The organism is Myxococcus sp. AM010 (genome assembly GCF_013372585.1).
Lineage (GTDB): Bacteria > Myxococcota > Myxococcia > Myxococcales > Myxococcaceae > Myxococcus > Myxococcus vastator.
This window is the reverse complement of the sequence record NZ_JABXEO010000004.1, coordinates 56995-169102: the sequence shown is the minus strand read 5'-3', so window position 1 is coordinate 169102 and position 112108 is coordinate 56995. Positions and strand designations below refer to the sequence as shown.

Below are 112108 nucleotides of genomic sequence, written 5' to 3'. Positions count from 1 at the left end.
AGCTGGTGCCCTTCCGCGCCTTCGCCCAGGCGGGGCTGGCGTCCCTGATGACGGCGCACGTCCTCTTCGACGCGCTGGACCCGGGCGTGCCCGCCACCATGAGTCAGCGCGTGCTCCAGGGCGTGCTGCGCGAGGAGCTGGGCTTTGACGGGGTGCTCGTCAGCGACGACCTGGAGATGAAGGCCATCGCCGGCCACTACTCCGTGGAAGAGGCCACCGTGCAGGGCACGCTCGCGGGCGTGGACCTGTTCCTGGTGTGCCACGACGCGGACGTGCAGCGCCGCGCCATCGAAGCCCTGGTGAAGGCGGTGGAGTCCGGTCGCGTGTCACGGGAGCGCATCGCGCAGGCGCACCGGCGGCTGGACGCGCTCAGTGCCCGCTTCGCGCACCCGGCGGAGGACCGGCTCGCCCTGCTGGGGAGCCCGGAGCACCACGCGCTGGCCGAGGGGCTCGTCAGCACCTTCACCGGCCGCGACCCGACCGAGGTGATGCTGGCCTCCCGCTGAAGGCGCGGAGGCCGGACTGCCACGCGCGCTCCCGGCGCCCTGCACCGGGAGCGGATGGAAGGGGCGGACTTCAGCGGCGGTAGGGGCCGCTGCGGTCCTGCCAGCCCAGCGGGCTGAAGCCGCTGGAGTGGCCACCGCGCTTGCCACCCAGCGCCGCGCCGTCCTCGCCCCCCAGGCCCTGGGCCGCGGGCGAGTACGCGGCGCCGCCCTGCACGTTGTACTGGTCACCCATCATCTTCCCGGCGTCGTCGATGATGGAGCGGCCCTGGGTGCCGTCGTTCTTCGCCGTGCGCGGGTCGATGCTGGAGCCAATCTGGTCGATGGTGCCGTTGTAGCCCCGGTTCGCCGGCAGCGTCCAAGGCGGCAGCGGCGTGTTGGTGTCGCCACCCTCCATGTTCTTCATCGCAGCGGGCTGGTCACCGCGCTGGGCGGCAAAGTTGCCCCGCGGCTCATCCGGCTGACTGCCACCCGTCTCCGGAAGGCCCCGGCAGCCCACAGCCAGAACCGCGCCCGCCATCAATGCCGCCGCCGAACCCCACCGCCGAATATTCCGCTCGCGCATGTCGACTCCTCCGAGTCCCTTCAAGCTGGTTGCTCGTACTTTCCGAAGATGGGGCACGCCGGGAATGGAGCCCCCGGGGTGACGCCATGTCCGCGTGACGACGGACCGCACGGACTCCACATATAGCCCCAGCGGCGGCCGGGAGCAGCCCTCTTCAGCGCTCCCGGCGCCCGCTCCGCTGAGGGCTGCTTCTTCGTCGAGGAAGCCCACTTCGAGGCCGCGGGCTGGCGGTGCCTCCGGGCCCGCCGGGGATTGCTCGATGGAGGACGTCTGGGACTGCGTCCTCCCTGAGCCGCCCGGAGCGCTACTTCCTGGTGGCCTTCTTCGCCGCCGCGGCCTTCTTCGCGGGCGCCTTCACGGACGCCTTCTTCTTGCCGGCGCCAGGCTTCTTCGCCGCGGGGGCCTTCTTCGCCGCCACGGACTTCTTCGCCGCGGGAGCCTTCTTCGCCGCGGGAGCCTTCTTCGCCGCAGCCGCGACCTTCCTTGCCGCACGAGGCGCCTTGGCGGCCGGAGCCGCCTTCTTCGCCGGCACCCGCTTGGCTGCAGCGGTCTTCCCCGAGACAGTCTTGCCCGCCGGAGCCTTCTTCGCGGTGGCGACCTTCTTCCCCGCGGGCGCCTTCTTCGCGGCGGGCTTCTTCTCAGCACCGTCCGCCGCCGGGGCATCGCCCTTCAGCGCGGCCAGCACCTCGGCGACGTGGCCGTTCACCTTCACCTTGGGCCACACCTGCTTCAGCACGCCATCCGGGCCAATGAGGAACGTGGCCCGGGTGATGCCCAGGAACTTGCGGCCATAGAGCGACTTCTCGCCCCAGACGCCGTAGGCCTCGGACAGCGCGTGGTCCACGTCGGCCAGCAACGGGAAGGGCAGGTTGAACTTGGTCGCGAACTTCCGGTGGCTCGCGGTGCTGTCCGCGGACACGCCCAGCACCACCGCGCCCGCGGCCTCCAGCGCGGAGTGCTCATCGCGGAAGCCACACGCCTCCACGGTGCATCCGGGGGTGTCGTCCTTCGGATAGAAGTAGAGGACGACACTCCGGCCCGCGAACTGCGCGAGCGATACCGGGGTTCCATCCTGGTCGGGGAGCTGGAACGCGGGGGCCTGGTCACCTGCTTGGGGCATGGGCATGCGGGCTCATTAATCACAAAGCCCGCGCCACTCAACGTCCAGCGACAGCGCCCCGTCAGTGGGCGGGATGCCCCGCTTCACCACCATGGTCATGCCCATGCTCCCCGGGCGGATGGCTGTGCGCCTCCAGCCGGACCAGCGCCTTGCGGCACTCGGTCAGCGCCTGGTGCAAGGGCTCCCGGTCCGCGCCCTCCGGCGTCTGGCCCAGCCGGATGGCCAGGGCCTCACACGCGGCGCGCCTGGCATCCACCTCCGACGTCCCGGGGCCCGTGGCCCCCGGCGTGGCCAGGGGGCGCGGCGGCAGCTTTCCCCGCAAGCGTCGAATGGTGGCGATCCGCTGCTCCGCCTCCGGACGGGCCTTGGAGTCCTTGGGAATCGCCTCGAAGGCGTTGATGACGGGGTCCCATGCCGGGTCCAGGGGAGACACGCGGCGGTCAATCAGCTCGCGGTAGGACTTCTCCGCGTCCCGGAGCTGGTCGGGCCCCTTGTCGCAGCCAGGCGACAGAAGCAGACAGAGCGCGAGCGACATGACGGCGGACAGCCGTCGGGTGGTCATCCTCATGAAGGGTCGGTTCTCCTCTCCTGCTGGCCTCCCGATTGAAGCACGGCTAGGGTGCCGCGTCGTGCAGCCCATTCTCCTCGCCTTCCTGCTTGGCCTGTCCCAAGGCATGCTCCACGCCGTGGGCCCGGACCACTGCGCCGCCATGGCCACCCTCGGCACCCTGGGGGGAGGCCGGCGCCGCGCCGCCATCGCCACCGCCGTGCGCTTCGCGCTGGGACACGCCGTCATGCTGGGCGGCATCGCCGCGCTCTGCATCCTGGCGGGCGTGGGCCTTTCAGAGACCTTCGAGCGCTGGGCCGAGATTTTCGGCGGCGCCGTGCTGGTGGCCCTCGCGGTGGCCGCCCTGCTGTTCCCCAGCAGCCTGGACCACGGTCACCCGCACCTGCCCGGCCACACCCAGGAGCCGCACCAGCACGTGCACACGGTGAGCACCACCGCGGGCGCGCTGATGGCCGTCAGCGGCGTGCGCTCGCTGCTGCTGGCCCTGCCCCCGCTGCTGGTGGGCGGCAGCATGAGCATGGCCGCGTGGATGTACCTGCCCGGCTTCGCGCTGGGCATCCTCATCGGCATGGGCGTGGTGGGGCTGATTTTCGCGGAGGGCATCGCTCGGCTGAACGCGCGAATCACCCTCTGGGTGCAGCGCGCGGTGGCCGTGGGCTCCTGCGCGCTGGGCCTGTTCTGGATGGGCTCGCGGCTCGTCGGCGGCTGAGCCCCTTGGTACAGCGTCCCCGCCCGTGACGGCGGGGACGGACAGCGCGGCGGCTAGCTGCGCTTGTCCAGGATGCCCAGCGACATCATCGCCACCAGGAAGCCGTAGACGACGTGCTCGGGGCGGTTGGCGAACGCCAGCAACTCCGCCACGGTGCGGTTGCCGTCAATCTTCGGCAGCAGCTCCGCCTCCCACCGCTCCAGCTCCACTTCGTTGAGCTGGTAGGCCGGAGCCACGGCGGGGATGAGGCGGTCCTCTGGCTGGAGCAGACGCCGCAGGCGCTCCGGCTTGTAGAGCTTCTTGATGCCCCGAACGATGAGGTTGGCCGGGTGCAGGTCCAGCTTGATGGACTCCGCGCTCGCCTTCTCCCGGAAGCTCAGCACGTACGAGCCTTCATCCCACGCGAAGAGCGAATAGATGACGGCCTTCACCTGCTGGCCCACGTAATAGAGGCGCTCGGTGTCCTTGAGCAGCCCGCGCTCCACCAGCACGTCGCCGGTGCGGCGGTTGGACTGCGCGGCCACCGCCGACGCGTCCTGGAGCTGCTCCGGCTTGATCTTGCCCACGCGGACGAGGAACTGGCCGAAGCGGTCCGCGAGCAGGTTGGAGAGGGCGAACACCGGCGTGCCCTTCTCGAAGTAGACGACCTTCTTCACCTTGCCCTTCTGCACGCCCAGCTCACCCGTCTCGCGGGAGAGATAGAAGGCGGTGAGGAGCGAGGGCAGGTTGTCCCGGATTTCGCCACGACGGCTGCCCGGCGCGCCCGCGGGCGGCGGGTCCGGCGGACGTCCTGGCGTGGGCGGGCGCACGTGGGTGGCCGGCACCTTCTGCATGGGGCTGGCCGTGAGGTTGGCGCCGCGAATCTCCGCCGTGATGTTGCCGCCGCCCGTCACCTTGATGCGGCCGGTCAGTTCCATGGCGTCCTGCGGGCCCTCCTCCTCCACGTCGATGTCCAGCTCCACCTCGAAGGCGTCCTGGAGCGACGCGGCCGAAGCGGAGGGCTTCTCCGGAGGCAGCACCTTCGTCATCGCCTCGAGCAGCTTCTGGGCCTCGAAGGGCTTCTCGAAGTAGCCAGCGGCCTGGTACTTGGTGCGCGACTCGACGGCGTGCTTGCCACCCTTGAAGACGCCGGTGATGAAGAGGAGCGGGAGCTGGGGGTTGTCCTTCCGCAGCGCGTCCGCGAGGTGGTACCCCATCATGTCGGGCAGCAGGATGTCGAGCACGGCCGCCGCCGGAGGCTGGGCCTTGGCCAGCTCCACCGCCTGCTTGCCGCGGCTCGCACCCAGGACCTCGTAGCCCGCCTCCTCGAAGAGCTGCGTGAGGAGGGACAACAGCTCCTGATTGTCATCGACGACGAGGATTCGGGGTGCCATCGCGGGGCGTACCGTACCAGATGCGAAGGGAAGGGTCAGACAATCTGCCCCCGGGTGCTCCTGCCACCGCGGAGGATGCATCCGTCCCTCCAGGCGGTTAGGGTGACGGCCCCGATGTCTCCCTTCCGCTCTCACCTGCGCCGCCTGCTGGCCTGCCTTCCCCTCCTGCTGCCGCTGGGGGCCATGGCCCAATCCGACGGTGGGCTCGACGCGGGCCTCCCCGACGCCTCTGTGGGCGAGGGCGGCGCGGACCGGGACAACCCCGAGGGCGACGACAGTACAGGCAGGGTGAATACGTCCTGCCGCAGCACCCGGGATTGCTCCCCCCGCTTCACCTGCGATGACGGGCTCTGTCGCTACACTGGCGTGCGCCAGGCAGACCAGCAAGGCTGCGTGCTGGGTGCCCAGGCCGCGCTCCTCGTCGTGGGCCTGGCCGCCGTGGCTGGGTACAGGCGCAGGCGTTAGGAGCACACGCATGAGGCTGGGGCTCAAGGCGGACAACCTGCTGGAGCGCGTGGCGGACTGGCTCAACCTGGCCCCACAGCCGGTGGCCCAGGCCTTCTTCGGGATGATGGCGTCGCGCACGCTGATGGCCGGCGCGCGGCTGGGCGTCTATGAGGCCCTGACGGACGGACCGGTGTCCGCAGAGACGCTGGCCGAGCGGCTGAAGCTGTCCCAGGAGGGCACCCGCACGCTGCTGGAGGCGCTGATCGCCTGCGAGGCCGTGGAGCGCCAGCGCGGTGGACGCTACCGGCTGGCCCCGCGCGCCAGGCGCTGGTTGGACCCGCGCTCGCCCCGCTACGTGGGCGCCTTCTTGGAGTTCAACTACGCCCAGTGGGATTGGTGGAACGGGCTGGAGGGCGTGGTGCGCACCGGTCAGGCGGTGGACATCCACGGCTTCGCGCCCGACGACGCGCGCTGGCGCGACTACATCCATGCCATGCACCAGCTGGCGCGGCTGGCGGCCCCGGAGGTCGCGGCGGCCATCCCCCTGCCCCGCGGTGCGAAGCAGGTGTTGGACCTGGGCGGCGCGCACGGCTGGTACGCCGCCGAGCTGTGTCTGCGCAACCGGGGCCTGAAGGCCACGGTGTTGGATTTGGAAGGCAGCGCCCGCGTGGGCCGGGAAATCATCGCCTCGGCGGGGCTGAGCCACCTCGTCACCCACCGCGAGGGCGACATCCTCACCGCGGAGCTGGGCGGCCCGCATGACGGGGTGATGCTCTTCCAGGTGATGCACCACCTGTCCCCCGCACAGAACGTGGCCCTGCTGCGGCGGGTGCGCGCCTCGCTGGCGCCCCGGGGGACGCTGGCGGTGCTGGAGTATCTGCGTGAGAGTGTCGACACGCCCACCAGCGCGGCGCCATTGATTGGCTTGCACTACTTCCTCACCTCCGGCGCGGCCGCCTACACGCCCGCCGAGGTGGAAGGCTTCCTGGACGATGCGGGCTTTCGCATCGAGAACAGCCGCCCTATCCGGCACCTGCCCTTGCAGACGCTTTTGGTGGCTCGACTGGACTGAGCGTCCACCCGACCGCAGTTCTGGCGTGCCTGCCCTGAGGTGGCTTTTCCGCGCGGAGGGCGTCTGCGCTACCCTGCCCGCCCTTTGACGGCTTCCGTCACACCGCTGCCCATGCTTCCCCAAACGCCCCTCCCCGAGGACTCTCCGGACGTACCACTCGCCGTCGACCTCGACGGGACGCTGGTGCGCACGGACACGCTGCACGAGAACCTGCTGGTCCTCTTCAAGCGTGCCCCCTGGCTGCTGCTGCTGGCCCCCTTCTGGGTGCTCAAGGGCAAGGCCTTCTTCAAGGCGGAGGTGGCCCGGCGCGCGGCCCTGGACGCGGCCAGCCTGCCCTACCACGAAGAGCTCCTGGCGTACCTGCGCGAGGAGCAGGCCCGAGGCCGCCGGCTGGTGCTGGCCACCGCGGCGGACCGGCGCATCGCCGAAGCCGTGGCCGCGCACCTGGGCCTGTTCTCCGACGTCGTCGCCAGCGAAGCGACGGTGAACCTGTCCGGCGCGCGCAAGCTGGCGAAGCTGAAGGAGCTGCTGGGCACCTTCGACTACGCGGGCAACGACACGGTGGACCTGCCCTTGTGGCGTGAGTGCCGCCGCATCGTCGTGGTCCACGCGCCGGCCGGGGTGCTGAAGCAGGCCCGGGGCCTGGGCCGCGACGTCCACCGCGTCTTCGAGCGCCCCGACACCCACCTCCGCACCTGGGTGAAGGCGCTGCGCGTGCATCAGTGGGCGAAGAACGCGCTCGTCTTCGTGCCGCTGCTGGCCGCCCACAAGGCCACCGAGCCGGACAAGCTGCTCCAGGCGCTGCTGGGCTTCGCGGCCTTCAGCCTGTGCGCCTCCAGCGTGTACGTGCTGAATGACCTGCTGGACCTGGACTCCGACCGGCGCCACCCGACGAAGAAGAAGCGCCCCTTCGCGGCCTGCACGCTGCCGGTGAGCACCGGCGTCATGCTGGCCCCCGTGCTGCTGCTGGCCGGCGCCGCGGTGTGCCTGCTGCTGCCGCCCGCCTTCGCCGCCCTGCTGGGCACCTACTACGTGCTGACGCTGGCCTACTCGCTGCGGCTGAAGCAGGTGGTGATGTTGGACGTGCTGGTGCTGGCCGGGCTGTACACGGTGCGCATCTTCGGCGGCGCGCTCGCGGTCAACGTGCCCACGTCCAGCTGGCTGATGATGTTCAGCATGTTCCTCTTCCTCTCGCTCGCGCTGGTGAAGCGCCTGAGCGAGGTGCGCCGGCTGCGGCAGTCCAACGAGGCGTCCGCGCATGGCCGTGGCTACCTGGCCCAGGACTACGAGCAGCTCGCCAGCCTGGGCGCGGCCTCGGGACAGGTGTCCGTGCTGGTGCTGGCGCTCTACATCACCTCCGATGAAGTGACGGCGCTGTACGCCCACCCGGAGCGGCTGTGGCTCATCTGCCCGGTGATGCTGTACTGGGTGGGCCGGGTGTGGCTGCTGGCCCACCGCGGGCTGGTGAACGAGGACCCGCTCGTCTTCGCCCTGAGGGACCGGGTGAGCTACGCGGTAGGGCTCGTGTGCGCGTTGGTGCTATGGGCCGCCACGTGAGAGGTCTTTCGCGATGAAGTCACGGGAGTCCTGGGGGCGTTACCCCCAAGTCGAACAACGCACGCACGCCCTGGCGTGGCGCTCGGACGCGCTGCCCAGGAAGGACGTCAGCCTGCTGCCCCACGGACTGGGGCGCAGCTACGGCGACTCGTGCCTCAACGCGGATGGCACGCTGCTGCTCACCACGGGGATGGACCGCTTCATCGCCTTCGACCCGGCCACGGGCGAGGTCCGCTGCGAGGCGGGCGTGTCGCTGGACACGATTCTGCGCCTGGCCGCGCCGCGCGGCTGGTTCCTTCCGGTGACGCCGGGCACCAAGTTCGTGACGGTGGGCGGCGCCATCGCCAACGACGTGCACGGGAAGAACCACCACCGGGGTGGCACCTTCGGCCGCTACGTGCGGCGCTTCGAATTGCTGCGCTCGGACGGCAGCCGCCGGGTGTGCGCGCCGGATGAGAATCCGGACTGGTACGGCGCGACGATTGGTGGCCTGGGTCTCACCGGCCTTGTCACGTGGGCCGAGGTGCAGCTCAAGCCCATCAGCAACCCGTACGTGCTCCAGGAGACGGTGCCGTTCGGGAACCTGGAGGGGTTCCTCGACGTGGCCCGCGCGTCGGAGAAGGACTACGAGTTCACCATGGCGTGGGTGGACTGCCTGGCCCGGGGCAAGAAGCTGGGACGGGGGCTCCTGTACCGGGGCAACTTCGCGCCGCCGCAGTTCGACGGGCTGCCGCTGGCCAAGAGCCACCTGTCACACGGCGTGGGGCTGGCGGTGCCCATGGACATGCCGGCCTTCTGCCTCAACCGGCTGTCGGTGTCCGCCTTCAACTGGCTCTACTACCACCGGCAGAACGGCAAGCCGAAGCAGCGGCTGACGCACTACGACCCGTTCTTCTACCCGCTGGACGCCATCTACGGGTGGAACCGCATCTATGGCCGGCGCGGCTTCCTCCAGTTCCAGTGCGTGGTGCCCTACGCCACCGCGAAGGACGCGCTGAAGGAAATCCTGGAGCGCAGCGCGCGCGGCGGACTGCCCAGCTTCCTGTCGGTGCTGAAGACGTTCGGTGACATTCCCTCGCCGGGGTGGCTGTCCTTCCCGCGAGAGGGCGTGACGCTGGCCATGGACTTCGCCAACCGCGGCGAGAAGACGTGGAAGCTGGTGGAAGATTTGGACCGGCTGACGCGGCAGGCGGGCGGCGCGGTGTACCCGGCGAAGGACGCCCGGATGAGCCCGGAGCACTTCGCGGCGTACTTCCCGCAACGTGAGCGCTTCATGCAGTACGTGGACCCGTCGTTCTCCTCGTCATTCTGGCGGCGGGTGAATCCGGCGGCCCTGCCCTCTTCCCTGTCCGCTGACCTTCTTTCCGAGATTCGCTCCCCATGAAGAAAGTGCTCGTCCTCGGCGCCACCAGCGCCATTGCCCAGGCGACGGTGCGGCTCTTGGCCGCGCGCGGGGCCTCGCTGTACCTGACTGGCCGCAACGCGGCGAACCTCGACGCGGTGACGAAGGACGCCGCCACGCGCGGCGCGGCCAACGTCGCGTCGCAGGTGGTGGACCTGAACGACTTCGACACCCACGAGGCGCTGGTGGAGGCCGCGTACACGGCGCTGGACGGGCTGGACGGCGTAGTGCTGGCGCACGGCGTGCTGGGCGACCAGGCGGAGGCGCAGCGCTCGTGGACGGCGACGGAGGCGGTGCTGCGCACCAACTTCCTGAGCGCGGTGTCGCTGCTGACGGTGCTGGCCAACCGCTTCGAGGCGCAGAAGGCCGGCACGCTGGTGGTGATTTCGTCGGTTGCGGGCGACCGCGGCCGGCAGAGCAACTACGTGTACGGCGCGTCGAAGGGCGCGCTCAACGTCTTCCTCCAGGGCCTGCGCAACCGGCTGATGAAGTCCAACGTCGCGGTGGTGACGGTGAAGCCGGGCTTCGTCGACACGCCGATGACGGCGCACCTGCCGAAGAACAAGCTGTTCGCCTCGCCGGAGAAGGTGGCGCGCGGACTCTTGAGCGCGGCGGACTCGAGGAAGAACGAAGTCTATGTGCCCGGCATCTGGGCGCTCATCATGCTCATCATCCGGACCATCCCGGAGACGGTGTTCAAGCGCATGAAGCTCTGAGCAGGCGTGCCCGCTCAGTCCAGCGCGGGCACGTCGCGGCCCTCGCCGAAGCCCAGGGCCCAGAAGCGCGGCCGGACGGGCTCGCGCGCCAGCAGCCACAGCAGATGGTACTTCGCCTCGTCCTGGCCATCCAGCGCGAGCGCGAAGGTGCCGTAGTGCATGGCCACCGACGTGGCCGAGCGCAGCACCTTGTGCGCCCGCAGGGCCTCCACCGGCCCCATGTGGACCGGACGGAACGCCGTGGGCCGGTAGGCGCCAATGGGCAGCACCGACAGCCGCATGGGCCCGAAGCGCTCGGCCATCATCGCGAAGTGGGGACCGAAGCCCGTGTCGCCCGCGAAGAACACCGGCCCGCCAGACGTGGAGAGGACGTAGCCCGCCCAGAGCGTCGCCGCGCTGTCGGTGAGCCCGCGATTGGAGCGGTGCTGCGCCGGCACCGCCGTCACCGTGCGGCCCGGGGCCACCTCCGTGGACTTCCACCAGTCCAGCTCCACCACGTGCCGGAAGCCCTCATCGTCCAGCAGCGCCTTGTTGCCCAGCCCCACGATGAAGCGCGGCTGGTGCGCCGCCTCCAGGCGCCGCAGCGTCGGCAGGTCCATGTGGTCATAGTGGTTGTGGCTCACCACCACCACGTCGATGGGCGGCAGGTCCTCGAAGCGGATGCCCGGAGGCCGCACGCGCTTGGGGCCGAGGAAGGGCACCGGGCTCGGACGGTCCGAATAGATGGGGTCCGTCAGCAGGTTGAGCCCGTCCGCCTGGACGAGCACGGTGGCGTGGTTGATGAACGTCACCCGGAGCTGTCCCGGCCCCACGCGCTCCGGAGGCGACTTGCCCGGAGGTGCGTCCTCGTAGTCCCGCCACGGGCCACGAGGCCCCTTGCGGAGCGCCTTGAAGACCTCGTCCGGACTCAGGCGCTTGACGGGCTCCAGGTTCTGGAAGTGCTCACCGTCGAAGTGCTCCGTCACCGGCCCCTGGTGACGCGGACCGGCGAACAGACACCCTCCGAGCCACGGCACGCCCAACAGCAACAACACCGATGCGAGCCTCGACATGCGTGCGGCGCTCCCTGCGAGACACCTCGGAAGACAGCCCGCGCGGCCCAGGCCCGATTCCGTGTCCCAGCCCGGCAGTGGACCGGGTTCAGGCTCGGCCGGCAACCGGGAATGCACGCGCCCGAAGCGGCCCCCGCCCCCGCGCTCACGTCACGATGGCGTGCAGGACGCGCTCGAACAGCCAGGGCGTCTTCCCCAGGAGCCGCACCACGGGGCGGCGAAGCCAGGGCCGTCGCGCCAGCATGAGCAGCGCGCCCGTCGACCGGGAGTACTTGCCAAAGACGCGCTGGAAACACTGCTCGTAGGGCATCAGCGCCTCGCGCGTGGCGCCATGCATGAGCGCTTCCGGGAGCAGGTTCCCCAGCGACTCCGCGCACACGAAGGCCAGCGACAGGCCCTCTCCGGTGATGGCGTCCACGTAGCCCGCCGCGTCGCCCACCAGCGCGAAGCGGTCGGCGATGCGCGCTCGGGACACCCGGGCCAGCGGCCCCGCGCCGCGCGGCTGGGAGTCCGGCTCCGCGCCAGAGAGCCGCTCCGACAGCCTGGGGAAGCGGGCCAGCAATGCCTCGAAGCTCACCCGCCCTTCCACCACGCCGCCCTCCCAGAGGAAGGCCAGGCCCACGCGCCGCGCGCCCGCGGGCGTCACGTAGGCCTCAACGCCCTGCGCGAAGTGAATCTCCACATAGGGCGTCCACGGTGCGAGCTGGAAGTGTCGTCGCAGGCCGAAGCGGCGCGCTCCCGTGGGCTCCACCTCCAGGCCCTCCGCGCGGCGCAGCGGTGAAGCCAGCCCGTCCGCGGCCACCAGCATGGCGGCCTCCACCGGGCCCTCGGCCGTATGCAGCACCACGCCCTTGCCATCCCGCTGATGGGACAACACCTGCGTGCGCTCGCGCAGCTCCACGCCCACCGTGCGCGCCCGCGACACCAGCGCCGTGGCCAGCGCCACGCGCCGCACGCCCAGCGCGCCCTTGCCCGGGAGCAGGCCCTCCGCAGTGCTGCCATCTTCCTGGACGTAGCGGATGCCCACGAAGGGATGGCTGCCCTGGTCGTCCAGCAACGGCAGCACGCCCAGCCGCTCCAGCACCGCCATGCCGGGAGGCAGCAGCCCTTCACCACAGGCCTTGTCCACCGGCGCGGTGCCGCGCTCCAGCACCACGGTGTTCAGCCCGCGCAGCGTGGTGGTGATGGCCACCGCCAGCCCCGCGGGCCCTCCACCCACCACGGCGACGTCATACCGCTTCACGGCGTGGACTCCTCCGGGACTCGCGTCCCCATGACGGCGGGTCTCACGCCGACGCCGGCACACGCCACCCGGCCCGCGACGTCACGTGTCGCTCTCCGCGCGCACCATCGCCAGCGCGCTCTTGGCCATCTCCACCGCCAGCCCCACGGCCCCGACCTTCTTCGGCGGCGCCAGCTCCTCGGCCAGATAGCGGCGCAGCGCCTCGGCGCGGCGCAGCTTGCCGCTGGACGTGCGCGGCAACGTGCCTGGCACGAGCAGCCGCACGGCGTGAGGCCGCACGCCCGTCGTCTCCACCACCGCCGCGCGGATGCGCTCCTCGACCACGTCATCCGCATCCTGTCCCGCGCGCTCCGCGAGGATGAGGAGCGCCTCGTCCTCGGCGCCTTCGGGCGTGAAGCCCAGCGCCACCGCGCAGCCCATGCGCACGCCCGCCACGTTCTGCAGCGGCTCCTCGAACGCCTGCGGCGCGTGGTTCGCGCCTCGGATGATGACCACGTCCTTCGCCCGGCCCGTGAGGAACAGCTCGCCCTCCGCGATGAAGCCCAGGTCGCCCGTGTCCAGCCAGCCATCCCGCGTCAGCGTCCGGTCCGTGGCCTGCGCGTCCGCGAAGTAGCCGGCCATCAGGGACGGCCCCCGCGCGAACACCTGGCCCACGCACCGCTCCGCGAGCACCTCGCCCGTCTCGCCGCGCACCTCCACCTCGAAGCCCGCCACGGGCATGCCCACGCTCACCAACGCACGCGCGCCCTCCGCCACCCGGCCTTCCCGCGCCAGCAGCCCCGCGTCCACGCCCAGCGCGCGAGGCCCCCTCCCCTCCGGCGGGAAGGTGACGGCGAGCGACGCCTCGGACAGGCCGTATACCGGCCGCAGCGCCCGCGCGGAGAAGCCCCACCGCTCGAAGCGCTCCGAGAAGCGGCGCAGCGTGTCCATGGACACCGGCTCCGCGCCGTTGAGCGCGTGGCGCCACGACGACAAATCCACCCCTTCCAGCTCCGCGTCCTTCACCCGCTTCAAGCACAGGCCATAGGCGAAGTTGGGCGCGGGAGAGATGTAGCCCCGGTGGCGCGACAGCGCGCGGAGCCACAGCGCGGGCCGCGCGAGGAAGACCTCGGGGGGAATCAGCACCAGGCTCCCTGGGTAGTACAGCGCGGACAGCAGACAGCCGATGAGCCCCATGTCGTGGTACAGCGGCAGCCAGCTCACCCCCACCCGGGGCACCCCCTCCCCCAGCGGCATCGCCACCTCCAGCGCCGCGACCTGCGCCAGCAGCGCCTCGTGCGTCAGCATCACTGGCTTCGGGTCCACCGTGGAGCCGGACGAGAACTGGATGAGCCCCAACGCCTCGGGCCGCACGGGGGCCTCCAGCGCGTCGTCTCCTCTCGACACGTCATCCACCGTGTGGCAGCCCAGCCGGGGACGCGCGCGCTCCACGCTGGGCCCCAGCAGCAGCCGCACACGGGAGTCCGTCAACACCATCACCGAGCCCGTCACCTGGAGCATCCGCGAGGTCGCGCGGTGATACTCCTCCAGCCGCCCCAGCCGCACCGGCGGGTACAGCGGCACCGGCACCGCGCCGGCGAGCAACGTGCCGAAGAAGGCGTCCATGAAGGCCGGCGAGGTGGGCAGCAGCAACGCCACCCGGTCACCCTCGCGCACGCCCAGCCGGGCCAGCCCCGCGGCGGTGCGCTTCGCCCGTCGATACACGTCCGCCCAGGGCATGAACACCTCGCGCTCGGACGCGTCCACGAAGGTGAGCCCCAGCGGCGACGAGCGCCCGGTGTCCGCGAGCGCCGCGTTCACCGTCAGGTGCCTGGGCGGAGGCAACGCCGGGCCCACCAGTCGCGCGCCAGCGCCCTTCACGGCAGGGCCTCCTCCGGCAGGGGCTCCACCGGAGCCGCGACTCGCTGCGCCACCAGCTTCGCCAAATCTCCCACCGTGCGCACGCCCTGCGCGTCCTCTTCGGACAGGCGGATGCGGAAGCGGTTCTCCAGCCCCACCGCCAGCACCGTGAGGCCCAGGCTGTCCAACTGGAGGTCGCGTATCAGGTCCTGCGAGGGCTCCACCTCGCCCTTCCACTCCAGCTCCTCGGTGACGATGCGATGAATCTCCGTCATGACCTCCAGTTCGCGTTCAGCCACGTGGCACCTCCGGAATGAAACGAGGGCGATGGGAGAACGCCTGCGCGTACACCTCACCCAGCGCCGCCTCTTCCGCGCGAATCCGCACGTAGAGCAGCGCCGCATTACCCACCGAGAAGGCCAGCGCCGTCCACCATGCACCGTGGATGAGCGGCACACACGCCAACTCCAACACCACCGCGACATAATTGGGGTGGCGCAGGAAGCGATAGGGCCCGCCTGTCACCGGCGCCAGCCCCGGCACCACGATGATGCGCGAGTTCCACCGGTCGCCCAGCGTGGCGATGGCCCAGTACCGCAGCCCCTGCGCCACCACCGCGCCCGCCAGCGCCGCCCAGCCCCACGCGCCCGGGAAGCCGCGCCGCAGCAGGAACACCTCCGCCACGCACGCCACCAGGAACAGCGTGTGGAACACCACCATGAAGCGGTAGTGCCGCTGCCCCGTCTCCACCCCGCCGCGCGCGAAGGCCCGGGCGGCGTTGCGCTTGGAGAGCACCAGCTCCACCAACCGCTCCACGACGAGCGCCGCCATGAAGCCCAGGAAGAGGGCCTGCGTGGAGGTCACCATCGCAGCAGCACCATCTCCGCGCCGAAGCCCGGGCCCATGGCCATCATCACGCCCCACTCCCCCGGCCGCGCGCGCACGGACTCCAGCGTCTCGCCGAGCACGAAGAGCACCGACGCGGAGGAGAGATTGCCCACCTCGCGCAGGGAGGCCCACGAGCGCTCCAGCGTCGAGGGCGCCAGCTCCAGCGCCTCCTCGAAGGCCTCCAGCACCTTGGGCCCGCCGGTGTGCGCCACCCAGTGCCGGATGTCTTCGCGCTTCAGCCCGTGCTGCGCGAGGAAGCCGTCCACGTTGCCCCGGATGTGGTCCTTCACGAGCCCCGGCACCTTGGCGGACAGCACCACCTTGAAGCCGGTGTCCACCACGTCCCAGCCCATGATGCGCTCGGTGTCCGGGTAGAACACGGACCGCGACGCCACCACCCGCGGCCCTCGAGCCCCCGGAGCCGCGGCGCCACGGAGCACCGCGCACGCCGCGCCGTCGCCGAAGAGGCCGGACGCGATGATGTTCGGAATGGACAGGTCCTCGCGCTGCAACGTGAGCGAGCACAGCTCCACGGCGATGACGAGCGCCGTGTGCTCCGGAAAGCCGCGCAGGTAGTCCGCCGCCCGCGCCACGCCCGCCGCGCCCGCCACGCAGCCCAGACCGAAGAGCGGCGTGCGCTTGAAGTCCTCGCGGAAGCGCACGCGGTTGGCCAGCCGCGCGTCGATGCTCGGCGTGGCGATGCCCGTCACGGTGACGAAGAAGACGTGGTCCACCTCCCCGGGCGTGAGCTCCGCCGCGTCCAAGGCCTGGCGCACCACCGTTTCACCCAGCTCCGTGGCCGAGCGAATCCAGGCGTCATTGCGTTGCTGGAACGTCACCAGCGGTGGGTAGGCCTCCAGGGGCAACGCCAGATGCCGGCCCCCCACCTGGACGGCGCGGTGCAGGTCCTCCAGCCGCTCCAGGTTGAAGTGGCGCGTGGCCCACAGCTCGCGGAACGCGGCGATGAGCTGCTCCTGACTGGCGTAGTGCGGCGGGAGTGCCCGCCCCACGGCACGGATGGAGGGCGAGCGGTCCTGGCCTGAGGCACTGAGCATGGCGTTCCCGAATCATTCGCGTCGGTGGAGAGTGGACGCTTAATCGGAGATAGCGTCCAACGCGATACGGGATGTTCCAGCTGACGCCTCCCGCACGGACCGCGCCTGTCCGACTGTCACGCGGATGACGCACACGGTCGTCGCGGCCGGCGCATTCCTGGGGAACGAACCTTGCTCAACGCCGGATGAAGGCCGCCCCCCACAGCAGGAGCAGCGCCCACGTCAGCCCGCCCGGTGCCGACGAACAGCCGCCCTCGTCACCCCCACGGTCCAGGTCGCCTCCAGGGCCTCCGGCGCCCCCTCCATCCGGCGCACCGCCCACGCCACCGTCCGGGGCGCCTCCCGGCCCGCCGTCGGCCCCACCGTCCGAGTCGTTCCCAGTGCCCGCATCCACTCCACCATCCGGGTCAGGCGGTGGCACGGTGGCGCAGGGCGCGCCGGAGTCCTCCCCGGAGATGCACAGCCGCCCATAGCGGCCCAGGCCTTCGCGCCGGCCGTCCACAACGGCGACGATGACGTGCGTGGCGGCCTCGGCGTCCACGCGAGCGGACAGGGTCCCCACGCCATCCGCCCGCGCGACGCGCAGCACCTGCGTCGGTGTCACCGCGGCCACCAGCAGGTGGATGGAGGGAGCCTCCTCGCCCTCGGTCGGCACGAAGGAGGCGGTGACGGAAGACGTCCCCCCTTCCACCTCGAAGTAGCGCGTCGACGCGGCCGCCACCCGCACGGACGGCTCCGACACCGGCAGCGTGCGCGGCGCGACGGTCAGCGGCGCATAGCCCTCACCACTCGCATACCCCGCGCCGCGCGCCCGGCGCGGCCCGGTGGCCAGGTTCCACAGGGCGAACTCGGCGAAGGCGGTGTCGAAGTCCGCGCCCCAGTCGCGCCGCAACGCCGTCTCCACCAGCACCGGCCAGCGGACCGACGGCGTCACGACGCTCTCCTCCCACAGCGAGCGCACCACCCCATCCCCGAAGCGCTCGCCCAGGAACTGGAAGTAGATGCTCGTGCCATAGCTGAAGGACACCGCCGGCCCCTCCGGGTCCAGCGCCAGGGTGCGGTCCGGACGTGACAGGTACGCGGCGGTGAAGCGCTCCAGGTCATCCAGCGCGGGCCGGTAGCGCTCACTGGCCCAGACCGCGGTGCCCTCCGACGCCACGCTACCCAGACCCGGGTGATAGGCGGCCTGCACGGCGTGGAAGAACTCGTGGCTGGCGAGGATGTCCACGGCCTCGCCGTAGGACGGGTAGCTGTAGCCCGCGAAGTCGTTCTCCTGGAGCATGTGCCCGGTGCAGCGCGACGACGTCTCCAGACAGCCGTCCAGCCGGAAGGCTCCGTCCGCGATTCCGCCGAAGTCCACCAGGTACACATCGAAGCGGCCGTCACCGCCGTTGTCGCTCCCCACCCAGCCGTCCTCCGGCGGCAGGCGGAAGCCCAGCCCTTCATAGAAGACGGCGACGCGGTCATACGCGGACGCGACGGTCTCCACCGCGTCCGGAACGCCGCTCCCGTCCGCGTCCGCCGCCGGCACGGCGTTGGAGCCCGAACGGGAGAAGTGGATGCGGAAGCGCCCCCCAGGGGACACGACCGACTCCACCGCCTCGCCCTCGTCGAAGCGCGGAGGCATCGCCGAGGGCGAGGTGGGGCGCGCTCCCGCTTGCAGTCCCGCTTCCCACGTCACGAACGCATCGTGACGCTCGTGCGGTTCACGCGGGGCCTGCTGGACAGGTCCACACCCGAAAGGGAGCAGCAGGAGCAGCGCCCGGAGCTTCATGGCAGGAAGGCCCACTTCACGCGGAGCTGCCCCGAGCCGCTCGGCGTCCCCGACGGCAGCTCATTCGTCGCGTCGCAGTGCTCCTGCACGGCCAGCTCATAGTAGGACGTCACCTCGAACTTCACGTGGCGCCCGTCGGCCAGGCGGATGATGAAGACATCCCCCGTCATCCGCACGCAGCCCTGGTAGGCCCAGAAGCTGCTCAGCGCCATCGTCGGCCCGGAGAGGCCCGAGTTGTCCGGGATGAACTCGCACGTGTCGGTGTACCAGGCGTCCGACTGGAAGGTCAGGTCCTCGGGCACGGACGTCACGGTCTCGAAGCGGGTGCCCGTGGGCAGCCGCGCCACGCCAATGCAGGACGGGCCGGACGTGCCGCCGTTCACCCGGATGTAGTAACGGCGGAACGCGACGTCCCAGCCGTGGTCGCCCAGCGACGTCTGGTCGTCGATGTTGACCCGGGACAAACCCTCGGGCGTGAAGCGGGCGTAGGTGTAGGACTGGTTCACCGTGAGGCCACCCGCGCGGGCGTCGATATACGAACGGAACTCGCCCTCCGAGGCCTCCTCCTCGTACATCGCCGTCGTCGACGGCGTCGTGAGCAGGTTCAGCCGGTCGATGCTCTGCTCGCTGCAGGGCACGTCGCTCTGGCACTGCGGCTCCGTGCCCGCGTCCGGCTCCGTGCCCGCGTCCGGCTCCGTGCCCGCGTCCGGCTCCGTTCCCGCGTCGGGCTCCGGCTCGGTGCCCGCGTCGGGCTCCGGCTCGGTGCCCGCATCGGGCTCCGGCTCGGTGCCAGAGTCCGGCGTCGGGTTCGTCCCGGAGTCCGTCTGTCCGGCGTCGGGCACCGGGGTGGGGTCCTCATCGGATGAACCACAGTTCACCAACAGGGCCAGCGCCATCGCCACGGCGGCCAGCACCCACAGGCCCTGCTTGCCGGCCTTCGTGTGCATCGTTTCTTCGGGGTGAGTCTTCATCAACGGCCCTTTCCCTCGGGTGGTGCGGAGCCGGAGACCACCGATGGCCAGGACAAGACGCACACGGCGCTGTGCCATTCCGGCCCCCACGCGCGACACCATAATTGATAACGATTCTCATATTCAATATTTGATCCGCGAAATCATCATCTGGGTGGGGCGCCCAGGCCGGAATTGACCGCGGCCCTCACCAATCCCCTCATGCGGTGGTTCGCGAAGCGCGACGTGCGCGAGCGCTCCATCGCAGCCTGGTGGGGCGCCCCGCCCGCGCTGGCGGCGATTTCTCCGCGCGATGCCGCCGGAGGGTTCGCCTACCGCGGCGACGCCATCGCTCAGCCCTTTTGCGCCGCGCCATGAGGCGAGGCGCCCCGAGGGCCGGGGCGCACCCGGGCAGCTCGCTGTTCGGAAATGTCGGGAGATTTCGCGGCGCAAAACCCCCGACATTTCCGAACAGCGAGTGACGGGAGTGGCTCCGGCCGACCCTCCGCGGGGGCCCCTGGGGTGGCCGCGCGGTCCGCTCCGCATGAAGTCCGCCACGGTGGTGATGGCAGCCGCGCGCCTTGCGCCCCCGCGCGCATGCACTCCCACGCGAACCGCTCTGTCCTGCTGTCGCTCCTCCTGCCCTGCCTGGCGCTCGCTCAGCTCACGGACGACACGCCGCGGAGGGCTCGCCCACTGAGGCAACTCCGCCGCTCAGCGCATCTGTGCTGCGCGATGAGTCAGCGCAGCCGCCGGCACGCGGACGTCTTCACCGCCAGGGACACCCGCGCGCCGGGCGCCACGCCCAGCTCACGCACCGACGCGGACGTGAGCCACACCACCCAGCGCACGCCCGCCACCTCCACGATGGCCGCGTCCTCACCCGTCGCCACGGGCTCCACGTCCACCACCGTGCCCGTCAGGACGTTGCGCGCGGAGACGCCCGTCAGCGGTTGGATGGACAGCAGGATGTCCGCGGCCGGCACGGCATAGGCCGCACGCGTGCCCGGCGCCAACGCGGGCGAGTCCGGCACCCACAGCGACAACCCACCCCGCACCCGAAGCCGCAGCCCTCCGCCGTCCGGGCGCTCCAGGACGCCTTCGAGGATGTTCTCCTCCCCTTCCCCTTCACCGGCGAGCAGGCCTCGCGCCGCCGCGCCCAGCACTTCGGCCGCGGGCCCGGCCGCGCGGACCTGTCCCTGGTCCAGCAGCAGCGCCTCCCGCGCCAGCACGCGCGCCTCGCCCAGCTGATGCGTCACGTACAGCATCGGCACCCGGGACTCGTCGCGCACGCGCAGCAGGTACGGCAGCACCCGCTCTTTCAGCGCCACGTCCAGCGCGGCGAGCGGCTCATCGAGCAGCAACAACGCCGGATCCGTGGCCAGCGCGCGCGCCAACGCCACCCGCTGCTTCTCGCCCCCGGACAGCGTGGCCGGATAGCGGCGCAGCAGCGGCGCCAGCTCCAGAAGCTCCACGGCCTCGTCCACGCGAGAGGCCCGCCCCGGCCGCGCGCCGAAGCGCACGTTCTGCTCCGCCGTGAGGTGCGGGAAGAGCAGCGCGTCCTGGGGCACGTAGCCCATGCGGCGCTGTTCGGGCGGCACGTCGCTTCGGGCAGCGCTGTCCAGCAGCACGCGGCCCTCCAGCACCACCCGGCCCCGGGCGCCGCGCCGCAGTCCCGCGAGCACCTCCAGCAGCGACGTCTTCCCGGAGCCCGAGCGCCCCATCACCGCCACCGACGCGCCGTCCAGCCGTGTCCCCACCTCCAGCGTGAAGCGCGCCAGTGGCAACCGGATGTCCAGCTCCAGGCTCACGCGCGCACCCGCCGCCCGCGCCGCCGCGCCGCCGCCTCGGTCGCGAACACCGCCACGAAGGCGAGCAGCGCCGCCACGCCCGCCAGTCGCAGCGCCTCCGCGTCCCGCCCCAGCTGCGTGCGCTGGAAGATGGCCAGGGACAGCGTCTGCGTGCGGCCTGGGATGTTGCCCGCCACCAGCACCGTGGCCCCGAACTCGCCCAAGGCACGGGAGAACGCCAGCAGCGCGCCCACCAGCACGCCGCGCCAGGCCAGCGGCAACGTCACCCGGAAGAAGGCGCGCGTGCGCGAAGCGCCCAGCGTGCGCGCCACCGCCACCAGCCGCGGGTCCACCTCCTCGAAGCCCGAGCGCGCCGAGCGCACCAGCAACGGGAACGCCATCACCGCGCTCGCCAGCACCACGGCCTTGGGCGTGAAGACGACCTCCACGCCCCACGCATCCAGCACGCGCCCCAACGGACCGTTGCGTCCGAGCAACTCCAGCAGCACCAGTCCCACCGCCGTGGGCGGCAGCACCAGCGGCAGCGTCAGCAGCGTCTCCACCACGCCCTTGCCCGGACCGTCCCACCTCGCCAGTGCGTACGCGACCGCGAGCCCCGGCGGCAGGATGAGGAGCGTGGCCAGCGCCGCCACCCAGAGCGTGAAGGACACCAACGCCGTGACGCCCTCCATCAGGGAGCCCGCGCGCTGGGAGCGCCGAAGCCGTGGCGTGCGAAGACCTTCCGGGCCGCGTCTGACTGAAGGAAGCGCACGAAGGCCCGCCCGGCCTCCGGCGCGCCGCCCTTCGTCAGCGCCGCCACCGGATACACGATGCGCGGCGCGTCCTGCTCGGGCACCTGGAAGGCGACGCGCACGCGCTTCGAATGCGCCGCGTCCGTGGAATACACCACGCCCGCGTCCACGCGCCCCGTCTCCACCGCCGCCAGCGCGGCGCGCACGTCGAGCGCCGGGATGATGTTCGGCGCCAGCGCCGTCCAGAGCCCCGCCTTCACCAGCCAGGCCTTCGCATACACGCCCGCGGGCACCGCCTCCGGGTCCGCCAGCGACAAGCGCTTCAGCCCACGCAACCCGGCGGGTGATGACGGGGCTGACTTCGCGTCCACCGGCACCACCACCACCAGCCGGTTGGACAGCAGGTCCACGCGCGTCGAGGGCGCGACCAGGCCCGCCTTCTCCACCGCATCCAGCTGCGCCGTGTCGGCGGAGAGGAAGACGTCCGCGGGCGCCCCGGCCAGGGCCTGACGTGCGAGGCCACTGGAGGCCCCCAGGGAGAGCTCCACCGCGTGGCCCGTGGCCTGGGTGAAGACCGGCGCCAGCTCCCGGAGCGCGTCCGAGGTGCTCACGGCCGAGAACACCAGCACCGTGTCGGCCTGGGCAGACCCACCCGCCAGCAACGCGGAGACGGCACAAAGCAGGAACAGATGACGCATGGCGTAGCACCTCGCATATCCGGACAACCCGCGTTGCATTGTCGTCAGGTCAGCGTCCTTCTGGACAACAGATTGACCTGCCCATGCGGGGCCGCTATGGGATACTCCGTGTCACGGAAATTCCACAAAGAGGATGAAGACGTTTCCGAGGACCTGGAGAGGCTCCAGAACCTGCTCCTCGCGCTGGGCCGGCGCAGCTCGCTCCGAGACCCCATCGCCAACATGTGCGAGCAGCTCCAGTTCACGCCACCTCAGGTTCACGCCATCCTCTGGCTGGGTCAGGACGGCCCGCTCACCATGGGCGAGCTGGCGCGCCGGCTGGGTGTCACGGAGAAGACCGTCACGGGTGTGGTGGACCGGCTGGAGCGCCAGGGACACCTGCTGCGCGAGCGCAGCGCCACCGACCGCCGCGTCGTCCACTGCCGCCTGACGGAGGACGGCCAGTCGACCTGGGAGCGGCTCGACCGCGTGGTCGTCCATGGCATGCACCAGTTCCTGGGCATCCTCGACGCAGGAGACCGCAAGGCCCTCTTCCGCATCCTGGAGAAGCTGCTGAAGCGCATGGGCGGCGCCTCGCCCACGCCGGCCACGCCCGCGCCGCGTGAGCGCACGGGCTGACAGCCGGGCCCTCGGCGGGGCCCCCGTCCTCCAGGCTGCCTGACAGGCTTCATGTCCGGGGGGGCAGCCCCCCTGCGTCGCGCGGCGGTCGCAGCTTGCGACGGGGGGTGGAAGGCGATGACGGGACGCGCGCGCGGGGTGGCGGTAGGGGTGCTGCTGGGCCTGATGGCCTGCCGGAAGGACGCGGAGCAGTCGTCTCCCTCCACGGAGACCCCCGCACCGAAGCCGCCCGAGCCTCCCACGCTGCCCGCCGGACGCGCCGTGGCGCTCGCCTCCGTCGCGCCCCTGGTGGCGTCCGTGAGTCCGGCCGTCGTCAACGTGGAGGTGCGGCTGGGGGCGCCCACGCCCGGCGAGGCGAACGACACACCCTGGGGTGGTGGCGGCCCCTCGCCTTTCGGTGGCCCGCCGTTCGACGGCCTCCCTTTCGGCGACGCCCCCGAGGAGCCGCTGTCTCCCTTCGAGAGTCCCTCGCCCTTCGCGCCACCGGTGCGCGAGGGCATCGGCTCCGGATTCATCATCGACGCCAAGGGGCTGGTGCTCACCAACCACCACCTGGTGGCGGACGCGGAGGCGATTCAGGTGCAGCTCGCGGACGGACGTGACCTGGAGGCGCGCGTGCTGGGCTCGGACCCGCTCACGGACGTGGCGGTGCTCCAGCTCGAACGCCTGGACGGCGGCAAGCCCTTGCCGGTGGTGCGGTTGGGTGACTCGGATGCGCTGCGCGTGGGGGACTGGGTGCTGGCCATTGGCAACCCCTTCGGCCTGACGTCCAGCACCAGCCTGGGCATCCTCGCCGCGAAGGCGCGCGACATCGCGGCGGGCCCCTTCGACGACTTCCTCCAGACGGACGCCGCCATCAACCCGGGTAACTCCGGCGGTCCGCTGTTCAACCTGAGCGGCGAGGTGGTGGGCATCAACACCGCCATCGCCGGCCAGGGCTCGGGCATCGGCTTCGCGGTGCCCAGCAACCTCGTCAAGTCGCTGCTGCCCCAGTTGGAGCAGAAGGGCAGCGTCACCCGGGGCTGGCTGGGGCTGATGGTGCAGGACCTGACGCCCGACCTGGGCGAGGCGCTGGGCGCGCCGGTGCAGGCGGGCGCGGTCGTCACCGACGTCACCGCGGAGACAGCGGCGGCCCAGGCCGGGCTGCGGCCGGACGACGTCATCGTCGCCGCGGATGGGCAGCCCATCGACTCGGCGGGCGCGCTCACGCGGCTGGTGGCGATGAAACCACCGGGCGCGGAGCTCACGCTCGCCCTCTACCGGGACGCGAAGAAGCGCGACGTGAAGGCGACGCTGGGCACGCGGCCCGACCTGGAAGGCGTCGCCGTGAAGGCGCCGGCCGTCGGGGGCTCGCAGCGCCCCGCCGAGCATCGCGTGGGGTTGAGCCTGATGGACATGGACCCGGCGCTGGCGGAGTCCCAGGAGCTGCCGCCCTCCGGCGCATTGGTGACGGAGGTGGCCCCCGCGTCCATGGCCGAACACGCCGGCGTGCTGCCGGGCATGGTGGTGGTGGAGGCCGCGAACAAGCCCGTGAACAACGCGCGGGACGTGGTGACGGCGCTGCGGAAGACGAAGCCTGGCGAGTCCGTGCTGCTCCGCGTGGCCCTGCCGGGTGGCGCGCTGGAGCTGCGCGCGCTCACGATGCCGGAGGAGTAGGCGCGCGCGCCAGCAGCACGCGGGGCCGCAGGAGCAGCGCGACGGCCTCGCGCACCGTCCAATAGACGCGGTCGAACGTGTCCAGGTCGCGCGCGGTCTCCAGCGCCGGGCTGGTGGCCACCTCCCAGCCATACAGCCGGAAGCAATTGCGCGCGCGCAGCAGGTGATACGGGTCCGACACCACCACCACGCGCCGAGCGCCCAGCCCGCGCAGCACCTCGGCCGTGAGCCGGGCGTTGTCGTCGGTGGAGTGACTGCCCTCCTCCAGGACGCACGCCTCCGCCGGGACGCCCAGCCGCGTCGCCAGCGCCAGCATGGCGCGCGCCTCGGAGGGGGGATTCACGCCCACGCCGCCGGAGAAGACGAGCCGCGGGGCCACGCCGCGGTGGTACAGCGCCACCGCGTGCTCGGTGCGCGCGCGCAGCGCCCCGGAAGGCACGCCCCCGGGCAACACGCGCGCGCCCAGCACCACCAGCACGTCCGCGGGCGTGGCCTGCTCGCGCTGACCGAACCGGTCCACCACCCAGGCGAGGCCGAAGACGCCCCCTGTCAGCACCCCCGCGCCCACCAGCAGCAGCCGGGAGAGGCGCGCGGTGCGCGGGGTGAGTGACGTGGGCGGCACCCTCCGCACGCTAGCCTGAAGTCGTGCGCGGGGTGAGACGCTGGCCCGGGCGCACTGGACGTGGCCCCATGAGGTGCGCTCCAATCCCCCGGGTGATGACCCCTGAAGACGCGACGAAGGCCCTGTCGGACGTGGAGCTGGTGCCCTGCGCGGAGATGGCGCTGATGGACGCGCGGCGGCTGGTGGACGCTTGCCTGGGCGCGGAGGTGCCGGCGCTCGTGCATCGCGAGGCCTGCAGCAAGCCGGGCTGCAGCCCGAAGTTCCAGGTGCTGGTGCGCCCCGAGGACGGCCCTCGCGTGGCCGCCCTGCTCCAGCAGCGGTGGATGGACAGCATCGAGCGCGAGGGCCTGGTGCCCGTGGGACGCACCGCCGCCCCGGCCGCTCCCATCCCCGAGGACGGCGAGCCTCCCTGCCCGGCCTGTGGCACCGCCGCGCCGCTGCTGGAGGGCGCCTGCAGCGACTGCGGCCTCCAGCTCGACTGAAGGCCGAGCGGGCGCCAGCGGCTGTCACCTCCCCGCTTCGTCTCATGAAACATTCACAGCACAATGTGCTCTGCAAACCCAGACGTGGGGCGTCCGCGCCCCCGTGAAGGAGCGTGAATGGAAGTCAAAGGCGTCGCCTTCCTGGCCCGGCAACAGCTGATGGTGCAGACCCACGGGGAGGCGGCCTGGAAGGCGTTCCTCACCGACTTCGCGACGAGGGAGCCCTTCTTCGCCAGGCCCGTGATGCCGGTGTCGCGCATGCCGGCGGACGCGTTCCTCCGGCTCAACGACGAGCTGCTGGCGCGCTTCTACAACAACAACCAGAGCGCCTGGTGGCAGTTCGGCGTGAAGTCCGCCGAGTACGCGCTGGGCCAGGGCCAGCTCAAGGCGATGTTCAGCCAGGGTGACTTCCGGCGCTTCCTGCTGTTCACCCCCGGCATCTGGAAGGGCTACTTCACCGAGGGCGACCTCACCGTGCACCCCGGGCAGGGCCACACCGACCTGCACATCACCCAAGTCCCCCGGCCGCACCCCTACTTCGAGCTGTCCGTCATGGGCTTCGCCGCCGGCGGACTGGCGTTCCTGGGCGCGCAGAACCTCGAGCACCAGGTGCTCAAGGGCTTCACACGCAACGACAACGAAGTGCTGTACCGCTTCAACGTCGGCTGATGCCCGCGCCGGCCCGCGCCTCGTTCAAGGCGCGGTGCCGGTGGCCGTGCGCTCGGCGACCACGGGCACGGCTTCCGGCTTCAACCGCAGGTCCGCCACCACGGGGTAGTGGTCTGACACGTCCACGCGCAGCACCCGGCTGGCCACGGACGTGAAGGCATCACACGCCAGCACGTAGTCGATGCGCAGCGTGGGCAGGAAGAGCGGCAGCGGATACGTGCCTCCAGTAGCGGCGGCGACGTCATGCAGGGCCCGCCGCAGCAGCCGCGTGGAGCGGGAGTCTGGCCCGTCGTTGAGGTCCCCCATCAACACCTTGGGCCGCGAGTCCCGCGCCATCAACCCCGCCACGTACGCGCTCTGCCGCACGCGGGTGTCGCTGTTGAAGGGCCGGCGGATGAGGTGCGTGAGGTAGACGCTCACCTCGCGCCCGTCCACCGCCACCACCGCATGCGCCACCGTGCGAGGCTCCGCGCCGCGCGGCACCGGCAGCGGATACTGCGCCAGCGCCTCCAGCGGGAAGCGCGACAGCACGGCGATGCCGTAGGCCCCGCCGTACAAGTCCGTGGTGCGGAAGTGGGCGCGGTACGTCAGGCCGGTGAGGCGGGACAGCTCCTCCGTCTGGTCCAGGCCCCGCGCGCGGGTAGACCCCACGTCCACCTCCTGCAAGGCGACGACGTCCGGCACCGCGGCGCGAATCACGTGCGCCACGCGCTCCAACCCACGGGCGCCGGACTGGATGTTGAAGGTCATCACCCGCAGCTCGCCCGGAGCGCGCCGCACGGCGGCGACGGACTCGGTGGAGGCAAGGTGGCCAGGGCCGGTCGCACACGCGAGCGGCCCCAGCAGGAACAGGAGGGGGAGGAGGCGGCGAAGGCGCATGGTCGGCAGGGGCGCGATGTTAAGTCCCCCCGCGCGGCCTTGTCGCCTCGCCCACCCCGGCGCGTCCGGGAGGCAGCCGGCCGGGCGGGCTCTCCGCGAGCAGGGGGGCGAGCCCGTGTCCGCCCTCCACCGGAGGGTCCCGACCCGGGAGCCCGTCGGCGTCCGGTCCGGGCCACCCTTCCCCCTGCTCCACCCCGCGCCCAACCTGTTTCTTCATGAAAACGACACTGGCATCCGATTCGACTGGCCGGTCCCACTGGCGCGCCTGGGCGCTGGCAGCCATTCCCGCCGCCCTGCTGCCCGTGGGACTCCTGCGCTACCGGGCCCGGCGCCGCGCACGCCGTCCAGCGCCCTTGCGCAGCGCCATGGGCCTGGGGCTGGTGTCCGTGGCCATCCTGCGGCTGGCGGGCAACTCCCGGCGGAAGCTTCGACGGGTGCCGTCCTTCGCCGCCTTCCTGCCCGACGAGTTCACCGCCTCGGTGGCCTCCGGTCACTGACGGCGCTGTCGCGCCCGGAGGCCTCCTTTCAACGAGGCCTAGCGGCGACGGCGCAGGCGCGTGCCGAGCAGCACCAGGGCCGCGCCCAGCAGCGGGGCACCGCCCGCGGCGGCGCAGCCGCCCTCGTCGTCACCGCCGTCGCCACCACCGCCATCCGCCACGGTGACGTTGAGCGTGGTGGCCGCGGAGGCGTCTCCCTGCTCGGTGCCGTTGTCGTTCACCGAGTTGCCCGCGCCGTACAGGGTGACGCTGCCGGGGGTGGACGGCGCCACCAGGGTGAAGTCGAAGCGGGCCGCGCCGCCGGAGAACGCCTGGATGGTTCTGTGGGTGACTTCCCCGCTCAGCCTGATGGAACCCGTTCCCGGGGTGAGCGTGCCGCCGTTGTCGCTCACCGCCACGTTGTAGCCCGCACCGGAAGCCGGACCGCCCCGGATGACGAGCGTGTAGTTGCCGGTGGCGCCCGGCGCCAGCGTGGTGGGCCCCTCGATGGTCACCGTGGGCGCGCTGCCGCCGCCGGTGTGGCACGCCGCACAGGTGAGGCTCGAACCCTGCTTGCCGCTTTGGCCACTGATGCCCGCGGAGTTGGCGAACGCGGAACCGGAGACAAGGCACGCCGACACAACGCCGACCACTCCGAGAGATGCAAGGTACGACCGCATGAAGCCTCCAAAAAGGAACGACGGGAAGGAGGCCCTCTACATAGCGCGCCCGTCCCCCCCTTCACAGCCACCCTAACGGCCGCTACTGCGCAGCAATACCGCACAGGCCTCGTCACGAAGCTGAGACAAGGTGAAGCGCGCTCCCACACCGGAGTGCTCCAGTCCGGCCCCCAGGGAAAGCACCCCGTGCGCCACGGTCCAGGCCAGGTTGGCCAGCCGACGCGGCTGGAGCCCCGGGGCCAGCCGGCCCGCGCGCGCATCCGCCTGGAGCCGCGCCTCCAGCACGTCATTCAGCTGTCCACTCAGCGCCAGCACCCGCGCCTGGTGAGCCTCGGATTGCCGCCCCGTCAACTGTGGCCACAGGTAGACGACGCGGAAGCCGTCCAGGTCCTCCGCGTACAAATCCACCCGGGCCCGCACCAGCGCGGCCAGGGCCTCCACGCCGCTGGTCGCGGCCGTCACCGCCGCCTCCAGCACCTTCACCTCGCGCTCCAGCCCCTCCACCGCCAGCGCTCCCACGAGGTCCTCCTTGGAGCGGAAGTAGTAGAAAAGTGAAGGCTTGCTCAGGTCCGCCTCCGCCGCCACGGCCTCCAGCGTCAGCCCCAACCACCCGCCCCGCACCAACACCGCCCGCGCGGCGACGAGGATGGCCTGACGGCGCCCCTCCTGACGCCGCGCCTTGCGCGCCTCGCGCTCGGAGGGCTTGGAGCTGGGCGCCGATGCGGGGGTGGGCGCGGCGGGTGACGCGGCCGCGCGACGGCGGCCCGGCGCGGGCTTGCGGCCACCGCCGCTAGAGCCGGACGAAGGCATTCCGCACCGCCTCCCGGCCGCCCTGCTCCACCACGTCGCCGTGGCACACCACCACGCGCTCCACGTCCCAGGCCTGGGCCCGCGCCAGGGACGCGCGCACGGCCTCCCGGTCCTTGATGACGGCGCGGATCAGCAGGGACGGCGCCAGCCGCTGCCACGCGCCGCTCAGCTTCAGGTACAGGCGGGTGAACCACGAAGGCGTCCGGTGCACGTTGAACGCCAGGTCGGTGACGAACAACGTCTTGCTGGGGCGGTGGAAGAAGAGCAGCTCGTCCACCCTGGGCATCCCCTGGACGAGCACCTGGTCCAGGACGCCGGCCCAGCCGGCCTCGGCCGTGTCCCCCAGCTCCAAATCGATGCGAAGGTCCGGCCGCTTGCGCCGCAGCGCCGCGGGCGCGGCCACCTTCGCGTCCGGATAGGCCGCCGCCCAGTCCCGCACATACAGGTGGTGCATCAGGTTGGGCGCCACCAGGAAGCGCACCGGCCCGAGCGCGTCCACCGCCGCCCGCGCCTCCGGGCTGAAGCGGACGGGCGAGTGGAGCCACAGCCCCCCATCCGGCAGGCGGACGGCGGTCATCCGGCCTCCCAGGTCCATTCCCCCGATGCCGAACTCCACCGCGAGCACATGCACGTCGTCGGCCACCTGGCGAAACATGACTGCCTCCTGGATGCACATTCAACCGGAGCTCATTATTCTGACCATTGGTCGAAAAATGCAATCCCGTCCGGGAAGGACCCCTGCGTCCGGGTGACGGGGCCGTTGATTTCCGGGTGGGCCCGGCGTAGGCAACCGTCCTCTTTCCACGACTTTTGAAGGGTGCTCCGCACATGGCCGAGAAGCTCACGCCCCGCGAGAAGGGCTTTTCCGAGTGGTACGTCGACCTGGTCCAGAAGGCGAAGCTCGCCGACTACTCGGACGTGAAGGGCTGCATGGTCATCCGGCCCAACGGCTATGCGCTGTGGGAGAACATGCAGCGCGTCCTGGACACGAAGTTCAAGGACCTGGGCCACAAGAACGCCTACTTCCCGCTGCTCATCCCCGAGAGCTACCTGAAGAAGGAAGCCGAGCACGTCGAAGGCTTCAACCCGCAGCTGGCCGTCGTCACCCACGCGGGCGGCTCCAAGCTGGAGGAGCCCTACGTCATCCGGCCCACCAGTGAGACCATCATCAACCGCAGCTTCTCCAAGTGGATTCAGAGCTACCGGGACCTCCCGATGCTGCTGAACCAGTGGGCGAACGTGATGCGCTGGGAGATGCGCACGCGCCTGTTCCTGCGCACCACCGAGTTCCTCTGGCAGGAAGGCCACACCTGTCATGAGACGGAGGAGGACGCGGAGAAGGAGACCCGGCAGATGCTGGAGGTCTACCGGACCTTCGCCGAGGACTACATGGCGATGCCGGTGCTGACCGGCCAGAAGTCGGAGTCCGAGCGCTTCGCCGGCGCGCTGCGCACCTACAGCATCGAAGCGATGATGCAGGACAAGAAGGCGCTGCAGGCGGGCACCAGCCACAACCTGGGCCAGAACTTCGCCAAGGCCTTCGACACCCAGTTCCAGGGCCGCGACGGCAAGATGCACCACGTGTGGCAGACGTCCTGGGGCGTGTCCACGCGCCTCATCGGCGGCCTCATCATGACCCACTCGGATGACGCCGGCCTCATCGTCCCGCCGAAGCTGGCGGCCACGCACGTGGTCATCATCCCCATCTTCGGCAAGGCCTCCGACGCGGAGAAGGCGCAGGTGCTGGAGAAGACGAACGCGCTCGCCGCGGACCTGCGCAAGGCGGGCCTGGGCGTGGTGCTGGACGACGACGACACCAAGAGCCCGGGCTTCAAGTACAACGAGCACGAGCTCATCGGCACGTGTCTGCGCATCGAGCTGGGGCCCAAGGACCTGGCGAAGAACTCCTGCGTCATGGTCCGCCGCGACGTGCGCCAGAAGGAGTTCGTGTCGCTGGACGAGGCCGTGTCCAAGGCCCAGGCCATGCTGGACGCGATGCAGAAGGACCTGTTCACCAAGGCCAGGGACTTCCGCGACTCGCACACCTTCGAGGTCAACTCCTACGAGGAGCTGAAGGAGAAGGCGGACCAGGGCTTCCTGCTGGCGCACTGGAACCTGGACCCCAAGGTGGAGGCGCGCATCAAGGAGGAGACGGGCCTGACGACGCGCTGCCGTCCCTTCGACCTCAAGCAGGAGCCGGGCAAGTGCGTCGTCACCGGCGAGCCTTCGCCGGGCCGCATCGTCTTCTCCAAGTCGTACTGAGCCTCAGCCTGCTACGCGCAGGCCCGGCTTGCCAGGCAGGAAGGTGGCGACGGGCTCCGCCTTCCCCGCCACCGGCAGGGGCGCCGCCGGCTCGAACTGGAAGGCGCCCCCGCAGCGCGCCTGGGTGGCGCCGGACACGAGCATGGCGACGCCCACCTTCTTGGTGAGCCCCTCGATGCGGCTGGCCAGGTTCACCGCGTCGCCAATCACGGTGTACTCGCGCCGCTGCGCGCTGCCCACGTCCCCCACCACCACGCGCCCGGTGTGGATGCCAATGCCGATGCGCAGCGGCTCCTCGCCCCGGCGGGCGCGCTCGGCGTTGAGGGACTCCAGCGCCTCCAGCATGGCCAGCCCGCAGGCCACGGCGGCCTGGGGATGTCCGGGCAAATCCAGCGGCGCGCCAAAGTACGCGAGGATGCCGTCGCCGATGAACTTGTCGAGCGTCCCTCCATGGCGGAACACCACCTCCACCATGCGGGACAGGTACTCGTTGAGCAGCGCCACCACGTGCGGGCTGTCCATGCGCTCGGACATGGAGGTGAAGCCGCGGATGTCGGAGAAGAGCAGCGTCACCTCGCGGTGCTCGCCGCTGCCCGCCTCGGTGCCACGCTCGGCGATTTGACGGGCCACCTCCGGGGAGAAGTAGCGGCCCAGCCGCTCGCGCTGCACCTCCTCCTGCGCCACCTCCTTCACCAGCCCCATCACCTGCCGGCCAATGAAGGACGCCGCGAGCGCCGCCAGCGTCAGCACCAGCACCATGCCGGAGAGGAACGTATCCGGGGGCAACCGGGCCTGGAACAGGAGCCAGCCTTCCAGCCCGATGGCCACCAACGTGGCCATCGCCACGTAGCGGCGCGACAACGTCAGCAGCGCCACGATGACCACCAGGGTGATGAACACGCCCAGCGTCAGCAGCGCCGTGGTCCCCGGCGACGCCGAGCCCTGGATGGACAGCCACTGGAGCAGGCAGACGGCGGGCATGTCGATGAGCGTCACCCCCAGCGCGGGGCGCCGCCCCAGCGAGGCCAGGCGCCGCGCGCCCAGCCACAGCCCGAAGGCCAGCAGCAGGTAGGCCGCCAACGCCCGGGGCGGCACGCGCCAGTCGTCCAGCCAGGCCACCAGCAACCAGCTCGCCGTCGCCGCCACGCGGACCCGGTTGAGCCACTCGCCGACCTGCGCGCGCCAGCCGTTCAGTCGCTTCTGGAGGGTCTCATCGACGGGGAGGCGCGTCGGCATCGGACGGGGACGGTAGCCCAGCCGCCTCGCCGCCTCCACTCCGAGCCCCGCCCTTCACCCGTATGCTGAAGTGACGCCTGGGACGTCCTTTCGTCCCATTCGCAGTCAGGAGCCGTGCGCCATGCGCCTGTTCACCGCCGTCACCCTGGGGGCCGACATCGAAGCGCGCGCCACCCAGGAGCTGCACCGGTTGCGGCCCCTGGCCCCCCAGGCCCGCTGGGTGAAGCTGGAGGGTCTCCACCTCACGCTCGTGTTCCTGGGGGACGTGGAGGACGCACGCCTGCCCGCCCTGCGCGAAGCCCTGGCGCCGGTGGGCGCGCGGCATGCGCCCTTCGCGCTGTCTGTCACGGGCGGCGGCGCTTTTGGCGTGCCCGCCCACCCGCGCGTGCTCTGGGCGGAGGTGTGCGGCGCCACGGACGCGCTGAAGGCCTTGCAGGCGGACACCGCCCAGGTGCTCCAGCCGCTCGGCTTCGAGCCCGAGCATCGCGAGTACACCGCGCACCTCACGCTGGCCCGCGCGAAACACCCGCGTGGAGACGCCGCCCTCCTCGCCTGCGTCCAGGCGCTGCAGGACACGTCACTGGGCGAGGGGCGTGTGGACCGCCTGGTGCTCTTCGAGAGCAATGGCGGCCATTACCTGCCCCGGATGGAGGTGCCCCTCACCCGCGCGCTGGGGAGCGGCGCCCCGTGACGACTGGCATCCAGGCTGCATCCTGTACTCCGGAGACAGTCAGGCACCTGAAAGGACGGGGCAATGCAGTGGAGGGTCATGCTGCTGGTGTGGTTCGGGGTCCACAACGCGGTCGCGGCGCCACAGGAGGACCTGGTGGCCCGGTTGCAGACGGGAGACATCGTCCTGCACACCTCGCGCTCCTCGCAGTCGCAGGCCATCCAGAAGGCCACGCAGAGCCCCCTGTCCCATGTGGGCATGGTGGAGGTGACCGACCGGGGCGCGTGGGTCGTGGAGGCCGTGCAGCCGGTGCAGCGAATCCCCTTCTCGAAGTGGAAGGCCCGAGGCGTGAAGGGCGGCATCCTCGTCCTACGGCCTCGGGAGCTGAGCGCCGCGCAGCGCCAGCAGGCGGTGACGGCGGCCAAGGCGCACCTGGGCAAGCCGTATGACTGGCACTTCGGCTGGGGGGACGACGCGATGTACTGCTCGGAGCTGGTGCGCAAGGCCTACGCCCAGGGTGCGGGCGTGGATTATGGGAAAATGGAGCGGCTGGACTCGCTCCGCGTGAAGGGCCTGGAGCGGAAGCTCCGCGAACGTTACGGGAAGCGGGTTCCCCTGGATTTGGAGCTGGTGACGCCCGCCAGCATCGCAGTGGATGTACGCCTTGAGGTGGTCCACTCCGACTTCCCGTCCGTGAGGTAGGCGCGGGCTCGCGAGGATGCAGCGGCGGGGCACGGACGCGATAGAGTGTCCGCATGCGACGCGTTCTGGTGCTCCTCCCTCTCCTCGCGCTGGCCGGCTGTAAGAAGGACGAAAGCCCCGGCGCGGCCAAAGTCACGGTGGGCTACTCCGGCTTTCTGCCTGGCTGCGTGCAGGTGAACGCACGCGACGAGGGCAGCGGCAAGGAGCTCACCACCACCCTCGCCGGCAAGGGTGACCGCTCGGGTGGCTCACTGACGGTCGCGGTGATTGCCCCCGGCGGCTGGGGCACGGCCATCCAGGTGGAGGCGCGCGCCTTCGAGCAGACCTGTGAGGCCGCGAGCCCCGTGGTGACGCGGTCGACGTCCGTGACGCTGACGCCGGGAGCCCCCGTTCCGGTGGCCCTGTCCCTCCAGGCGACGGATGGGGACGGTGACGGGTACGTCTCCGTGCTCACGGGCGGTACGGACTGCAATGACGCCAGCCCGAACATCCACCCGGGCGCGACGGAGCGCTGCAACGACGTCGACGACAACTGCAACGGTCAGTCGGACACGGTGGAGCTGAGCCTGGGCGGGAGCTGCACGGAGGCAGAGGGATGCGAAGGCGTCCGCGCGTGCGACGGGAACGGAGAGGTCCGCTGCAACATGCCGCTGGCCGCGTATGCCTACCCCGACGTGGACCAGGACGGGCACGGCGACCGGAACGCCGCTCCCGTCGCCTTCTGCGCCGGCATCGCGCCGGGCTATGTCACGGGTCCCGCGGACGACTGCAACGACAACAACGCCAGCATCCGTCCGGGCGCGACGGAGCTCTGCAACGGCGTCGACGATGACTGTGACGACCAGATTGACGAGACGTTCCCCGACCTCGGCACGGCGTGCACCGCGGAGGCCCAGTGCGAAGGCGTCTACGTCTGCGACGCCTCCGGCATCGCCACCACCTGCCAGGCCACGACGACGCCCGGCGACTGGTTCCTGGACGGCGACGGAGACACCTTCGGTGATGGCACGGCCGTGTCGTCCTGCGTCTCGCCCGGCGAGGGCTACGTCAGCACCGGCGGCGACTGCAACGACGGCAACCCGTTCACGTACCCTGGCGCCCCGGAGCTGTGCGACGAGTTGGATAACAACTGTGATGGGAACCCGGAAGGCCCCGGCGTGTGCCCGGGCGACAGTGCCGACTGGTTTGCACGGACCGTGGGCGCGACCGACCAGGAGTGGCGCTCCATCTTCACCGAGGTCCCCGGCGATGTGACTGCCGTGGGCAACCAGGGAGGTACCGCGGTGCTCACTCCGGGTTCCTCCACGTTCCAGACCAACGCGACCAACTGCGGTGACAGCAACAGGGGCTGGAACGCCGTCTGGACGGACATGGCCAACCAGGGCCGAATCTACCTCGGCTCGTCGGGAGGAAGCCTCACCTTCCTGGACAGGTCGCAGAATGCCTGCACCGAGACGCATGACATGACCCGATGGATCCGAGGGCTCGTCGGCTTCCGGAACGCAGGCGTCCTGGAGATTCATGGCGTCACCGAGAACTCGGGCTCATCGAACCAAGGCCTGACATTCACGTGGACCGGAGAGACCGGCGCGAGTGCGCTGAGATTCGGAACCACCACCGTCGGGCCGCTGTACGACATCCACGGCCGTTCGCGGTCAGCGCTGTTCACGGTCGGCGGCTTTGACGGAGGAAATGAAAGACCTCGAATCTATCGTTTCAACACCAACACCAGTCAGTGGCAGTCGGAGAACACGGAGACCGCAATCCCAGAACTGGGCCGCCTCCGCGGCGTCTGGGTGGTGAATGACAAGCTCGCCTTCGCCGTGGGTGACTTCAGGAGCGGTCAGAACTCCGTGCTCCAGTGGAACGGCAGCACCTGGAGCAGGATGTCCTTCCCCACGACGCACAACGAAAGCCTGACCTCCGTCATCGCCTTCGGTGCGAAGTCGGTCTACGTCACCGCGTACAACGGCCGTATCTACCGGTACGACGGCACGGGGTGGGAGATCGTCTACGAGGACACGAGCCTCCGTTTCAACGACATCGCCGGCACCAGTCCCGCGGACCTCTGGGTCTCGGGCAACGCGGGCCAGATTCTCCACTGGCCACAGTAACCCGGCTCACCTCACCCGCCGCGCCACCACGAAGCGGCGGGTGAACGGGAACGGCGTCCCATACGGCTGCGCGGGATAGGACTCACGCAGCAACGGGCGCAGCGTCTCCACGAACGCGCGCGCCTCCTCCTCCACGAGCGCCGCGAGCACGGGCCGCAGCGTCGTCCCCAGCAGCCACTCCAGCACCGCGTCCTCGCCCGGGAGCACGTGCAGGTACGTCGTCTCCCAGGCCTCCACCGTCAGCCCCAGGCCGAACAGCCAGGACGCATACACGGACAGGGACTCCACCGCCCCGCCCCGCACCGGCGCCAGGGCAGCAGCGAAGCGCGGCAAGGCCCGCACCGCGTCGACGCGCTGGTGCGAAGGCGCATCGAAGTTGGCCGGCACCTGGAAGGCCAGCACCCCGCCGGGGGCCAGCTTCGCCACCAGCCGCCCGAGCAACGCCTCAGGGTCCGGCAGCCAGTGCAGCGCCGCGTTGGACACGAGCACGTCCAGCGGCGCGGGAGGCGCCCAGCCCGCGAGGTCCGCCACCTCGAAGTGCACCGCGTCCACGGGCGCACCGCGGCGGGCCGCCTCAATCATCTCCGAGGACGCATCCACGCCAGACACCCGGGCGGACGGCCAGCGCTCAGCCAACAGGCGCGTGAGGTCCCCGGTTCCACAGCCCAGGTCCGCGACCTGCGTGGGCGACGCCGCGTCCACCCGGGCAAGCAAATCGAAGAAGGGACGCTTTCGCTCATCGCGGAAGCGTGAGTACTGCGCCGGGTCCCACATGGCGGCCTCCAGTCACCGGAGAGCCTAACGCCCAGAGTCCCTCAGCGTGGCATCGTGGGACACGCTCCCTCAACGGAAGCGTGTCCCCGGACTCGCGAACTAGTTGGCGCTGCCGGCGTCCGCGGCGCCTTCCATGGCGGCGCCGTCGCCCACGTCCGCCGTTCCGGCGTCCGTGCCACCATCCGCGTCGGCGGTCGCGCGCTCAATCTTCGGCGGCGGGTTCACCAGCGTGAGCGAGGCGAGGAACTCGTCCGCGCCCGGCGCGCCGATGGCCGCGTTGTAGACGGTGATGAGGTTGTAGACGCGCGGCCCCACCAGGAAGCTGCGGCCCTTCACCTCGCCGCTGGGCGACGCCAGCACGTACGCCTTGCCCGGGTAGCCCTCCAGGGTGATGTCCTCGGAGCTCTTCAGCTCGCCGCCTACCTGCCCGGCGATGCCCTGGATGCCACCGTTGATGAGCGCCTCGGCGGGGACGGTGGCCACGAAGGCCTCCGGGTAGTCCACCGCGTTGACGATGTAGCTGACACCTTCCTCATTGGCCGCGTACGTCACGAGCGTGGCCTTGTCCGTCCGCTTCGGCAGGGCGGCCTCGCTGCGCTGCGCCTGCGGCGGAGGGCCCGGGAGCTTCACGGTAAAGCCCTCGGGTGCGTCCAGCATGTTGAACGCGACGGCGGGGGGCGCGTCTCCACCCTCGTTGGCGACCTCCTCGATGGTGGAGGTGGCTTCCTGGGGCCCGGTCTTCTGCTGACCGGCGCACGCGGCGGCAATCAGCGACAGGGTGGCGAGGCTGGCGACAAGGCGGGACAACGGGGACATGGGCACACTTCCTGAGTGTGGTTGAACGCAGCGCGTCGAAGGACGCTAGACGAACTTCCTGGTTGCTGACTACCCGACTTTGGGAGGGGAGCCAGTTTCATTGCGCGCCGGACTCTACCGGAGCGTCGGCGGGAGGACGTAGTGCCCCCCATCACTCGCCGAGATACGCACGCCGGACCTCCGCGCTCTCCAGGAGCGCCTTGCCCGGCCCCGCCATCACGACCTCGCCCGTCTCCAACACATAGCCATAGTGCGCCGCGTTGAGCGCCAGGTGGGCGTTCTGCTCCACCAACAGCACGCTCACGCCCGTGGCGTTCACCTCGCGCAGGGTGCGGAAGATGGCCTCCGTCACCTGCGGCGCCAGCCCCAGCGAAGGCTCATCCAACAGCAGCAGCTGCGGCTTGCTCAAGAGCGCGCGGGCGATGGCCAGCATCTGCTGCTCGCCGCCCGACAGCGTCCCGGCCAGCTGCTTGCGGCGCTCCTTGAGCACCGGGAAGAGCGTGAAGCTCTTCTCCAAATCCGCCTGGATGCCGGAGGTGTCCGTGCGCAGGTACGCGCCCAGCTCCAGGTTCTCCTGGACGGTCATGTTGGGGAACACGCCCCGCCCCTCCGGCGCGTGCGCCATGCCGCGCGGCACCAGCTGGTGCGCCTTCAGGGCCGTGGTGTCGTGCCCGTTGAACTGGATGCGTCCGCCGCTGGGCTTGAGCATGCCGCTCACCGCGCGCAGGGTGCTCGTCTTGCCCGCGCCGTTGGCGCCGATGAGGGCCACCACCTCGCCCTTGCCCACCGTCAGCGACACACCCTTGAGCGCCTGGATGGCGCCGTAGTGCACCTTGATGCCGTCCACCGACAACAGCGGCGGGAAGGCCTGGCGCTCGCCCAGCGTCTTCACCTGCGCGTCGCTCACGCCGCCCCTCCGTGGCTCTCCAGATAGCTGTCGCCCAGGTACGCCTCGATGACCTTCCGGTCGCTGCGCACCTGCGCCGGCGCGCCCCGGGCAATCGTCTCGCCGTGGTCCAGCACGGTGATGGATTCGCAGATGCCCATGACCAGCTTCATGTCGTGCTCGATGACGAGCACCCCCAGCTTGAAGTCGTCCCGCAGCTTGCGGATGAGCACCATCAGGTCCGCCTTCTCCCGGGTGTTCATGCCCGCCGCGGGCTCGTCCAGCAGCAGCACCTTGGGCTGCGTGCCCAGCGCGCGCGCGATTTCCAGCCGGCGCTGCTCGCCGTAAGGCAGGTTGCGCGCCTCCTCGTCGCGGCGGTGCGACAGGCCCATGACCTCCAGCAGGCGCTCCGCCTGCCGCGTCAACTCCCGCTCCTCCTGCTGGAAGCGCGGCGTCAGCAGCAGCGCGCGCCACCAGTCGCGGTAGTTGATGAAGGCGCCCTTCATCTTCGCGCCCAGCCCCACGCCTTCGGGGTGCAGCGCGCCCTGCGCCCGGCACGCCACCTTCACGTTGTCCAGCGCGGTGAGCGCGCGGAACAGGCGGATGTTCTGGAAGGTGCGCGCCAGTCCCAGGTGGTTGATTTGATGCGGCAGCCACCCGTTCACCCGCTGCCCGCCCACGCGGACCTCGCCCTGGGTGGGCTGGTACACGCCCGTCAGCACGTTGAACGCCGTGGACTTGCCGGCGCCGTTGGGGCCAATGAGGCCCTGCAAGTCGCCCTGCCGCACGGAGAGGTTGAAGTCCGTCAGCGCCTTGAGGCCGCCGAACTGGATGCTCACCCCCTCCGCCTGGAGCAACGGCGCTCCGGCCTCCGCCTTCGTCTCCTGCACGGCCGCGCTCACGCCAGCCCCCTGCGCTTGCGCGGAATCCACCGCGGCAGCACGTCCCAGATTTCCTTCGTCCCGAACAGGCCCTGGGGCCGCGCCAGCATCAGCACCACCAGCAGCAGGCCGTACACGGGCATGCGAATCTGGTCCACCTTCTGCGCCAGGCTGCCTTCGGCCCCCAGCACGGTGAACAGCGAGCGCATGCCTTCGGGCAGCAGCGTGAGGAACGTGGCCGCGACGATGGCGCCCGTCGTGGAGCCCAGGCCGCCCAGCACCACCATGACGACGATTTCCATCGACTTCACGAAGGTGAAGGAGCCGGGGTTGATGATGGGCACGAAGTGCGCGAACAGCGCGCCGGCGATGCCCGCGAAGAACGACGAGATGACGAACGCGCGCACCTTGTAACCCGTGGTGTCCACGCCCATGGCCTCGGCGGCGACCTCGTCCTCGCGGATGGCCCACAGGCTGCGGCCGTGGCTGGAGCCGGTGATGCGCCGGGCCACCAGCACCGTGAGGAACACGAAGAAGTACACCATGGCCGGCGACGACGTCTGCGGGATGCCGGACAGGCCCAGCGCCCGGCCGAACGCGTCCGTGTTCTGCACCACCACGCGGATGATTTCGCCGAAGCCCAGCGTGACGATGGCCAGGTAGTCCCCGCGCAGCCGCAGCGAGGGCAGGCCCACCAGGAAGCCGCACAGCGCCGCGGCCAGGCCGCCCACCAGCAGCGACATGACGAAGAACACCTGGTCGCTGACCGCCACCGGCAGGAAGGAGAGCGCGATGTCCTTGAGGTTCAGCGACAGGACGCCGGAGATGTAGGCCCCCACCGCCATGAAGCCCGCATGGCCAATGGAGAACTGCCCCGTCATCCCGTTCACGATGTTGAGGCTGACCGCGAGGATGATGTTCACCCCCACCACCGACAGCAGGTAGGAGGCGAAGGGCGCATCACTCATCAACCACTGGAACAGCGCCAGCACCGGCAGCGCCAGCAGCACGGGCAGCAGGCCGCGCAGCGACGCGGGGACGACGGAGCGGGGCTCGGGGAGGGGAATCGCCGGAGTCTCCATCAGACCTTCTCCGCGGCGACGCGGCCGAAGAGGCCGCCCGGCTTCACCAGCAACACCAGGATGAGGAAGCCGAAGGCCACCGCGTCACGCCAGGTGCTGGCCGCGTAGCCCACCACGAACTCCTCCACCAGGCCCAGCACCAGCCCGCCCACCACGGCGCCCTGCACGTGGCCGATGCCACCAATCACCGCCGCCACGAAGGCCTTGAGGCCCACGTACAGGCCCATCAACGGGCTGACCGACGTGTCCTTGATGGCGTAGAGCAGCCCCGCGCCCGCCGCCAGCGCGCTGCTCAACATGAACGTCAGCGCGATGACGCGGTCGGTGGGGATGCCCATCAGCGCCGCCACGCGGTGGTCCCAGGACACCGCGCGCATGGCCTGGCCGAAGCGCGTGCGGAACACCAGGTACTGCAGGCCCACCATCAGCGCCACGGCGATGCCAAAGCTGATGACCTGCCAGTTCCACACCACCACGTCCCGGTCGCCAATGACGAGCCACTCCACCGGCGCGATGACCTCCGGGAAGGCCCGCGGCGCCGCGCCCGGCAAGAAGCCGATATCCAACTGGAAGCCGTAGGACAGCGCGAAGGAGATGCCGATGGCGGTGATGAGCGCGGTGAGGCGCGGCTTCTCCCGCAGGGGGCGGTACGCGAAGCGCTCGATGAAGAACCCGAGCAGCGCGCAGCCCAGCATGGCCACCGCGAACACGACGGCCACGCCCAGCAGGGAGCTGCGCATGTCGCGCCCGAGCGCGAACGCGGTGGCGTAGCCCATGTAGACGCCGACCATCATGACGTCGCCGTGGGCGAAGTTGATGAGCTTCAGGACGCCGTACACCATCGTGTAGCCAAGCGCGACGAGCGCGTAGATGGTGCCAGCGGCCAGGCCGTTGATGAGGTGTTGGAGGAGCTGCGCCATTAGGGATTGATGGTCGTGACGTACTGCGTCTTGCCGTCCTCGACCTTGAGGACGACGGCGGACTTCACGGCGTTGCGCTGGGCATCCAGTGTCACCGTGCCCGCCACGCCCGGGAAGTCCTTCGTCTGGGCAATGGCGTCACGCACGGCCGGGCCGCTCAGGTCCTTGGCGCGCTCCAGGGCGGCCACCGCCACCCGGGCCGAGTCATACCCCAGCGCGGCCAGGGCGTCCGGCACCGCGCCGTACGCGGCCTTGTAGTCCGCGATGAACTTCTGCACGCGCGGGTCCGGGTTGTCCGGCGAGTAGTGGTTGGAGAAGTAGCTGCCCTCGATGGCGCTGCCACCCAGCTCGAAGAGCTTCTCGGAGTCCCAGCCGTCGCCGCCCATCAGCGGCACCTTCAGGCCCACCTCGCGCGCCTGGCGAGCGACGATGCCCACCTCGCTGTAGTAGCCCGGGACGTAGATGCCCTCCGGCTGCGACTTGCGGATGGCGGTGAGCTGGGCGCGGTAGTCGGTGTCGCCCTGGCTGTAGCTCTCCACGGCCGTCACCTTGCCGCCCAGCTCCGTGAACTTGCGCGTGAAGACATCCGCCAGGCCAATGGAGTACGCGCTCTTGTTGTCCTGGAGCACCGCCACCTGGCTCAGCTTCAGGTTCTCCCGCGCGAACTTCGCCATCACGAAGCCCTGGAACGGGTCGATGAAGCAGACGCGGAAGATGTAGTCACCCTTCTCGGTGACGGTGGGGTTGGTGGAGGACGGCGTAATCATCGGCACGCCCGCCGCCTGCGCCTTCTCCGCCATGGCCAGCGAGTTGGACGACGCCACGTCACCGAGGATGAGCACGACCTTGTCCTGGGTAATCAGGCGCGTGGCGGCCTGGGCGGCCTCCTCGGGCTTGCTCTGGTTGTCGTAGACGCGGATGGACAGCTTCTTGCCCTTCACCCCGCCCGCGGCGTTGGCCTCCTTGAGGGCCAGCTCGATGCCGTTGCGCGTGGAGATGCCGAAGGTGGCCTGGCCACCGGTGAGCGAGCCCACCTGCCCCAGCAGGATGGTGTTCGCGTCCGCCGGAGCGTCCCCGGGCGCCGCCCCCTGCCCCTGCGCGGCCTGAGCACCTCCTTCACCTGAAGGAGCAGGCTGCGTCTTCTTCTCGCAAGCGGCCGCCATGACGGCGAGCGCGGCGAGGAGCATCGGGGCAAGTCGTCGCATGCAGGGCTTCCCTTCGCGGAAACAGACACGGCAAAGCCCTGGTTTTCTAGGGGACACCTCTCCATGGGTCAAGCTCGCAGCCGTCCCGTGCCCCCGTCACACACCCCCTGTGCGGCGCGTCAGTCAGGAGTGCAGCCCGTCCAACGGGCCGTCGTGGAGCACCTCGCCCTGCTCCTCCACCTCCGCCGTCTCTTTCCGAACGGTGGCGTGGACCTGCCGGAGCACCTCGTCGGTGTACCGGGAAACCGCAACCTCCTGCCAGACATGAACCGACTTGGCGACCTCCACCCGCTCCTCGCGAAGGGGGATGACGAAGGTGCCCGCCTCGAAGGGCACCAGCCCCTCCAGCACCGGCCGGGCGGACGCCGCGGCCTCCGGCGCCGGCGCGCCCTCGGCGTCCACGGCCTGCTCGGACACCCGCTCCACCACCAGCTCCTCGCGGCGCACGGGGACGGAGAAGTGCCGCACCTCCGTGCGCACCACCTTGTGGATGCGCACCTGCCCCGCCTCGCGCACCACCACGTGCGGATGGGCCTCCTCGTGGGCCAGGGGCACCACGAGCTCGCCAGGCGTCGCGAACTCGGCGGAGAGCACGGCTTCGGGGTGACCTGACCGCGCCTGCTCCGACGCTTCTTCCGTCGTCGCCACCTCGTCCCGCGTCAGCCCCAGGTGCACGTCCTCTCCGCGCACGTCCACCACGTCGCCGTAGCGCGCGGCGAAGGACCTCAGCCGCAGCAGCCCCCCTTCGATGGCGAAGGTCTCCCCGCCACACCCCACCACGGTGCCCAACCGGGTCCCATCCGCGGTGAAGACCCGCATCCCTTCCCGTACGTCCGTGCGCATCGGAGGACTCCTCTCGTGTGATGTGGTCCGCTGGCTCATGACAGCGTGGGCGACTCGGGCTCGCTCCAGGGATGCTCCCGGCCATTCGGTCCGCGCCGGAGCACCCGCTCCAGGGGCGCGCGGGGGCGCTCCAGGCCGGCCTCCAGCGCCGCGGGCATGCAGGCAGCGGACGGCGGGGCAGGCACCAGGGTCAGAGGCGGCCGGAGCCGGCTGCGCGCGAGCCGGCCCGCCACCAGGGCGCCCAGCATCCCGGAGGCGCAGGCCACGCCCACCACGGGGCCTCGCAGGTCCGGGCGGAGCAACCGGTGGATGCCACGCACCATCAGGTGCGCTCCCACGCCCGCGGCGGCGCCTCCCACCCACGAGTCACTCCATCGCCACGGCACCCAGGTTCCCTGCCTGCTCCTCATGACGGTCTCCCGTTGGGTGCTCACGACACGCGGTCCAGACGCACCTCGCCTGAAGATGGGGTGGACCGCCGCGCCCTGAGAAGCCCCGGGCACCCGCCGCCGGCTCGGTGACACCCGGGCAGGCGAAAGGACAGGCGGGCGTTCGGGCGGGCAGGCACGGTGCCAAGCCAACCGGCACTGCGTCCTCGGCCCCTGTCACCGGGACCGAGCGCTCACACCTTCCATGATGACCGGGGTGGAAACCCCAGGGCCTCGCGCTCGCATGCGGGGCCTCCACCAGCGCCGGGGCTCAGGGTGTGGCCAGCAGGTCCACCCGCCCCGGTCACGAGGAGCCAGCCATGTACCAACGCAGCGACATCAAGGAAGGGATGGTCGTCCGCAGCATCGACGGCGAGAAGCTCGGCAAGGTCTTCGCCGTCGGTGAGAGCGAGTTCCACATCGAGAAGGGCCTCTTCTTCCCGAAGGACTACCTGGTCCGGTACTCGGAGGTCAGCCGCATCGACGGCTCGGAAATCATCCTCAGCCACGGCAAGGAGGCGCTGAGCCGGCTGACGGATGAGGACCGCACGGGCGCCATCGCCGGCACGGGGGGCGGCGCGGGCGTGGGCCCGGGCGCGGTGGGCATGGGCGCCGACCGGACCGCGGCCCGCGCCAGCACGGGCATGGACGCCACCTCGGACACCGTGGGCCGCAAGGGCACCTACGACACGGGCTACGACACACGCCTGGGCACGGATGCCCGCTCCGGCGCGGGCACGGACACCGCGGTGGGCACGCGGGGCATCCATGGCCGCGAGGAGGACGTCACCATCCCCCTGCACAGGGAGGAGGTGGACGTGCTCAAGCGGGACGTGCAGGCCGGTGAGGTCCGCGTCCACAAGGACGTGGTGGAGGAGGACCGGGAGGTGGACGTCCCGGTGCGCCGCGAGCGCGTCCGCGTGGAGCGCCGGGACGTGAGCCCGGGGCGCCCGGCGATGAACGCCTCGTTCCAGGAGGAGACCGTCGTCGTCCCGCTGCGCGCCGAGGAGGTCGAGGTCCAGAAGCGCGCCGTCGTCGACGAGGAGGTCGTCATCCACAAGGACGAGGTCGACGAGCAGCGCCACATCTCCGAGCACGTGCGGCGGGAAGAGGTGGACATCCGAACCGAGGGTGAGGAGCCCGCGCGCACGCTGAACGCGCCCTCCGACGACCCGCTCAAGCGCGGGTACTGAGCGCGCCGCCCGGGCCCCTCCTTCTCCCGAGGGGGCCCGGCTTCCACGCGCACCGTCAGGGCGAGGACTTCACGAGCGGCGGGCGCATGATGGGCGTCTCACCCAGGGCCAGCCCGCCCTGGGGGACGTGCCCGGCGGGCGGGCGCCCCAGCTGCTGGAACTCGCGATGCCGGTCGGGGAAGTGCCGCTCCATGAGCCGCGCCAGCTCCGAGTCGCTCGCCGGACGGCAGGCATCCGCCAGCCGGTCCGCCATCTCCCGCGCGCTGCCAAAGCGGGCCTCGGGGCGCCTGGCCAGCGACGTCTCCAGCACGCTCCACAGCGCCCGGGAGATATGCGAAGGCCGCGGCGGAAGGGGCTCGTCGCAGATGGCGTGCATGGTGGCCAGCTCGTCGGGCTTCTCGAAGGCCCGCGCGCCGGTGAGCGCCTGATAGAGGACGAGCCCCATGGCGAACAAGTCACTGCGCGCGTCCAGCTTCATGCCGCGCGCCTGCTCGGGGGACATGTACAGCGGCTTGCCCTTCACGATGCCCGGCAGCGTCACCGTGCGCTGGGCGCGGGCCTTGGCCACGCCGAAGTCCAGCACCTTCACCCGTCCGTCGAACCCCACCATGAGGTTGTGCGGGGACAAGTCCCGGTGCACCAGCTCGAGCGGCGCGCCGTCCTCGCCCTGCAGCGCGTGCGCCGCGTGCAGCCCCGCCAGCCCCTGGCACACCACGCCCACCGCGTGCGCCGTCTCCAGCGGGCCCTTGGCCGCGCGCAGGAGCCGCTCCAGGTCCACGCCGCGCACCAGCTCCATGGCGATGTAGTACGCGCCCTCGGCCTCGCCGAAGTCGTAGACGTGCACCAGGTTGGGGTGGGCGAGCCGCAGGCCGATGCGGGCCTCGTCCAGGAACTGCTGGACGACGGAAGGGTCCGAGGACAGGTGCGGGAGGATGCGCTTGAGGGCCACCAGCCGGCCCAGGCCCTCCGGGCCCCGGGTCCGGGCCACCAGCACCTGCGCCATGCCCCCGGTGCCCAGCGGCGTCACCACCTCGTAGCGGCCAATGTGCCCGCGCGACGCCGGAGGCGGCTCCGTGGTGAGCGCGTCCAGCCGCGCCAGCGCGCCCTTGCCGTCCGTCAGCGCGAGGAAGCCCAGTACGGCGGTGTCGAGCTGCTCGCCAATGGCCTCCACCAGCTTCATCACCAGGCCGCCGCCGCCATCGAAGGTGCCCTCCACCACCAGCCCCAGGCCCCCCAGCACCAGGCTGCCCAGGGCCAGCCGCGCGCAGAAGAGCGTCCGGCCGTCCTCCAGCTTGCGGACCCCCTGCCAGTGGGCCGCCTCCAGGACGTCCACCCCGGGCTCGCCCAGCACCCGCGTCAGCACCGGGCCCCGCGTCCCCCGCAGGGACACGAAGCCCGCGCGCGCATGCACCAGCCGGGCACACTGCGTGAGAAACACGTCGAGCCCGGAGTCCAGGTCCAGGCCCCGCTCCAGGCAGTCCTCCAGGATGACGTCGGCCATCCGATGCACGGAGACCAGACCGCGGAGAAAAACGACCTCTTCCTCTAATGAGGGAAAATCCACGGGGGCATTCAACACCGGAGCCGCCCCAGGCGGCTACACGCGCTCCCGGTCCTTCAACGGCGCCACGGCCGGGAGGCGCTCGGGCGCGCTGGCACGGAGCGACACGGGCAGGTGGTCATCCATGAGGCCGTGCGCCTCCAGCAGGCGCTCCATGTGCGCCACGCGCTCGCGGAGCAGCCGGACCTCCATGCCGCCGTGCTGGGCCTCCTTCAGCCGGATGAAGGCCTCCACCAGGGGATTGAGGGAGAAGCGGAGGGTGAGCCCGAACAGGGGTACCCCCACCACCATGGCGGTGATGAGGAACTTGATGATGGCTTCGGTGACGTCCATTGATGCGCTCCAGGGGGGACTGACTGCGCGGCAGGCAGTCTACGCTGGAGCGCGGAGGTGATTGCGAGCGCTCAGCTCGCCTGCCCCGTGTAGATGGCGTCCGCGATGCGGTAGGCGCTGCCCTCCAGGCGCTGGAAGGACTCCTTGAGGACCGCCACGTCGGAGGTGTTGAGCACCTCCCTGAGGCGCTCCAGGTCCACCTTGATTTCCTCGCGGTCCTTCTCCGACAGGAGGCTGGCGTACTCCTCCAGGCTCTTCTCCGTCGTGTAGATGAGGCCGTCGGCGTTGTTGCGCAGCTCCGCCAGCTCCTTCTTCTTCTTGTCGTCGGAGGCGTGCGCCTGCGCGTCGGAGATCATCCCCTGGATCTCCGCCTCGGACAGGCCGGAGTTGCTCACCACGCGCACCTGCTGGACCTTGCCGGTGCCCAGGTCCTTGGCGCTGACGTGGACGATGCCGTTGGCGTCGATGTCGAACGACACCTCGATTTGCGGCACGCCGCGCGGCGCCGGGGGGATGCCCACCAGCTCGAAGCGCGCCAGCGTCTTGTTGTCCGCCGCCATCTCACGCTCGCCCTGGAGCACGTGCACGCTCACCAGGGGCTGGTTGTCCACGGCGGTGGAGAACACCTGGCTCTTCTTGCAGGGGATGGTGGTGTTCTTGTCGATGATTTTGGTGAACACGCCGCCCGCCGTCTCGACGCCGAGCGACAGCGGCGTCACGTCCAGCAGGAGGACGTCCTTCACCTCGCCCTTGAGCACGCCGCCCTGGATGGCCGCGCCCACGGCGACGACCTCGTCCGGGTTGATGCCCTTGTGCGGCTCCCGGCCGAAGAACTCCTTCACCTTCGCCTGCACGCGCGGCATGCGCGTCATGCCGCCCACCAGCAGCACCTGGTTGATCTGCTGCGCGGGAATGCCCGCGTCCTTCAGGGCAATCTTGCAGGGCTCGATGGTGCGGTCGATGAGGTCCGTCACCAGCGCCTCGAAGGTGGCGCGGTCCACCGTCTCCGTCAGGTGCTTGGGACCGGAGGCATCGGCGGTGATGAACGGCAGGTTCACCTCCGTCTCCGGCGCGCTGGACAGCTCGTGCTTGGCGCGCTCGGCGGCCTCCTTCAGGCGCTGGAGCGCCATGCGGTCCTTGCGCAGGTCCAGCCCGTTGTTGGCCTCCGCGAAGCGCTTGGCCAGGTAGTCGATGAGGCGCTGGTCGAAGTCCTCGCCGCCCAGGAACGTGTCGCCGTTGGTGCTCTTCACCTCGAACACGCCGGCGTTGAGCTCCAGGATGGAGATATCGAAGGTGCCGCCGCCCAGGTCGTAGACGGCGATGCGCTCGGTGCCACCCTCCTGCACCTTGTCCAGGCCGTAGGCCAGGGCCGCGGCGGTGGGCTCGTTGATGATGCGCAACACGTTGAGCCCGGCGATGCGGCCGGCGTCCTTGGTGGCCTGGCGCTGGCTGTCGTTGAAGTAGGCGGGGACGGTGATGACCGCCTCGGAGACCTGCTCACCGAGGTAGTCCTCCGCCGTCTGCTTCATCTTCATCAGGACGATGGCGGAGACCTCCGGCGGGCTGTAGCCCTTGCCGCGAATCTCCACCCACGCGTCGCCGTTGGGGCTGGCGGCCACCTTGAAGGGCGACACGCCAATGGCCTTCTTGGCCTCGGGCGAGTCGAGCTTGCGGCCGATGAGCCGCTTCGCCGCGAAGACGGTGTTCTCCGGGTTGGTGATGGCCTGCCGCTTGGCGATCTGCCCCACCAGGCGCTCGCCGGAGTCCGTGAAGCCCACCATGGAAGGCGTGGTCCGGCTGCCTTCGCTGTTGGGGATGACCACCGGCTCGCCGCCCTCCATGACGGCGACGCACGAGTTGGTCGTCCCAAGGTCGATTCCAATCACCTTGCCCATGTTGGTTACTGACTCCCCCCGGAAGAGTTCTCGGACTGCGCGGGCGCGGCGGGCGCCTCGGTGTCGGTCGTGGCGGTGGCGGGCTCGGCGGCCAGCGGCTCGGCGGCGGCGACCGGCGCAGCCGGCGCGCGCGCGACGACGACCATGGCCGGACGCACCAGCCGTTCATTCAGGTAGAAGCCGCGCACGACCTCGTGGGCCACGTGGCCAGCGGGGACGTCCGCCGTCTCCACCTGCTGGATGGCCTCATGGAGGCGCGGGTCGAAGGGCTGTCCCTTGGCGCTGAAGCCCTTCACGCCGTGGCGGCCCAGCGTGTCCTCGAAGGACTTGCGCGTCATGGCCACGCCCTTCTCGAAGCTGTCCAGGTCCGGCGATTTGGCCGCGGCGTCGAGCGCGCGGTCCAGGTTGTCCAGCACCGGGAGCAGGTCCTTGAGCAGCTTCTCCGCGCCGAAGCGCTGGACCTCCTCCTTCTCCTTCTGCGCGCGCTTGCGGTAGTTCTCCAGGTCCGCGGCGTGACGCACGGTGCGCTCCTGCGCCTCCTTCGCCCGCTCGTGAGCCTCGCGCAGGCGCTCCATCGTCTCGCGCCCCTTGGCCTGGCTGAACTCGAGCTGGGCCTGGAGGGACTCCACCTCCTGGCGGAGCGCGGCCACGTCCTCGGACGGGGGCGCCTCGGCGGCGGAGGCGGGAGAGGCGGTGTCTTCGGGGGACGGGGACGCTTCGGCCTCCACCGGGGCGGATGGGCTGGAAGCCCCCACCTCGATGACGGTGACTTCGTCCTCTTCGTCCGAGTGACGCTCGACGCTGCGAACCGCCGCGTCGATGACGTCCTGCCCGATATCTGTCTGGATTCTGCTCTTGTCGTTCGAGCCGGCCACGGCGCGTACTATCTCACGCGCCGCGGGACCTTCCAAATGTCGAGAAGGACGAAGGAAACCGGCCTGCCCCCGGGCAGGCAGGCTTCACGTTCAGCGGAACTTCACGCTCCGGCGGTGGGCTTCTTGGGCCGGCCAATCGTCTTCTTGGAACCTGAAACAGCCTTCTTCGCCGTCTTCGTGGCGGGGCTCTTGGTCGCGGCGGTCTTCTTGCGGCCAATGGACTTGCCCCCGGCCTTCTTCGCGGCGGGGCGGGAGGCGCTGGCCTTGGGGGCCTTGGGCTCGGCCTTGGGCTCGGCCGGCGCCTGGGCGGGGCGCGAGGAGGAGGCCTGCTCGCCGCCCTCTTCGTTCGTGAAGGCGCGCTCGACGGCGCCCTCGACCTGACGCACCGCGACTTCAATCTTCTCCGCGGCCACCTTGCTGGTACTGGCGGCCCAGGTGCGGAGCTGCTCCAGGCCCTCCTTCACCTTGGCCTGGTTCTGGGGGTCCTTCACTTCCTTGAGGAGGCGCTCGGCCTCTCCGCGCAGGTCATCGGTGGTGCGCTTGAGCTCGTCACCGGTGCGCTTGAGGAAGTCCATCAGCTGCTTGTCCCACTTGTTGGCCATGTGCTGTGTCCTCCATGGGGCAGTCATCCCCCCGAAAAAACCATTCCACTCCACGGCTGCCCGGAGCGCAAAACCTTCCAGCGCTTGCTTGAAACACGAACGATGTCGGCGTCCATTGCCTTCGTGCGACGGGCTTCGTGCATACGGGGGTCCGTCGGGGCTAGAGTGGGCGCGTCGTGGGCCCCACTCCTCGAGGCCCGCGCTGGAGCCCGCCGACATGCCGTTTTGCCGAATGGCGGGGATGCTCGCCGTCCTCACCTTGCTGTGCGCCTGCTCCGAGGGACGTGGAACCTCGGAGGGACCCCGTCTGCCCGCGGTCGAGCTGTCTCCGACGACGGTGGGCCTTGCCTATGAAGCCATGTTCACCGCGTCCGGGGGCGAGCCGCCGCTGCGCTACACGGTGTCGCCGCCGCCGCAGGGCTTCTCCTTCTATACGGGAGAGGGGCGGCTGCAGGGCCCGGGCAACGAGGCCGGTGACTTCGCCCTCACCGTGACGGTGCGGGACGCGGACGGCCTGGAGAACGTGCGGACGTACGCGCTGAAAATCTATCCACGTCCGGAGGTCACCACCGACGGGCTCCCCGCCGCCACGGCGGGGGACAGCTACGAGCACGTCCTGGTCGCCACCGGTGGGCGCCCTCCCCTGCAGTGGGAGCTGGTGGGGGGCTCGCTGCCCACGGGCATCGCGTTGAGCGCCGCGGGCGTACTGACGGGGCAGGCCCAGGGCGAGGGGAACCATCCCATCACCCTGCGGGTCCATGACGCCCACGGCGCCGAGGCCGAGGTCCAGCTGGGGCTGGAAGTGGTGGGGCCCGGGCAGACGCCGGACGGGGGCGCGCCGGATGGGAGCTTCCCGCTGTCGGTGGGGAACTGGAACATCGAGTGGTTCGGGGACCCGGACTATGGGCCCAACGACGAGCCGCTGCAGTTGGCCAATGCGCAGGCCGTCATCGCCGACGCGGGCGTGGACTTCTGGGGGCTGGCGGAGATTGTCAGCACGGCGCAGTTCGACGCGCTGAAGGCGCGGCTGCCGGGCTACGACGGCTTCCTGGCGGACGACGGCTCGCGGGTGTCGTCGGGGTCGAGCTACTACGCGGCCAACGAGCAGAAGGTGGGCGTGCTGTTCAAGTCGGACGTGGTGCAGGTGCTGCGGGCGGAGGTGGTGCTGCTGGACCACGACTACGACTTCGGCGGGCGTCCGCCGCTGCGCGTGGACCTGCGCATCCAGCGCGGCGGCGCCAGCGTGGACGTGACGGCGTTGGTCCTCCACATGAAGGCGCTCACCGGTCCCGACGACTACGCGCGGCGCCTGTCGGCCTCCGGGTGGATCAAGGACTACCTGGACCTCCGCCTGCCCACGCAGCGGGCCATGGTGGTGGGTGACTGGAATGACGACGTGGATGTGTCCATCGCGACCAATCCCAACACCGGGCTGAAGTATGAGTCGCCGTTCCGCAACTTCGTGAACGACTCGGCCAGCTACAAGTTCACCACCCAGGCCCTGTCCGAGGCGGGCATCGGCAGCACGGCGAGCCGCAGCACGTTCATCGACCATCAGCTCGTCACCAATGAGCTGTGGGCCGGCTATGTCCCCAACTCGACCCAGGTGCTGCGGCCGAACATCACGGGCTACCGGAACAACACGTCCGACCACTACCCCATCATCAGCCGCTTCAACCTCGGCAATGCGGGAGGCGGTGGACCGGGGACCGGCGGGACGCAGTACAAGGTGTTCATCAATGAGTACCTGCCGCAGACGCACGACATCCCTGGCACCACGACGCCGGATTATGACCAGCAATTCGTCGAGCTGGTGAACGCAGGCACCACGGCGGTGGACCTGGGCGGCTGGAAGCTTCACGACGCCAACTCCTACGCGGGCGAGGATGACACACGGCACGTGTTCCCCGCGGGGACGATGATTCAACCGGGCAAGTCGTATGTCGTGTACTCGGGCCCGACGGCGGTGCCCGGGGGCGTGACGAACGCCACGGCGGCCTCGGGAGGCGGGCTGTACTTCAACCGGGGCGTCAACGTGGGCAGCAGCGGCGACACCGTGTACCTGGTGCGGCCGGACAACAGTGTGCAGGACAGCGCGGGGTATCAGGACACGACGGTGGGTGTCTCCTACAACCGGAGCCCGGATGGGAGCGCCACGGGGAGCTGGGTGCCGCACACGCAGCTGTCAGCCGGTGTTGAGGCTTCGCCTGGGCGGCGGGTGAACGGTGCGGGGTTCTGAACGAGTACTGGGGCCCTGTCGGTTGACGAAACAGACTTCATCCGGTCAGAGGGCGAGTCTCACTCCAGCGAGCCGAGCGGCAGGGGAAGGCGACTGGGGCACAACCAGCGAAAGTCAGACCTCCAGACAGGTGCCAGAAGTCCACCAGGCGCACCGGCTTCTTGGCCGAGGGGGCATGGGTGGCGAGCGCCTCGTCCAGCAAGGCGTGCAACTCGGGAGCGCCATCGGTGAGGACGGCGACGTACAGGCCGCGCCGTCTGGAAACCAGGGCCTGGACGTCGCGGGCCAGACGCTCGGCCAACCCGCGGGCCTCGCCCCGCGGCATCCGCCCGTAGCGGAGGGTGCCCAGCGCTTCGCCGTGGGCGTCATGGAAGGTAAGGCAGGCGGCGTAGGCCATGCGCCAGACGACGTCCACCGGGCGCGTGGGGGCACCCTTGCGAGGTCGTCCCACTGGCCGCCTCTTCGGCTCCTCCATCGGCACGGCCACCCTGTCCATGCTGACGCTCACGCCGCGAGTGCCTCGGGGCACTCGCAGCTGCCGGGCCAGCGCCGCCTCCACCCGAGGCCGCTGGCCACCGTACAGCGCACCCACCTCATGCCCCACCCGCTCGAAGGAGGCGCGGCAATAGGGAAGCACACCCACCTGGCGCGCCGTCGCCTTGCGCCTCCCGCGACGTGCCCCGCGCCAGCAGGTACGCCATGGGCACCGCAGCCTCCGGTAGCCAGCCATCAGCCACGCACCCGGCTTGGACGCTGATGGTGTCCACCGTGGGGCCATGGCGCTCGCCCACCCGCCGGTAGAGGCCTCTCTCTATTTCGACGGGCCCTTGCCGCGTCTTGTACGTCGCCGGGTACCGTCCGACTCGGACGTAGGGCTGGCCTTCGATGAGGACCTGGGCAGCGTCGAGGTCGAGCCCTCGAAGCAACCTCCGCTTCATCAACCGCTCCGTCTGTTCCGCTCCGGCATTCACCTCCTGCCATGCGGCGTCGAACGTGGCCAAGTCCCCTCTGCTCGCACCCTCCACCCGTCGGTGGGCGCGCTTCAGCGTCTCCTCCAGCGCTTTGACGCTGTCCTCGAATCCTTCCGGCACTTCGATGGTGACCTTTGGCATCGTCTGATGTCCTCCGGTGGCACAACCCACCAGAAACCTCTCATTCTGCCGGCCACCAGGCACCCGGCGAGCCCCCTGCCTGTTTGCTCACTCGTTGCTCAGTTCAAGAGCCACACCCGACAGGAGCTCGACCTTGCTCGTCACTCATGGAACGGGCCCACGAAGGGCTACACCCTACGACTCTCCAATCCACGTTCGTGAGCACCGCCGTAACGGGTTAATCTCGCCTATCCGGAGCCCCAACTAACGAACCATTGCAGCTTCTTCGGAGTGGAAGCCTTCCCCATTTAGAACGAGTCCTCCCACCAATCAAAGCACACGACGCAATCAGACAAACTTATCGCACCCCTGGCCCATCAATCCCCATTCGGCCTTCTTCACACAGAACAGCAAGCTCCCCCTACATCCGGATCCGATGAGATTCGCGCGTCCCAGACAAGGGGAGCACTTAGCCAACAATAACAAGGACTTACAATCTTCGACCTCAGAGTGCTTGATGACCAAGTTGGCAAGCTCCTGCCATTTCCCATGGCGACGAACTTGCTCGCAGCCCCGGTCGGTATCATATGATACCGACTCTGCAACTACTCGGCAGCAACCAGGATGTGGTCGAATGTAGGAAAAAATGAGCGACGACCTCGCCGACATACGGGCAGAACTTCTCCGCCTATGCAGCTCTAAGCGCACTCGGTTAGTCCGTTTTACGAAGGAGGCGCCCTGTCATTGGAATCCCCACAAAACGACAAATCCTACGACTAGCGACCCATTCACAGAAGCAGGCGCCTGGGAATTTATAGAGGATCTTTTGGGCAACGGGCATGAAATCAAAAAAGTGATACTTCGAAAGCCCCCCGGCAAACATGGATACACCATGCTTGCTCCCGGGAAAAACCGTTTTGAAGACATATACATCAAACTTCAGATTGGCTCTGGAGTGGTAATGGGTCGCAGTTTCCATTATTCGACCCAGCCCGACGACGACCTTTAGCTTCGCATGGGAGCACAAATGCGTGACCAAGTTAATGAATGCCCTGCCTGTGGCAGCACAAGAGTGACAGAGGATTTTACCACACAGGCATTCACATACCTCCACGGCAAGCAAGAGATCGAATTAAGCGCAAGCACCCCCGTAACAATTTGTGCGGCTTGCGAACTCTCGTTTACGGATGAGCGAGGTGAGGAAGCGCGCCACGAAGCAGTTTGTCGCTACTTAGGCGTACTCCCCCCTGCAGAGATCGTAAACACACGACAGAAATACGGCCTTTCCCAATCTGAATTCGCCCGGATAACGCGCATCGGCGAGGCTTCAATCAAGCGATGGGAGTCAGGGTCGCTCATACAAAACGGCTCTACAGACACACTCTTGCGTCTACTCCGACATCCCAGAGTCATGGAATATCTGCGATCAACTGACGCTGCACCACAAACAAACTACAACGCAATGGGCCCCAGCCTCAGGATGATTCGATTCCAAACAACCCTGAGTGATGAAGTCGTTTCAAAGGCAGCATCTTTCACGCTTCGCCGCGCCTAATCAACCGAAAGAGCCTTGAAATGCATATAGTAACTTTTTATTCATTTAAAGGTGGCGTTGGTCGGACCATGGCTCTTGTAAATGTTGCCATGGACTTGGTCAAGCGTAACAAGCGAGTTCTTCTTGTTGACTTCGACCTTGAGGCACCTGGCCTACCAACTTTCCCAGACTTGAGTGCGGCGTCGAATCGGCTTGGCTTGGTGGACTATATAACGAATTACATTCAAAGCGGCCATGCGCCCAATGTCGAAGAATACATCGCCAGTTGCTCCGTTTCCGCACTTGGAGGCAAACAACTATGGGTGATGCCTGCAGGGAGACAAGGAAAGGACTATGCAACAAAACTCAACTCCATTGACTGGCAGCACCTATACACAAAACTCGATGGCTACCTGTTATTCGAAGACCTGAAGAACCAATGGCAACAATCATGCGCGCCTGACTATGTCCTAATCGACTCTCGAACCGGCCACACCGACGTAGGAGGGATTTGCACGCGCCAGTTGCCAGACGCCGTAGTGCTTATGTTCTTTCCAAACGACCAGAACCTAGCCGGCTTGACTCGCGTGGCCGAAGATATCAGACACGAAGAGCGGCCACCACGAAGCAAGCAAATTGCAACACTCTTTGTCCCTTCGAACATTCCCGTGCTCGACGACGAGGAGCGGATTATTCAAAACAGACTAACCAAGGCTCAAGAACTGCTTGGCTACCGAGAGCCAACTGTATCCCTAAGACACTACAACAGCCTCGCCATGTTGGAGCAAGAAGTTTTCACTCTCAACCGCCCGCGAAGCAGACTCGCAAAAGAGTATAAGTCACTCACCGACGAACTAATCTCGACGAACGTACGGGACAGGGACGGAGTCGTCATCTATCTCGAAAAAACACTGGCTTCAATCTCCAAAGCCATTGTTCCAGAACAGGAACTAGACGACAAGCTCGCAAACATTGTCGCTCTTTTCCCCATGGATGGCGATATACTCCTCAAAATTGCAGCCATCGAAGAAGCTCGCGGCAACCCTGACAAGGTCCTTCTACTTCTTGACACTGCGGAACATGCGGGAAATAGGCAATCTGAACTCTATCGACGACGCGCTCTGGCGTATGGCGTGCTGTCGCGCGCAGACAAAGCATCTGAAGACATGAAGAGCGTACTTTGGGCTGATAGCCCAAGCGCTCTCGACACCATGTTTGCAATCAGATGGCTCTCGGAGTTGACGCCAGGCGACCTGCCGTCCATCGAAGGTTCGCCAAATTTCAACATACTGGAACCATCCGCAAAGCTCTACGTTGCCAATCAACTCATGTTCAGCAGAGAGGTGCTTCCTGCGTCTGAGAGAATAATCGGGGCCATACTTGCTGAAGAGACGATCACAGAGGAGGAACGTCATCGGACTGAAAGTCTCTTAATATTAAACCTGATTGGACAGGGGCGCTTCAGTGAAGTCTTGCAGATTATCGATCCACATAGAACTGGTAGACCCAAGGACAAGGAGATTGCACGATTTTTCAACTATACGATGGCTAAATGGGCGCTTGATGGAACTCCACAGCGAGAACTGCTTGAGGAGGTTCTTTTGCTGTCAATGAAAGAAAAGCGCTCAGATGCAAATTTCATACAATGCCTCGCATTGGTCAATCACCTACTCGGAAACACCGGCAACGCAACTGCCCTCTTGGAGAAAGCCGGCCAGCATCTGGCAGCATCACCACATCGAAGCCTTAGTGTTTGGCGATACCTAAACGTCACTCCTCAAGAGTTTTCCGAAGATCTCGCCCACATGCGAGCAATGTTTCAAGGCGAACATCTTCTGCCGTCATTTCTTGCCCTCAAAATTTAACACAAGCCGGCCGGACGAATCCCGCGATATAAGCAGCGCCGCAGGACTCTCGTAACTCGTAGCCCGAAGAATGGAGTCAAATCAGTCACGACGACTCGCGCTGGCCCCTCGTCGTTCCCAAATAAAGACGCCAGTCGTTGTTCCATGGACGGTAGATGGAGACTGCGCGCTGATGGAAGTAGTCCTCCGGGGTGTCCAGATCGGTGAACGCGTTTCCCCGTACCTCGATTCGGACGATGCCTGGAGCGTGTCAAGGACCGCCCGATCGGATCGCTCGTGGGTCGACTCCTCGGGCCGCAGTCCCGAACAGTCCGACCGGCCTGCGTGTCGGGAGCGTCAAGAGTCGGCTGCGCCGAAACCTGAACGGTTCCCCGAACCATTGATCCTCTCTCCGCGTGTCGGCAAAGGGCAATCGGCCGCAATCGGCCAGTCTTGCGCGATCAGGAACTGCGATCCGTTTGGCCGCCCCGGATGCGAACCATTGACCCGGTCCCTAACAGAGCGACCTCAGTGTCGCGGTAGCCACCACGGAACCCCATGCGCTGGTATAGCGTGGAGCACCCAACAGCAAGCTCGATAGCCCATGCGGTTCCCACAACCCTCTTCAGTCTCTGCATGGCCAAACAGACTCGTGCACGGCAGTGATGGCGCCAAACACCACGGACTACTCCTCCAGAGTGGGAGCTGAAGCATCCCCTCATTTGCGATTTTCCCTCGGAGCTTGCTCCCTCGGAGCTTGCTCCCTCGGCTGCCCATGCGTTCCCCGAGGGGATCTTCAAATGAGGGGATATCTCCCCCTGTGTCAGGGAAGATGTCGCCTCGGCTGACCTGCCGAGCTGACAACGCCCAAGGGGCGAGAGCAGGCAGGACGTAGTGTCGTACACGGATGCATTCAAGGCGCAGATGGTGAAGCGGATGGTGGGCCCCGGCGCGGTGAGTGCCGCGGCGTTGGCCCGCCAGGAGGGAGTCTCCCAGCCGACGCTGTCGCAGTGGTTGCGGGAGGCGAATAAGTTGGCGGCCATGACGCCCCGCCCGAGGAGAAGCCCGTCGGCCCCAAGAAGTGGACGCCCGAGGAGAAGATGAGCGTGCTGGCGGAGGCGCATGGACTGGCGGGTGAGGCATTGGGAGCGCTGCTGCGCCGAGGGGCTGCACGAGGTGCAACTGGCTGAGTGGCGCGCGGCTGCCGCTGGAGCCCTCTCCCAGGGCACGAAGGAGGCGCCGTCCGGGGCCCTGACGGCCGGTCAGCGCCGGCGGCTGGCCTTCTCGGAGAAGCGAGTGAAGGAACTCGAGCGCGAGCTGCGCCGCAAGGAGAAGGCGCTGGCTGAGGCCGCCGCACTGCTGGTGCTCGAAAAAAACTTCAGGCGATGGGTTGGGACGAGAAGGACTCGGGCGACGAGGACGACGCAGCGGACGAGACGTGCGAGAAATGACGCTCGCGCTCGTCGACGAGGCGCTGGAGAAGGGCGTGCGTCTGGAGGCCATCTGCGCTCGGCTCGGAGTCGTCCCGCACACCATTCAGCGCTGGAGGAAGCCAGCCACGGAGGAGGACAGGCGGTGCGGTCCGCATACCCGGCCGGCCAACCGGCTGTCCGAGGTGGAGCGACGCCGCATCCTGGCGGTGGCCAATAGCGAGGAGTTCCGGGACGCCTCGCCCAAGCAGATTGTCCCCAGGCTGGCGGACAGGGGCGAGTACGTGGCCAGCGAGGCGAGCTTCTACCGGGTGTTGCGTGAAGCGGGCCAGTTGGCCCACCGCGGCCGCGCCAAGGCCTCTGTGCCCAGGCCTCGGGCCGAGCACCTCGCCACCGGGCCCCGCTAGGTATGGAGCTGGGACATCACCTACCTGAAGGGCCCGGTGAAGGGCAGCTTCCGCTACCTGTACCTCGTGGTGGACGTCTTCAGCCGGCGCATCATGGGCTTCGCGGTGCACGAAGAGGAATCGCCCGAGCATGCCGCGGCCCTCATCCGCCGCTCTTGGCAGGAGGCTGGGTGTCCCGAGGGGCTGGTGCTGCACTCGGACAACGGCGGCCCCATGAAGGGCGCCACGTTGCTGGCCACCTTGCAGTGGCTGGGCGTCACCCCGTCCTTCAGCCGGCCCCGCGTCTCGGACGACAACCCTTTTTCCGAGTCCGTCTTCCGCACGCTGAAGTACCGCCCCAGCTTCCCTCAGCGCCCCTTCTCCTCCGTCGAGGACGCGTGCCGCTGGGTGACTCGCTTCGTGGCCTGGTACAACACCCAGCACCGCCACTCCGCCATCCGCTACGTCACGCCCGAGGACAGGCACTTCGGCCGCGAGGGCGCGCTGCTGGCCCGACGCCACCAGGTGTACCAACGCGCCAAAGCCCGTCACCCCGAGCGTTGGAGCCGCGACACGCGCGACTGGACGCCCGCGGGCCCCGTCCGCCTCGGCCCCTCTCCGCACTTCACCCCGGCAGTGCAGGAGTTGAAGCGCATCGGTTGAATCCTTTCACGCGACATCTACCTTGACGCTCACCGATCTCAGGAGTGGGAGACGACGTGTCGAGCACGTCATCAGCAGTGGGCTCTTGCCCGCGTCGACCGTGCTCGCCTCTCGGTCAGCGAACTGACCTGATGCGGGTACACACAGTCCGAACGAAGGCGCCCGCCCCATGTCGAAGACGTTCACGCTGTACCGCCCAATTGGCCTCAAGGAGGCGGAGCTCATCCTCGACAGTGACTGCTCGGCGTTCCCGCCGCGACTCCCGGACCAGCCCATCTTCTACCCGGTGATGAACGCCGAGTACGCGCGGCAGATTGCCCGAGACCGGGACACGCCGGACGCGGGCTCCGGGCACGCGAGCTCCGTCACGGCCTTTGACGTGGACACGGCCTACGCCTCGCGCTTCCCCGTGCGCTTCACGGATGCCTGGTACGGCCCCGAGTACCGCGGTCCGGACACCACACTCGGTCCTCTTGAGCGCCAGATCCTGGCCCTGTTCAAGCAGGGCCACAACGCCCTGCCCCTGCTCCAGGCCAACACCGCCGCCTGTCTCTTCAACGCCGCCTGGTGGTCCACCACCCCACCGTCAGCCCAGGGCCTGGACACCGCCAACCACCTCCACCTGCTCGACCGCCTCCGCCAAACCTGGGTAGCCCTGCACCCCACATGGCCCCTCCCCTCCCTGGGCGGGATTCGCCAAACGGGCACACAATGAAAACGCGCCCCATGCGTTATAGGCGCGACCCATTTTGCGACCCCGTTCCGTATCCCATTTTGAAGGGATGACGGACGGCCGGGCATTGGGCTCGAGCCGGCTCGCGATGAGGGACGGAGCTACCGTGCTGCCTGGAACCGACCGGTCCGTCTTGGAGTCCTTCCGCCGGGGGGAGACGTCCGTCCTCACGCAGGTGTACCGGACCTATTCGCCGGAGGTGCTCCGCTACCTCTCGCGAAAGTTCGCGGTCGGCTCGGACGGGGGAACGCGCACCGCCGCGTTGTCCGCGCTGGACCTGGACGCCGCCCATCAAGAGACGTTCGTCCGGGCCTTCCGGCCCAACATGCGGCAGGCCTATGACGGGGTTCGCCCCTACCTGGGCTTCCTCCTCACGGTGGCGCGCTCGACGGCCATCGACCTGATGCGCGCGTCGGGACGCGTGTCCCGCGAGGCCGTCTCCATGGACGATGCGCCCGAGCTGACGCACCTGCCCACCGAGGGCCGGACGCCGGAAGAAGAGGCCCTCAGCACGGAGGTGCGCGACCTGGTCCGCGCCTTCCTCGACACCCTCACGGATGAAGGCCGCGCCCTGGCGCAGCTGCGCTTCGTGGAAGGACTTTCGCAGGAGTCCGCTGCCCAGCAGCTCCAGCTCTCCCGAGGCGAAGTCCGGGTGCGCGAGCGGCGGCTGCGGACGCAGTTCACCGAGCATTTGAAGGACTCGGGCTGGCTGGACGCATCGGCCGAGCCCGGGCGGATGGAGCTGGGAGTCCTCCTGGCCTCGCTCGCCCTGTGCGCAATAGGGAGCATGCCCTCATGAGGTGGTACGAGAGACATATCGACGCCAGCCTGACCCGGTGGTCGCTGGGAGACCTGTCCTCCCACCAGTCCGCGCGCCTGCTGCGCCACGCCCACGCCTGCCAGCGCTGCGGCGCCCGCTATGAGCGCTGGGCCCAGGCCCACCGCGCCCTGGAGGGCAATGACCTCCACGCCCCCTCCTCCGTGGAGCTCCAAGCCCTGTCACTCGGAGGCCTGGAGGCCGCCCTCGCCGCCGCCGCTCCAGAGCAGGCGTCGTCCCGGTGGCCCTCCCTGGCCCTGCTCGGCGGCGCGCTGGCCGCGGTCTTCCTCGCGGTGGTGCTCGTCCCCACCGCCACGACGACGCCCGGCGAGTTCGTTGCCCGCGGCGAAGGCACCGCGCCCCCCGGCGTCGCCCTGCGAATCTTCTGCGCCACCCCGGGCCAGGCCCTGCGCGAGCTGCACGCCGGAGACACCTGCCGCGCCGGCGCCATGCTGGCCTTCGCCGCCGGGGGCCACGCGCCCTTCACCCACGTCGCGGTCCAGGTCCGCGGCGCCAGGAATGCGGAGGTGACGGCCGGTCCCTTCGCCCTGTCCGGAGGCCTGGGCAAGGAAGCCCCCCTCGAGCTGACCGTGCCCATGCCAGAAACGGCGGGCACCGTCGAAGTCGTCGCCGTCTTCGCAGGCAGCCCGGCCGAGTCCCTGGCGACCCTGCGCGGTGAACAGACAGAGGGCACGGTGGTGCTCAAGCAGTCAGTGAGGGTAGAGGAAGCTCCATGAAAAAGCTGGGAGTGCTCCTCGGCGCCGCGGCACTGCTGCTGGCCCGTGGTGCCTCGGCCGAAGCCGTGGTTCGCCGTGCCCTGGTCATTGCCCATAACGGGAGCGACGACCCGTCGCTCCCGTCGCTGCGTTTCGCGGACGATGACGGCGTGCTGTGGGCGGAGACGCTTCAACGCCTGGGCGTGGAGACAACGCTGCTGGTGGACCCGGACGAGGCGACCCGCGCCACGGCCCGGCCGGTGCTCGCGGGCGCCCGGCCTCCAACGCCAGACGAGGTGAAGCGCGAGGTGGCCCGCCTGCGCGCGGCCAACCTGGTGGACCATGAACTGGGACGCCAGACAGACGTGCTGCTCGTCTACGTGGGCCACGGCAACACGGACGAAGCCGGACGCGCGTACTTCACCCTCGCGGGCGGACGTCTGGACAAAGCCAGCCTCTACGCGGACGTGGTGGACCCGCTCGGTGCCAACTACGTCCACCTCATCGTGGACGCGTGCCGCGCGTCTGGCGTCGTGGGCAGCCGCGGCGGGCAGACGGACGCGGCGGTGCTCGCGGAGCTGCGCGGCATGCTGGCCCGTGAGCAGCTCGCCACCCGGCCCACCGTGGGCGCCGTGTTCGCGGAGAGCGACGACGGCGAGACGCACGAGTGGTCCCGCATCCGCGCGGGGGTCTTCAGCCACGTGGCCCGCTCCGGCCTCATGGGCGCGGCGGACATCAACGGCGACGGCAAGGTGGAGTACAGCGAGCTGGGCGCCTTCGTCACCGCGTCGCTCCAGGGCGTGAAGGGCCTCCCCGCGCGCCTGTCGCTCCACGCCTTCGCCCCCACCCGCGAGCCCCGGCGTCCGCTGGTGGGCCCCGCTCCAAAAGGTCCCAGCCTTCCGCTGCCCGCGGGGCTCGAGCACTCGCGCATCTCCGTCGAGGACTCGGACGGACGGCGCCTGGCCGACGTGCGCCGCTCCCAGGAACAATACGTGCTGCTGCGCCTGCCCGAGCGCGACGTGTATTGGATTCGCACGCCCACGCAGGAGGCCCGCATCACCCTGGCCGAGCTGTCCACCCACGGCATCATCGACCTGGGCGACCGCGAGCTCCAGGAGCGCGGCCCCGCCGAGGAGGCCCTGCGCAAGGGCTTGTTCGCGGTGCCGCTCGACAAGGACTTCTACGAGCGCTACGTGGCGCTCTCCGGGCTCGCGCCCGTGGGCATCTCCCAGGCGTTTCCCCCCAGCGCGGGCGGCGCCTTCCCGCGGTTCATGGCGCGGCGGCCCGCCACCACCACGGGCTGGGAGCTGGGCTGGACGGGGCAGCAGGCACCGCTCGGCTTGAGCACGCTGGCCACCGGCCCCACGGTGACGTGGCGGCGCGAGGCGCCCCTGCCGTCGCTCTACTACGGCGCGCGCGCCGCATATGGCCTGACGCCCCTGGCCACCGACGGCATCCGCACCCACCGGGGCGCGCTGCTGGGGCTGCTGGGTGCCCAGGCTCCGGCGCACCTGCGGGTGCCGCTGTTCCTGGAGGCGGGCGCGGGCTGGGGCTTCCTGGGCATCTCTCGCGGACCGGTGCGCATGGGCGACCCCACCGTGCTCTCCACGTACACCGCCGCGGGGGTGACGGGGGCGCTGGCGGGGGTGCGGCTGCGGCTGGCGGCCACGCTCACCTATGACCGCGTCACGTTGGACCAGCGCAACTACTGGGACCGCGCCTTCGGCTTCGAGCTGGCGCTGCGACGCTGAGGGACCTGCTCATGAAACGCATGTGGATGGCGATGCTCGTGCTCGTCACGGGGTGTGACGGCATCGAGCTGGACCGGCTCGTCAAGCAGCACCCGCCGCTCACCCGGCTGGTCCCCGAGCCCGCCGGTGCCAACTGCGCCCATGGTGGCCACTTCGTCCGCACGGGGCTGGACCGCGATGACAACGGCGTGCTCGACGACGACGAGGTGAGCGTCACCGAATACGCGTGTGTCACCTCCATCCCAGGCGTGCTGGTGCGCGTGCAGGACGAGCCCCCCGGGGAGCACTGCACGGAGGGCGGCAAGGTGTACCGCGCGGGCCAGGACACGAATGGCAATGCCGAGCTGGAGGACAGCGAGGTCAGCCGCGAGGTCTACGGCTGCGCCAGCTCGGCGGCCGTGCTCACCCGCGTGCGGGCCCGGGAGCCTTTCGTCTACCCCTGCGGGGAGCACGGCGCCGTGGTCGAAGCAGGGCAGGACCCGGATGGCAACGGCGTGCTGGATGATTCAGAGGTCCGCGCGACGTCCACCCTCTGCGTGCTCCCCTCCGAGGTCCGGGTACGCCAGTCACCTGCTCCCGCGGGCGCCGCGTGCCCCACGCCCAGCACCCAGGTGGACGTGGGCACCGACGCGGACGCGGACGGCCTGTTCGAGGACGAAGAGGTGATGGCATCCCTGTTCGTGTGCCAGCCGCTGCACACCCTGGACGGCAATTACTTCGTGCGCAACGCGGTGGACTTGGCGGCGCTGGAGGGCATCTCCCGCGTCCGCGGCAACCTCTACTTCGACCCCGGGTCCGCCACGGAGGCCGTCCTCCCCGACTTGATGCTGGTCGAAGGCGCGCTGGAAATCATCGACACGTCGCTCGAACGTCTGGAGTTGCCCTCGCTGCGCCTCGTGGGTGGCCCGCTCACCGTCGCCAGAAACCCCGCGTTGACCACGCTGAACCTGGGCAGCGGCCACTCCCTGCTCTGGGTCCGGGGAGATTTCAGCCTGGTGTCCAACCCCTTGCTCCCCACGCTCGCGGGGGTGCGCACGGTCTTCCCTGCGAACAACATCCTCCTGAAAGACAATGATGTCCTCGACGGGGGCTCCTTCACGTACGTCTCCAGGCAGCTCGGCAGCATCACCCTGGAAGGCAATGCGAAGCTCTCCACCCTTCCCTTCCAACAGCTCGAATGGGTGGGCGGCTCCCTGAACATCATCGGGAACTCCTCCTTGCTCACCCTGACCGGAACGGTGCTGCAGAAGGTCGTCGGAGACCTGGTCATCGAAAACAACGAGGACCTCTCCGGGTTGTGGGGCATGCCCGCGCTGACGTCCGTTGGCGGAGCGCTCAGCGTGCGGGACAACGCCAACCTGCGCTCGGTCGAAGGCATGAGCGAGCTCACCCAGGTGGGGACGCTCGAATTCGAGCGCAACCCCGCCCTGGAGGCCGCGGGGGAGTTCCCCAAGCTGGCGCGTGTCACCTCCGGCATGCGGTTCCATGACAACGCCATGTTGAAGGACTTGTGGGGACTCGAGCGGGTGCAGAACAGCGGCTTCCTGTTCATCGGCAACAACCCACAGCTCTTCCGGCTGATGGGCTTCGACCGGCTGCTCTCGCTGAAGGTGCTGACCTTGGAGAACAACGCGAGCCTCACGGACTTGTCGGACCTCGTCCTCCTTCAATCAGTGGAGGAGCTGTACGTGCTCTCCCATGAGAACCTGCTGCGCCTGGACCTGAATGCCCTGGAGAGCGTCACCAACATCTTCACCGTCACGGAGAACCCCCGGCTCCCTACCTGCCTGGCCGTGTCGCTCGCCGCACGGGTCAACATGGGCGGCGCGCCGGAGATTCGCGGCAACGACAGCTCGGCCTCCTGCGATTGAAAGCCCCCTGGCGGCACCTCCCGTCACGAGGAAGAGAGAAGCACCCATGCGATGGACCTGGATGGCGGTGGTGCTGCTGGCGGCGGGCTGTGACGGCATCGACCTGCGCAAGCTCGTCACGCAGCACGAGGCACGCACGCGGGTGGACGCGGAGTCGGCTGGCGACCACTGCCCGCTCGGCGGCAGGGCCTTTCTCGCGGGCCTGGACCTGAACGACAACGGGGTGCTCGACGACGGCGAAGTGACGAGCACCGAGTACGTCTGCGCCACGCCCACGCCCGGGGTGCTGGTGCACCTGCAGGACGTGCCCCCCGGCGAGCAGTGTCCCCACGGCGGACACGTGTCGCGGGCCGGCCAGGACGTCAATGGCAACGACCTCCTGGAAGACAACGAAATCACCCGAGAGGTGTACGGCTGCGCTGAGTCGGCTTCCAGGCAGGTGCTTCACCGCACCCGGCATCAGCCTCCGGGGGGCCACGTCCCCCCGTGGCTCTGTAGCTGGGGCCGCACCTGGGTGGAGGCCGGCCCTGACGCGAATGGGAGTGGGCTGCTGGACGACGACGAGGTCCGCGCCATGGAGAGCGTCTGCATTGAACCGGCCCGGCTCATGGTCACACAGGCTCCCGAGCTCGCCGGTGCGGCCTGTCCTCAAGGAGGCGCTCGCGTCCAGGCTGGCGTGGATGCGGATGGAGATGGCGTGCTCGGAGGCCCCGAGCTTCACATGACGGCCTTCGTCTGTGAGACCCTGCACACGTTCTACGGCGACTACACCGTGCGGACCCCCGCGGACCTCGCGGCGCTCCAGCGCATCTCCCGCATCCAGGGCTCGCTCGTGCTCAGTGACACGTCCCTCACCGAGCTGCGCCTGCCAGGGCTCGCGGTGGTGGACCGCTCGGTGCGCCTCTTGAACAACCAACTGCTGACCCAGGTGGACCTGCCAGGCCTGCGCTTCGTGGGTGATGACTTCGAGGTGTCTTCCAACCCCGCGCTGAGCACGCTGCAAGCCGGCGGCGCCGACCATCAACGGTTGTTCGTGGGACGGGGCCTCGTCGTGAACAACAACGACCAACTCCGCGGCCTGAGCGGCCTGCTGAGCGTGTCCCCCCGGGTGAACCTGTTGTTGATGGACAACGCCTCCCTGGAGTTCAGCCCCGGAGAGGAGTCACCGCTCCTCGGCGTCGACAACCTCATGGGCTCGCTCACCGTCGCTGGAAACGACGCACTGCACGCGCTCCCGCTCTCGAACCTCTTCCATGTCGGTGAAAGCATCCTCATCGCGAGGAACAAAGCCCTGCGCTCCCTGGACGGACTCAACCCCTGGACCATCGGCGGTGGGCTCGACATCAGCGACAACGAGGCCCTGCACGAAATCGCCAGTCTCACGCAGCTACGACACCTGTCCGAGCTGAGCGTGAAGGGGAACCCCGCCTTGACGACCCTGGAGGACTTGAGCGCCCTGAGCACGCTCAAGTCACTTCGCGTGCTGGACAACGCGAGCCTCGTCCAGCTCGGCCTGACCGCGCTGCACCAGGTCGACCAGGCCTTTGAAGTCACGGGCAATCTCGAACTCCCGTCATGCCTCGCGACGTCGCTCGCGGCCTCCGTGTACACGGGCGACGCCGGGCAGCTCCACATCAGCGGCAATGACGACACCGCCACCTGTGGTGAGTGACGCGCCGAAAGGTTCATGAGCGATGCGATGGATGGGGATGTGGACGCTAATCCTGGCCGCGGGGTGTGACGGCATCGACCTGCGCCGGCTCGTCGAGCAGCACGCGGCGCGCACCCGCGTGGCCAACGAGCCCTCGGGCCCAAACTGCGAGTACGGAGGGAAGGCCGTGCACTCGGGGCTGGACCTGGATGACGACGGCGTGCTCGACGACAACGAGGTGACGGGCACCGAGTACATCTGCGCCACGCTCTCGCCGGGCGTCCTGGTGCGCACCCGGCAGCTTCCTCCTGGCGAGCCCTGTGCGCTGGGCGGGCAGCGCACCCTGGCGGGGACGGACCTGGATGGAGACGGCCTCCTCTCGGATGACGAGGTGACGCGCGAGGTCCACGGCTGCATGGAGCCGGCGCCTGTCGTCGCCCGCGTCCGCCCGCTGCTGACCCACCCCTTCGTCTGCCGGTACGACAACGCGCTCATGGAGGCCGGCGTGGACCTCAATGGGAATGGCGTGCTCGATGAGGACGAGCTCCGGGCGGCTGCCCGCTTCTGCGCGGACCCCGTGGTGACGCTGCTGCGCCAGCGGCCAGAGCCCGCGGGCCCGAACTGCACCACCGGCGGCACCTGGGTGGAGGCAGGCGTGGACGACAACCGGAACACGGTGCTCGACGACGCCGAAATCCGCGCGTCCGCCTACGTGTGCCAGCTGTCGGCGACCCATGACGGGACGTATGCGGTGGAGGACGTGGCCGACCTGGAGGCGCTGAAGTCCCTCACCAGCATCCGCGGCGACCTCAACATCGAGCACACGGAAGTCACGGCGGTGGTGCTGCCCGGCCTCGTCTGGGTGGAGGGCGCGCTGAACATCCAAGGCAACCCGGGGCTGATGCAGGTGGACCTGTCGGGGCTCCGCTACGTCGGGGGGACGTTGAGCATCAGGGGCGGCGACCAGCTCAGCGAGCTGCGCATCGGACCGCAGACGCCGGAGGCGCTTCCGCCCGTTCGCGTCCACAGCCTGACGCTCAACTCGCTCCCTGGCTTGTCGACCCTGAGCGGCCTGACCGCCGTGGCGCCCCGCTTCGACCTCACCCTGTGGAACACCGGTGCCCTGTGGAGCCCTGGCATGTTCCCCCACGTCCAGGTGCTGTCGGGCACGCTCACCGTCCACCAGAACGCCGCGCTGGAGAAGCTGCCGCTGTCCCAGTTGGCCCAGGTGGATGGGAGCTTCATGATTTCGGCCAACCCGATGCTCCAGTCCCTGGAGGGCATGGGCCTGCTGACGAGGATTGGCGGCGTGCTCGACATCTCCAGCAACAACGCCCTCACGCACCTCTCCGGCCTGGAGCACCTGGCGCTCGTGGAGGACCGCGTCAACGTGATGAACAACGCCCGGCTCCAGGAGGTCCGCTTCGATGCCCTCTCCGAAACCGGCGCGCTCGCCGTGGCGGGCAACGCGGTGCTGGAGCAGGTGGGCCCGATGCCGTCGCTGCGCCGAGTGCACGGGGACGTCGTCCTGGAGGAGAACCCGCGGCTGCTGCGCGCGACGGACCTGCCAGCGCTCCAGAGCATGGGCGGCGCCCTGTTCATCAACCTCAACCCGACGCTGACGGACCTGTCCGGCTTCCAGCAGGTGACGTGGATGCGCAGCCTCTCCGTCACGGGCAACGCCGCGCTGGAGCACCTGGGGAGCCTGGGCTCGCTCCACAGCGTGGGCAGCCTGGAGGTGCGGGAGAACCCGGCGATGACGGCGCTGAACCTGGACGCACTCGCGCGTGTGCGCGACGCGTTCATCGTCACGGACAACGCCCGGCTCCCGTCATGCTGGGCCACGATGCTCGCGGACGCTGTCTACACCGGGCCGGCGGAGGAGCGCCTCATCGGGAACAACGACAGCGTCACGCCTTGCCACCTCTAGGCTGGCCGGAAGCGCGCGGCCCGGGACGGTGCTTGCCCGTGTGGGAAGCGCGGTCCTACAGTGCCGGCCTTCACCAAGGCCGCCATGACGACCCCGAGTCCACCGGCGTCGAGTGAGTCCGCTTCACCGGCGCTCGCCCCGACTCCGCCCACCCCCACCGTTGCGCCTTCTCCTTCAGCCGCGAGCCGGTGGGCGCCCGTGGGCGCCGCGCTGGGCGGACTGGCGTGGTTCCTCTGGCTCGGCGGTGGAAAGGCGATTCCGCCCACGCGCCTCGACTGGCTGATGCGCGAGGACTGGGCCTGCGCCACCATGGGCTGGCTCTTCTACCGCAACGCACCTTGGCGACTGCCCCTCACGAGCTCGCCCAACCAGCTCTTCCCCCATGGGACGTCCGTCGCGCTCACGGATGGCAATCCCCTGCTGGCGGTGCTGTTCAAGCCCTTCGACGCGCTGCTGCCCGCTGACTTCCAGTACCACGGCCTCTGGCTGGCGCTGTGCTTCGCGCTGATGGGGTGGTTCGGCGCGAAGCTCGTGTCCGTCGCCTCCTCCCGGCCCACACACCAGGTCCTGGGGGGCCTGCTGCTGGCGCTCGCCCCTCCCATGGCGGCCCGCCTGGGCCACATCGCGCTGTGCGCGCACTGGATGCTGGTGGCCATGATGTGGCTCCACCTGCGCGACGCGCCGGATGCGCGCGCGGCGAAGCGGAGCCTCTGGCTGGCCGCGGCCTTGTGTGCCCTGGGCTCGGGCATCCACCCCTACCTCGTGGCCATGCTCGTCCCCCTCGCCATGGCCCTGGCCGTGAAGCTGGCCCTGGCCCGCGTCATCACCTGGGGACGCGCGTTGCTGGCCTCCGCGGGCATCGTCGTGCTGGACGTGCTCGTCTTCGCCCTCTTCGGCTACTTCCTCGGCAGCACCCTGGGCGCGGAGGGCTTCGGCCAGTTCTCCGCGGACCTGACCGCGCTGTTCAATCCGACGGACTGGTCGCGGCTCTTGCCCTCCCTGCCCGTGGCGCGGCGGCAGGCCGAAGGCTTCGGCTATGTGGGCGCGGGGGCGCTGCTGCTCGTGGGGCTCTCCGTCGTGGGCGCGGCGCTTCGCTTCCGCGTTGTGCGGGACGTGCCCTGGCGGCGGGGCCTGCCCTTCGCGGTGGCGGTGCTGCTGCTGGCCCTCTACGCGCTGTCCTCCCGGGTGACGTGGACGGGCCGGCTGGTGGTGGACCTGGGCGGACTGTACGAGCCCTTCTCGCGGCTGACCTCCGCGTTCCGCGCGTCCGGGCGCTTCATCTGGCCGCTGTGCTACGCGGTGATGGGCGGCGCCGTCCTCCTGTGGCTTCGACAGTGGCGCGAGCGCGCCTGGGTGGGGACGGCGGTGCTCGCGCTGGCCGTCGCGGTGCAGGCCTACGACGTGCGCCAGGACAAGAGCGAGCTGCGCCGACGTCCAGACGGCTTCCGGCGGCTCCAGGCCCCGGAGTGGGCGGAGCTGAAGGGCCACTACCAGCACCTGGCCCTCTTCCCACCGCAGGTGCAGTGGGTGTGTCCCTACAACGAGCCGCTGGTCAACGCGGCGGGGTACATGGCCTACCGGCTGGGCCTCACCTTCAACAGCGGCTACGTCACCCGGACCCCGCCGTCGATCGCGGAGGCGTGCAACGCCACCATGCGCCCTGGCGGCGTGGACGGGGACACAGTGTACGTCGTGGTGCGCCAGCAGGTGGGCGCCTTCCTCCGGGCGGGCGCCCGCTGCGGGATGCTGGAGGGGTTGCCGGTGTGCGTGGCCGGGCAGCGGAGCGACGCCTTTGCTCAGGCGTTGACGCGGCAACCGTTGCGATAGCGCGGGGCCCCGCCGAATCCAATGGACTCCCTGGCGGGGACAGGCAGCATCCCGGCGTATGGGAAGTGACGACATCGTCGCGGCGTTGCGCCAGGTTCCGCTGTTCGCCCGGCTCACCGCGGAGCAGCTCCGCTGGATGGCGGACCATGGGCGTCAACTCCACTTCCCCGCCGGCGCGCGCATCGCCGAGCAAGGCGCCTCCGCGGATGGACTGTCCGTCATCCTGGAGGGCCGCACGCAGTGGAGCCGCGACACCAACACGGAGAGCGCGCCCACCTTCACGCTGGAGGCCGGTGACCTCTTCGGCGAGCTCATCCTCTTCCTGAACGCGCCCTACCCCCACAGCGGCGACGCGGTGACGAACGTGCGCCTGTTCCGGATGGAGCCGGCCACCTTCTGGGAGCTGCTGCGGCTGGCGCCCGGACTCAGCCGGGGACTGATGGAGCTGGCCTCGCAGCGCACCGAGCAGCAGGCACAGGATGTCCGTCCGCAGGCGGAGCTGCTCCCCGTGGGACGCATGGCGGCCGAGCTGGGCGCCGAGCTTGGCAGCCCCGCAGCCGCGGCCCGTCGGAGCGCGACCCGGCTGGGCGAGCTGATGGCCACGGTGTCCGCGCGCGCCATGGCCCTGGGTGAGCACGGCCTGTCCCTGCCCCAGCGCGGCGTCCTGCTGGCCCTGCCCCGGGAAGCGGCGGAGCGCGGGCGGAGCTCTCCGCCGCTGGAGCCCCTGGCCCGCGCGCAGCGCGAGGAGGCGCTGGGCTCCTGGCTGGAGGCGCGCGGCGTGGCGGACGCGTGGGAGGCGGCGCCCGCGCTGGTGGCCTCCGGGCTGGACGTCGCGTGGCTGGAGTCAGTGGCGACGCGCGTGGGCGGGGCGCTGCTGGGCGACGTGCTCGCGTGGCTGGTGGTGGCGGTGAGCTGCGACGTGCTCATGGCGGAGGTGGCGCGCGGAACGGCGCGCGTGTCCGCGCTCGTCGACGGCGTGAAGGCCTATGCCTTCATGGACCCGGTGCCGCGTGAGGACGTGGATGTCCACGAAGGACTGGAGCACGCGCTGGCGGCGCTGGGCCACCGGCTGCGCGGAGAGCACCTCACGGTGGAGCGCGAGTTCGACCCGAGCCTGCCCCGGCTGAAGGCGGAAGGCATCGCGCTCGATGAGCTGTGGACGCAGCTGGTGCTCAACGCGCTGGAGGCCCTGGGCGAGCGCGGAGGCCGCGTGCGGCTGCGCACCTGGAAGGAGGGCGCGCACGTGGTCGTCGAAATCTCCGACGACGGGCCGGGCATTCCCAAGGACCTGCAGCCGCGCATCTTCGAGCCCTTCTTCAGCACGAAGCCCCATGCGGCGGGCATGGGCCTGGATGTCTGCCGGCGCATCGTCGAGCGCCATGGCGGCGACCTGTGCGTGCGCGCCGAACAGGGCGGCACCCGCATCCAGGTGCGCTTGCCGGTGTAGCCAGCACACGCTGGGTCGCGGTGGATGTCACGCCCCCCTGGCGCGAATCGTGGCTAGGGTGCATGCGCCCGATGTTCATAGGGCCCACACCCCACGAATGAGGAACGCACGATGCCCGAGGTCAAGACACCGGAGATGGGGACGCCTGTCTGGATGGACCTGATGACGCCGGACCTGGAGAAGGCCCGCGCCTTCTATGGCCCGCTGCTGGGCTGGTCGTTCGTCGTTGGCACCCAGGACACGCACTTCTACACGATGTGCCAGGTGAACGGCCTCAACGCCGCTGGCATGGGCCAGAAGCCGCCTGACCTGGCCGCGCCCTCGGCGTGGACGCTCTACTTCGGCGTGGAGGACATCGACGCCACGGCCGCGCTCGTCCAGAAGCATGGCGGCCAGGTGGGCATGGGCCCCATGGACGTGTTCGACCAGGGACGGCTCGCCATCTGCACGGACCCCACCGGCGCGCACTTCGGTCTGTGGCAGCCCCTGGAGCATCGGGGCGCGCAACTCGAACACGAGCCCGGCGCCATGACGTGGCGCGAGGTGAACACGCGCGACGCCGCCAAGGCCATCGCCTTCTACTCCGCCCTCTTCGGCTTCGAGGCGAAGAAGCTCGAGGGCATGGGCGACATGCAGTACTGGACCCTGCACAAGGGCAAGACGGCGGTGGGCGGCGTCCTGCAGATGGGCGAGAGCTGGCCCGCCGAGGTGCCCGCTCACTGGCTGAGCTACTTCGCGGTGGCGGATGCAGACGTGGCGGTGCGGCAGGTGACTGAGCTGGGCGGCAAGGTGCTCCAGCCTCCCGAGGACTCGCCCTACGGCCGCCTCGCCGTCGTCGCCGACCCCGCGGGCGCGACCTTCGTCGTCATCAAGCTGTCCGAAACGTCCCCGGAGATGTAGCCCGCGTAGCCGCGGCGCTCAGGCCTTCGCGCCGAGCGCCGCCACCGCCGCTGCCATCACCTGCTTCACCGGGACGCCCGCGGCCTCCGCCACCTGGCGACAGTCCTCGAACTCCGGGTGGGCGTTGAGCACCGCGCCCTGGCGCAGCCCGCGCTTCACGCGGACCTGCCCCCACGGCGTCTCCACCTCCACCCAGTCCCGCTCCAGCGCCTGACGCTCCACGCGGTGGTAGCGCACGCCCAGCGTGGTGGACTCGCGCAGCACCACGTCCACGAGGGCTTCGCGCGTGCAGCCCTCCACCAGCGCGCTCAGCAGGTGCCCCGGCCGGCTCTTCTTCATCACCACCGGCGTCACCCACGCGTCCAGCGCGCCCACCGCGAGCAGCCGCTCCAGCAGATACCCCAGGAGCTGCGGCGTGGCGTCGTCCAGGTTGGCCTCCACCACCCAGAGCCCTTCGTTGCCGGCCTGCTCCAGCCGGCCCAGCGACGCGCGCAGCACGTTGGGCCGGTCCTTGAAGTCCTTCGTTCCAACGCCGTAGCCCACCTTCTCCACGATGAAGTCCGGCGGGTGGCCGATGTGCGCCAGCACCTTGAGCAGCGCCGCGCCCGTGGGCGTCGTCAGCTCGCCCACGCCTTCGAAGCGCACGGGCACGTCACGCAGCAACTCCAGCGTCGCGGGCACGGGGATGGGCATGGCGCCGTGGGCCACGCGGATGGTGCCGCTGCCCAGCGGCGGCGGCGCCGCGTGGACCTCTGGGTTGCCCAAGAGCTCCAGCACCACCGCCGCGCCGCAGATGTCGACGATGGAGTCCACCGCGCCCACTTCATGGAAGTGGATGTCGTCGATGGACACGCCGTGGACCTTCGCCTCCGCCTCGCCGATGGCGCGGAACACCGCCAGCGCCCGCTCCTTCGCGCGCGGGGGCAGCGTGTCCGCCGCTTCGATGAGGCGCCGGATGTCCGCGTAGGCGCGGTGCGGGTGGGCCTCGCGCGCCTCCAGCACGACGTCCAGGTGCGTGCCGCTGATGGCGTGGCGCACCGCGCGGCTCACCGCCAGCTTCCAGCCCGGGACGCGCAGGCCCGACAGCGCGCGCTCCAGGTCGGCCGGCGCGATGCCCAGGTCCAGGCCCGCCGCCAGGAACATGTCCCCGGCGATGCCGCCCACCGGCTCCAGGTAGAGGATGCGTCGCATGGTGCTCACCTGCGTCCCTTCGTGCGGGAGATGAGGGCGGCGTAGAAGCCACCGCCGAAGCCGTTGTCGATGTTCACCGTGGCCACGTTGGAGGCGCACGAGTTCACCATGGCCAACAGCGCGGACACGCCCTTGAAGTTGGCGCCGTAGCCCACCGACGTGGGCACCGCGACCACGGGGATGCCCACCAGCCCGCCCAGCGCGCTGGCCAGCGCGCCCTCCATGCCCGCCACCACCACGGCGGCGTGGCACTCCTGGATTTCCTCGCGGCGCCGCAGCAGCCGGTGGATGCCGGCCACGCCCACGTCGTAGACGCGCCGCACCTCCGCGCCCATGGCCTCGGCCGTCGTGGCCGCCTCCTCCGCCACGGGGATGTCGCTGGTGCCCGCCGTCACCACGGCCACGCGGCCCGCCCGCACCTTGCCCTGCTTGAGATGGAAGATGCGCGCCACCGGGTGGTACTGGCCCTTGGGGAAGCGCGCCACCAGCGCCTCCGCCTTGTCCGGCTGGAGCCGCGTCACCAGCACCGTCTGCTTGCGCTCCACCAGCGCCCCGACGATGCCCAGGAGCTGCTCCACTGTCTTGGGCTCACCCAGCACCACCTCCGGGAAGCCGAAGCGCAGGTTGCGGTGCGTGTCGAGCGTCGCGTACCCCAGCTCCGCGAAGGGCAGGTCCTTCAACTTGCCCACCGCGTCGTCCACGGAGACGCGGCCGGACTTCACGCTGCCCAGGAGCTGCTTCAGCGCCTTTTCATCCATGGGCGCCCGTGTAGCCTGAAACGGGCTACACGCCCAGCCGCGCCAGCAGGTCGCGGATGCTGTCCCGCGCCAGCACCAACAGCAGCTGTCCACCCACCGGCGGCGCCGCGGCCGCGAGGAAGCGGGCCTCCAGCACCACCACGCTGCTGGCGTCGCCCTCCACCTGCCCCACCGCGTCGGACACCGCGTCCCGCGCGCCGCCTCGCCGCACCGTGGGCACCGTGGGCACCAGCCTCCAGCCCGTCAGCCGGCCCATGGCGGACAGGCAGGCGCTGGCGACGATGTTCGCCGTCTCCGCCACCACGCTGTCCCGCTCGGCCTGATGAAGCGCCGTCTGTCCTTCCAGGAGCAGCGCCTCCAGCGCGGCGCTGTCCTCCTGGGGCAGCACCAGCAACAGGACACCCCGCAGCCCGCCCTGGATGCCCAGGCTCCCGGACACCACCGGCGCGGCGCCGCCCAGCAGCTCGGCGGCGTCGGAGGGGCCTGTCAGCACCACGCGGGGGATGGAGAGGTCCACCTTGCGCCCCCCCATCAACCGGGAGAGGGCATTGGCCGCGTGGCCACAACCAATGTTGGCCACCTCGCGCAGGGCGTCGAGTTGCGCGTCGCTGGGGAGGGGCTGGCTCACGCGGACAGTAACCTCGGCACGTCCAGGATGAACACCGGACGCCCACTTCCCAGAATGGTGACGCCGGACAGGCCGGGCAGCAAGTCCAGGGGCCGAGACAGCGGCTTGAGCACCACTTCCTCCTGTCCCAACAGGCGGTCCACCTCCAGGGCCACCCGCCCGGAATCCCCGTCCATCACCACGAAAGGCCGGGTTCCCTGCCTCTGCGGGGCAGGGACGCCCACCAGCGCATCCAACGCGTGGACCGGCAGCAGTGAATTGCCGTGAGGCAGCAGGGCCGTCTCGCGGCTGCGGCTGAGCGACTCCCCGTCCGCCTCCGTCGCCCCCACCACCTTGGCGATGGGCAGGCCGAAGACCTCCTCGCCCACCTCCACCAGCAGCAGGTGCACCACGGCGACTGTCAGTGGAAGGCGCAGGGTGAAGCGGGTGCCCCGGCCTCGCTCGCTGTCGATTTCGAGCGTGCCGCCGACGTTCTCCACCACGCGCTTCACCGCGTCCATGCCCACGCCGCGGCCGGAGATGTCGGTGATGTCCTTGGCGGTGGAGACGCCCGGAAGGCACGACAGCATGAAGGCCTCGCGGTCCGTCATGCGCGCCGCGGCCTCCGCCGAGAGCAGGCCCCGCGACACCGCGGCGTTCTTCAGCTTCGCGGGGTCCATGCCGCGGCCGTCGTCCTCCAGCTCGATGATGACGCGGTCCCTGGCGCGCTTCACCGCCACCAGCACCCGCCCCCGGGGGCCCTTCTTCGCGGCGGCGCGGTCCTCCGGCGCCTCCAGGCCGTGGTCGATGCAGTTGCGCAGCAGGTGGAGCAGCGGGTCCGCCAGCTCCTCGAGGATGGCCCGGTCCAGCTCGATTTCCGCGCCGGTGATGACCAGGTCGACCTCGCGCTCCTTGCGGCGGGCGATGTCACGCGCCGCTCGGGGCAGCCGGTCGGTGATGAGAGACAGCGGCGTCATGCGCGCCGTCATCACCTTGTCGTGCAGGTCCTTCACCAGCGTGTGCAGCCGGTAGACGCCCTCCTCCAGCGCGGGGCGCGTGTTCTCCGGCAGCACCTTGCCCACCTCGCGCAGGCGGGCCGTGGCGAGCATCAGCTCACCCACCGTGTCCAGGAAGTAGTCGAGGAGCTCCGTGCGCACGCGCACCGTGCGCGACGCCGTGTCCGCGGGCGCGCGGACGCCGTCGGGGACGGGCACCAGGGCGGGCTGCACCACGGGCGCGGCCACCGCGGGCTTCACCGAGAGGACCTCCACCTCGGCCACGTTCTTCAGCGCCGCGTGGATGCCCGCTTCGCCCGCCGGGGTCTCCAGCTCCAGTTGGATGTTGCCGTCTGGGATGCGGCCGGCCTTCAGCTCCTCCAGCGCGGGCCGGAGGTCCACCAACGTGCCCAGGTTGGTGAGGCGCTTGTGGACGAGGAAGGCGCGCACGCCGGGCACCTGGCAGGTGGGCGCGATGCGCAGGCGCACCGCCCAACGCTGGGCCAGCGTCTCCGGGAGCGGCGCGCCGGCCGCGGCCTTCAGGGAGTTGGCAAGGTCGGGCGACGGTGCCGCGGCACCGGGCGCGTCCGAGGCCCGGCGCGCGGACAGCGGCAGCACCACGCCTCCGGTGGTTCCGTCCGGGGATGGGGGAGCGCTGGAGGTGGTGGAGGCACCGGAGTCGCTGGCCACGCCTGGGCTGGCACTGCGTTCCCCGGTGCCCGCGCCTCCGTCGACGCCGCTCCCCGCAGCTCCGCCACCTTGCGTTGAGCCGGGACTGGCACCGGCGCCTGTGGGGCCCGAGCCGCTTCCGGCTCCGCCGCTCGTGCTGCCACCGGGGCTTGCGCCGCCAGCTCCGCCCGTGGGGCTCGAGCCACCGCCAGCTCCGCCCGAACCATCCGAGCCGGTGCCCGAGCCACCGCCAGCTCCGCCCGTGGGGCCCGAGCCACCAGAGCCAGGCCCCGAGCCTCCGCCGGCGCCCGACCCGCCCGAGCCATCCGAGCCCGTGCCATCCGGGCCGCCGCCCTCCGGCTTCAGCGCCGTCACCTTCGCGACGCGCGTGGCGGCCGGGGCGTGGCCCGTCATGGTGGTGACGCGCTGGCTGAGCTGCGTCAGGAGCGCGGCGGAGTCATCCGGCGGCTTGCCCTCCGCCACCGCGCGCACCTGCGCGAGCATGGTGTCGGCGGCGGTGAGCAGCAGGTCCACCAGGTCGCGGTCCAGGCGGCCGCGGTCCTGACGGACGGCGTCCACGAGGTCCTCCACGCGGTGCGCCACGATGGCGATGGGCTCGAAGCCCATGGACGACGCCATGCCCTTGACCGAGTGGGCATGGCGGAACATCGAATCCACCGCGCTGGACGAGCTCTCGCGCTCGAGCTCCACGAGGTCACGCCCGAGCGCCTCCAGGTGGTCGGTCGCCTCGGAGATGAAGAGCCCGAGGTAGCGGGACATGTCCATCGTCATGGACCCGGCCTCGTGTCAGGAAGGGTGGACGGCCCGCGCCAGGGCGCAGCCGCTCACGTCTCGCCCAGGACCTTCTTCACCACGGCCAGCACATCCTCGGCCCGGAACGGCTTGACGATGAAGTCCGAGGCACCCGCCTCGATGGCCTCCATCACCAGGCTCTCCTGGCCAAGCGCGGAGCACATGATGACCACCGCGCTGCTGTCCGCCTTGATGATTTCCCGAGTGGCCTCGATGCCGCTCTTGAAGGGCATGACGATGTCCATCGTCGTGAGGTCGGGCTTGAGCTCCTTGTACTTCTCCACGGCCTCCAGGCCGTTGGCCGCCTCGCCGACGACCTCGAACCCCCCAGACGCAAAGATGTCCTTGATCATGTTGCGCATGAAGATGGCATCGTCGACGACCAGGACCCGCTTAGCCATGTGAAGAACTCCGCCTCCGAATCACCTAGAGGAGCGCGGACACTAGCATCCGCGCTTTCCAGGGGGCTACTCACTTGGAATGGGTGAACAAGGCAACCACCGCGGCGTCCAACCCCTCTGGGTCCAGGACCGTCACTCCCAGGCCACCCAGCCTGGCGACGCCCCGGATGGCAGGCGTCATTTTTCCTGGCGCCGTGCTCACCCGCTCCACCGCTTCGATGCCGTCTACGTCCGTCACCAACAGTCCCAGGTCTCTCCGCCCTCGGTCCAGTAGAACCACCCGTCCGGGCGGGGTAGGACCCTCGGGGAGACTCAGGAGCTGCCGCAGCTCTACCACCGTCACGACCCGGCCGCGCAGATTCATTACGCCTGTAATGGCCAGTGGCGCACGCGGCACGCGGGTGAAGCGCTCGGGAGGCACGACGACCTCCCGCACCGCCGAGAGCGGCAGCCCGTAACGCTCCTTCTCCACCCGGAAGATGACGTGCCGCACAGGAGTAACGTTCTATCCGCTCTGGAATCAGCGGGACGAACCCGCCGCGCCCCGCTTCGCCGTGGAGGTCTTCTTCGCGCCGGCCCGCACCTTGGGACCTTCGCGCGCCGGGGCCGGCTTCGCCACGGATTTCTTCCCACCCGCCGCCGCCTTGCCCGGTGCGGGCTGCTTTCCGGCCCCGAGGGTCAGCGCCTTGAGCACCTTCTGGGGCGCCACGGCGCGGAAGCTCTCGTGAATCCACTGGGACAAGAGCCCGGTGGGGACCTCGCTGCCCGGCTTGAAGCGGGCGGACACCCAGCCGCTCTTGCCCAGGCCGTAGCCGGTGGGCTCGGTGAAGGGCAGCGTGAGCGCGGCCTCGTGGGACTCGGGGAGCTTGGTGGTGACCCCCAGCCCGTCGTTGTCCAGCGCGAGGATGACGAACATCTTCCCCTTCACCTTGGCCGTGCGGTGGCCCCAGGGGAACTCCTCGGTCGTCTCGGGGAGCGCGAGCATCACCCCGCGCAGGTGGGCCTCCGCGGCCTTCAGCTTCGCGTCGACGTTGTCCGAGGGCGGCTGGCTCATGAGCCCAGGCGGAAGCTGCGCACGACGCTCTGCAGCTCGACGGAGAGGTTGGTCAGCTCACTGGCCAGCGACGTCATCCGGGACACGGCGGCCGTCTGCTCCTGGATGACCGCCTGGATGGCCTCTGTGGAGGAGGCGTTGTTGCGCGCCACCAGCTTGATTTCCTCGATGGCCTTCACCATCTCCTCGCTGCCCTTGAGCTGCTCGCGGGCGCTCTCGGAGATGAGGTGCACCTTCTCGGAGCCCTTGCGGATGGTGTCGGTGATGGCGCCCATGGAGCGCACGATGTTGGTCAGGTCCTCGCGGCCCTCGGCCAGCTCCGCGATGCCTTCCTTCATGGCGCTCACGACGGAGGTGGACTGCCCGGAGATGTCGCGCGCCAGCTTGGAGATCTGCTCGGCGGAGCGGCCCGCGCTCTCAGCCAGCTTGCGCACCTCATCGGCCACCACCGCGAAGCCGCGGCCGTACTCACCCGCGCGCGCCGCTTCAATCGTCGCGTTGAGCGCCAGCAGGTTCGTCTGCTGCGCCACCTGCGTAATCGCGTCGACGATCTTGGAGATTTCCTGCGTCTTCTCGCCGAAGGCGAACACCTGCTGGCTGGCGGACTCGATGCGGTTGAAGACCTTCTTCACCTTCTCGCCGGCCAGCCGCGCCGCCTTGGAGCCGTCCTCGGCCGCGCTGCTCGTCTCCGCCGTCGTCCTCGCCGCGTCCTCGGCGCTGGCCGTGGTGCGCTGGATGCTCCCGGCCATCTCCGTGATGACCTTGGACGCCTTCGACACGAGCTGCGACTGCGACTCGGCGCCGCCGGCGATCTTCTCCATCGACGAGCCCACCTCCTCGGTGGAGCCGTTGACGTTCTCCGCCGAGCGCTGGAGGTCGATGGCGGTGTCGGCCACGCTCTTGGCCGTCTCCTGAATCTTGCCCACCAGCTCGCGCAGGTTCTCCTGCATGCGGGTGATGGCGCCCGTCAGCTCGTCGATTTCGTCGCGCGTGCTGCCGCCCTCGGCGGCCACCGGCTTGGACAGGTCGCCCTGCGAGATTTCGTACGCGGAGCGGCTGAGCACCTTCACGCGGGTGACGCGCGCCAGCCACGAAGGCAGCAGCGCGGCGGCGGCCCCGGTGATGATGATGGCGACGCCAATGCGCACCGCGTCCCTCCCCCCGACGCTGAGCTCGGGGAAGAGGAAGTCGATGAGGCGGTCCGACGCGTACATCCACGCCGTCAGCGCCAGCCCCATCAAGACGTAGCCGTTGAGGATCTTCCGGTGAAGGGACCGCTCGCGGGTCGCGCGAGGGCCGTCCACGGCGCGCAGCAATCGCTGCAGGGGCTCGCGGCGGGGAGTGTGTCCGGGGACTGTGTCGTCGCGGAGGGGACGGCGCACGGGTTGCTTTCGGGGGATGAGAAGCGTCTCGGGTTTAGCCTTGCTGCTCCGCAGGGTCAATCCATCGCCCGAGGTCGGAAGTGGTCGAACCCCTCTGGCGGTGGGAGAACGCGGCCTGTCCTGTCCCGGCTCACCCACCCGCGTCCCTCTGTGAAGTGGCCGATGCGGGTGATGGCGTGTCCCCCTGTAGCGCACGCGCGCTCGAATGCCCGGCTGCGTCCCGGGGGAACGGCCAGCAGCAGCTCGTAGTCCTCGCCCCCCGCCAGCGCCCCTTCAGGCCCCAGCGCCTCGCGCACCGCGGCCGACAGCGGCAGCCGCTCCACCTCCAGCTCCGCGCGCACGCCCGAGGCGGTGCAGAGATGACCCAGGTCTTGTGCAAGTCCGTCGGAAACATCCAGCGCGGCGGATGCATGGCGCGCGGCGAGCAGGCCCAGCGCCACGCGAGGCTCGGGGCGGCGCTGACGGCGCACCGCCGCGCCCCGGCGCAGCCCCGCGCGCAGCTGCGCAAGGCCCAGGCGCGCGTCGCCCAGCGTGCCGGAGACATAGAGGAGGTCCCCGGGCCGGGCCCCCGCGCGGGTGAGGGGCGCGCGTGACAGCTCGCCCGCGGCGGTGATGGTGACGGACAGCTCGCGCGCGGAGGTGAAGTTGCCACCCACCAGCGCAATCCGGTGGGCGGTGGCCAGCGCGGCCATGCCGCGCGCCAGGCCCGTGAGCTCCCGGAGCGGGTAGTCCTTGGGCAGCGCGAGCGCGCATACGAACCAGCGCGGCGTGGCCCCCATGGACGCCAGGTCCGACAGGTTCACCGCCAGCGCCTTGTGGCCGATGTCCGCGGGGGAGAACGCGGCGCGCGTGAAGTGCACGTCCTCCACCACCGCGTCCGTGGTGACGCACTGCGCGCCCCGGGAGGGGGGCAGCACCGCGCAGTCGTCCCCGGGCCCCACCGGCACGCGCGCGGCGGGGAAGCGCGCGAGGAACCGACGAATGAAATCGAACTCACCAGCCATGGACACGGAGGAAAGACCAGACGGCGTGTCAGGGCAACGACACTTTTCAGCACCTTGGGCAGACGCATCATTTTCGCGCCATTCCCAGACAACGTAAGGACTGGGTCTTCCATCTCCCGGGGGGAGTTCATGCCAAAGATTGGCGAGCGGCTGCCTTTCGTTTCCACGCCCCAAACCCAGACGCGCCCCGCGGGCACGAAGGACGTCAGCACCCAGCAGTGGGTGGACCTGCTCGGCTCCGTCCTTCCAACGCAAAGCGTGACGAAGGCGGCCCCCGCGAGCGCCTTCGCCGCCCAGGCCCCGGGGACGGGTACCCCGCAGCCCCCTTTCGGCAAGGAGATTCTCCCCTCCGCCCTGGGCCCGCTCAGGGATGAGCGCCTGGCGGCCTGCGTCGCCGACGCCTACCGGAATGTCTTCGAGGGCGACCGCTGGCCGAGCGGTCCCGAGCGCTCCAAGTGGTTGGACTTCGCACGGGAGCTCCGCAACAAGAACCCGAAAATCACCGCCGATGAGGTCCGCTACGCCATCCAGGACAAGCTGCGCCTGGAGCGGGACGGGCTGGACGCCCATTCGCCGGCGAACACCGACAGGTTCATCTCCGAGGCCATCGCGTGGGTCACCCAGTGCTACGACGAGAAGGCGCCCCCTCCCACTGAGGCGGACATGCGGCACTGGCGCGACTTCGCCGCCGACCTGATGCGCAAGAATCCGGAGACGACCCCGGAGGAGCTCAAGTACGCCATCATCGACGCCGTCCGGGCGAAGGTGCTGGGGACGGACGCGGTGACGCCGAAGAACATCGACAAGTTCATCAAGGACGCCGTCAAGTGGGTCACCCAGTGCTACGAGGGCAAGGAGCGCGAGGCCACGCCCGCGGAGCTGAAGGAGTGGCGCGCCTTCGCCCAGGAGCAGCTGAAGAAGAACCCAGACATCACGCCCGAGAACCTCAAGTACGCCATCACCGACGCCATGCGCGCGAAGATGACGGGGACGGGCGAGGCGACTCCGAAGAACATCGACAAGTTCATCGAGGACGGCGTCAAGTGGGTCACCCAGTGCTACGAGGGCAAGGAGCGCAAACCCACCGCCGCGGAGCTGGCGCACTGGCGCGACTTCGCCCGGAAGCACCAGAAGGCGAACCCGGACCTCACGCCCGAGGAGCTCAAGTACGCCATCCAGGACGCCATCCGCGTGAAGGCGACGGGCATGGACGGCACGGGCAGCGCCAACATCGACAAGTTCATCCAGGACGCCGTCAAGTGGGTGACCTTCTGCTACGAGGGGCAGGAGCGCGACGCCACGCCCGAGGAGCTGCGGCGCTGGCGCGCCTTCGCCAACGAGAAGAAGAAGGAGAACAAGGACATCTCCCCGGAGGAGCTCAAGTACGCCATCCAGGACGCGATGCGCAGCGAGAAGATGGGGACCAACGCTCCCGCCAAGCAAAGCATCGAAGACCACATCAGGGCGGCCTACGGCTGGCTCATCTACATCAATTATGCCGGGCCCTCTCAGCCGTCGAGCGAGCCGACGCCCAACGAGCTGAACGAGTGGAAGAAGTTCGCCGAGAAGAAGTTGAAGGAGACGCCTGAGATGACGAGCGAGGAGCTCCGGTACTACCTCCTGGACAGCCTCCGCACCGCCATGGCCAACAGTTGACGGCGACGGCCCCCCGCGCTCGCCATCAGAGCGAGCGCAGGAAGGCCACCAGCGCGTCGCGCTCTGCCTTGCTCAAGGCCTTGAAGCGCGCGCGGGCACGAGCGCCCTCGCCCCCGTGCCAGAGGATGGCCTCCTCGAAGCCGCGCGCGCGGCCGTCATGGAGCATCCGCACCTGCCGGTTCACCGTCTCCAGCAGACCCAGCCCCCACAACGGCGGCGTCCGCCACTCGGAGCCGCTCGCTTCACCGTCGGGGCGGCCGTCCGCCAGCTCCGGCCCCATGTCGTGCAGCAGCAGGTCCGTGTACGGGCGGATGCGTTGGTTCGACAGCTCGGGGATGTCCTCGACCGTCCCCGTGGTGAACTCCGCGTGGTGGCACGCCGCGCAGCCCGTCTTCTGGAAGAGCGCTCGCCCCTTCACCACCGCCGGCTCCGCGACGCTCCGGCTCGCGGGAGGCGCAATCAGGCGCAGGTAAAGCACCGTCTGCGCCAACTGCTGCTCCGACAAAGCGGGCCCCTTGGCGGGCGGCGGCGCCTGGCAGGGCGCCTGCGCCTGTGTGCAGTTGCGCTCGGGATAGAGCGGTGACGTCAGCCCCAGGTCCTCTGAGAAGGCGCTGGCGGCCTGCTGCTCCAGCGTGGGCTGGTTGGCCTTCCAGCCATAGCGGCCCAGTCGAACCGCGCCATCCCGGGCGGTCCGCACCCGGTTCGGACGGCCGGAGATGCCATCCCCGTCACGGTCCTTCGCATCCGCCCGCGCCAGGATGGCCTTGTCGGGGATGGCCTCCAGCAAGCCGAGCCCGAACACAGGCGCGGGAATGCGCGGCGAGAGCATCACCTGGGAAGACAGCTTCCCGTACCCCAGTCGAGCGATGTCGTAGCGCGGCTGTCGTAGCGTGTAGGGCGTCCCGTCCGCGTACTTCCCCTTCACGTCCGTATAGGTGACCTGGACCTCGCCCTCGGCGGCGACGCCAGGAATGGCGCGGTCATGGAGCTGGCCACCGTAGACGGGCTCGTGGCGCCCCGCGGGCGAGTCCTCCGAAGGCACGCTCAAGCGGACGAGCAGCGGCGCCTCGGGGCCCAGCTCCCGCAGGGGCCGCCCACGGCCATCCTTGAAGTGGCAGGAGCCACACCCCGTGGCATTCGAGAAGGGGCCCGCCGTCACGTCCGCCAGGGCGTACCAGTCCCGCATGAACACCGCCTTGCCGTCGAGCATGGGCTGCCAGCGCGCGGGGTCCAGGTTGCCCAGCGCACGGCCATAGGCATTCGGCGTGACGTCGAAGACCGTCGTCGCCCCACCCGAGAGCGCGTCGCGCGCGCGCGGCGCCGCATGGGACGGACCGGCGGCGAGCAGGAGGGCCCCACACCACCCAAACGCCTTCGCGCCCAGCAAGCGCCAGGAATGACGGAACATGGCTCGCCTCATGAAGAACGGCTGGAAGCGGACGGCAGGCCCACCTCCAGCCGGGGAGACACTTCAATGACTACTGCTTCGCGGGCGTGACGCTCTCGCTGACAATCTGGGTCACGTTCGCCGTCGTCTGCAGGTGGATTTCGTCGAAGCCGAGGTAGGGGTAGTTCGTCGGACCATGGACCTCCTCGCTCAGGACCAGCCGGTCCGCCTGCAGGACGCGGCCGTCAGAGAGCTCCACGTACGGATGCGCCAGGTCGATGGTCCACTGGCACTGGCCCCGGGGCGTCACGTTGAAGGAATAGCCGCACGGGGTGTAGCAATAGTTGCAGCTCCAGTAGCCAATGCTCTGGCACTGATCCATGCAGGAGTTCCAGCTCTGGTAGGCCGGTCGGCAGGACGGCGACGGCGGCGGCCACGGCGTCACGGGGTCGTGCGGCTCAAGGACATTGACCCCGCCGTTGTGGAGGCGCGTCATCACCCCCTGCAGTTGCCCCTGGTAGTAGACGAGCGCGGAGTGCGTGGACTCCTCGCCCGCGCCCGTGAAGGTGGTGGAGTAGGCGGCCCGCCCGTCCTCCGTCACGAGGGTCGCCGTGCTCGTCGTGGACCCCTCGGATACGGAGGAGAGCAGCATCTTCCCGTGCTCGGGCGCGTCGCTCTCGCTGAAGACACCCGCGGTCCAATGACTGGCAAGGCCCGTGTGAATGACGACGCCGGACTCGCCGCTCACATCGCCATTCTCAATCCGGACGCCTTCGTCCGTCACGCTGACATAGGCCTCGCCGACGCCACAGTGATTCAGGTCCTGGAACATCACACAGTCCTGGTCCTGCGCCTGGGCCTGCGCCAGGGGCAATGCGAGGGAGAACACGGCGGCCCACAGGGGGGTTCCAAAATTCCAAAGCAGACGCATCTGACGGCTCCTCACGCTTCCTGGGAAATCCAAGAAGCGGGCTTTCCCACTTCAATGGACATGCCAGGATTTACCACCCTCTGAGGAGCCGTCTGGATTGTGACAGGATTTGCCACAATCCCTTCCTTCGCAGTGACCTCCAAAGTCTCACGCAGCGCAGCGCGCCCTGACCAAAGGCACACGCCGCGGTCCTCAGCGGCGTGCGCCTGGGTGAGCGGTTCGCTACAGGAACAGCCCCGGGTCGAACTCGTCCACGTTGACAGGGAGCATGCGCGGCAGGGGCCGGTTGAACACCTTGGCGTTCAGCTCCAAATCCAGAATCTTGAGTCCGGAGGGGACGAGCTCCCGGAAGCGCTGGCTGACGTATTCGCGCAGGCCGAGCACGGCCACCTCGCGTTTCTCCTCGAGCATGGGCTTGAGGGCCTCGGCGAAGTCCGCGCCGTCATGGCTGGCGAGCACCACCGCCGCGCCGGGGCGCTGGGTGCGGATGTTCTCCAGCAGCTTGAGGATGCCCAGGTCCACCACCTTCTGGTCGGGGCGGCCGTAGAGGAGGGCCACCTCACAGCCGGCGGACTTGAGCGCGCGCACGAAGCCAATCATGACGTCCGGCAGCTGCTCTCCGCGGGCGTTGAGCACCACCACGCAGCGCACGGGCGCCGGGAAGTTCGTCTCACAAAAGGACACGAGCCGGTCGAACTGGACGCGGTCCTGGGACTCGGGCTTGCGCCCCACCACGTTGGACACAGCCCAGTCGATGTTTTCTGCGTCGATGAGTACGTAGGAAGCTGCGGGGGGGCGTCCGGAGAGCATGCGCGCGAGGATACGCGGGAGCCCTTCCGCCCGGGGAACTCAGTTCAGCCCCCCGGCGTGTCGGCCCGCGTCAGAAGCGGTCCTGTCCGCCAGGCGACGGCATGGGCGCCAGCGCGGAGAAGCCGCCATGCTCCGACAGCGGCGGCTGGAGCGGCAGCACCACGGTGAAGCGCGAGCCCCGGCCAAACTCGCTCTCCACGGACACGCGGCCGCCGTGGCCTTCCACCAGGCTCTTCACGATGGCCAGCCCCAGCCCGGCCCCGCCGTGCTCGCGCGTGGAGCTGCCGTCCACCTGGTAGAAGCTCTGGAAGATGTTCTCGAACTGGTCCGCGCGGATGCCCATGCCCGTGTCTTCCACGCTCACGCGGTAGCCCGGCGCGGCCAGCTCCTTCTGCGCGGTGACCTCCGACATCACCACCGACACCCGGCCTCCGGACGACGTGAACTTCACCGCGTTGGCGAGCAGGTTCACCACCACCTGGCGCAGCTTGTCCGCGTCCGCGGCCAGGCGCGGCTGGGGCAGCGGCGGCAGGCGCACCTCCAGCTCCACGCCCTTGCGCTGCGCCTGAGGCGCCACGCTGGACACCGCCGTCTGGATGACGCTGCCCAGGTCCACCGGGCCCATCACCAGGCGCAGCCGCCCGGCTTCAATCTGGCTCAGGTCCAGGATGGAGGAGATGAGGTTGAGCAGCGACTCGCCCTTCTCCACGATGGTGCGCACGTAGAGCAGCTGCTCCGGGTTGAGCGCGCCGGCCAGGCCTTCCGCCAGCATCTCCGAGTAGCCGATGATGGAAGCCAGCGGCGTGCGCAGCTCGTGGCTCACCGTGCCCAGGAAGGTGGACTTCAGCCGGTCCAGCTCCTTCAGGCGGGTGTTGGCCTGCGCCAGCCGGGCGTTGTTCGCCTCCAAATCCCGGTGCGTCTCCAGCATCGCCTCGATGTGGAGCTGCGTCGCCAGGAAGGCGCGCTGCCCGCTGGCCACCAGCGCGGCCAGCACCTGCCCGAAATGCACCAGCACCTGCGCGGCGGTGCGCTCGGGCACGCGCCGCACGCGGCCCACCAGCTCGTGCGCGCGCGACAGGTCCACCCCGGAGATGTCCGTCAGCGACTGCGGGAAGTCCGCCAGCTCCTCCGGCGTGAAGGGGCCCAGGATGACGCGGCCCAGCGTGTCGCCTTCCCAGCGCACCGGCATCACCAGGTAGCGCAGGCCGGTGAAGCACGGCAGCGCGATGATGCCCGCGGCCTCCGCGCCGTCACCGCGCGCGGGCCGGGCGCCCTGCACCGGGGCCACAGGTCCGTCCTTCACGCGGGCCACCGTGGCGGTGCAGCGCGAGCGGCCCTCCGGGAAGCCGAACACGTACGAGCAGAAGTCGCCGTGGCCCACCTTCACGTCGGCCAGCTTGTCGCCCGCGGTGTCCATCACCTTGATGCCCACGCGGTACAGCTCGCTGAAGCTCCGCACCACCTCCACGAAGGAGGGCAGGTCCAGCATGTCCGCCAGCGACAGCCGCCGCTGGAGCACGGACTCACGGCGCGAGGCGCCCACGCCGTCCGACGCCCCGTTGCCCGACGCGCCGTTCATCGCCCGTCTCCGCTGCGCGCTTCACCCGCCGCGCGCCCGTACATGGCGGCCAGCGCCGTGCCAGTGAGGTCCATGCGCCGGAAGATCTGTCCCAGGAACTCCGCCTCCGTCAGGCCCAGGTTGCGCGCCAGGTGGGCGCGCATGTCGAGCCGCCGGTAGGCGGCCTGCGCCACCGCGTGGAAGGTCTCCAGGACGCCTTCGCCCCGCAGGGCCACCGCGCCCACCACCGCCTCGCCGCCTCGCCGCCGGGACTCCTCGATTTCGGCATCCGTCCGCGCGTCTGGCAGGTCCTTCTTATTGAACTGGATGACCACCGGGACCTGGCTGGGGTCCAGGTTGTTCTCCTTCATGTTCTCCTGGAGGTTGCGCCAGTAGGCGTTGTTGTCCGCCGTGGCGCCGCGCCGGCTGTCCGCGATGAAGACCACCGCGTCCGCGCCCTGCAGGACGATGCGCCGGGTGGCGTTGTGGATGACCTGGCCCGGCACGGTGAAGAGCTTCACCTTCACCTTGAAGCCCGACGACGTGGAGAAGAAGACGGGCAGCAGGTCGAAGAAGAGGGTGCGGTCGTCGTGGGTCTCCACGTTCAGCAACCGCCCCCGCACCTCCGGGGACGCCTTCGCGTGGAGGTGACGCAGATTGGTCGTCTTCCCGCTGAGCCCGGGCCCGTAGTAGACGATCTTGAGCGTCAGCTCTCGCTGGGCGTGGTTGAGTTGCAAGGTGGGGGCTCTGGCTGACGGTCGAACGGAGGAGTTTGACGCCTTCGCGCCCGACTGCGGGTTTTTATAGTGGGAAGCGGCCCGGCACGGAAGGCCGGCGGGGTGCCAGGCGTGGAAGCGATGCTCATCCTTGGAATGGGCTGAACGCATGGCCGGTTCGACGAAATCCGGCTCCTCACCAAGGAGAGGAGGGCCTCTCCTCACTTCATGGGACAATGTGCGCGGAATGACTGCGTGCACCGGTGCCGCTGGAGCGGTTAGGATCGCAACTCGACGGAGGAGCAAGGCGATGACGATGAAGCAGGTGGACGCAGGCGTGGAGGTGGCCCCAGCACCGGTCCTGGATGTGGCTGGCCTCCCCAACGACCTGATGGCGGCGGTGAAGTTCGGCCTGCCCACCGACGAAGACATGACGGCGGTGGCGGACCTGCGCGCCGGCTCCGAGCCCTGGAAGACCCGGGGTGAGACGCAGGAGGACAGCCTCAAGGCCCTGGCCCAGCTCAAGCCCTTCATCCATGTGGCGAAGCTGCAGAGCCAGCTTGTCGGCTATGTCACGGTGGAGCGGGACGGCCCGGTTCCGGGCGCGGCATACCTGCGCAACATCGTGGTGAAGCCCGAGCTGCGCCGCAAGGGCCTGGGCAACATCCTGCTGGAGCAGGCGCTGAAGGCGGCCCGGGACATGTACCGGAAGACCATCGCCCTGCGGGTGGACCCGTCCAACTCGCCCGCGGTGAGCTTCTACCGGAAGGAGGGCTTCACCACGGTGGCCACGGTGGTCTCCAAGAAGTCCGGGAAGCTTCGCCTCCTGATGTCCCGCGAGCTCTAATTTCGCGCAGGACGTGTTGCCTCCGGGCGGGAGGCCCTCCTCCCGCCCGCTGCTCCGAGCGGGCCCCCTGGTGGGTCCCGGAGCTCCCTCCCCCTCCTTCCGGGTGACAGTCTCCGTCAGGCACGGACGATTTCCGTCTGCCCGAAAGCAGGCGGGCAGTCCCGGGACAAGGGGGGCCGATTTCCTCGCGATGTCGTCTATCCTGCGGCTCCCCCGCGCCCGCGCGCAGTCGCGGACTTGAGCCGACATCCCGCATGAAATCGCTCGCAGAACTGTTGCGGCACCTGTCGCGTCCGGGTGTCACCGAGTTGACCCTGGCCACCGGCCGTCCACCGATGATCCGCGGCGCCAACGGCTATGAGCCGGTGGACCCCTCCGCCGCCACGGCCGAGGACATCACCCGCGCCCTGCAGGCGATGGTGGGCGTGGCCCGAGCCTCCACCGTCACGGAGACGCCGGTTCAGTGGTCCGTCAACGCCACCGGCCTGGGCTCGCTGTCCATCGCCGCCATGCGGCGAGGGGACCTCATCCACCTGCGGCTCAGCAAGGCCGCCGACGCGGGGGCCGCCGCCCAGGCCGCCGCCACCGCGCGGCCCGCTGCGCCTGCCGCCGTGCAGCCCGCGCGCCCCGCGGCTCCAGCGCCCGTGCAGGCCGCGGCACCGGCCTACCGCGCGCCCGAGCCCGCCGCGCCCCAGACCTACCGCGCGCCCGAGCCCGCGGCGGCCCGTCCCATGGCCGCGCCGGCCCGGACCTTCACGGGCGCGGGGCGTGAGCTGGCCGTGCTGCTGGAGGAGGGCCGCCGGGGGCTGGCCAGCGACGTGCACATCATCGCGGAGCGCCCGCCCCTCTTCCGCTTCGCGGGAGAGCTGACGGCGCAGGGCCCGGTGCTGGACGCGACGACGGTGGAGAAGCTGCTGCTGCCGGTGGTGCCGGAGCGGCTGCGGCCGGTGCTGGAGCGCGAGGGCAGCTGTGACTTCTCCCTGGAGACGCCGGAGATGGGGCGCTTCCGGGTCAACGTCAGCCGCCAACGCACCGGCCTCAAGGGCACCTTCCGCCTGATTGCGAGGGAAGTGCCGACGCTGGAGTCGCTGGGCCTGCCCGCGGACATCGCCAAGGCCACGCACCACCACCAGGGCCTCATCGTCATCACCGGCCCGTCCGGCCACGGCAAGACGAGCACGCTGGCGGCCCTGGTGGACCTCATCAACCGCGAGACGTCCCACCACGTGCTCACCGTGGAGGACCCGGTGGAGTTCGTCCACCCGCGCAAGCGCGCGCTCATCAGCCAGCGCGAGGTGGGCTCGCACACCAAGACGTTCGCCAGCGCGCTCAAGGGCAGCCTGCGTGAAGACCCGGACGTCATCGTGGTGGGCGAGCTGCGCGACACGGAGACGGTGCGCATGGCGCTGTCCGCCGCGGAGACGGGCCACCTGCTCATCAGCACCATGAACACGCCGAGCGCGGCGAAGACCATCGACCGGCTCATCGACCTCTTCCCGCCGGGAGACCAGCAGCAGGTGCGCCTGTCGCTGTCCAGCGGCCTGCGGCTCATCGTCAGCCAGCGGCTGATGCCGAGCGCGGATGGAAAGGGGCTGGTGGCCGCGGCGGAGGTGCTGCCGGGCTCGGTGTCGCTGGGCAACCTCATCCGCGACAACAAGACGTTCCAGATTCCCTCGCTCCAGCAGCGCGGCAAGAGCCTGGGCATCATCCGCTTCGAGGACTCGTTGGCGGACCTGGTGCGCGCTGGGAAGGTGAAGCTGGACGTCGCCAAGGGCTTCGCGGACAACCCGGACGAGTTGGAGGCGGTGGTGACGGGCAAGCGCGTTGGCGCCACCGTGGCCGCGCCGGAGACGCAGCAGGAGAGCGCACGGCTGCTCAGTAAAATGGGCTCGCTGATGGGAAGGAAGGGCTCCTGAGATGACGACGCCCCGTCTGGCGGTCTTGTTCGATGCGCTGCTGGAGCAGAAGGGCAGCGACCTGCACATGGGCATTGGATACCCGCCCATGGGCCGCATCCGCGGCGAGCTGGTGCCGCTGCGCGAGCAGCCCCTCACCGCGCCGGAGCTGCAGGCGCTGCTCTTCGAAATCTGCTCGCCGGAGCAGCAGCGGCAGATTGTCGAGGACCTGGACCTGGACTTCGCCTACAGCTACGGGACGAAGGCCCGCTTCCGCGCCAACTACTTCAACAAGATGACGGGCCTGGCGGCCGTCTTCCGCACCATCCCCAGCAAGGTGCTGTCGCTGGAGGACCTGAAGACGCCGGAGGTGGTGCGCAAGCTGTCGGAGCGCCGCAGCGGGCTGGTGCTCGTCACCGGCCCCACGGGCAGCGGCAAGTCCACCACGCTGGCCGCGATGATCAACTACATCAACAAGACGCGGCCCGCGCACGTGCTCACCATCGAGGACCCGGTGGAGTTCGTTCACGAGTCCATGCGGGCGCAGGTGACACACCGGGAGGTGGGACCGCATGCGTCCAGCTTCTCCACGGCCATCCGTTCAGCGGGCCGCGAGGACCCCAACGTCATCCTCATTGGCGAGCTTCGCACCAACGAGACGATGAAGCTGGCGCTCCAGCTGGCGAGCTTCGGCGTGCTGGTGTTCGCCACGGTGCACACCAACAGCGCGCCGGCCACCATCGACCGCATCATCAACGCCTTCCCCGCGGACGAGCAGCAGCAGGTGCGCGGCATGCTGGCGGAGAGTCTGGCGGGCATCGTCGCCCAGCAGCTCATCAAGACGGCGGACGGCAAGGGTCGCGTGGCCGCGCTGGAAATCCTGGTGGGCGGGCCCGCCATCGCCTCCATGATTCGCGAGGGCAAGGTGTTCCAGATTGCCTCGAAGATGCAGGCGGGCCAGGGCCAGGGCATGCAGACGCTGGACATGCACCTGGAGCGGCTGGTGAAGGATGACGTGATTACGCCCGAGGCCGCGCTGGAGAAGGCCCAGGACAAGGAGAACCTGGCCAAGGTCATCTCCCGCCTGAAGCCGGACTGGCAGGTGCCGGAGTCCCTGAAGTCGCTGGGCTGAAGCCGCGGGCGGAAAACCCGAAAGGAGCACAAGCGTGTCGATGAAGAAGCCGGCGGTGGGCAGCGTGGGCTGGATGGACCTCACGGTGAAGGACGCGGTGGCGGTGAGGGACTTCTACAAGGACGTGGTGGGCTGGTCCGCCACCGGCCTGGACATGGGCGGCTACGACGACTTCGTCATGATGCCCCCGGGCGGCGGCGAGACGCCCGCTGGAGGCATCTGCCACGCGCGGGGCCCGAACGCGGACATGCCCTCCGGGTGGATGGTCTACATCACCGTGGCGGACCTGGAGCAGAGCCTGGAGCGCGTCACGGCCATGGGTGGCCAGGTGCGAGGCAGGATTCGCGGCTCCGACAAGGCGGGGCGCTTCTGCGTCATCGAGGACCCGTCCGGCACGCTGTGCGCGCTCTACCAGTCAGGGAGCGACTGACGGGCCGCACGCTCCTCCCGGCGTTCCTTCCGGGCGTCGGACCTGGGTGGTAGACCCGAATCCGTCATGGATGAGGCGCGGGGAGCACAGGACAGGAAGCGGGAGCGCGGGCCCAAGCGGCCCCGGAAGGTGTCCCCCACCTATCTGGAGAACGCGGCGCTGCACTACCTGAAGCGGTATGCGGCGACGAAGAGCCAGCTTCAGCGCGTGCTGCTGCGCCGGGTGGACCGCTCCCTCAAATTCCACGGCGGTGAGCGCGGCGAGGCGCTGGCCTGGGTGGAGGCGCTGGTCGCGAAGCTGGTCCGCAATGGCCTGCTCAACGACGAGGCCTATGCCCAGATGAAGGCGCAGTCGCTGCGCGCCTCGGGCCGCAGCACGCGAATGATTGCCCAGAAGCTGCGCCTCAAGGGCGTCCCGGCGGAAGTCGTGGCGAAGAAGGTCGCTGACGCCACCCACGAGGTGTCCGAGGAAGACGCCGCGCGCATCTGGGCGCGCAAGAAGCGGCTGGGCCCCTTCCGCAAGCAGCCCGGCACTCGGGAGGAGCACCGGAAGAAGGACCTCGCGGCGCTGGCCCGTGCGGGCTTCTCCTTCGGCATCGCGAAGAAAATCATCGACTCCAGCCCGGCCTGAGGAGCCGGTCCGGGGTGAAACAGCGGCGGCCCGCCCGCTCGGGGCGGACCTCCGCGAAACCACGCTCAGTCGTCGGTGGCGTCTTCGATTTCGTCCCCGGCCTCCTCGGCCGTGTCCTCAATCTTGTCGCCCGCCTCCTCCGCGGCGTCCTCCGTCTTGTCCACGGCGCGCTCGGCGTCGCTCTCCGCGCTCTCCCGCGTGTTGCGGTGGCAGCCCGTGCCCACCACCAGAACGCCCAGCGCCGCGGCCATCAGCAGGTTCTTCAGCATTCGCTCAACCCTCCCTGAAAGTGCGGCGGAAGATAGTCACGGCCGCCTGAACGCCAAGGATGGTTTGAGCTCAAAAAGCATCGCTCCCGCTACCGGGCACGCCAGACCTTCATGCGCGCGTCGCTCGACTCGCGGCGGCGCAGGGCCTCCATCCCCGACGGGAGCTGCACCGGGGCGTCCGCCCACTCCGACAGGCGCCCGAGCAGGAAGCTGCGCTGCGGCTCCGGCAGCGCGCTCAGCGTCCCGAAGAAGCCGACGCTGTCATCGGCGATGACGCGGTATGCGTCGTTGCCCGTCGTGGTGCTGAAGGCGCTGGCGGACCAGGGGCTCAGCGCGCCGTAGACGAGCAGCACCCGCTTGGCCTCGAAGCGGGTCCACGCCTCCAGCAGGCTCCCCGTCCACGGCTCGTACTGCTTGCGCACGCCCGTGGGCGGGAAGCGCGTGGGGAGGTGCTCACCGGCGTAGCGCAGCAATGGCCGCAGGTGCACCTCCGGGTAGCCCGGGCCGCCCAGCTGCGTGGCGCCCTGGTAGTAGAGCGGCGCCGACTCCTCCAGCGCCTGGTCGGAGAAGGTGAACTCCAGCGTGGAGACGTAGCTGAAGAAGGCGAAGAGCTCCTCCGCGCTCGCCTCCGGCGAGGGCAGCCCCTCACACGTCCCCGCCATGCCGTAGTACTGCCAGAAGATGAAGGGCACCTCGATGACGGCGAACTCGAAGGCGCGGTCCTTCCCCAGCGTGTTGAAGGTGAAGCCCTGGGCGTCGTAGCCATCCATGAAGGGCAGCAGCTCGTCGCGGCGGGTCAGCGCGGCGTACTGGAGGGACGCGAGCTGCTGGCGGCAGGCCGCGTCTCCCACCTTCGTGAGGAGGAAGCGCCCGTGACGCGCGTCATGGAGGCCCCGGTTGTGCTGCGCCGAATAGGTCACCGTGGCGTGGACGTCGCTGGGGAAATAGAAGCGGTGGGCCAGGGCGGCGGTGCCACCCTTGAAGACGCCGGTGGACAGCCAGCGCCCGCCGTACAGCGGCTTGAAGGCCTCGACGAGCCGGTGGGCATCCGCCGCCGCCTGCCACATCGTCAGCTTCCGCCAGTCCATGCTGGCCGGCTTGGACGCGCCGTAGAAGCGGTGCTCCACGGTGAGCTGGTTGCCCTGGAGCAGGTCCGTGGGCTCGGCGGGGATGGGCTCCTCGAAGATGGCGGCGCCCTCCGTGTCCAGCACCATGGGCGCCGTCTCCGAGCGGTGCATCAGCGTCACCCGCTGCTGGAAGCGCGTGCTCCAGGGACGCAAGTGGTCCACGGGCTGCTCGTAGTCCATCGTGAAGAAGCGGAAGCCGTTGACCTCGACGTCGGTCAGCACCGTGAGGCCGGCGATGGACTCCAGGCGGGTGCGGAGGTCCGCGCTCGACAGGTCCACGGAGGCGGACTCGGGCGGCGCGGTCCCCTGCTCCAGCGACTCCAAGCCCTCCGTCGTCGAACCACCACAGCCGAGCAGCCATGCGCCGAGCAGGCCGCCCACCGCGACACCCGCCCAGTTCCGCTTCAGCCCGCTTCGCATGGTGTCGTCCTCAGGTGTCCGTTGAAGCCCGCGAAGATAGCAGGCCCGGGCACTCGCCACGCATGAAGTGCTCGGGCGCGGCGGGCCTACATACCGGCGTCGCACAACGAGCGGCAAGGCAGACTATTTCCAGGAACGGCACACGGCGCCCTGACTCAGGGTCCGGGCCGCGCCTGTTCGAGCAGGCCCTCGCGCATCAGCGTGAAGACCGCCTGCCCACACCGGCCCCGCATGTCCGCCGTGGCACGCGCCACCCGAACGACATAGCGCACACCGTCCAGCGTCACCCGGGCCGACTGTCCTACCTCGGCCGTCACCGTGCTCCCCGGGCCTGGCGGATGATTCGCGTGCGTCACACGGAGCTGGACGCCCAGCGCAGGCGTCCCGTCCGCCAGCGCGCAGCCCGCGTCCTCCCAGCGGAAGCGCAGCTCCGGAACGAGCCCCGCGGGGAGCAGCACGTCTCCCGCGAGGGTGGTGGGGGCGCTCGGCACCGTGAGCAGCAGCAGCCGGCCCTCCGCGTCCCGCAGGGTGTCTCCCGACAACAGCACGGGAGGCGCACCTTCCTCCGTCGTAGGACAGGACGCGGGCTCGCGATGGCTCGTCCACTGAACGACCTGCCCCGTCAGGTCCGCCAGCACGTCCGGCACCTGGAGGCTGTAGCTCACGCCGCCGCGCACCGGCCCCGCCTCGTACTCCAGCACCGAGGCCCACCGGTCCTGGTGCCGGTACGCGCCGCGCAGCTGCCGGGCGACGGTGAAGCGGCGCTCCAGCCGCGTGTCCGTGCGCTGCTGCGCGGCGTCCTCGGGCGTTTCCTTGAACGCCACGTCCACCTGCGCCGCGCGCCAGACCTGGACACACGGGCGCTCGCGTTGGAGCGAGGCCAAGGCCTGCCCGGCGTCGGGGACCGGCGCGGAGCACTTCGGCTGGCAGCCCATCAGGCCGGCCATGAGGAGCCCCGCGGCACCGTGCGCCCATCTCGCCGAGGCACGACAACGTCCCGGGCGCGGGCGCGGGCTCATGGGCACTCGGCGTAGAGCGTCGTGCCGTCGGTCGACACGAAGAAGTCTTGCCCCTCCACCTGCCCCCGCGCCCGCAGCCGCTCCCGCTTGCGCTCCACCGACAGGCGCCGCGACGCGGCGGGCGGCTCCGCGTGGGGCAGCCGCGGCTGGAACCGCGCCGGCCCTCCCTTGTCGTCCGGAGCGTACTTCGCCAGCAGCGCACTGCCGGTGCCGTCGTCCGCGTCGCCGTCGTCCAGGAAGTCGAGCTCCACGGCGCCCCACTCATTCACATCGCAGTCGCACGAGCCGCAGCCGGGGAAGCCGCACCCCAGGAAGCCGCTCCGGCAGGAGACACACTTGCTCTTGGGGGACGCGCTACACGCCGCGCACGCATTGGCGCCGAATGAGTACGTGTGCGAGCCCGGAGAGCCCACGCCGAGCATCTGGTAGCGGTAGTTCATCACGCTGGCGTGCACCACGCTGGTCTGCCCCGGCATGTCGTTGCCGTTGTGGTCCAGCGCCAGGTTGTGGCCCAGCTCATGGATGAAGGTGCCGCGCTGCTCCTGGATGCTCGGGCTGCTCCAGCACCCCAGGCTGAGGATGAGGTCATTGCCCAGCACCTCCGCCTTGCCGGATGAACACGACGTGCTGCTGCCTTGCCGGTAGGCCCACACCGCATAGTGGAAGTAGGGCCGCCGCTCCGGGTTCCCGGTGGAGAACCCGCCCTGCTTCAGCGAATAGAAGTCCACGCCGCCGCTGCACGCGCCGAAGCACACCACTTCATGCCAGGGCAGCGCGCCGTCGATGAAGGCATGCAGCCGCACGCCCGCGTCCCGCGCGAACACCGCCGCCGCGTCCGCCACCAGCCCGGCATAGGGCTTTCGCGTGAGATAGGGATTGGTGGGGTGCTCCATCCAATCCACCTCCACGTAGAGGTCCTTCACCGTGGGGCTGCCCCACTCGGAGAAGGAGAAGCCGTCGTTGCCGAACAGCTCCAGCGTGTCCGGTATCCCATCCCCGTCCGAGTCCTTCGAGTCCGGGTTCATCCCCACCAGCGGCTCCAGGGCATTGGAGATGCCGTCTTCGTCCTCGTCGTTGTCGCTGAAGATGGTAGACCACAGCGCGTCATCGTGGACGAAGCTGGCCGTGCCCGTGCTTCCGGGGAAGCGGCCCACCACCACGCGCTGGGCGCCCGCGTTCTGCGTGCTCGCCGCGACAACCAGCGGGTAGGCGCGGGGCCCGCTGTCATCGTCGTGTTGCAGGTACTCCGCGTTGGAGCGCAGCAGGAAGACCAGGTGGTCCCCCGCGCCCGGCGTCGTGGACGTGGCCCGGAAGGTGTCCCTCACGTTCCAGGCGAAGCTGAGCGGCACGCCGCCGAAGGGCTGGCTGCTCAGGAGGAGCGCGCCGTTGCGATACAGGCTGGCCGTCCCGCCGCGCCCGTCCGCGTAGGCGCGCACCCAGACGCGGTAGAGGCCGGAGTCCGGCGCGGTGAACGTCACGCACGAACGCGCCGCGCCCGCGCAGTCGTCGCCCATGGCCACCTGGCTCCAGATGCCGCCGCGGTCCCTGAGCACGTGAAGGACGGTGTCCGGCGCGGTGCCCGTCAACTCCCGCGTCTCGAAGGTGTACGTCTGCCCCGCGTCCAGCCACGTGCTCAACCAGATGAAGCTGCCCCAGTCGCGCGAGGCCACGTAGTGCGGCCCGGCCAGCACCAGGGAGGGCGCCAGCAACACCAGCGCGAAGAGACTCCTCGGAAGCGCCTTCATCGCGTCTCCTCCGCGCGGAAGAAGGCTTCCTTGAAGGTGTCGTGCTGGCGCGACTGTTCCTCTGGCGGAAGCGACCGCCACTTCACTCGCTCCAGGGTGAGCGTCTGTTGGTAGCGCGCGTCCACAGCTCGCGCGCGGGCGTCCGCGTCCGAGGGCTCCGGCGGCGTGGCCAGCTTCGCCACCAGGTTCAGCGCCGCCAGATAGCGCCGCTCCTTCTCGGCGCGCGCTTCGGGCGTGGCGTCCATGAAGGCCCGCTCCGTGCGCGTCACCAGCGCCGCGAGGTCTTCCACCGGCTCCTCTCGGAGCAAAGCCAGTTCGTCAGGTGTCAGCGGCACCAACGCGCGCGCCGCGAACCGCCCCCACTCCGGCGCTTCTTCGCGAAGGCGCGCCACCCGCACCGCGCGGCCGGTGTCATCCTTCGCGGGCTCGACGTGGAAGCGCGACTCGGCGGCGACCTTGGGTGGCGATGCGGGCGTCCGAGCGACTTCGGGCGGGGTTCCTTCATCGCCGAGCGCCCACCGAGGGACCAGCAACGAAGCACCTGCTCCGACCAGCATGATGCCCAGCACCACCGCTGCGACTTCCCCGCGTGCGCGCATGCGTCGTCCCCCACTCGCTGGCGCGCAGCTCTAGCGCCATTCGCCGGGGACGGCAAACCCACCCCGCGGCAACCCGTGCGGGGCATCCACGCCACGGGGAAGTGTCATGACATGGACGCCCGAGGGACGGGCACTACGCCTGAGGCATGGGGCGGCCCGGGCCGTGGAACACCACGACGGGCGCGGGCAACGTGAGCGATTCGTCCTCCGGCTTCGTGCCCGTGGCGCCCTTCGCGAGCGGACGCCCACCGGCGAGCACCTCACGCGCCCGTGACACCAGCCACCGCGCCCCACGAAGCGCGTCACGCACCAGCAGCAGCGGCGCGTCGCGAGACAGCAGCGCGGGGGAGGTCGCCTCGCTCGTTGAAGCAGGCTGTCCCACGCCCAGCTCGTAGACCAGCTTTCCACCGAGCGTCGCCGTGTAGAGCGCCAGCCCACAGGCGCCCAGCCCCAGCGCCACGGTGGCCGCGGTGGGCTCGCGCCGCAACCGCCACACCGTCACGCCCAGGGCGCCGAGCAGCACGGTGGCATTGCCCACGCCATGCAGGAACGTCATGTCCCGGGCACGCGGCGACTCCAGCCGGACCTCCTGGCTGGCCGCCAGCCCCGACACGCCCGCGAGCAGGCCGCCAATGGAGCCGGCCACCCAGATGCGACGCGCCACCTGGGCCCAGGCGCCGTCGCCTGTCGTCACCGAGATGAGGTCCGCCACCGCCGCCGTGGGAAGCAGGGCCAGTGGCATGTGCACCAGTGCCGGGTGCAGCTCGTGCAACAGCATCTCCTTCTTCATCGCGTGGCCTCCTGCCCTCGTCCTCCAAGGGTAGGCACCCCGAGGACCCATGGCAGGCACGGCTGCCTGCCCGCCCTCTCCGGACGGGGGAAGCGTTCAGCAGGCGATTTCGAGCGAGAGGGCGTGCTCGGGCTGGGTGAGCACCTCGCAGCCGTCTGGGGTCACCAGGAGGGTGTGCTCGAACTGAGCGGACAGGGCGCCGTCCTCCGTCACCACCGTCCAACCGTCAGCCAGGATGCGGATGTCCGGCTGGCCCAGGTTCACCATGGGCTCCACGGTGAAGACCATGCCCGAGCGCAGCTTGATGCCCGAGCCTCGCTTGCCAGTGTGGGAGATGGTGGGCGGCCCGTGCATCTGGTGGCCGATGCCATGCCCGCCGAACTCCTCCACCACGCTGCAGCCCTCCTTCTTCGCCAGCTCCTCGATGGCCGCGCCGATGTCGCCCAGCCGCGCGCCGTGGCGGACGACGGCGATGCCCGCGTCACGGCACCGGCGCGCCACGTCCACGATGCGACGGGCGTCGTCGGACACCTCGCCAATGAGGAACGTCGCGGAGGTGTCGCCGTGGAAGCCGTCCAGGAACGTCGTCACGTCCACGTTGATGATGTCCCCACGGCGCAACTGCTCGCCGGGGTTCGGGACGCCGTGACAGACGACGTGGTTGCGGCTGGTACAGACGGTGGCTGGGAAGCCCTTGTACCCCAGTTGGCTGGGCTTGCCTCCCCGGCGCACCGTGTCCTCGCGCACCCACTGGTCGATGTCCGCCGTGGTGACACCGGGGGCCAGCTTGGAGGCAACGAAAGCCAGCGTACCGGCGGCGGCCTGACTCGCACGGCGCAGACGTTCGACGTCCGTGCCCTTGAACAAGGGAATGCTCATGGGCGCCAAGGTGAGGGTCCGGGGTGCCTGGCGTCCAATGCTGTTTCGGTATGGCTGATAGCGCTAGAGTGGCGGACGTGAGCCTCACGCACATCCAGACCTTCGTCGCCGTTGCCGAGGAGTGCAACGTGGGCCGGGCCGCGCGCCGCCTGCACCTGACGCAGCCGCCGCTCAGCCGTCACATCCAGGCGCTCGAGGACGAACTCGGGGCGCGGCTCTTCGAGCGGACCCGGGGTGGCATGCGCCTGCTCCCCGCGGGCGAGGCCTTCCTGCAGCACGCGCGTCGCATCCTGGCGGAGGTGGACGCCGCCCTGCTCACCGTGCGGGACGTGGCGGGCAGCCGCGCCGGCGGATGACGCAGCCGGGTCCGGTGCACGTCTCGGCCTGTTGAGCCTGGGGCGTGCGTTCAGCATCGGACGGACAGGCGCCTCCTTCGGCGGCGTCATGTGCCCGGTGACCTGGAACCGCGGCGTCGGGCTGCTAGAGCGGGCACTGATGCCCGACCTCCTCGTGACTCATCGGAGTCCTCACGTGCGTCCCACCCGGCTGCTCGCGCCCATGCTCTGGGTCCTCGCCTCCACCACGGTGATGGCGGCGCCGGGCCCCGAGGAGCAGGAGGTTCCCGACACGAGCCGGCAGCAGCCGTCAACGGATGCGCCCACGCGGGAGCGGACTGAGGGAGCGGACACTGGCGCCGCGCGGACCGTCGTCACGGGCTCACGGCGTCCCCGGCCGGCGCGGGACGTGCCCGCAACCACCACTGTCCTCCCCCGCCCGGAAATCGACCGGAGCCCCACGCTGACGCAGGACTCTCTGGTCCGCACCGTGCCCTCCGCCGCCACCTTCCGCCGCACGCCCAGCCTCGTCTCCGACCCGACGGCGCAGGGGCTCAACCTGCGCGGGCTCGCGCCTTCGGGCGTGGCGCGCAGCCTCGTGCTGCTCGACGGCATCCCCGTCAACGACCCGTTCGGCGGCTGGATTTTCTGGCGCTCGCTGCCACGGCTCGGGCTCGAGCGCATCGAGGTCGTCCCCAGCGGCGGCTCCGCCCTCTACGGCAGCGGCGCGCTCGGCGGCGTCGTGCAGCTCGTGTCACGCGCCATCACCGGAGCGCAGCTCGACGCGGATGCCACCTATGGCAATGCGCATACGGGCCTGCTCGCGGCACGCGGGGCGGAGGCGTGGGGCCCCGTCCGCGCCTCGCTGGAGGCAGAGCTGCTCGACAGCGACGGCTACCCCATCGTCAGCCCCGCCCAGCGCGGCGCCATCGACGGGGACACGCCCAGCAGCCACGCCGTCATCAACGGACGCGTCGAAGCGGATGCCACCGAGGCGCTCACCCTCTCCGCCCGCGCCGGCCTGTTCCGCGAGGACCAGAGCGGCGGCACCCGGCTCACCACCGCGCGCGTGGAGCTGGCGCACTTCAGCGCGGGCGCGCGGCTGCGCACCGCGCACCGCGGCACCTTCACGCTGGACCTCTTCGGCCGCGTGCAGCGCTTCGAACAGGACCGCGCGCGCATCACCCAGGACCGCGCCTCCGAGGCGCTGGCCGCAAGCCAGGACGTACCCGCCAACGACCAGGGCGCGTCCCTCGTCTGGACCGGCCCGTCCTGGACCGCCCTGGGCACGCACGTCCTCACCGCCGGCCTGGATGCGCGCCGCATGGCGGGCACGTCCCGGGAGCAGCTCTTCCCTCCCGCGCCCTCCGAGACGTCCCTCCACCTGCGCGACACCGGAGGCACCCAGGTGTCCGGCGGCGTCTTCATCGAGGACCTCTACACGCCCTCGCCCGCCGTGGAGCTCAGCGCCGCGCTCCGGATGGACGTGTGGCGCAACCAGGACGGTGAGCAGCGCCTGGAGCGCGCCAACGGCGCCGTGGACACCACGCGCTTCGACGACCGCACCGAGCAGCAGCTCAGCCCGCGCCTGGGCCTGCGCGTGCGTCCGCTGGAGGGGCTCACCCTGCGCACCTCCGCCTACCGCGCCTTCCGCGCCCCAACGCTCAACGAGCTGTACCGCCCCTTCCAGGTGGGCACCCTCCTCACCGCCGCCAACGCCACCCTGGGCGCGGAGCGGCTGTGGGGCGGCGAGGCCGGCGCGGAAGCCGAGTCCTCCTCGCTGGGCCTCACCACGCGCGTGACGGGCTTCTGGAACGTGCTCGACGACCCCATCACCAACGTCACGCTGGAGCAGCCGCTTCCGGATGGCTCCACGCGCCAGCGCGAGAACCTGGGACAGGCGCGGGTGCGCGGCGTGGAGGCGAGCGTGGACTGGAAGCTGGCACGTCAGTGGACGGCGCTGCTCGCGTACACCTTCGTGGACCCCGTCGTGACGCGCTCGCCGGGACAGCCCGGGCTGGTGGGCAAGCAGCTCGCGCAGGACCCCAGGCACCGGGGCACCGCCATCATCACCTTCCACGACCCCGACATCGTGACGGCCACGGTGCAGCTTCGCGCGACGGGCGCTCAGTTCGAGGACGACCTCAACGAGCGCCCCATGGGTGGCTACGCCGTGGTGGACGTGTCCGCCAGCCGCCACCTCTTCTGGAAGCTGCACGTCTTCGGCGCGGTGGAGAACCTCTTCGACCGCGAGTACCTCGCGGGCCGCGCCGGGGTGGACACGTTGGGCCCGCCCCTGCTGGCGCGCGTCGGCCTGCGGCTGCGCGACGCGCCCTGAGGCTCAGCGGAGGGTGCGCACCGGCCGCACCGGGCCGTTGAACCAGCGGCTCAGCGACACCACGTCCTCCATGCGGCGCGCGGGCGGGAGGCTGTCGAGGAAGACGCGGCCATACGCCTTCGTCACGATGCGCCGGTCCAGCATCGCCACGATGCCCCGGTCCGACTGCGTGCGGATGAGCCGGCCAAAGCCCTGCCGCAGCGCCAGCGCCGCATGCGGGAGCTGATACAGCTCGAAGGGCTCCTCGCCCCGCTGCTGGAGCTGCTTGATGCGCGCGGCCACCAGCGGGTCTCCCGGCGACGCGAACGGCAGCCGGTCGATGATGACCAGGCTCAGCGCATCACCCGGCACGTCGACACCTTCCCAGAAGCTGTGCGCCGCGAAGAGGACGCTCGGCGTCTCGCGGAAGGCCTCCAGCAGCTGCTGCTTGGGGCGCTCGCCCTGAAGCAGCGCCTGATAAGGCAGCCGGGGCGCCACCAGCTCATAGGCCCGCACCATGTTGCGCAGGGACGTGAAGAGCACGAAGGCGCGCCCGCCCGTCACCTCGCAGAGCCGCTCAATCTCCTCCGCCGCCTCCTCGATGAAGCCCGGGGCGGTCGGGTCCGGCAGGTGCGTGGGCAGGTACAGCGCCGCCTGCGACGGGTAGTCGAAGGGACTGGGCACCGCCAGCGTCCGCACGCGCGTCACCGGCTGGCCATCCTCGCCGTACAGGCCCATGCGGTTGGCGAAGAAGTCGAAGCGGCTGTCGGCCGCCAGCGTCGCGGAGGTGTACACCACCGTGTCCAGCGCGCCATACATCCGCTCGCGCAGCTCCTTCGCCACGTCGATGGGGCTGGCGCGCAGGAAGAGGCCCTTGCCCCGCTGCTCCGCCCAGTAGACGTGGTCCGCGGACTCGGCCTTCTCCAGGAAGGAGAGCTGCTCCTCCAGCTCGTCCGCGCGGCGGGTGATGGCGGCCAGCTCCGGCTCGCGCTCGCCCACCGTGAAGGCGGACAACGCGGCCAGCGCGTCCCGCACGCCCTCCAGCGGCGTGGACAGCTTCGCCATGACCTCCGAGCGCAGCGCCACCGAAGCCTCCTGGCCGGACAACCCCAGCGCTCGGGGCGCCTGCGCGAAGAGCGCATCCGCCCCCGCGCGCAACCGGGCCGCCAGCGCGCGCAGCATGGCGTGGCGGGCGTCGTCCTCCTTCAGTGACGCCACCGCGTCCCGCGCCAGCTCCTCCAGCCGGTAGTTGGACACGCTGCAACCGAAGTAGCCGCTGGCCGCGTCTTCCAGCGCGTGGGCCTCGTCGAAGATGACGGCCTCGTACCAGGGCAGCACGCCCTCGGTGCGCTTGCCGGAGCTGCGCAGCGCCAGGTCCGCGAAGAAGAGGTGGTGGTTGACCACCAGCAGGTCCGCCTGCTCCGCGCGCTTGCGCATGCGCGTGACGAAGCACGTCTCGTACTGCGGACACCGGGTGCCCACGCACGTCTCGGACGTGGTGGACAGGCGCGACCAGGCGCTGAAGGACTCGGGCAGGTCCAGCTCGCCGCGGTCGCCGGTGTCCGTCGCCTCCGCCCACGCCTTCAGCTTGGACCAGTAGCGCGACTCCTCGCGCGAGCCGAACTGCGGCTCCTTGGAGAAGGCGTCATAGCGGTGCAGGCACAGGTAGTTGCTCCGGCCCTTGAGATAGGCGGCCTCGAAGCGCAGGCCCATCTTCTCCCGCATCAGCGGCAGGTCCTTGAAGAAGATCTGGTCCTGCAACGTCTTCGTGGCCGTGGACACCACCACCCGGCGTCCCGACAGCAGCGCGGGCACCAGGTAGGCGAGCGTCTTGCCCGTGCCGGTTCCCGCCTCGGCCAGCAGGTAGCTGCGCTCGGCGAAGGCCCGCTCCACGGCGCGCGCCATCTGAAGCTGCTCCGGGCGGTGCTCGTACGCGGGCAGCGCGACCTCGAGCGCGCCTCCCGGACCGAGCAGGCTGTCGACGGACGGAGGGGTGGAGACAGAGAGCGACATCGGCACCGAGGGGGAGGCGGGAGGCGGCCGGGCAAAATAGCAGCGACCGCCGCTTCAAGCGCGTTTCCGGCCGCGTTCGCGCCGCCTGGCCCGGGTGGCTGCCTGCCCCTTGGCCAACAAGCCGCTCTGCCCTCGGCGGCGCGGCGCCCGGACAGCCCGGGGCTCAGTACCCCGCGCTCAACGTGCGCAGGTGCTGGAAGACGAGCACCGCCAGCACCAGCACCACGATGAAGCCCACCCCCGCCGCCAACGTCTTCAGGCGGCGGGAGACGTCGGAGGTTCCTACCAAATCCGTCGATGACGGCACCACCAGGGTGGCCCGGCGCACCACCTCATCGCGGCCCCGCCGGGCGACGGCGTCGTCAGGCACATGCGCCAGGCGGATCCGGTATAGCCGCCCCACCATGGCCAGCTCGCCCCGCCCCACCGCCAACGTCATCAGCCGGTCATGGGCGTCCCATTCCTCCCAGCGCGCCGCCAGCGTCCGCCACGCTTCCGCCAGCACGTCCGACAGGGGCTGCTCCTCGGGCTGGTAGTTGACGTAGACGAGCCCGCACTGCGGGCAGGACAGGGCCTCCTCGCGCCGAGGCGCCACGCACTTGGGACAGACACCTGGGGGCGGCTCGAAGAGCGCGTCGTCCGTCAGCGGCGCCACCACCGGCCCCGGCTCCGAACGCACCACCCGCAGGGCCGGCGTCACCGGCGCGGCGGCGCTCCAGCTCTCGGAGGGCGGAACCACCGGAGCCGACGGCACCGGAGCCGACGACACCGGAACCGACGGCACCGGCGCCGCCCCCGCGGCGGGAGCAGCCCGCGCCTCCGTTCGCGGCGCGGTGGTGGCAGGCGGGCCCACGCGGCTGTCCGCGCCGCAGCGGCCACACGTCACCACGAGCCCACCGGCCTCTGTCCGGTAGGTCTCCAGCGGCACGAGCCGCTCGCACGCGTCACACTGGAACTTCATGTCATCACCTGGCGCAGGGGAATGGGCATGGCGCAGCCGATGAGTGCCAGCAGGCACAGCGCGCAGATCCACTTCCGCAGCGGACTGAGCGGTGCCTGGGGTTCCACCACCTCCGGATGGCCGAAGCCTACCAGCTTGCTCGTCACCAGCAGCCATAAGCCCCAGGACGCGGTGACGAAAAGGGTGAGGACCAACAACACCAACGCCACCGCGCGGCCCACCCAGCGCGCGCGCCGCCCCCACAGCGCATAGGCCAGGTGCCCGCCGTCGAGCTGCCCCACGGGCATCAGGTTCAGCAGCGTGACGAGCAGCCCGAACCAGCCGGCGATGACCACCGGGTGGACCAACACGTCCTTGCCCTCCGGAAGCGGCCCCAGGGCCAGGCGCGTCAGGCCCTGCATCAACAGGCTGTCGCCGAAGAGCGTCTGCACGCCGTTGAAGGGCGGCTCCGGCGCGGGCGGCGCGTTGGTGACGCGGTCCATCACCCAGGTGAAGACGTCCCGGCCAATGGCCCACAGCGAGCCGTCTCCCGGGAAGGTGGTGGACGGGAGGTCCGGCGCATCCACCACGGTGGAGTGGGCCAGCCCCCAGAAGAGGATGGGCAGGGCCACCACCAACCCCGCCAGCGGCCCCGCCGCGCCAATGTCCACCAGGGCGTTGCGGTTCGGGATGCGGTCGCGGATGCGGATGACGGCGCCCAGCGTGCCCACGCCCAGCACCGGCAGCGGGATGAAATAAGGCAGGGAGGTCTCCACCCGGTGCCAGCGCGCCAACACGTAGTGCCCCATCTCGTGGGTCCCCAGGATGGCCAGCAGCGACAGGCTGAAGGCCAGCGCGCGGAAGGCCGCTTCGGGGGACACCTCTCCCAACGAATAGGGCCGCTGGAAATGGAAGTAGAGCAGGTACGAGGTGAAAGTGGTCCCCACCGTCAGCACCAGGAGCAACAGGTGCACCCAGTAGCGCGGCGCGGGGCGGGCAGCGGAGACGGTGTCCATGAAGGGAGCCTCAAGGTTGGCTAGCAAGGGGAGATGTGCATTGCAACGCGCTGCCGCCCAACCGCACTGACACCGAGTGTCTCGGACGGACCTTGACATGGAGTCGACATCTGCTACGACCCCGCCCGCTTGAAGGTTTCAAGACAACGGCCGGTCGCTCTCCAAGGCGCCCGGCCACCACACAAGCGTCCAAATTCAAGAGGGGAAGATCATGAAGAAGCTCGTCCTGTCCGCCGTTGCCGCCAGCAGCATGGTTGCCTGCACCAGCGTTGAGAGCGCCGTTGTCTCCGGCACGGAGATCGCCTCCAACGGTGAGGCCGTCGCCGTCGTTCAGGCCAACGCCCTGGGCCTGACCGCCATCTTCCACATCGTCGACATCGTCCAGAGCGACCTCGACACCGTCATCAACAAGCTGCTCATCGCCGAGGCCAAGGCCATGGGCGCCTCCAAGGTGGAGCTGCTGACCGCGGGCACCACGCCCCGTCACGGCATCTACGCGCTGACGGGCACCATCATCGGCGTGACCAGCTCCGGCGCCGTGGGCGTGGCGGTCAAGTAGTCCACACCGCGCAAGCCGCGCGGTTGATGCGGGAGGCCCCCTGGCGACAGGCGGGCCTTCTTGCTTTTGTGCCCTCCCATGCGTGAACGCCTCCTCCTGCTCTGTGCCCTGACGGCCCTCACCGGCTGCCCCAAGAAGGGCGGCGATGACGCGGCCACGCTGCTGCCCGAAGTGAGAGCCGGGCTCGCCGCCCGCGAGGCGAAGCTGAAGAGCTACCGCATCGCCGGCGCCGTACAGGACGCGGGGCTGGAGCCGGTGACGTTCACCTTCGAATACCGCGCGCCGCGGCGCCTGCGGGGCACGCTGGGCCCGCCCGCCTCGCGCACCTTCGCGTGGGACGGCACGCACTTCTTCCAGCAGCTCGACGGGGAGAAGCGCTTCAGCACCTTCACCTCGGAGCTGCCGCCCGCGAAGCTCGCCGGCTTCCTGTCGGAGACGTTCCACCCCTTCATGCCCGAAGGCTTCCGCACGCCGCTCCTGCTGAGCCACGCGACGGTCCGCCGCGCCACGCACCCGCTGGCGCCGCAGGCGGTGGAGCTGGTGCAGAAGCTGGAGGGTGACGCCGCGGGCCTGGAGATGGTCTACGTGCTGCGCTGGCCCCAGCTGGACTTCCTGGGCCGGCGCACCGGCGCACCGGACGGCGCGGCGGCCGAGGAGCGCGTGGAGGAGGAGCACTGCGACGCGGCCCTGTCGCTGTGCGTACCCAAGCGCCTTGGCCGGTGGCAGGACGGCAAGCGCGTGGGCGAGACGGTGCTCACGCGCGTGGAGCTGAACGCGGCCCTGCCCAACGACGGCTTCACCCTCACCGCCCCCGAAGGCTACGACGTACAGACGCGGACACTGGTGGAGTCCGCCCCCGCCACCCAGCCCACGGACGGTTGACCGCCACCCTCGGCATCCCCACCTTCGGGGCCGAGGGACAAGGCACATGGTGGAAAACGTCATTTTCGACGTGGATGGAACCCTGGTGGATTCGGTGGATGAGCACGCCGAGGCATGGCGGCGCGCCTTCCTTCACTTCGGCCGGGACATCCCGTTCGCGCACGTGCGCAGCCAGATTGGCAAGGGCGCCGACCAGCTCATCCCCGTCTTCTTCAACGACGAGGAAGTGGAGCGCTTCGGCAAGGAGCTGGACGAATACCGCGGCAAGCTGTTCCTGGACGAGTTCCTGCCGAAGGTGCGCCCCTTCCCCCGGGTGCGGGAGCTCTTCCAGCGGCTGCGCGCGGGCGGCCTCCGCATCGTGCTGGCCTCCAGCGCGAAGGAGCCGGAGCTGAAGCACTACGTGAAGCTGTGCGGCATCGAAGGCCTGTTCGAGTCGAAGACGAGCGCGGACGAGGTCGACAAGAGCAAGCCCCACCCGGACATCTTCGAGGCCGCCCTGGCGCGGCTGGGCAAGCCTTCTCCGGACGTGACGGTCGTCGTGGGTGACACGCCCTATGACGCGCTCGCCGCCAACCAGTCGGGCCTGCCCACCGTGGGCGTGCTCGCTGGCGGCTTCCCCCCGGATGACCTGCGCTCCGCGGGCTGCCGCACGCTGGTGAAGGACCCGGCGGACCTGCTCGCGCGCTACGAGGCGTCCCGGCGCGAGTGGCCCTGGAACGAGTCCGACGCCAGCCAGGTGGCCAAGGACGACGAGCGGCGCTGAAGCCGCGCCCCCGCCCTTCCCCACCCCTCAAGAGGGATGGGGAAGCGGCGGCGGCGTGCTAGCCGCGGGGACGGCCGCGCGAGCCGCGGCTGCCAGCACCACGCCGCGTGCCGCTCCGGGACTTGGTGGCAGGCCGCTTCGCGGTGGTGGTGCGACGGGCGGTGGCGCGGCGGGCCGCGGTGCCCTTGGCGGCGGTGGCCTTGGACCCCGAACGCGTGGCCTGGACAGCGGGCTTGCGCGTGCGGCCCGTGGCGGCGGTGGCGCGGCGGCGGGTGCCTGCGCGCTTCGCGGCGGTGGCCTTGCCTCCCTTGCGGCCCGCCTTGCGCGCGTTCTTCCGCGCCAGGGGACGGCTGCGCGCGACCTTGGCCTTGCTGCCCGAGCCGCCCTTCTTCATCCCACCGCCCGTGAGCTTGTTCACGGTGGCCCAGGCCCGGGTCTCGGCCGTCTCGTCGGCGACGCCGCGCTTCTCGTAGCCCTCTTCAATGTGTTCGGCCATCCGCTTCTGCTTCGGCGTGTACTTCGCCTTGCTTCCTCGTGCCATGCGACTTGCTCTCCAGGCCTGACTGACACCTGCATGGGGCCAGCACCAGCGCAGAGGTGAGCAGTCACCCACCCATCCGGAAGCGCGCAGCCGGATGGACCTGTTCAACCGGCGACGCACGCATGCACGCCCCCATGGCACCCGACACCGGGAATGCACCGGGGCACGGGGCGACTCGCAAGGAGGATGCGCGCACGCGCGCCGCCTCGCGTCCCGCTGGCGGGACGCCTCGTGCGTGCACAGATTGGCGTGCGACACGAAAGAGGAGGCACACTGGAACCCGCCCTCATCAAGCCCCCATGCAGGCCCGTCCTGGATGACGGCCCCGCGGTGTTGGTGGTGAACACGCGCTCGCGCTCAGGGCGTGAGGCCTTCGAGGCCGCCAGGGAAACACTCGTGGCGCGGGGGGTCTCCATCGTCGAATGCCACGCGCTGTCCCGGGCGAACCGGTTGGACGCGATGGTGGAGCGGATGGTGGCGCTGGGCACCCGCCGCCTCATCGTGGGAGGAGGCGACGGCACCCTGAGCCGCGCGGTGGCCCAGCTGCTGGGCCGCGACGTGACGCTGGGCGTCCTCCCGCTGGGCACTGGCAATGACTTCGCGCGCTCGCTGGGAATCCCAGCCGACATCGAAGCCGCCTGTGACGTCATCGCCCAGGGCTACACGGCCCGCGTGGACGTGGGCCTGGCCAATGGGCGCCCCTTCCTCAACGCGGCCAGCCTGGGGCTGGCCACCGGCATCGCCAGGCGGCTGACGAAGCGGCTGAAGCAGCGCGCGGGCAAGCTGGCCTACCCCGTGGCGGCCGCCGCGGAGATAAAGGACCTGCGGCCCTTCCACATCCGGATGAAGGCGGATGACCAGGAGCTGGCGCTGGACGTGCTGCAACTGGTGGTGGGCAACGGCCTCTACCATGGCGCCGGCAACATGGTGGCGCCCGACGCCCGGCTGGATGACCGGCGGCTGGACATCTACGCCATCGCCGCGCCCTCCGCCGCGTCGGGGAACGAAGGCACCGGCCTGGGGCAGCTCCAGGACATCGCCACGCTGATGCGCGTGGCCCTGTCCCTGCGCTCGGGCGAGCACGTGGAGCACCCCGCCGTCACCGCCCTGCGCGCCGCGCGGCTCTACGTGGAGGCCGACCCCGTCCAGGAGGTGAACGCGGACGGCGAGCTCGTGGGCAAGACGCCCATGCGCTTCGAGGTGGCCCCCGCGGCCCTGCGCGTCTACGCACCCGCACCCTCCTGAAGTTTCGGTTCACCGCCAGGCTGGCCTACACTGTAGGCCGCCGCGACGGCGACGGCCGGACGCGGGGGAGGCCGAGCCCGTGCGCCATCGAATCCCCTTCTTGATTGCCTCGTGCCTGGCCATCGCGGCCGTGCTGCTGCTGTGGTTCCGCATGCCCGTCCCCGCGGTGCCCGCCGCGCGCCCGGAGCCCGCGGCGTTGACCGCGCCAGCGGCCGTCACCAACGGCGCCCCGCCGCGCGCCAGCACGCCGCCCACCCCCAGGTTGGAGACCGCCCCCGGCGCCGAGCTGGGCGCCTTCGTGGTGCGCGTGGTGGACGCCCAGGGCCCCGTGACGGGGGCGCGCGTGCGCGCCTACCTGCGCGTGGGCGCGGACGGCACCGGGGCCACGCCGTGGCGCCGCGCGGGTGAAGGCACCACGGCGGACGGCGGCGTGTTGCGCCTGCCCGCCGCGCCCGGCGACTACCTGCTGTCCGCGCACGCCCCGGGCCACGGCCCCGGGCGGCTGGAGGCCACGCGGCCGCTCGGCGAAGCGGAGACGGCCGTCGAGCTGCGCCTGCCCGACGGCGTGACGCTGCGGGGGCGCACCGTGGCGGAGGGGCGCGAGGAGCCGGTGCCGCTCGCCGCGCTGACGCTGCGGCCCTACCCCGGGACGCCCACCGCCTGGGCGGCCCCCGCCGGCTTGCCGGAAGAAGCGGCGGAGACGACGAGTG

At 70.0% G+C, this 112108-nt stretch carries 103 protein-coding genes and 2 pseudogenes (2 of these 105 running past the window's edge); 44 read left to right on the top strand and 61 right to left on the bottom strand.

The features are described from left to right. A protein-coding gene (gene nagZ / locus HV826_RS04265; protein WP_176415716.1) for a beta-N-acetylhexosaminidase crosses the window boundary here: on the top strand, positions 1-506 show its 3' portion. 604 nt of this gene lie to the left of the window's left edge; only the last 506 of its 1110 coding nucleotides appear in the window; its start codon lies beyond the left edge, outside the window; the stop codon is at positions 504-506. 70 nt (positions 507-576) lie between these two features. Here the strand turns inward: nagZ and HV826_RS04260 are convergent, their stop codons facing one another. The 3 genes from HV826_RS04260 to HV826_RS04250 form a co-directional block, all read right to left on the bottom strand. Next, complete coding sequence (locus HV826_RS04260; protein ID WP_176415715.1) at positions 577-1068, bottom strand: hypothetical protein; 492 nt, start codon at positions 1066-1068, stop codon at positions 577-579. 304 nt (positions 1069-1372) lie between these two features. Next, on the bottom strand, positions 1373-2188 hold the full coding sequence (gene bcp / locus HV826_RS04255; protein WP_255217030.1) for a thioredoxin-dependent thiol peroxidase: 816 nt from the start codon (positions 2186-2188) through the stop codon (positions 1373-1375). 61 nt (positions 2189-2249) lie between these two features. Then, positions 2250-2750: a hypothetical protein gene (locus tag HV826_RS04250; RefSeq protein ID WP_176415754.1), complete on the bottom strand. Its 501-nt coding sequence runs from the start codon at positions 2748-2750 to the stop codon at positions 2250-2252. 67 nt (positions 2751-2817) lie between these two features. Here HV826_RS04250 and HV826_RS04245 point away from each other — a divergent pair, with 67 nt between their 5' ends. Next, positions 2818-3465, top strand: coding sequence for a hypothetical protein (locus HV826_RS04245; protein ID WP_176415713.1), 648 nt, complete (start codon positions 2818-2820; stop codon positions 3463-3465). 53 nt (positions 3466-3518) lie between these two features. Here the strand turns inward: HV826_RS04245 and HV826_RS04240 are convergent, their stop codons facing one another. After that, positions 3519-4838 carry a response regulator gene (locus tag HV826_RS04240; RefSeq protein WP_176415712.1) on the bottom strand — a complete coding sequence of 440 codons (1320 nt, stop codon included), beginning with the start codon at positions 4836-4838 and terminating at the stop codon, positions 3519-3521. 114 nt (positions 4839-4952) lie between these two features. On the opposite strand from HV826_RS04240, the gene HV826_RS04235 reads away from it, so the two are divergent. From HV826_RS04235 to HV826_RS04215, 5 genes are all read left to right on the top strand, one after another. Next, positions 4953-5303, top strand: a complete 351-nt coding sequence (locus HV826_RS04235; protein WP_176415711.1) for an MXAN_6627.5 family MYXO-CTERM protein — start codon at positions 4953-4955, stop codon at positions 5301-5303. A gap of 10 nt (positions 5304-5313) precedes the next feature. After that, positions 5314-6357 carry a class I SAM-dependent methyltransferase gene (locus HV826_RS04230; RefSeq protein WP_176415710.1) on the top strand — a complete coding sequence of 348 codons (1044 nt, stop codon included), beginning with the start codon at positions 5314-5316 and terminating at the stop codon, positions 6355-6357. 111 nt (positions 6358-6468) lie between these two features. After that, positions 6469-7914 carry a UbiA family prenyltransferase gene (locus HV826_RS04225; protein ID WP_176415709.1) on the top strand — a complete coding sequence of 482 codons (1446 nt, stop codon included), beginning with the start codon at positions 6469-6471 and terminating at the stop codon, positions 7912-7914. Positions 7915-7927: 13 nt separating this feature from the next. After that, positions 7928-9298: an FAD-binding oxidoreductase gene (locus tag HV826_RS04220; protein ID WP_176415708.1), complete on the top strand. Its 1371-nt coding sequence runs from the start codon at positions 7928-7930 to the stop codon at positions 9296-9298. Next, on the top strand, positions 9295-10032 hold the full coding sequence (locus tag HV826_RS04215; RefSeq protein ID WP_176415707.1) for an SDR family oxidoreductase: 738 nt from the start codon (positions 9295-9297) through the stop codon (positions 10030-10032). Before HV826_RS04220 ends, HV826_RS04215 begins: the two co-directional genes overlap by 4 nt. A 14-nt stretch (positions 10033-10046) precedes the next feature. Here HV826_RS04215 and HV826_RS04210 read toward each other — a convergent pair whose 3' ends face one another. From HV826_RS04210 to modA, 11 genes are all read right to left on the bottom strand, one after another. Beyond that, positions 10047-11084: an MBL fold metallo-hydrolase gene (locus HV826_RS04210; RefSeq protein ID WP_176415706.1), complete on the bottom strand. Its 1038-nt coding sequence runs from the start codon at positions 11082-11084 to the stop codon at positions 10047-10049. A 145-nt stretch (positions 11085-11229) separates the two neighbouring features. Continuing rightward, positions 11230-12327, bottom strand: coding sequence for an NAD(P)/FAD-dependent oxidoreductase (locus HV826_RS04205; protein ID WP_176415705.1), 1098 nt, complete (start codon positions 12325-12327; stop codon positions 11230-11232). 81 nt (positions 12328-12408) lie between these two features. After that, positions 12409-14187, bottom strand: a complete 1779-nt coding sequence (locus HV826_RS04200) for a fatty acyl-AMP ligase (protein ID WP_176415704.1) — start codon at positions 14185-14187, stop codon at positions 12409-12411. Next, the gene (locus tag HV826_RS04195; protein WP_176415703.1) at positions 14184-14465 is read right to left on the bottom strand and encodes an acyl carrier protein; all 282 of its coding nucleotides are present in this window, start codon (positions 14463-14465) and stop codon (positions 14184-14186) included. The genes HV826_RS04200 and HV826_RS04195 overlap by 4 nt, the downstream gene beginning before the upstream one ends. After that, positions 14458-15033, bottom strand: a complete 576-nt coding sequence (locus tag HV826_RS04190; protein ID WP_176415702.1) for an isoprenylcysteine carboxyl methyltransferase family protein — start codon at positions 15031-15033, stop codon at positions 14458-14460. Before HV826_RS04190 ends, HV826_RS04195 begins: the two co-directional genes overlap by 8 nt. After that, a complete protein-coding gene (locus HV826_RS04185) occupies positions 15027-16109 on the bottom strand; it encodes a type III polyketide synthase (RefSeq protein ID WP_176415701.1) in 1083 nt (360 codons plus the stop codon). Before HV826_RS04185 ends, HV826_RS04190 begins: the two co-directional genes overlap by 7 nt. Before the next feature lie 175 nt (positions 16110-16284). Then, positions 16285-17883, bottom strand: a complete 1599-nt coding sequence (locus tag HV826_RS04180) for an MXAN_6640 family putative metalloprotease (protein WP_176415700.1) — start codon at positions 17881-17883, stop codon at positions 16285-16287. Next, positions 17880-18854 (bottom strand): HmuY family protein, encoded by a 975-nt coding sequence (locus tag HV826_RS04175; protein ID WP_303623572.1) that lies wholly within the window; start codon positions 18852-18854, stop codon positions 17880-17882. The genes HV826_RS04180 and HV826_RS04175 overlap by 4 nt, the downstream gene beginning before the upstream one ends. Before the next feature lie 719 nt (positions 18855-19573). After that, positions 19574-20644 carry a molybdenum ABC transporter ATP-binding protein gene (gene modC / locus HV826_RS04170; RefSeq protein WP_176415698.1) on the bottom strand — a complete coding sequence of 357 codons (1071 nt, stop codon included), beginning with the start codon at positions 20642-20644 and terminating at the stop codon, positions 19574-19576. Then, positions 20641-21294: a molybdate ABC transporter permease subunit gene (modB, locus tag HV826_RS04165; protein ID WP_368670833.1), complete on the bottom strand. Its 654-nt coding sequence runs from the start codon at positions 21292-21294 to the stop codon at positions 20641-20643. The genes modC and modB overlap by 4 nt, the downstream gene beginning before the upstream one ends. 20 nt (positions 21295-21314) lie before the next feature. After that, entirely contained in the window at positions 21315-22073 is a 759-nt protein-coding gene (gene modA, locus HV826_RS04160) for a molybdate ABC transporter substrate-binding protein (protein WP_176415696.1), read from the bottom strand. A 96-nt stretch (positions 22074-22169) separates the two neighbouring features. Here modA and HV826_RS04155 point away from each other — a divergent pair, with 96 nt between their 5' ends. After that, positions 22170-22691, top strand: coding sequence for a MarR family winged helix-turn-helix transcriptional regulator (locus HV826_RS04155; RefSeq protein WP_176415695.1), 522 nt, complete (start codon positions 22170-22172; stop codon positions 22689-22691). Positions 22692-22808: 117 nt separating this feature from the next. Continuing rightward, the gene (locus HV826_RS04150; protein WP_176415694.1) at positions 22809-24347 is read left to right on the top strand and encodes a trypsin-like peptidase domain-containing protein; all 1539 of its coding nucleotides are present in this window, start codon (positions 22809-22811) and stop codon (positions 24345-24347) included. Here the strand turns inward: HV826_RS04150 and HV826_RS04145 are convergent. Beyond that, positions 24328-24969: a YdcF family protein gene (locus HV826_RS04145; RefSeq protein WP_176415693.1), complete on the bottom strand. Its 642-nt coding sequence runs from the start codon at positions 24967-24969 to the stop codon at positions 24328-24330. The genes HV826_RS04150 and HV826_RS04145 overlap by 20 nt on opposite strands. 95 nt (positions 24970-25064) lie before the next feature. Here HV826_RS04145 and HV826_RS04140 point away from each other — a divergent pair, with 95 nt between their 5' ends. Then, entirely contained in the window at positions 25065-25451 is a 387-nt protein-coding gene (locus tag HV826_RS04140) for a hypothetical protein (protein WP_176415753.1), read from the top strand. A gap of 117 nt (positions 25452-25568) precedes the next feature. After that, positions 25569-26120: a hypothetical protein gene (locus tag HV826_RS04135; protein ID WP_176415692.1), complete on the top strand. Its 552-nt coding sequence runs from the start codon at positions 25569-25571 to the stop codon at positions 26118-26120. Between the two features lie 24 nt (positions 26121-26144). Here HV826_RS04135 and HV826_RS04130 read toward each other — a convergent pair whose 3' ends face one another. After that, entirely contained in the window at positions 26145-26999 is an 855-nt protein-coding gene (locus HV826_RS04130; RefSeq protein WP_176415691.1) for an endonuclease/exonuclease/phosphatase family protein, read from the bottom strand. Positions 27000-27214: 215 nt separating this feature from the next. Here HV826_RS04130 and HV826_RS04125 point away from each other — a divergent pair, with 215 nt between their 5' ends. Then, the gene (locus tag HV826_RS04125; RefSeq protein ID WP_255207895.1) at positions 27215-27496 is read left to right on the top strand and encodes a hypothetical protein; all 282 of its coding nucleotides are present in this window, start codon (positions 27215-27217) and stop codon (positions 27494-27496) included. Positions 27497-27534: 38 nt separating this feature from the next. Here the strand turns inward: HV826_RS04125 and HV826_RS04120 are convergent, their stop codons facing one another. The 3 genes from HV826_RS04120 to HV826_RS04110 form a co-directional block, all read right to left on the bottom strand. After that, on the bottom strand, positions 27535-28155 hold the full coding sequence (locus HV826_RS04120; protein WP_176415690.1) for an MXAN_6652 family MXYO-CTERM-anchored protein: 621 nt from the start codon (positions 28153-28155) through the stop codon (positions 27535-27537). Positions 28156-28227: 72 nt separating this feature from the next. Beyond that, positions 28228-28965: a TetR/AcrR family transcriptional regulator gene (locus HV826_RS37835; RefSeq protein ID WP_176415689.1), complete on the bottom strand. Its 738-nt coding sequence runs from the start codon at positions 28963-28965 to the stop codon at positions 28228-28230. Next, a complete protein-coding gene (locus tag HV826_RS04110; protein WP_176415688.1) occupies positions 28946-29620 on the bottom strand; it encodes a DUF4336 domain-containing protein in 675 nt (224 codons plus the stop codon). The genes HV826_RS37835 and HV826_RS04110 overlap by 20 nt, the downstream gene beginning before the upstream one ends. Before the next feature lie 155 nt (positions 29621-29775). Here HV826_RS04110 and proS point away from each other — a divergent pair, with 155 nt between their 5' ends. After that, on the top strand, positions 29776-31227 hold the full coding sequence (gene proS, locus HV826_RS04105) for a proline--tRNA ligase (protein WP_205507569.1): 1452 nt from the start codon (positions 29776-29778) through the stop codon (positions 31225-31227). A gap of 3 nt (positions 31228-31230) precedes the next feature. Here proS and HV826_RS04100 read toward each other — a convergent pair whose 3' ends face one another. Continuing rightward, positions 31231-32463, bottom strand: a complete 1233-nt coding sequence (locus HV826_RS04100; protein ID WP_176415687.1) for an adenylate/guanylate cyclase domain-containing protein — start codon at positions 32461-32463, stop codon at positions 31231-31233. Positions 32464-32584: 121 nt separating this feature from the next. Here HV826_RS04100 and thpR point away from each other — a divergent pair, with 121 nt between their 5' ends. The 3 genes from thpR to HV826_RS04085 all read left to right on the top strand — a co-directional run bounded on the left by thpR (position 32585) and on the right by HV826_RS04085 (position 35949). Further along, positions 32585-33154 carry an RNA 2',3'-cyclic phosphodiesterase gene (gene thpR, locus HV826_RS04095; protein WP_176415686.1) on the top strand — a complete coding sequence of 190 codons (570 nt, stop codon included), beginning with the start codon at positions 32585-32587 and terminating at the stop codon, positions 33152-33154. A gap of 63 nt (positions 33155-33217) precedes the next feature. Continuing rightward, on the top strand, positions 33218-33835 hold the full coding sequence (locus tag HV826_RS04090; RefSeq protein WP_176415685.1) for a YiiX family permuted papain-like enzyme: 618 nt from the start codon (positions 33218-33220) through the stop codon (positions 33833-33835). A gap of 53 nt (positions 33836-33888) precedes the next feature. Further along, complete coding sequence (locus HV826_RS04085) at positions 33889-35949, top strand: putative metal-binding motif-containing protein (RefSeq protein ID WP_176415684.1); 2061 nt, start codon at positions 33889-33891, stop codon at positions 35947-35949. A gap of 6 nt (positions 35950-35955) precedes the next feature. Here the strand turns inward: HV826_RS04085 and HV826_RS04080 are convergent, their stop codons facing one another. The 9 genes from HV826_RS04080 to HV826_RS04040 form a co-directional block, all read right to left on the bottom strand. Then, complete coding sequence (locus HV826_RS04080; protein ID WP_176415683.1) at positions 35956-36723, bottom strand: methyltransferase domain-containing protein; 768 nt, start codon at positions 36721-36723, stop codon at positions 35956-35958. Positions 36724-36822: 99 nt separating this feature from the next. Beyond that, positions 36823-37539 (bottom strand): hypothetical protein, encoded by a 717-nt coding sequence (locus tag HV826_RS04075; protein WP_217917248.1) that lies wholly within the window; start codon positions 37537-37539, stop codon positions 36823-36825. A gap of 151 nt (positions 37540-37690) precedes the next feature. Continuing rightward, on the bottom strand, positions 37691-38446 hold the full coding sequence (locus tag HV826_RS04070; RefSeq protein ID WP_176415681.1) for an ABC transporter ATP-binding protein: 756 nt from the start codon (positions 38444-38446) through the stop codon (positions 37691-37693). Then, positions 38443-39327, bottom strand: coding sequence for an ABC transporter ATP-binding protein (locus HV826_RS04065; RefSeq protein WP_176415680.1), 885 nt, complete (start codon positions 39325-39327; stop codon positions 38443-38445). Before HV826_RS04065 ends, HV826_RS04070 begins: the two co-directional genes overlap by 4 nt. Beyond that, positions 39324-40388, bottom strand: coding sequence for a branched-chain amino acid ABC transporter permease (locus tag HV826_RS04060; RefSeq protein WP_176415679.1), 1065 nt, complete (start codon positions 40386-40388; stop codon positions 39324-39326). Before HV826_RS04060 ends, HV826_RS04065 begins: the two co-directional genes overlap by 4 nt. Beyond that, positions 40388-41308, bottom strand: coding sequence for a branched-chain amino acid ABC transporter permease (locus HV826_RS04055; RefSeq protein WP_176415678.1), 921 nt, complete (start codon positions 41306-41308; stop codon positions 40388-40390). The genes HV826_RS04060 and HV826_RS04055 overlap by 1 nt, the downstream gene beginning before the upstream one ends. Beyond that, positions 41308-42513, bottom strand: a complete 1206-nt coding sequence (locus tag HV826_RS04050; protein WP_176415677.1) for an ABC transporter substrate-binding protein — start codon at positions 42511-42513, stop codon at positions 41308-41310. The genes HV826_RS04055 and HV826_RS04050 overlap by 1 nt, the downstream gene beginning before the upstream one ends. Positions 42514-42636: 123 nt before the next feature. Next, complete coding sequence (locus HV826_RS04045) at positions 42637-43356, bottom strand: YsnF/AvaK domain-containing protein (RefSeq protein WP_176415676.1); 720 nt, start codon at positions 43354-43356, stop codon at positions 42637-42639. A gap of 35 nt (positions 43357-43391) precedes the next feature. Next, positions 43392-43766 carry a hypothetical protein gene (locus HV826_RS04040; protein ID WP_217917249.1) on the bottom strand — a complete coding sequence of 125 codons (375 nt, stop codon included), beginning with the start codon at positions 43764-43766 and terminating at the stop codon, positions 43392-43394. A gap of 338 nt (positions 43767-44104) precedes the next feature. Here HV826_RS04040 and HV826_RS04035 point away from each other — a divergent pair, with 338 nt between their 5' ends. Then, entirely contained in the window at positions 44105-44977 is an 873-nt protein-coding gene (locus HV826_RS04035) for a YsnF/AvaK domain-containing protein (protein ID WP_176415675.1), read from the top strand. Positions 44978-45032: 55 nt separating this feature from the next. On the opposite strand, the gene HV826_RS04030 is transcribed toward HV826_RS04035, so the two are convergent. The 5 genes from HV826_RS04030 to HV826_RS04010 form a co-directional block, all read right to left on the bottom strand. After that, positions 45033-46478, bottom strand: a complete 1446-nt coding sequence (locus tag HV826_RS04030; protein ID WP_217917250.1) for a serine/threonine-protein kinase — start codon at positions 46476-46478, stop codon at positions 45033-45035. Between the two features lie 96 nt (positions 46479-46574). Then, complete coding sequence (locus HV826_RS04025; protein ID WP_176415673.1) at positions 46575-46871, bottom strand: hypothetical protein; 297 nt, start codon at positions 46869-46871, stop codon at positions 46575-46577. 71 nt (positions 46872-46942) lie between these two features. After that, the gene (gene dnaK, locus HV826_RS04020; RefSeq protein WP_176415672.1) at positions 46943-48766 is read right to left on the bottom strand and encodes a molecular chaperone DnaK; all 1824 of its coding nucleotides are present in this window, start codon (positions 48764-48766) and stop codon (positions 46943-46945) included. Positions 48767-48771: 5 nt separating this feature from the next. Further along, a complete protein-coding gene (grpE, locus tag HV826_RS04015) occupies positions 48772-49641 on the bottom strand; it encodes a nucleotide exchange factor GrpE (RefSeq protein ID WP_176415671.1) in 870 nt (289 codons plus the stop codon). 101 nt (positions 49642-49742) lie between these two features. After that, entirely contained in the window at positions 49743-50243 is a 501-nt protein-coding gene (locus HV826_RS04010) for a transcriptional regulator (protein WP_176415670.1), read from the bottom strand. A gap of 217 nt (positions 50244-50460) precedes the next feature. On the opposite strand from HV826_RS04010, the gene HV826_RS04005 reads away from it, so the two are divergent. Continuing rightward, a complete protein-coding gene (locus HV826_RS04005; RefSeq protein ID WP_176415669.1) occupies positions 50461-52482 on the top strand; it encodes a lamin tail domain-containing protein in 2022 nt (673 codons plus the stop codon). 127 nt (positions 52483-52609) lie between these two features. On the opposite strand, the pseudogene HV826_RS04000 reads toward HV826_RS04005, so the two are convergent. Further along, a pseudogene (locus HV826_RS04000) lies at positions 52610-53420 on the bottom strand (ISKra4 family transposase); the annotation flags it as partial. Between the two features lie 1168 nt (positions 53421-54588). Here HV826_RS04000 and HV826_RS37980 point away from each other — a divergent pair. The 13 genes and pseudogenes from HV826_RS37980 (at position 54589) to HV826_RS03925 (ending at position 73073) form a co-directional block, all read left to right on the top strand. Beyond that, complete coding sequence (locus tag HV826_RS37980; RefSeq protein WP_368670832.1) at positions 54589-55128, top strand: type II TA system antitoxin MqsA family protein; 540 nt, start codon at positions 54589-54591, stop codon at positions 55126-55128. A 20-nt stretch (positions 55129-55148) separates the two neighbouring features. Then, on the top strand, positions 55149-56972 hold the full coding sequence (locus HV826_RS03990; protein WP_255217029.1) for a KGGVGR-motif variant AAA ATPase: 1824 nt from the start codon (positions 55149-55151) through the stop codon (positions 56970-56972). 873 nt (positions 56973-57845) lie between these two features. Further along, a pseudogene (locus HV826_RS38235) lies at positions 57846-59430 on the top strand (IS3 family transposase). Positions 59431-59599: 169 nt separating this feature from the next. After that, the gene (locus HV826_RS03970; RefSeq protein ID WP_176415663.1) at positions 59600-60145 is read left to right on the top strand and encodes a hypothetical protein; all 546 of its coding nucleotides are present in this window, start codon (positions 59600-59602) and stop codon (positions 60143-60145) included. A gap of 124 nt (positions 60146-60269) precedes the next feature. Next, complete coding sequence (locus HV826_RS03965; RefSeq protein WP_176413258.1) at positions 60270-60962, top strand: sigma-70 family RNA polymerase sigma factor; 693 nt, start codon at positions 60270-60272, stop codon at positions 60960-60962. Beyond that, positions 60959-61717: a hypothetical protein gene (locus HV826_RS03960; RefSeq protein ID WP_176415662.1), complete on the top strand. Its 759-nt coding sequence runs from the start codon at positions 60959-60961 to the stop codon at positions 61715-61717. The genes HV826_RS03965 and HV826_RS03960 overlap by 4 nt, the downstream gene beginning before the upstream one ends. Continuing rightward, positions 61714-63447 (top strand): caspase family protein, encoded by a 1734-nt coding sequence (locus HV826_RS03955; RefSeq protein WP_176415661.1) that lies wholly within the window; start codon positions 61714-61716, stop codon positions 63445-63447. The genes HV826_RS03960 and HV826_RS03955 overlap by 4 nt, the downstream gene beginning before the upstream one ends. 11 nt (positions 63448-63458) lie before the next feature. Beyond that, positions 63459-65318 (top strand): hypothetical protein, encoded by a 1860-nt coding sequence (locus tag HV826_RS03950; RefSeq protein WP_255207951.1) that lies wholly within the window; start codon positions 63459-63461, stop codon positions 65316-65318. Between the two features lie 46 nt (positions 65319-65364). After that, positions 65365-66990: a hypothetical protein gene (locus HV826_RS03945; protein ID WP_176415660.1), complete on the top strand. Its 1626-nt coding sequence runs from the start codon at positions 65365-65367 to the stop codon at positions 66988-66990. A gap of 37 nt (positions 66991-67027) precedes the next feature. Further along, entirely contained in the window at positions 67028-68899 is a 1872-nt protein-coding gene (locus HV826_RS03940) for a hypothetical protein (RefSeq protein ID WP_255217028.1), read from the top strand. Positions 68900-69097: 198 nt separating this feature from the next. Continuing rightward, positions 69098-70726 carry a DUF6311 domain-containing protein gene (locus HV826_RS03935; protein ID WP_368670831.1) on the top strand — a complete coding sequence of 543 codons (1629 nt, stop codon included), beginning with the start codon at positions 69098-69100 and terminating at the stop codon, positions 70724-70726. A 58-nt stretch (positions 70727-70784) separates the two neighbouring features. Continuing rightward, a complete protein-coding gene (locus HV826_RS03930) occupies positions 70785-72173 on the top strand; it encodes an ATP-binding protein (RefSeq protein WP_176415657.1) in 1389 nt (462 codons plus the stop codon). Between the two features lie 111 nt (positions 72174-72284). After that, the gene (locus tag HV826_RS03925; protein WP_176415656.1) at positions 72285-73073 is read left to right on the top strand and encodes a VOC family protein; all 789 of its coding nucleotides are present in this window, start codon (positions 72285-72287) and stop codon (positions 73071-73073) included. 18 nt (positions 73074-73091) lie between these two features. On the opposite strand, the gene larC is transcribed toward HV826_RS03925, so the two are convergent. From larC to thiL, 9 genes are all read right to left on the bottom strand, one after another. Then, positions 73092-74264: a nickel pincer cofactor biosynthesis protein LarC gene (gene larC / locus HV826_RS03920; RefSeq protein ID WP_176415655.1), complete on the bottom strand. Its 1173-nt coding sequence runs from the start codon at positions 74262-74264 to the stop codon at positions 73092-73094. A 5-nt stretch (positions 74265-74269) separates the two neighbouring features. After that, on the bottom strand, positions 74270-75022 hold the full coding sequence (gene larB / locus HV826_RS03915) for a nickel pincer cofactor biosynthesis protein LarB (RefSeq protein ID WP_176415654.1): 753 nt from the start codon (positions 75020-75022) through the stop codon (positions 74270-74272). 25 nt (positions 75023-75047) lie between these two features. After that, complete coding sequence (locus tag HV826_RS03910) at positions 75048-75650, bottom strand: chemotaxis protein CheC (protein ID WP_176415653.1); 603 nt, start codon at positions 75648-75650, stop codon at positions 75048-75050. Then, positions 75647-78085: a chemotaxis protein CheA gene (locus HV826_RS03905; protein WP_176415652.1), complete on the bottom strand. Its 2439-nt coding sequence runs from the start codon at positions 78083-78085 to the stop codon at positions 75647-75649. Before HV826_RS03905 ends, HV826_RS03910 begins: the two co-directional genes overlap by 4 nt. A 53-nt stretch (positions 78086-78138) precedes the next feature. Continuing rightward, positions 78139-78507 carry a response regulator gene (locus HV826_RS03900; RefSeq protein ID WP_011556618.1) on the bottom strand — a complete coding sequence of 123 codons (369 nt, stop codon included), beginning with the start codon at positions 78505-78507 and terminating at the stop codon, positions 78139-78141. Between the two features lie 70 nt (positions 78508-78577). Then, positions 78578-79000 (bottom strand): chemotaxis protein CheW, encoded by a 423-nt coding sequence (locus HV826_RS03895; protein WP_011556619.1) that lies wholly within the window; start codon positions 78998-79000, stop codon positions 78578-78580. A 27-nt stretch (positions 79001-79027) separates the two neighbouring features. Further along, positions 79028-79561 (bottom strand): MmcQ/YjbR family DNA-binding protein, encoded by a 534-nt coding sequence (locus HV826_RS03890; protein WP_176415651.1) that lies wholly within the window; start codon positions 79559-79561, stop codon positions 79028-79030. Further along, positions 79558-80943 carry a HAMP domain-containing methyl-accepting chemotaxis protein gene (locus HV826_RS03885; protein WP_176415650.1) on the bottom strand — a complete coding sequence of 462 codons (1386 nt, stop codon included), beginning with the start codon at positions 80941-80943 and terminating at the stop codon, positions 79558-79560. The genes HV826_RS03890 and HV826_RS03885 overlap by 4 nt, the downstream gene beginning before the upstream one ends. A 56-nt stretch (positions 80944-80999) precedes the next feature. Next, positions 81000-81947, bottom strand: a complete 948-nt coding sequence (thiL, locus tag HV826_RS03880) for a thiamine-phosphate kinase (RefSeq protein WP_176415749.1) — start codon at positions 81945-81947, stop codon at positions 81000-81002. Between the two features lie 129 nt (positions 81948-82076). On the opposite strand from thiL, the gene HV826_RS03875 reads away from it, so the two are divergent. After that, on the top strand, positions 82077-83603 hold the full coding sequence (locus tag HV826_RS03875) for a hypothetical protein (protein WP_176415649.1): 1527 nt from the start codon (positions 82077-82079) through the stop codon (positions 83601-83603). Between the two features lie 25 nt (positions 83604-83628). Here the strand turns inward: HV826_RS03875 and HV826_RS03870 are convergent, their stop codons facing one another. The 5 genes from HV826_RS03870 to HV826_RS03850 form a co-directional block, all read right to left on the bottom strand. Further along, positions 83629-85011 carry a di-heme oxidoredictase family protein gene (locus HV826_RS03870; RefSeq protein ID WP_176415648.1) on the bottom strand — a complete coding sequence of 461 codons (1383 nt, stop codon included), beginning with the start codon at positions 85009-85011 and terminating at the stop codon, positions 83629-83631. 70 nt (positions 85012-85081) lie between these two features. Further along, complete coding sequence (locus HV826_RS03865) at positions 85082-85921, bottom strand: hypothetical protein (protein WP_176415647.1); 840 nt, start codon at positions 85919-85921, stop codon at positions 85082-85084. Positions 85922-86143: 222 nt separating this feature from the next. Continuing rightward, positions 86144-86731 (bottom strand): NYN domain-containing protein, encoded by a 588-nt coding sequence (locus HV826_RS03860; protein WP_176415646.1) that lies wholly within the window; start codon positions 86729-86731, stop codon positions 86144-86146. Between the two features lie 70 nt (positions 86732-86801). After that, positions 86802-88310 (bottom strand): ATP-binding protein, encoded by a 1509-nt coding sequence (locus tag HV826_RS03855; protein WP_176415645.1) that lies wholly within the window; start codon positions 88308-88310, stop codon positions 86802-86804. Further along, positions 88307-89026 (bottom strand): ATP/GTP-binding protein, encoded by a 720-nt coding sequence (locus tag HV826_RS03850; protein WP_176415644.1) that lies wholly within the window; start codon positions 89024-89026, stop codon positions 88307-88309. The genes HV826_RS03855 and HV826_RS03850 overlap by 4 nt, the downstream gene beginning before the upstream one ends. Before the next feature lie 289 nt (positions 89027-89315). Between HV826_RS03850 and HV826_RS03845 the strand changes: the two genes are divergently transcribed. The 5 genes from HV826_RS03845 to HV826_RS03825 all read left to right on the top strand — a co-directional run bounded on the left by HV826_RS03845 (position 89316) and on the right by HV826_RS03825 (position 93939). After that, a complete protein-coding gene (locus tag HV826_RS03845) occupies positions 89316-89852 on the top strand; it encodes an N-acetyltransferase (RefSeq protein ID WP_176415643.1) in 537 nt (178 codons plus the stop codon). A 254-nt stretch (positions 89853-90106) separates the two neighbouring features. Next, complete coding sequence (locus tag HV826_RS03840; protein WP_176415642.1) at positions 90107-91768, top strand: type IV pilus twitching motility protein PilT; 1662 nt, start codon at positions 90107-90109, stop codon at positions 91766-91768. A 1-nt stretch (position 91769) separates the two neighbouring features. Then, positions 91770-92879 carry a type IV pilus twitching motility protein PilT gene (locus HV826_RS03835; protein WP_163781809.1) on the top strand — a complete coding sequence of 370 codons (1110 nt, stop codon included), beginning with the start codon at positions 91770-91772 and terminating at the stop codon, positions 92877-92879. A 40-nt stretch (positions 92880-92919) separates the two neighbouring features. After that, the gene (locus HV826_RS03830) at positions 92920-93309 is read left to right on the top strand and encodes a VOC family protein (RefSeq protein ID WP_176415748.1); all 390 of its coding nucleotides are present in this window, start codon (positions 92920-92922) and stop codon (positions 93307-93309) included. A gap of 66 nt (positions 93310-93375) precedes the next feature. Next, positions 93376-93939: a regulatory protein RecX gene (locus HV826_RS03825; protein WP_176415641.1), complete on the top strand. Its 564-nt coding sequence runs from the start codon at positions 93376-93378 to the stop codon at positions 93937-93939. Between the two features lie 65 nt (positions 93940-94004). Here the strand turns inward: HV826_RS03825 and HV826_RS03820 are convergent, their stop codons facing one another. The 7 genes from HV826_RS03820 to map all read right to left on the bottom strand — a co-directional run bounded on the left by HV826_RS03820 (position 94005) and on the right by map (position 100787). Then, positions 94005-94208: a YtxH domain-containing protein gene (locus tag HV826_RS03820; RefSeq protein ID WP_163781805.1), complete on the bottom strand. Its 204-nt coding sequence runs from the start codon at positions 94206-94208 to the stop codon at positions 94005-94007. An 89-nt stretch (positions 94209-94297) separates the two neighbouring features. Next, positions 94298-95755 (bottom strand): S28 family serine protease, encoded by a 1458-nt coding sequence (locus HV826_RS03815; RefSeq protein ID WP_176415640.1) that lies wholly within the window; start codon positions 95753-95755, stop codon positions 94298-94300. Between the two features lie 155 nt (positions 95756-95910). Next, positions 95911-96702, bottom strand: coding sequence for a hypothetical protein (locus HV826_RS03810; RefSeq protein WP_255217027.1), 792 nt, complete (start codon positions 96700-96702; stop codon positions 95911-95913). Positions 96703-96770: 68 nt separating this feature from the next. After that, positions 96771-98519, bottom strand: a complete 1749-nt coding sequence (locus HV826_RS03805; protein ID WP_176415638.1) for a hypothetical protein — start codon at positions 98517-98519, stop codon at positions 96771-96773. Then, a complete protein-coding gene (locus HV826_RS03800; RefSeq protein ID WP_176415637.1) occupies positions 98516-99118 on the bottom strand; it encodes a hypothetical protein in 603 nt (200 codons plus the stop codon). The genes HV826_RS03805 and HV826_RS03800 overlap by 4 nt, the downstream gene beginning before the upstream one ends. 133 nt (positions 99119-99251) lie before the next feature. After that, positions 99252-99908 carry a DUF2231 domain-containing protein gene (locus HV826_RS03795; RefSeq protein WP_217917309.1) on the bottom strand — a complete coding sequence of 219 codons (657 nt, stop codon included), beginning with the start codon at positions 99906-99908 and terminating at the stop codon, positions 99252-99254. 96 nt (positions 99909-100004) lie between these two features. Beyond that, positions 100005-100787 (bottom strand): type I methionyl aminopeptidase, encoded by a 783-nt coding sequence (map, locus tag HV826_RS03790; RefSeq protein WP_176415635.1) that lies wholly within the window; start codon positions 100785-100787, stop codon positions 100005-100007. Between the two features lie 77 nt (positions 100788-100864). On the opposite strand from map, the gene HV826_RS03785 reads away from it, so the two are divergent. Together HV826_RS03785 and HV826_RS03780 are read left to right on the top strand one after the other, a co-directional pair. Next, entirely contained in the window at positions 100865-101143 is a 279-nt protein-coding gene (locus HV826_RS03785) for a LysR family transcriptional regulator (RefSeq protein WP_176415634.1), read from the top strand. Positions 101144-101231: 88 nt separating this feature from the next. Beyond that, positions 101232-103460: a TonB-dependent receptor gene (locus HV826_RS03780; protein ID WP_255217026.1), complete on the top strand. Its 2229-nt coding sequence runs from the start codon at positions 101232-101234 to the stop codon at positions 103458-103460. Positions 103461-103463: 3 nt separating this feature from the next. Here the strand turns inward: HV826_RS03780 and HV826_RS03775 are convergent, their stop codons facing one another. The 3 genes from HV826_RS03775 to HV826_RS03765 form a co-directional block, all read right to left on the bottom strand. Then, positions 103464-105452: an ATP-dependent DNA helicase gene (locus tag HV826_RS03775; protein ID WP_176415633.1), complete on the bottom strand. Its 1989-nt coding sequence runs from the start codon at positions 105450-105452 to the stop codon at positions 103464-103466. A 163-nt stretch (positions 105453-105615) separates the two neighbouring features. Further along, on the bottom strand, positions 105616-106413 hold the full coding sequence (locus HV826_RS03770) for a hypothetical protein (protein ID WP_176415632.1): 798 nt from the start codon (positions 106411-106413) through the stop codon (positions 105616-105618). Continuing rightward, complete coding sequence (locus HV826_RS03765) at positions 106410-107408, bottom strand: site-2 protease family protein (RefSeq protein WP_176415631.1); 999 nt, start codon at positions 107406-107408, stop codon at positions 106410-106412. Before HV826_RS03765 ends, HV826_RS03770 begins: the two co-directional genes overlap by 4 nt. Positions 107409-107619: 211 nt before the next feature. Here HV826_RS03765 and HV826_RS03760 point away from each other — a divergent pair, with 211 nt between their 5' ends. From HV826_RS03760 to HV826_RS03750, 3 genes are all read left to right on the top strand, one after another. Then, positions 107620-107967, top strand: coding sequence for a hypothetical protein (locus tag HV826_RS03760; RefSeq protein ID WP_163781778.1), 348 nt, complete (start codon positions 107620-107622; stop codon positions 107965-107967). Between the two features lie 78 nt (positions 107968-108045). Further along, the gene (locus HV826_RS03755; protein ID WP_176415630.1) at positions 108046-108849 is read left to right on the top strand and encodes a hypothetical protein; all 804 of its coding nucleotides are present in this window, start codon (positions 108046-108048) and stop codon (positions 108847-108849) included. A gap of 46 nt (positions 108850-108895) precedes the next feature. Next, a complete protein-coding gene (locus tag HV826_RS03750) occupies positions 108896-109612 on the top strand; it encodes an HAD family hydrolase (protein WP_176415629.1) in 717 nt (238 codons plus the stop codon). A gap of 58 nt (positions 109613-109670) precedes the next feature. Here HV826_RS03750 and HV826_RS03745 read toward each other — a convergent pair whose 3' ends face one another. After that, a complete protein-coding gene (locus tag HV826_RS03745; RefSeq protein ID WP_176415628.1) occupies positions 109671-110153 on the bottom strand; it encodes a transcriptional regulator in 483 nt (160 codons plus the stop codon). Positions 110154-110384: 231 nt separating this feature from the next. Here HV826_RS03745 and HV826_RS03740 point away from each other — a divergent pair, with 231 nt between their 5' ends. Both HV826_RS03740 and HV826_RS37830 read left to right on the top strand, forming a co-directional pair. Beyond that, positions 110385-111398, top strand: coding sequence for a lipid kinase (locus HV826_RS03740; RefSeq protein ID WP_368670830.1), 1014 nt, complete (start codon positions 110385-110387; stop codon positions 111396-111398). A 79-nt stretch (positions 111399-111477) separates the two neighbouring features. Then, positions 111478-112108, top strand: partial view of a carboxypeptidase regulatory-like domain-containing protein gene (locus HV826_RS37830; RefSeq protein WP_176415627.1) — the 5' end (the start) only. It continues 2216 nt past the right edge of the window; 631 of the gene's 2847 nt are visible here — the first part of the coding sequence; its start codon is at positions 111478-111480; the stop codon falls past the right edge of the window.

What these genes read in the sequence shown, in the direction of transcription:
- HV826_RS04260 (WP_176415715.1), bottom strand. Translation starts at nt 1,068, where the DNA reads ATGCGCGAGCGGAATATTCGGCGGTGGGGTTCGGCGGCGGCATTGATG.
- bcp (WP_255217030.1), bottom strand. Translation starts at nt 2,188, where the DNA reads ATGCCCCAAGCAGGTGACCAGGCCCCCGCGTTCCAGCTCCCCGACCAG.
- HV826_RS04250 (WP_176415754.1), bottom strand. Translation starts at nt 2,750, where the DNA reads ATGACCACCCGACGGCTGTCCGCCGTCATGTCGCTCGCGCTCTGTCTG.
- HV826_RS04240 (WP_176415712.1), bottom strand. Translation starts at nt 4,838, where the DNA reads ATGGCACCCCGAATCCTCGTCGTCGATGACAATCAGGAGCTGTTGTCC.
- HV826_RS04235 (WP_176415711.1), top strand. Translation starts at nt 4,953, where the DNA reads ATGTCTCCCTTCCGCTCTCACCTGCGCCGCCTGCTGGCCTGCCTTCCC.
- HV826_RS04230 (WP_176415710.1), top strand. Translation starts at nt 5,314, where the DNA reads ATGAGGCTGGGGCTCAAGGCGGACAACCTGCTGGAGCGCGTGGCGGAC.
- HV826_RS04225 (WP_176415709.1), top strand. Translation starts at nt 6,469, where the DNA reads ATGCTTCCCCAAACGCCCCTCCCCGAGGACTCTCCGGACGTACCACTC.
- HV826_RS04220 (WP_176415708.1), top strand. Translation starts at nt 7,928, where the DNA reads ATGAAGTCACGGGAGTCCTGGGGGCGTTACCCCCAAGTCGAACAACGC.
- HV826_RS04215 (WP_176415707.1), top strand. Translation starts at nt 9,295, where the DNA reads ATGAAGAAAGTGCTCGTCCTCGGCGCCACCAGCGCCATTGCCCAGGCG.
- HV826_RS04210 (WP_176415706.1), bottom strand. Translation starts at nt 11,084, where the DNA reads ATGTCGAGGCTCGCATCGGTGTTGTTGCTGTTGGGCGTGCCGTGGCTC.
- HV826_RS04190 (WP_176415702.1), bottom strand. Translation starts at nt 15,033, where the DNA reads ATGGTGACCTCCACGCAGGCCCTCTTCCTGGGCTTCATGGCGGCGCTC.
- HV826_RS04185 (WP_176415701.1), bottom strand. Translation starts at nt 16,109, where the DNA reads ATGCTCAGTGCCTCAGGCCAGGACCGCTCGCCCTCCATCCGTGCCGTG.
- HV826_RS04180 (WP_176415700.1), bottom strand. Translation starts at nt 17,883, where the DNA reads ATGAAGCTCCGGGCGCTGCTCCTGCTGCTCCCTTTCGGGTGTGGACCT.
- HV826_RS04175 (WP_303623572.1), bottom strand. Translation starts at nt 18,854, where the DNA reads ATGAAGACTCACCCCGAAGAAACGATGCACACGAAGGCCGGCAAGCAG.
- modA (WP_176415696.1), bottom strand. Translation starts at nt 22,073, where the DNA reads ATGCGTCATCTGTTCCTGCTTTGTGCCGTCTCCGCGTTGCTGGCGGGT.
- HV826_RS04155 (WP_176415695.1), top strand. Translation starts at nt 22,170, where the DNA reads ATGGGATACTCCGTGTCACGGAAATTCCACAAAGAGGATGAAGACGTT.
- HV826_RS04150 (WP_176415694.1), top strand. Translation starts at nt 22,809, where the DNA reads ATGACGGGACGCGCGCGCGGGGTGGCGGTAGGGGTGCTGCTGGGCCTG.
- HV826_RS04140 (WP_176415753.1), top strand. Translation starts at nt 25,065, where the DNA reads ATGACCCCTGAAGACGCGACGAAGGCCCTGTCGGACGTGGAGCTGGTG.
- HV826_RS04135 (WP_176415692.1), top strand. Translation starts at nt 25,569, where the DNA reads ATGGAAGTCAAAGGCGTCGCCTTCCTGGCCCGGCAACAGCTGATGGTG.
- HV826_RS04130 (WP_176415691.1), bottom strand. Translation starts at nt 26,999, where the DNA reads ATGCGCCTTCGCCGCCTCCTCCCCCTCCTGTTCCTGCTGGGGCCGCTC.
- HV826_RS04125 (WP_255207895.1), top strand. Translation starts at nt 27,215, where the DNA reads ATGAAAACGACACTGGCATCCGATTCGACTGGCCGGTCCCACTGGCGC.
- HV826_RS04120 (WP_176415690.1), bottom strand. Translation starts at nt 28,155, where the DNA reads ATGCGGTCGTACCTTGCATCTCTCGGAGTGGTCGGCGTTGTGTCGGCG.
- HV826_RS37835 (WP_176415689.1), bottom strand. Translation starts at nt 28,965, where the DNA reads ATGCCTTCGTCCGGCTCTAGCGGCGGTGGCCGCAAGCCCGCGCCGGGC.
- HV826_RS04110 (WP_176415688.1), bottom strand. Translation starts at nt 29,620, where the DNA reads ATGTTTCGCCAGGTGGCCGACGACGTGCATGTGCTCGCGGTGGAGTTC.
- HV826_RS04100 (WP_176415687.1), bottom strand. Translation starts at nt 32,463, where the DNA reads ATGCCGACGCGCCTCCCCGTCGATGAGACCCTCCAGAAGCGACTGAAC.
- thpR (WP_176415686.1), top strand. Translation starts at nt 32,585, where the DNA reads ATGCGCCTGTTCACCGCCGTCACCCTGGGGGCCGACATCGAAGCGCGC.
- HV826_RS04090 (WP_176415685.1), top strand. Translation starts at nt 33,218, where the DNA reads ATGCAGTGGAGGGTCATGCTGCTGGTGTGGTTCGGGGTCCACAACGCG.
- HV826_RS04085 (WP_176415684.1), top strand. Translation starts at nt 33,889, where the DNA reads ATGCGACGCGTTCTGGTGCTCCTCCCTCTCCTCGCGCTGGCCGGCTGT.
- HV826_RS04080 (WP_176415683.1), bottom strand. Translation starts at nt 36,723, where the DNA reads ATGTGGGACCCGGCGCAGTACTCACGCTTCCGCGATGAGCGAAAGCGT.
- HV826_RS04075 (WP_217917248.1), bottom strand. Translation starts at nt 37,539, where the DNA reads ATGTCCCCGTTGTCCCGCCTTGTCGCCAGCCTCGCCACCCTGTCGCTG.
- HV826_RS04060 (WP_176415679.1), bottom strand. Translation starts at nt 40,388, where the DNA reads ATGGAGACTCCGGCGATTCCCCTCCCCGAGCCCCGCTCCGTCGTCCCC.
- HV826_RS04055 (WP_176415678.1), bottom strand. Translation starts at nt 41,308, where the DNA reads ATGGCGCAGCTCCTCCAACACCTCATCAACGGCCTGGCCGCTGGCACC.
- HV826_RS04050 (WP_176415677.1), bottom strand. Translation starts at nt 42,513, where the DNA reads ATGCGACGACTTGCCCCGATGCTCCTCGCCGCGCTCGCCGTCATGGCG.
- HV826_RS04045 (WP_176415676.1), bottom strand. Translation starts at nt 43,356, where the DNA reads ATGCGCACGGACGTACGGGAAGGGATGCGGGTCTTCACCGCGGATGGG.
- HV826_RS04040 (WP_217917249.1), bottom strand. Translation starts at nt 43,766, where the DNA reads ATGAGGAGCAGGCAGGGAACCTGGGTGCCGTGGCGATGGAGTGACTCG.
- HV826_RS04035 (WP_176415675.1), top strand. Translation starts at nt 44,105, where the DNA reads ATGTACCAACGCAGCGACATCAAGGAAGGGATGGTCGTCCGCAGCATC.
- HV826_RS04030 (WP_217917250.1), bottom strand. Translation starts at nt 46,478, where the DNA reads ATGGCCGACGTCATCCTGGAGGACTGCCTGGAGCGGGGCCTGGACCTG.
- HV826_RS04025 (WP_176415673.1), bottom strand. Translation starts at nt 46,871, where the DNA reads ATGGACGTCACCGAAGCCATCATCAAGTTCCTCATCACCGCCATGGTG.
- dnaK (WP_176415672.1), bottom strand. Translation starts at nt 48,766, where the DNA reads ATGGGCAAGGTGATTGGAATCGACCTTGGGACGACCAACTCGTGCGTC.
- HV826_RS04010 (WP_176415670.1), bottom strand. Translation starts at nt 50,243, where the DNA reads ATGGCCAACAAGTGGGACAAGCAGCTGATGGACTTCCTCAAGCGCACC.
- HV826_RS04005 (WP_176415669.1), top strand. Translation starts at nt 50,461, where the DNA reads ATGCCGTTTTGCCGAATGGCGGGGATGCTCGCCGTCCTCACCTTGCTG.
- HV826_RS37980 (WP_368670832.1), top strand. Translation starts at nt 54,589, where the DNA reads ATGGGAGCACAAATGCGTGACCAAGTTAATGAATGCCCTGCCTGTGGC.
- HV826_RS03990 (WP_255217029.1), top strand. Translation starts at nt 55,149, where the DNA reads ATGCATATAGTAACTTTTTATTCATTTAAAGGTGGCGTTGGTCGGACC.
- HV826_RS03970 (WP_176415663.1), top strand. Translation starts at nt 59,600, where the DNA reads ATGTCGAAGACGTTCACGCTGTACCGCCCAATTGGCCTCAAGGAGGCG.
- HV826_RS03960 (WP_176415662.1), top strand. Translation starts at nt 60,959, where the DNA reads ATGAGGTGGTACGAGAGACATATCGACGCCAGCCTGACCCGGTGGTCG.
- HV826_RS03955 (WP_176415661.1), top strand. Translation starts at nt 61,714, where the DNA reads ATGAAAAAGCTGGGAGTGCTCCTCGGCGCCGCGGCACTGCTGCTGGCC.
- HV826_RS03950 (WP_255207951.1), top strand. Translation starts at nt 63,459, where the DNA reads ATGAAACGCATGTGGATGGCGATGCTCGTGCTCGTCACGGGGTGTGAC.
- HV826_RS03945 (WP_176415660.1), top strand. Translation starts at nt 65,365, where the DNA reads ATGCGATGGACCTGGATGGCGGTGGTGCTGCTGGCGGCGGGCTGTGAC.
- HV826_RS03940 (WP_255217028.1), top strand. Translation starts at nt 67,028, where the DNA reads ATGTGGACGCTAATCCTGGCCGCGGGGTGTGACGGCATCGACCTGCGC.
- HV826_RS03930 (WP_176415657.1), top strand. Translation starts at nt 70,785, where the DNA reads ATGGGAAGTGACGACATCGTCGCGGCGTTGCGCCAGGTTCCGCTGTTC.
- HV826_RS03925 (WP_176415656.1), top strand. Translation starts at nt 72,285, where the DNA reads ATGCCCGAGGTCAAGACACCGGAGATGGGGACGCCTGTCTGGATGGAC.
- larC (WP_176415655.1), bottom strand. Translation starts at nt 74,264, where the DNA reads ATGCGACGCATCCTCTACCTGGAGCCGGTGGGCGGCATCGCCGGGGAC.
- larB (WP_176415654.1), bottom strand. Translation starts at nt 75,022, where the DNA reads ATGGATGAAAAGGCGCTGAAGCAGCTCCTGGGCAGCGTGAAGTCCGGC.
- HV826_RS03905 (WP_176415652.1), bottom strand. Translation starts at nt 78,085, where the DNA reads ATGACGATGGACATGTCCCGCTACCTCGGGCTCTTCATCTCCGAGGCG.
- HV826_RS03900 (WP_011556618.1), bottom strand. Translation starts at nt 78,507, where the DNA reads ATGGCTAAGCGGGTCCTGGTCGTCGACGATGCCATCTTCATGCGCAAC.
- HV826_RS03890 (WP_176415651.1), bottom strand. Translation starts at nt 79,561, where the DNA reads ATGAGCCAGCCGCCCTCGGACAACGTCGACGCGAAGCTGAAGGCCGCG.
- thiL (WP_176415749.1), bottom strand. Translation starts at nt 81,947, where the DNA reads ATGGCTGGTGAGTTCGATTTCATTCGTCGGTTCCTCGCGCGCTTCCCC.
- HV826_RS03875 (WP_176415649.1), top strand. Translation starts at nt 82,077, where the DNA reads ATGCCAAAGATTGGCGAGCGGCTGCCTTTCGTTTCCACGCCCCAAACC.
- HV826_RS03870 (WP_176415648.1), bottom strand. Translation starts at nt 85,011, where the DNA reads ATGTTCCGTCATTCCTGGCGCTTGCTGGGCGCGAAGGCGTTTGGGTGG.
- HV826_RS03865 (WP_176415647.1), bottom strand. Translation starts at nt 85,921, where the DNA reads ATGCGTCTGCTTTGGAATTTTGGAACCCCCCTGTGGGCCGCCGTGTTC.
- HV826_RS03860 (WP_176415646.1), bottom strand. Translation starts at nt 86,731, where the DNA reads ATGCTCTCCGGACGCCCCCCCGCAGCTTCCTACGTACTCATCGACGCA.
- HV826_RS03855 (WP_176415645.1), bottom strand. Translation starts at nt 88,310, where the DNA reads ATGAACGGCGCGTCGGGCAACGGGGCGTCGGACGGCGTGGGCGCCTCG.
- HV826_RS03845 (WP_176415643.1), top strand. Translation starts at nt 89,316, where the DNA reads ATGACGATGAAGCAGGTGGACGCAGGCGTGGAGGTGGCCCCAGCACCG.
- HV826_RS03840 (WP_176415642.1), top strand. Translation starts at nt 90,107, where the DNA reads ATGAAATCGCTCGCAGAACTGTTGCGGCACCTGTCGCGTCCGGGTGTC.
- HV826_RS03835 (WP_163781809.1), top strand. Translation starts at nt 91,770, where the DNA reads ATGACGACGCCCCGTCTGGCGGTCTTGTTCGATGCGCTGCTGGAGCAG.
- HV826_RS03830 (WP_176415748.1), top strand. Translation starts at nt 92,920, where the DNA reads ATGAAGAAGCCGGCGGTGGGCAGCGTGGGCTGGATGGACCTCACGGTG.
- HV826_RS03825 (WP_176415641.1), top strand. Translation starts at nt 93,376, where the DNA reads ATGGATGAGGCGCGGGGAGCACAGGACAGGAAGCGGGAGCGCGGGCCC.
- HV826_RS03820 (WP_163781805.1), bottom strand. Translation starts at nt 94,208, where the DNA reads ATGCTGAAGAACCTGCTGATGGCCGCGGCGCTGGGCGTTCTGGTGGTG.
- HV826_RS03815 (WP_176415640.1), bottom strand. Translation starts at nt 95,755, where the DNA reads ATGCGAAGCGGGCTGAAGCGGAACTGGGCGGGTGTCGCGGTGGGCGGC.
- HV826_RS03810 (WP_255217027.1), bottom strand. Translation starts at nt 96,702, where the DNA reads ATGGCCGGCCTGATGGGCTGCCAGCCGAAGTGCTCCGCGCCGGTCCCC.
- HV826_RS03805 (WP_176415638.1), bottom strand. Translation starts at nt 98,519, where the DNA reads ATGAAGGCGCTTCCGAGGAGTCTCTTCGCGCTGGTGTTGCTGGCGCCC.
- HV826_RS03800 (WP_176415637.1), bottom strand. Translation starts at nt 99,118, where the DNA reads ATGCGCGCACGCGGGGAAGTCGCAGCGGTGGTGCTGGGCATCATGCTG.
- HV826_RS03795 (WP_217917309.1), bottom strand. Translation starts at nt 99,908, where the DNA reads ATGAAGAAGGAGATGCTGTTGCACGAGCTGCACCCGGCACTGGTGCAC.
- map (WP_176415635.1), bottom strand. Translation starts at nt 100,787, where the DNA reads ATGAGCATTCCCTTGTTCAAGGGCACGGACGTCGAACGTCTGCGCCGT.
- HV826_RS03780 (WP_255217026.1), top strand. Translation starts at nt 101,232, where the DNA reads ATGTGCCCGGTGACCTGGAACCGCGGCGTCGGGCTGCTAGAGCGGGCA.
- HV826_RS03775 (WP_176415633.1), bottom strand. Translation starts at nt 105,452, where the DNA reads ATGTCGCTCTCTGTCTCCACCCCTCCGTCCGTCGACAGCCTGCTCGGT.
- HV826_RS03770 (WP_176415632.1), bottom strand. Translation starts at nt 106,413, where the DNA reads ATGAAGTTCCAGTGTGACGCGTGCGAGCGGCTCGTGCCGCTGGAGACC.
- HV826_RS03765 (WP_176415631.1), bottom strand. Translation starts at nt 107,408, where the DNA reads ATGGACACCGTCTCCGCTGCCCGCCCCGCGCCGCGCTACTGGGTGCAC.
- HV826_RS03760 (WP_163781778.1), top strand. Translation starts at nt 107,620, where the DNA reads ATGAAGAAGCTCGTCCTGTCCGCCGTTGCCGCCAGCAGCATGGTTGCC.
- HV826_RS03755 (WP_176415630.1), top strand. Translation starts at nt 108,046, where the DNA reads ATGCGTGAACGCCTCCTCCTGCTCTGTGCCCTGACGGCCCTCACCGGC.
- HV826_RS03750 (WP_176415629.1), top strand. Translation starts at nt 108,896, where the DNA reads ATGGTGGAAAACGTCATTTTCGACGTGGATGGAACCCTGGTGGATTCG.
- HV826_RS03745 (WP_176415628.1), bottom strand. Translation starts at nt 110,153, where the DNA reads ATGGCACGAGGAAGCAAGGCGAAGTACACGCCGAAGCAGAAGCGGATG.